This window comes from Paraburkholderia sp. EG287B, assembly GCF_040965595.1.
In the GTDB taxonomy this organism is placed as follows: Bacteria; Pseudomonadota; Gammaproteobacteria; order Burkholderiales; family Burkholderiaceae; genus Paraburkholderia.
On record NZ_JBFRCG010000011.1, the window covers coordinates 57,672 to 170,898 of the forward strand.

The window sequence follows — 113,227 nt, forward strand, 5'->3', positions numbered from 1 at the left end:
CGGCATGAGCGTTTCGATCCACCTGGTGCCGACGGCCGAGACGAGCAGGCCGATCAACGTATAGGCCACGCCGCACGCGATGATGCCGCCGAGCGCGACCGGAATGTTGGGATTGGGGCCCTGCCCGCCGTAGCCCGTCACGGCGATCACCAGACCGATGAACGCGAAGCTCGAACCGAGATAGCTCGGCACGCGCCCGCCCACCACCACGAAGAACAGCAGCGTGCCGACACCCGACATGAAAATGCACAGGTTCGGGTCGAAGCCCATGAGCAGCGGCGCGAGCACAGTCGAGCCGAACATGGCGACGACGTGCTGCACGCCCATGGCGAACATCTGCGGCCAGGGCAGGCGCTCGTCGGGGGCCACGACGCCGCGGGTGTCACCCGTCTGCGCGCGCCAGCGGGGGAAATAGGAGTCGGACATGGGTTCCTCTTGTCGGCGTGATTGGCGATCTGGTTGTGGTTTTGATTGTTGGCGCGCACGCATCGATGCAACGGCCGCCCTTGATGCAGGTCAGGCGGGAGTGTACGGAGCCGCAAACCGCGTGGCAAGCCGGATGTCGGGCGTCCGAAACAATCGCGGCAGCCGTCGACGTGAGTCAGGAAGTCGACACCGAATGGAGTTTCAGACTCCTCCTATATTGAGGGCGGGATGCTGGATCTAGACTGGCCTTGCTGCGTGACCCCCATGAGAGTTCATGCAGAGTTGGCAAGTTGTAACTCTCCGACTTCCCCGCTCCTGCTCCCCGCTGGAGCGGTTTTTTTTGCCCGCGCAATTTGAGCCTTTCACGCGTTCAGGCGAATGCGGCTCGCGCCAGTTCCCGCGCATAGTCGCGCACGTCTTCGGGCCAGCGCGCATTCGCCGCTTCGAAGCGGCTACGTTCGCCCGCGTACAGCGCGCGCAACGCCTCCTCGTAATCCGGCAGATTGCCGGCCAGCGCGGTCATGAAGCGGTGCGCGGCTTCCTGGGCCGTGCGCACGCGTTCGCGTGCCTCGCTCGCGTGGCGCGCGGCGTCCACGAGCCGGCGCAGCACCACCGAGGCCCCGCCAGGCTGCGCGCCGAGCCAGTCCCAGTGGCGCGGCAACAGCGTCACCTCGCGCGCCACCACGCCGAGCTTCGGGCGGCCGCGGCCGCGCGGGGCGTCCTCCGGGGCGGCTTCGTCGATGACGTCCGGCGCGGCTGCGCTTTGCTCGCGACTTGCCTGTGCGGCGATGCGCGTCTCGATGTCCTTTGCCGAGCCGCGCAGATCGAACTCGACCGGGCGCGCGTCGCGGTCGTCGAAGACCAGCACCGTTGCGCCGCTTTCGTTCCCGTTTTCGTTCGCGTTTTCGTTCCCTTCGCGCTCGAGTTCCGCCTTGACCGCCAGCGCCACCTGAAGCGGCGCGCCGCGCGCGATCAGGCGCGTGCCCGCAAATGCCGTACAGCCGTTCGCCACCACCATGGTGTTCTCCGTCCTGGTATCCAGTGATGGGCGAATATTATCCGGGTAAATTGGATTGCGCAATAACATCCGGGTAAAATTTGATCACGGTCAGCCGGAGCGGCCTTCGACATCTGCGCCGCGCGTGTCGTCGGTCGCGGCAGGCAGCCATGCCGCCACGCGATTGCGGCCCGAGCGCTTGGCCGTGTAGAGCGCCGCGTCGGCGGCGTCGGTCAGCGCGCGCCAGTCGGCAAACGCGCTTTGGGTCGTGCAGGCCACGCCCACGCTTACCGTGAGCACACCGTTCGGGCTGTCGGCGTGCGGCAGCGCCAGCGCCTCGATCGCGGCGCGCACCTTCTCGGCCAGCGCGAGTGCCTGGGCCTCGCCCGTGTCGGGCAGCAGCAGCACGAATTCCTCACCGCCGTAGCGCGCCGCGCAGTCCGCCGCGCGGCGTGCGTGTGCGCCGAGCGCGTGCGCGACGGCCGCGAGCGTGCCGTCGCCCGCGAGGTGGCCGTAGCGGTCGTTGTAGAGCTTGAAGCGGTCCACGTCGAGCAGCGCGAGCGCGAGCGGGCTGCCCGAGCGGCGTGCGCGCGCCCATTCGTGGTCCGCGCGGGTTTCGAAGGCGCGCCGGTTCGCGAGCGAGGTGAGCGCGTCGGTGCCCGCCTGCACGCGCAGCTCCGCCTCCACCGCGCCGCGCTGGCGCAACTGGCGCGTGAACATCAACGCGAGCGCGATCAGCGAGATGTCGAGCACCGCCGTGAGCGTGCCGATGATCCAGGCGCGCACGCGCCATTCGCGGTAGATGTCGTCCGCCGCGACGGCGACGCTGAACACGAGCGGATAGCCGTCCACGCGCCGCAGCGCGAACCAGCGCCGCACGCGGTCGACCGGGCCGAGCGAGAAGAAGCCGCTCGCCTGCGAGCGCTGGAAGCGCTGGAACAACACGGATTCCGCGACGCTCTTGCCGATCAGCGCCGGGTCGTACGGGCGGCGCATGAGCAGCGTGCCGTCGGCGAGCGTGAGCGCCAGCGTGCCGTTCGTGCCGATGTCCACGCCGCTGAAGAGTTGCCGGAAATAATCGAGCCGCATCGTGCCCACCACCACGCCCGCGAACGAGCCGTCGGGGTTCGAGAGACGGCGGCTCATGCCGATGGTCGCGTTGGCCGGCCCGTCGCGTGGAATGAACGGGTGGCTCAGAAAAAGGCCCACGTGCGGCGAGTCGCGCTGCGCGATGAAATAGTCGCGGTCGGCCACATTGAGCGCGCGCGGCGGCACTGAGCGCGAATCGAACACCACGTCGCCCGCCGCGTTGGTGACAAAGATCGCGCCGAGATTCTTCGCCGTGGCCGAGCGGTCGAACAGCAGGTTCTGGCGGATGTCGGGGGGCAGCGCGGCGAGCCGCGGATCGTCGATGGCGTCGATGACGGCCTGCAGCGAAAGGTCGTAGACGTCGAAATTGCGCGCCGTGTCGCGCTCGAAAAGCAGCGCCATATTGGAGGCGGCAGCGCGGGCGCTCGCGAGCGCGTCGTGCCGCATCTGCGCCATGACCCACGCGGCGATCAGCGTGAGCACTGCGGCCAGCGCGATGCCGATGGCAAGCACGGCGTTCGGTCGGCGGATCATCATCTCGGGCCTTCGGGGGCTGGCCTTGCAGCGGCGCCCGTTGCCGGGCGCTCGCTGTGCGTATGCATTCATCCTCGCATGGCGCGTGAGGCGTGGCTATGCGGGCAAGTCCGGTCGAGGGGGGACGTTTGGGGCGCGGCTCGATTTTGCGCCCTATTCTCCTGATTAAAGTGTGTTTCGAGTGGTGCGCGCCGGGTTAGTTTGGATTCCTCTGCTTTATCGAGCGACTGCGTGTGCGCTTGTCATGCTGCAGGGTCAGTCGTCGCGCACGCCGACGATGGCGCGCGCCTCGATCCACGCTCGCCACTGGCCGCCGAAGTCGAAAGCCGGGTCGATGTCGAAGGCTTGTGCAAGCGCGTCGTCGAGCGTGGCGCCGTCGCGCAGCGCCACAAAGGCCGCGTGGGCGGCATGCGTGTGCACGAGCGGCGTTGGCCGCCACTGCGGCCGGACCACGAGCGCCCACGACGGCACATCCACACGCTCAGGCCAGACGCCGCCCGGCTGATGCGCCCGCCAGATCGCCACAGCATCGAAGCGTAACGCGAGCGCAGCGCAGGCGGGATGCACCGCGAGACGCGCCTGCGCAAGACGCTCCGCGCCGAGCGCTTGCCATTGCTGCGCGCTAAGTGGCGTGGCGTTCGCTGCGTAACTGGCGGCGTGCAGCGCCCATTCGAGCCGCGCGACATCGCCGAAATACGCATAACGTACGTCGGTCTCGTAGCGCTCGACGAATTCGGGCAGTTGCGCGCCGAAGCGGTTCAGATCGGCATCGCGTGAAGGATGCGCGCGCGCGTAGGCTAGCGCGAGTGCATCGAACCAGGCCTCGCCGGTTAGCGCCGCGAGCACGGGATACGCGTTCGCGAGCGCAAGCCGCCGCGCCGCGCGGCCATTGCCGCGATACAGGCCCATGCGCTCGTGCAGCAGCGTGGCATCGGCGGGAAGCAGTTCGCCGGCGAGCGCCGCATCGGCGGCGGGGTAATCCAGTGCGGCGGCGAACGCTCGTTGCGTCGCTTCCAGCGTGTCGCGCGCAGTCATGAGCGCAGCTCGGTTGCGTTGCGCGCGTGCTTCACGAAGCGTTCGCGCGCGAGACGCGCCTCGTCGAGCAACACCTCGAGCGCCGGCACCGCCGTGTCCCACTCGATGAGCGTGGGCGTCGCGCCAAAACGCTCGAGCGCGGCCTCGTACAGCGACCAGACCGCCGGCGCGACGCGCGAACCGTGATCGTCGATCACGGCGGCGGGCGTCGCGCGATGCCCCGCGAGATGAATCTCGCCGACGATCTGCGGCGGCAGGGCGGCCATGGCCGCCGTTGCATCCTCACCGTGGTTGCATTGATTCACGTAAAGATTGTTCACGTCGAGCAGCACGCCGCAGCCCGTGCGCCGCGCGAGCGCGGCGAGGAATTCCGCCTCGCTCCAGGTATCGTCGCGAAATCGTACGCAGGTCGAAACATTTTCGATCAGCACGGTACGGTGCAGCGCGTCCTGCATCTGCGAGACGCGTGCACTCAGGTGATCGAGCGAGGCTTGCGTGAGGGGCATCGGCAGCAGATCGTGCAGCGCGCCTTGCGCGCTCGCGCCCCAGCATAGATGCTCGGAAACCACGGCGGGATCGATGCGCGCCACGAGCCGCGCGAGCCTCGCGAGATGCGCCGTATCGAGCGGCGCAGCCGAGCCGAGCCCGAGCCCCACGCCGTGCAGGCTCACCGGCAAATCGCGGCGCACGGTTTCGAGCACGTGCAGGTCGTAGCCGCCTTCGCCAAAGTAGTTTTCGCTGTGGACTTCGATCCAGTCGACCGCGGGCGGCCCTGCCATGAAGGCCTCGTAGTGCGCGTGACGCAGGCCGATACCCACGCCACCGAGTGCGCCTGGCGCGCTCATCCTGCGCGCCCCGAGCTGCGCGCCGCCTCAGCCGTAAAGCTCATTGTTCCGGCGTGCCGCCAAGCTTCTCGCACGTGCCCTTCGGCATGGTCTTGAAGTCGCCCTTGTCGTGATCGACCTTGGCCTGGCCCGCGCAGTCGTGCACGCCGGTCTTGCTCGAGCAATCGTTCTGGCCGGCCTTGGCGACGCCGTAGCAATTCACGGTGTCGTCCGCGTGGGCCACGCCCGCGCCGGCCGTCGCAAGACCCGCGAGCGCGGCGGCGATCAGCGCCTGGCGGCCGAGAGAGTTCTTCATGGCGTTTCTCCTTGAACGTCGAAATGGGTTTCGCAGCAAGCGATCGGGCGACGCAGCCGTCGCACCGCGCGGCCCTGGGCACCCTATTTTGCCTCACCGGACTGCGTTCGGCCCGGTCGAAGCGCCGAAGATCGACGCAATTATTGCAATCGCAGTAATGATGTTTGCTGGATTGCGGTATTTTTCTTTGAAGTGCACTGCAATAAAGTGTCATCAACGGTTCGAACAACGAGATTGTTACGGATCGACAACATAATTTTCGGAGGTTGTTACCATGAAGAATCTGATCGCTGCTGCACTCGCCGCTACCGTCCTCGCCGCCCCGGCCCTGTCGTTCGCACAAGCCGAGCAAGCGCCCCTGACGCGCGCTCAAGTTCGCGCCGAACTGGTCCAGCTGGAAAAGGCCGGCTACCGCCCGAACCTGTCGAGCCCGTACTATCCGGAAGACCTGCAGGCTGCGCAGGCGCGCGTCGCCCAGCAGAACGGTGCAGCAGAAGCCACGGCCTACGGCGCATCGACGAACGGCAGCGCCCAAACCGGCACCCGCGCTCCGAACATCAAGCCGACCTACTTCGGCCAGTAATCGCGGCTCACACGTAGTGCCGGCGCACTACGCGAGCAACGCCAGGCGGGCCCGCTCTCCCGATTGGGAGACAGCGGGCCCGCCGTTCATTTCTGCGCCGCGCGTGCAACGCGCGCGGCAGAGAGAGAAATAAGCGGCACGCCCACGAAAACCTCCGCCGCCGGAAATCCGGTGGCTTTGCCCGGACTGCGGTCCGGGCCTTTTTCCTCCTTCCCTCTCGCGACGCATGCGGCCCGCTTTCTAGCACGGGCGGCGCGCGAAGGCGGCGCGCCCGCTGGGCTAGAAGCCGTGGGTGACGAGCGAGAGCACGGAAAGATCGGGGTGTGTGCCGTCGATGATGCTGCGGCCCACGTGCACCGCCTCTTCGGTGGCGTCCTGCTCGCTGCGCCAGGTTTCGTCGCCGTCCGCGTGATACGCGACCGTGTGGCCCGGCTTCGCGGGATTCGCGCCGGGATGGCAAACGTAGGCCGTGTAGGTGTAGCGGTTCGCGCCTTCTTCGGCGGGCGTGGCGCTGACGTGAATCTCGAAGCCTTCGTAGTCGACCTGATGCATCGCAAGCGGTTGAGCGCTCATGGTGACCTCCGGGTGCCGCGGGTTAGCGGCTGCGGGCTATCCGGCCGATGGGTATGCGGCCAGGTGTTCGGTATTGATTCGGTATTGGGAAGTTTAGGCGATGGGTCCCGGGCGGGTGGCCTACTATTGCAGGGCATCCACCACTCTGGGAGCTGAGATATGGCATCGAACACCGTCCGCCTGCATCGTGTGCTGCGCGCGCCGCCCGAGCGCATCTACCGCGCCTTTCTCGACGCGAGTGCAGTCGTGAAATGGCTGCCGCCCAACGGCTTCACCTGCACGGTTCATGAACTCGACGCAAAAGTCGGCGGCCGCTACCGGATGTCGTTCAAGAATTTCACGGCCGGCCACGGTCATTCGTTCGGCGGCGAATATCTCGAACTCGTGCCGAACGAGCGTTTGCGATACACCGGTGTGTTCGAAGACCAGCACCTGCCCGGCACCATGCAGACGACGGTGGATCTGCGCGCGGTGTTCTTCGGCGCGGAAATGACCGTCGTGCAGGAAGGCATACCGGAGATCATTCCGGTCGAGGCGTGTTATCTGGGCTGGCAGGAGTCTTTGGCGCTGCTCGCGAAGCTGGTCGAGGCCGAGATCAAGCAGTGACGAAAAAGGGGCGCTCGCGCCCCTTTCTTTTCGACCGCATGCCGCTTCAATACCCGAGCGCGCAGCCGTCCTTGCGATGATCGGACGCGCCGGTCAACACACCCCGCTCCCAGTCGATGCGGATCGCCTGCGAACCACCAATCGGCCGGGCAGCGGGCACGAGCTTGAAGCCGCGATCCGCGAGCACGGCGCGCGCGTTGGCGGGCAAGGTCGATTCGATTTCCACGGTGCCCGTGCCTGGGCGCGGAAAGACGCGCGGCAGATCCATCGCCGCCTGCATGTCGAGGGCGTAATGCAGCACCTTCGAAAGGAAGTGCGCGTGGCCCATGGCCTGATAGTGGCCGCCCATCACGCCGAAACTCATTTGCACGCGACCGTCGCGCGCGACCATCCCGGGAATGATGGTGTGCAGCGGACGCTTGTGCGGCGCAATCGCGTTGGGGTGTCCTGGCTCGACCGAGAAGCTCATGCCGCGGTTGTGCAGCATCACGCCGGATTCCTTGCCCATCAGCCCGCTGCCAAATGGATAGAACAACGAATTGATGAAGCTCACGCAGTTGCGATCGTGATCGACGACGGTGATGTAGACCGTGTCGCGGTGCTCGACCTGGGTGAGCGCGGCGGCCGGGTCCAGGACGCTTTCGAGGTCGATGCGGCTACGCAGGCTGTCCACGTAGTCGTCGGAAAGCAGGCGTTCGACATCGACGCCGCCATGGCGCGGGTCGCCTAGCACGGCGTCGCGTACTGCATAGGCGAGCTTGGCCGCCTCGATCTCGCGATGCAGACGGTCGGGGTCGAGCGGACTGCCTTCGGCGTCGTATTTGTCGAGCAGGCGCAGCAACAGCAGTGCGATCACGCCCTGCCCCGCCGGCGGGCATTCGATCACGTCGTAGCCGCGGAATTTCGCGCGAATCGGCGTGACGTATTCGCCGCGGAACTCGGCGAAGTCTTCCAGCGTGTGCAGTCCGCCGTGCGCCTGAAGCTGCGCGACGAGATCGGCCGCAACGGCGCCGCGGTAGAACGCGTCGCGGCCCGATTCGGCGATGGCGCGCAGCGTGTTCGCGAGGCGCGGCTGACGGTGCGTACTTCCCGCTCGCGGCGCTGCGCCTTCGACGAGCATCGTTGTCCGCGCGACCTGGTCGCGCGAAAGCGTTTCGACTTCTGCCGCCCAGTCGTGCGCTGTGCGCGGCGCGACGGCGTAGCCTTCTTCCGCGTAACGGATTGCCGGGGCAAGCACGTCGCGCAGCGGCAGCCGGCCGTGATCGCGATGAAGCGTGGTCCATGCGTCCACCGCGCCCGGCACCGTGACGGCGTGCGGCGAATGGCGCGCGATGGTTTCCACGCCCATGGCGCGCAGACGCTCGGCGCTCGCTGCAGCGGGGGCCCAGCCGGAGCCGTCGTAGGCGATCACGTCATCCGTGCCGCCGCGCGAATAGAGCGCGAAACAGTCCGCTTCACCATGCCGCCGAAGCGCTGCCAGCCCGTTTCGTCGCCCACGGTGTGTTTCACGTCTAGCACGTAGTCGATCGCACCCAGGTACACACGCAACACCTTTACGACAAACTCTTCCAGGCCGGGTGTCGATTGCCAAGGCTGCGGGGGAAGGAATGGGTAACGACAATGCTGGAAAAACGGAGTGCCAAGGCAGAAACCACCAGGGGTGCAGCTGGAGCTTCCTGAGAAGTCGATGGAAGGCCTTCTGTCCCTGCGTGAAAAGACCGAGGCGGCCCCGTTTGCCGAACTGATGAGGAAGCACTTCGGCTATATGAGAACGTGTTCAAGCAGCATGAGGACGGAAAACGCCTCTTTCTGAAAGAACCACAGGGACAGTTGAGTACGAGGCGTTCTATTGAAAGCCCCTACCCCCTCAGACAAACGCCCGCTTCTGGGCGCTTGTCTTTATCGATCCGCCTGCGATCAGCAGAACGCGAATCAAAGGCCTACTTCATTATTTGCTCGCCTAAGCCAACCTGTCGACCGTGCTACTTAGGGAGCGGTTAGGAACGGTCGACGCTTTCGTTCTCTGACTGAACGAAATTTGCTCGCATTAATAGATTTCTGTGCTCGATAAACTTCTTAAACCGCTCGAATAGGTAGAAGTCAAGTTGCACGCAGTTTTTCGAGGCCGACACGAACGTGGTTAATTCCCACATATCCATGACATGGACAAAGGCGCCTGCCTCATGGGCGAAGCTAAGACATGCATTGACAATGTCTTGTCGATCACCAAAAGGGAGTATCTCTGCAACAAGGATAATTACGTGCGGAGGACCAGAACGATCGAATTTTAGCGGCGCTCCGTCCCGTGTGCTAATTGGACATCCGGCTCGAATGGACGCAATCGCTCCTTTGCACTGATTTAACGCCTTAACGATGTGTTTGTCCTGGTTTTTAGTTTTCCGCTCCATGGACTGGTCAGGTGCAACTGACAAGACACTCAACGCCTTGGACTCAACTAAGAATAATCCCGTCAATTCTTCGTCGGTGTAGTAACAGAGGATGTCGATGAGCTCACGCTCCTTTTTTCCCTCTATTACACTAGGACTCTTTACAATACCAACTGGGAATAGGCTCTCCAACAGGTGCCAGGCGTTCACCTCCTGCCCCCCTCCCTCGTCAGTTTGGTTAGCCCGATACGCGTGGTTCTCGACGATCCCTACCGCATGAATATTAATGAAATACAGTGTCTCAATTTCAACCGGCAGCCAGACAAAGTCTAACGGGGGTGAATCGCCCTCGATTGACGGGGGATCTATCACCTCATGCATTGCGTCTAGCACTGCATTGCAGTGCCGGTTAAACACACCAAAGTAAGGTGTTTTGACGTGGTGTATTTTTCCGATGGCTTGAGCCGAAACAATCCTATCTGGTTTGCATTCCGCCCATGCGACACTTCTGCAAAGCTCGTCAAAAAAGAAAAGCGGGGTAGAGCTCCGCGTCAATATATCCAAGATCGCACGATGCTGAATGGCATTCCTTTGAATGCGAAAATAAGTAACCGGCGAAACCGGGTCGTCATGCACACGCACGCCTATACCAAGATAGTGCGCTCCTTCGACTGCACACATACCAATCAAAAATTCGATTCGCGAACCACGCGATATCGCCTTAATCACGCTTGAAGGAGCCTTTACCAAGATGGCATGCGTATCTGATCCTTGAGCTGGCACGAACCACAGCCCCCCTCCCTCCGGCTGCATTTCAGCCAATACGTCATGGGCAGGAAGGTGCATTGTGTCTCCCTATATTTTTTTGGTGGCTCAACTAAGCCTAGCTATAAATTAACACGCCCGCACGCAATTAAACGAGCTAGGTCTCACAAAAAGAGAGCGATCGAAGGATATGCTCCATCGGCATTCCCTTTGATCGATGACTCCGCTTCCGTCTGGACTCAAATCGTCCGGTGTCGACTAAGGTTTTGGGTCTGGTTCGGCATTTTACCCGTCGGCGGTTCGTTCGCCGCAAATTTGGCTATTAAACGTTCAGCGTCGGAGTCCGAGGGTGAATCGCTACCTGCGACCACCTTCATGCGTTGAGCCTAATGGATCTTAAATTTTTGATCTTGGCTCGCTGATTAGCTTGAACAGTGCGTTCTGCGTGGTAACGATTCGATCGAGGACGCGATGAATGACACTACGCAAGTGTTACGGGTCTTGCCCTGCCAATTTCTTGCTGTTCGTCAGCCGCAGCTTCAACAAGCCACCCAAGCGCCCCTGGTCCCCGTTGATCTTCGCAAGCTCCCCGACGAGCTCGGCCTCAATGACATCGTCAATCTTGTAATCGATACCGACGTCATGCAAATACCGCGACACACCCAGGCCAGCGTCGCGCGGGTTCGCCTCGATAAGCGCCCTTTCTTGAGGTAGGCACCAAACGCGAATGGGTTCGCGCTTTCTGCGAGGTGTGTCGTTCATCGGTGTCCAGTCGGTGGACTTGACCGGCTCAAACTCGAGCCATCCTATCGCGCGTCAGACGTCGAGTCGTACGCTGCGAACCCCTGTTCGTTTTGCTCCGCCGAGGAGCGGACGAAACTTCGTCGTATTGCGCAGTAGGAAGTGCGTGCAGCGTTGCGCCGGTACGCCGAATGTGCCGGCCTCTACGGCCTTTGACAGACCACCTATGGGAGTTCGCCATGGATACGTCGGACGACGGAGCCTAAAGGTCGGGGAGGCGCTCCAGACATTTTGCTCACGGTCATTCCAAAGAAGTTACCCCCTTCTTCCCCTGTACCGCCTTCGCCTGCTATCTGCCACAAATCTCCCACATCCCGTATGCGAAAGTCTGCTCCAGAAAGCAAAACAACGCACTACATCGACAGACGTAGTGCGTTGTTTTTAAAGCAATTCTTGGTGGAGCGGAGGAGGATCGAACTCCCGACCTTCGCATTGCGAACGCGACGCTCTCCCAGCTGAGCTACCGCCCCAACGAATCACCGATTCTACACACAAAATCCGTTTTGCCAAGCGTCAAATTTGACCCCAAGCAAAACTACTTCGAAGGCGCTCCAGCGAGCACCCAGGTCACGACAGAATGGATATCGGCGGCGCTCATCCCAGGGTGAGAAGGCATAGGAATAGCCCCCCAGACCCCGGCCCCACCGTCCCGCACTTTCTTCTCCAGCTTGGCCTGGGCCGCGGCATCGCCTTTGTACTTCGTAGCGACATCCCTAAACGACGGCCCAACAAGCTTGCGATCCACCGCATGGCACCCCATGCAAGCATTCGCCTGAGCGACCTTCAACCCATCCGCCACAGCAGAAAAAGCCGGCGAAGCGAACCCAACAAGAGCCCCAGCAACCACAACCCCACCAACCAAACGCCGCATCACAAAGCCCCCGTATTCCCCGGCTTCGTAGCCGACGAATTCGTCACGGGCGCGGGCGCCTGGTGCTCAATAGGCTGCGAGGTCACGCCCGAATCAGGCACCGCCCCCACCGTCGGCGCATCGGCAGCAGGCGCCGCCGCGGGCGCACTGGCTGCAGCCGCCGTCGCCACCGCCGCCTGTTGCGCGTCGATGTACTGGTAGCACTTCACCACCTGCGCCACGCCCATCACCCCGGCCGTCGCGTTGGCGGCGATATTGCCTTCATCCGGCGTAACGAGGCCCATCAGATAGATCGTGCCACGCTCGCTCACCACCTTGAAGTTGTTCGCGGAGATGCCCTTATAGGCAATCAGTTCCGCCTTCACGCGTCCTTCGAGGTACGAGTCGTTCGCGCGGTCGGAGAACGAGCTGGCCGGCTGCACCGCCAGCTCGTTGACGATCGAAGCGACGTTCGTCACGGCTCGCACGATGCTCTCGGCCTTCTGCTTCGAGGCGTCGTCGGGCACTTCACCCGTGATCAGCACGCGCTGGTTGAACACCGCCACGTTCACGTGCGCCGTATCGGGCAGTTGCTTGCCGAGATCGGCGAGCGCCTTCACCTGGATCTCGCGGTCCTCGGTTTGCGATCCCACCGTGCGGCGGTCGGTTGCCACCAGCGCCGTGCCCCCCGCCGCGCCCGCCAGCGCCAGGAAGCAGCCCTGCAGGCTTGCGCAGAGTGAGGCTGCGAAGCCGATCGTCAGCGTGGTCCGTGCCAGCGCGCGCGTCATGCCGTATCTGCTCATCAACTTCCCCTCTCTTCGTCTTACGGTGTCAGTCTTCGCCCAGCAGCATCGCGTCGATGCCGTCGCACAGGCAGTGAATAGTTAACAGATGCACTTCCTGAACACGCGCCGTCCGGTCGCTCGGCACGCACAGCTGAATGTCGGTATCGGCGAGCACGCTGTTCACGTCGCCGCCGCCCTTGCCGGTCAGCGCGATCACGACCATTTCGCGTTCGTGCGCTTCCTGAATGGCGGCCAGCACGTTTACGGAGTTGCCCGAGGTCGTGATGGCGAGCAGCACGTCGCCAGGCTGGCCGAGCGCGCGCACCTGCTTCGCGAATACCTGCTCGTACGCGTAGTCGTTGGCGACTGCGGTGAGCACCGAGGCGTCGGTGGTCAGCGCGAGCGCGGGCAGGCCCGGACGTTCGCGCTCGAACCGGCCGATCAGTTCGGCGGCCAGCTGCTGGGCGGTGGCGGCGGATCCGCCATTGCCACACGCGAGAATCTTGTTGCTGTTCGCGAGCGCGGCGAACATCGTATCGACCGCGGCGGCAATCGGGACCGCCAGGGTTTCCATGGCCGCGAGCGTAGTGGCTGCGCTATCGCGGAAGTGCTGTTGAATGCGTTCGACGGACATCGACTCTCTAATCTGTACTGCGGGTATCGCAAAATTTCCGCGTGGTGCGGCGTGCCGCAAGTTTAGCGCACTCGAGGGCGTTCATTTTCACCCTTCTTTCCATTGCGTAAGTTTTAGCTCTGGTGGGCTTCCGGTTGAAACGCGTCGCGCAGCCACACGAGCCGGCCGCTCTCGAACGCGATCACGTCGAAGCGGCACGCGGGCGGCGTTCGCGCTTGCGTGGCCGCTTTCCCGTTCGCATCGGCGGCGCGCCATGTCGCGAGAAAGTAGCGCGCCGCGCGCAGCACGCGCTGCTGTTTGCGCCACCCCACGCTCGCCGCCGCGCCGCCGAATTCCGGCCGCGCGCGTGCTCGCACTTCCACGAAAACCAGCGTGCCGTCGCGCTCGCGCATCACGAGATCGAGTTCGCCGCCGCGGCAGTTCACGTTGCGCGCGACCAGCTCGAGGCGCTCGCGACGCAAAAACGCCAGCGCGTGCGCTTCGAAACGCGCGCCTGTCGCACGGCGTTGGGCATTCGACTGCGCTCGCGCGCGAAAGTTGTCGACGCGTGCACTTTCGTTCGCGCCGCTTCCCTCGGGTGCGCCCGCGCCCGCATGGCACAATGTCGGCCTCTTTTCCTGCTTTCGCGCGTTGCGTGTCATGACGTCCCTCTCGTCCCCCTTCGAACTCGCACAGGCCCAGCAGTATCCGGCCGCCACGCTGTACGTCGTGGCCACGCCCATCGGCAATGTCGCCGACATCACTTTGCGCGCGCTGCACGTGCTCGGCCTCGTCGATCGCATCGCCGCCGAAGACACGCGCAACACCGGCCAGCTCCTCGCGCGCTACGGTATTTCGAAGCCGCTCGTCGCCGTGCACGAGCACAACGAGCGCGAGGCGGCGCAGCGCGTGATCGAATTTCTGCGCGCGGGCGAGCGCGTGGCCTGCGTTTCGGACGCCGGCACGCCCGGCATTTCCGATCCGGGCGCGAAACTCGTGGACGCCGTGCGCGCCGCCGGCCTGAACGTCGTGCCGCTGCCTGGCGCGAGCGCACTCGCGACGGCGCTTTCCGCTGCCGGCGACTGGGTCTCGACCTTCACGTTCCTCGGTTTTCTGCCGCCCAAGCTCAAGCAGCGCGCAGCCGCCTTGCAGCCGCTGGCCGCGCATACGCACGCGATGGTGTTTTACGAAGCCCCGCATCGCATCGTCGAAACCGTGCAGTCGCTCGCCGATGCGTTCGGTCCCGCGCGCCGCATCCTCATCGCCCGCGAATTGACGAAGCTACACGAGTCGCTCTGGAGCGGCACCCTGGCCGAAGCGCCAACGTGGCTCGCTGGGGATGCGAACCGTCAGCGCGGCGAGTTCGTGCTGGTGGTGGAAGGCGCGAGCGAGCAGGCGGAAGGCGAAGCCGATCACGACGCGCTTTTGCGCGTGCTGCTTCAGGAAGTGCCGGTGAAGGGCGCGGCGAAGATCGCGGCGGCGCTCACGGGTGCGTCGCGCAATGCGCTCTACGCGCGGGCGCTGGAATTGAAGGGTGAAGGCGAGGAAGAAGCGGACGACTGAACCGCCAGCCGAAGCTGCCAAAAGCACGAGCCGGAAAAACCGAAGGGCCGCCTGAGTCAATCAGGCGGCCCTTCGCGTATGTATCCAGCGGTACCAGGCGGTTCAGCTTCGGGCGCGTCGCGGCGCACCCAGCGCCACGCCCAAACGAACGCGCTTAGTGATCGATGTTCGAGTTCGCGGCAAGCATATCCGCTTGCGCTGCCTTCGCTTCCTGGCGCGTGAGGCCTTCGATGTCCACCTTCGCCGTACCCGCGTGCTGCACGCCAAGGAGCTTGGCGGCGGCATACGAGAGGTCGAGTACACGGCCACGTGCGTACGGGCCACGGTCGTTGATCTTCACCACCACCCACTTCGACGTGCCGGGCACGCTCACCCGCACATACGAGCCGAGCGGCAGCGTGCGGTGCGCAGCCGTGAGCGCCTTCATGTTGAAGCGCTCGCCGCTTGCGGTGCGGCGGCCGTGGAACGCGCGGCCGTACCACGAGGCGCGGCCGGTCTGGTGGAACGAGTGGACGTCCGGGCTGTTCTCGTCGATCGCCTCGGCGTTCGCGAGCGAGTTGTCCTTGGCGGTGCCCGATGCGGGCAGCGCAGCGAGCGCGGAGCCGTAGCCCTGCGGCGCGGTGAAAGCGGCATCCTTCGTACGAAGGGCGTCGCTGGATGCCTGGTCCTGCTGGGCAGGCGGCATGGCACAACCGGCCAGAATGGACACGGCCGCGAGACTCCCGAGTCGTCGTCGAGTCAGTCTAAGGTTCATAACATTGCCATCACGTTCTCGAAGCCTGTCCCGCGCCATATGTGCGCGTTGTCGGAAAAGCTTCGGCGGTCGCGGGCAAAGCTTCGCCATCGCTCGCCTGGAATGAAAAAGGCGAACGCGTGCCAATGCCCGGATGCAGCCCTAATAAGCCGCTAACCGCTAGTTATCTTTCACGTCTGGCGCAACCTGTCCCCGGCAGCCTGACCAGACCCCACATGCCGCCATCGAACGATGAAGCTCGTTCAGGCGCGCCGGAAACTCTCGGCGCACAGGAACGGCGGCGTAGGCCCCACCCAGCGTCACGGCATGTAGGCCGTTGCAGGCGCGTGGCACCTGGCTGGGCAAGACGTGCGGCGTCGAACGGATCGACACCTGATTTGCTATCTTGTAAGGCAGCCTGTTTCGGCCCGCCTAGAACGACAGCACTGCTTGACGGCGATGTATGCGACCTCTTTTTTTACGAAGGTCACACCGCCCTTTGAAAGCACGAATTCCGTGCGTGATGGGTCGCATTATACCCAAAAGTTATTCCTGTCACGCCTGTGCCTCACAAATCTCCATGATTTTTCACTATTGATGTAACAAAGCCGTTCGCCTTGCGCCGCCGCATCCCTTGTCAGACAAGGGATTGAGGCCGTCGCGAGCGGCGTCGGCGGCGCTTCCTGCACCCCGGTACAATCGATCCTTTGGCTGGGGCCGTCGGCACGCACCGGCGCTTTCGAAGCGTTGCCGCGCCCGCCCCGCGAGACCCGAACCCCACGATCCCCGCATGAAAGTCACGCTGATTCCCGTCACGCCGTTCCAGCAAAACTGCTCGCTGCTCGTCGACGAAACGACGAACCGCGCCGCCGTCGTCGATCCGGGCGGCGACCTCGAACGCATCGAGGCTGAAATCGAGCGTCAGGGCGTGCAGCTGGAAAAGGTGCTGCTCACCCATGGCCACCTCGACCACTGCGCCGGCGCGAAGGCGCTCGCCACGAAGTTCGGCGTGCCGATCGAAGGGCCGCAGGAGGACGAGCGCTTCTGGATCGACCAGTTGCCGCAGCAGAGCGTGCGCTTCGGCTTCGGCCACGCCGAGGCGTTCGAGCCCACGCGCTGGCTTCAAGACGGCGACACGGTGCGCTTCGGCGGCGAGGAACTCGAGGTCTATCACTGCCCCGGGCACACGCCGGGTCACGTGATCTTCTTCAGCCGCAAGCACCGGGTCGCGACGGTCGGCGACGTGCTGTTCGCGGGATCGATCGGCCGCACGGACTTTCCGCGCGGCAATCATGCGGACCTGATCCGTTCGATCCGCGAAAAGCTCTGGCCGCTGGGCGACGACGTCACGTTCGTGCCGGGCCATGGCCCGGTTTCGACCTTCGGCGAGGAGCGCCGCTCCAACCCTTACGTAGCAGATGGCGTACCTGGATGAGAGTGAAAAGTACGATGAATCAAGCCGCTATTGAGGAGATTTACGTCAGCACCGACGTCGAGGCCGATGGTCCCATTCCGGGCCCGCATTCGATGCTGAGTTTCGCTTCGGCCGCGTACACCGCCGACAAGCATTTGATCGCCACGTTCTCGGCCAATCTCGAGATGCTGGAAGGCGCGGCGCCGCATCCGGTGCAGGCCGCCTGGTGGGAGACGCAGCCCGAGGCCTGGGCCGCGTGCCGCAAGGATCTGCAGGACCCGGCGGCGGCGCTCGTCGCCTATGTGGAATGGGTCGAGGCACTGCCCGGCAAGCCGGTGTTCGTGGCGATGCCGGCGGGCTTCGATTTCACCTTCATGTTCTGGTACATGATGCGTTTCGCCGGGCGTTGTCCGTTCTCGTGGTCGGCGCTCGACATCAAGACGCTCGCCTTCGCGATGACGGGCCTGCCGTACCGCAAGTGCATCAAGCCGCGCTTTCCGAAGCACTGGTTCGACGATCATCCGCACACGCATGTCGCGCTCGACGACGCGATCGAGCAAGGCGCCCTCTTTTGCAACATGCTGGCCGACCTGCGCGCACAGCAAGCCGCGCTCGCAGCAGATGGGGACGACTCAGGGCAAAACGCCGCGAGCACTCCGGCAAATTAGGTAATCTCCCTCATCATCTGCGCTTCGCATTGCGTTCTGTTCTCCTGGCCTCTACCATTCAGGAATACAGCGACGCAATGGAGGCGCAGTTGACACTCGATACGTTCTCTCAGAAGATCCTGCGCCTGCTGCAGCTCGACGCGCGCCGTTCGGTGCAGGAAATTTCCGATCAGGTGGGGCTCTCCAGCACGCCGTGCTGGCGCCGTATCAAGGACATGGAACAGTCGGGCGTGATCCAGCGCTACACGGCGCTGCTCGATCGCGAAAAGCTTGGCCTGCACGTCTGCGCGCTCGCGCATATCCATCTCACGCGCCACACCGAAGGCGGTGTCGAAGCCTTCGAACGTGAGATCGCCACCTGCCCCGAAGTCACCGAGTGTTACAGCACCACGGGCGAATCGGACTACATCCTCAAGATCGTTGCGCCCGACATCAAGGCCTACGACGCCTTCCTGCACGAACGCATCTTCCGCATTCCCGCCGTGGCGCAGGTGCGTACGAGCGTCGTGCTGCGGGAAATCAAGTTCGATACGCAATTGCCGCTGTGAAGCGATAACGGCGCGGTGGCTTCACTGCCGCGCCGCGCGCGTGCCAACCGCGTGGTGAGATTCAATGCGCCTCGTGCGGTTTGACGGGCACGGCCAGCGCGCCATGTGCATCGACCGACTGCATGACGTCGAGCTTGCTCGCGCCGAGGCTCGCGCGCAGCGCTTCGAGGTCCATCGAGGCCGCGCGGCGCGCGTCGTCCGCCGCGGCCAGCACCACCTGAATCTCCAGCCCCGTGCTCAAGTAGTGCAGCGTGATGCCTTCGATGTGCACGTCATGCTCCGCCAGCGCGTTTCGCAAGCGCTTGGCGACATCGTCGCGCGCAGGCAGGTTGGCCACGGACCGCACGTGCATGTCGTCTTCGGGATCGACGTGAATCAGCGCGTCGAGCACGCGTGCATCGGTGAGCAGGCGCGCGCGCGCCGACTCCGCGATGTAGTGCCCTTCCGAAACCGAAATCAGCGGATCGACGAGGATGTGCGCATCCACGAGCGCGAGGTCTCCCGTCTTGCGGGTGCGCATCTCGTGCACGTCGAGCACGCCCGGCGTGCCCATCAGCAGCGCGCGCAGGTCCGCGGCGGTGGCTTCGTCGAGCGCGCGGTCCGAGAGGTCCTGCAGCGCGTCCCAGCCGAACACCCAGCCCATGCGCGCGACCATGAAGCCGACGATGGCCGCCGCGATCGGATCGAGCAGTCGCACGCCCGCGAGACTGCCCACAATGCCGATCGCCACGACGAGCGACGAAGCCGCGTCCGAGCGCGCATGCCACGCATTGGCGATCAGCATGGCCGAGCGCACGCGCTGCGCCTCGCGCAGCATGTAGCGAAAGAGACCTTCCTTGGAAACCAGCACGAGGAGCGCGACGACCAGCGCGCTCACGTGCAGCGCGGGAATATCGCCGAGATTCATGATGCGCGTGCCGGCGCGCACCAGCATGCCGACGCCCACCGCAATCAATAATGCGCCAAGGAATAACGACGCGACCGTCTCATAACGGCTGTGGCCGTAGTTATGATCGGCGTCCGGCTTTGCGCCGCTATGCCGGTTGGCCAGCAGCACGACGAAGTCGGAAACGATATCGGCCAGCGAATGAACGCCATCGGCGATCAACGCCTGCGAATGCGCAAACACGCCAATGACGATTTGCAGCACCACCAGAACACTATTGACGGCAACGCTGACCCAGGTCGTGCGGCGCGCGACCTCGTGTTTATCTGATAACGGCGGGGCGGAGGAGGAAGTCATGCGCGGCGCGAGAGCAAATTAGGGAATAACCGCGATTGTAGCGACTGCATGCGACGATTTTATGGATAACCCTAAAAATCTCTTTTAAATCAGATGCCTACAATACCAAGAAGCATTCTCATTCATGTCAAGGATACGCTTCGATCCAATCGCGCGTGGCGCAGAAAATCAAAAAGCCGCGCGTCCCCGGACTGCGCGGCTTCTTGTTTTCGAGAATCGGGAGATACCTCGCCCGACTCCGCTGCTGCTTTCACTCATGCACAGCGCGTTCAAACGCGCCGCTGACAAGTTGATTTACTTCTGGATCAGAAAACGATCGCGGTCTTGACCGGCGATCCAGCGCGGCGGCTTGCCACGGCCCGACCACGTGCTGCCGCTGTCGGGATCGCGGTATTTCGGCGCGACGCTCGCACGCGAACGGCTGGCTGCCTTCGCGGCTTTGGCGCTGGCGCGGCCGCCACCGAGTTCTGCCAGGGTAATGCCGTAGTCGGCCATTTTCTGCTTGATTTCATCGAGGACCTCGGCATATTCGCGAGCCTTCGCCTCTTCAATCTGCTTTTCCAGCTTCTCTCGCTGAGCGAGAAGTTCCTTGTAGGAAGACATAGGTGCCCTTGTGGTTTGATCTTAATGGCTACTGATCTCGCGCCAGTATGCCGATTGATAGATGCGTGCCTCGGAAATCGGTGGCGAGATTAACACAGATTTGAATGCCGGGTTGCGTGTAAGCAATAAAAATAATTAAAGCCAGATTTCCAATCCAGCGTCTTCCAGCAAGCGTCTAACTCATTGTCATTTCGTGCAAATCGGTATTTTTACTAAATCCCGCTTTCGCCAGATAAATCCACATCTCATAATTAGCAGCGGATGAAAATTAAATGCGTTGAAATACGTCAAACATTTCATCGCATGACAACTTTGAGCCAATCAACGGGGACAGAAACCGGTTGCTGCGAGGCAGCATGAGGCCACGCGCTATATAGAACGGCGGATAACGCCCGCATGGGCGGAATAAACCGTCATTGCGTATGGCGCTCTATGCAGTCCGCTAGCACCGCATGCAAGGATTGCAAATCAAGCTGTGGTGCATCGAAAACGAAGCGCGTACGAGCGCCGTCGATCACGAGATCGGCGCCGTAGCGATCCACGCCTGCGAGATCCAGGCCAGCGCGCCGCGCGGGGTGCGTTTCGAAGAAGCGGATCAGCGTGGCTTCGTCGGCAGGAGCGAGCGGCGTGAGCGTGTCGAGGTCGGCGCCGTCCATCCAGCCCATCGCGCCAAAGCCGCCGATATAGCGCAGCCGCTCGACGTGCATGACCCAGAAGGTGAAGTCGCCGAGTGCGAGATAGCGCTCGGCGTCCGGGTGATAGCGCACGTAGCGCCGCGCCAGCGCCTCGTTCGCTTCGTGGGCGGCTGAATCGACCGGCGCGACCGGTTCGAAGCGGCCGAGCAGGGTCGCGCGCGGGGCGTTCAGCACGTCGGCGTCGGGGGCGTGCGCGACGAGAAAGCCCGCGCGCGGGTCGTCGAGCAGATTGCGCGTGTGCTCGGCCAGGCGGCTCACCAGGATCACCGGACGATGCCGCGCGTCGACCGCGAACGGCAGCAGCGTGGGATACGGGAAACCGCGCGGCTCGCGCGAGTGCGTGGCGAGCGTGCCGGTGGGCGCCTGGTGCAGCAGATGCAGCGGGGCGTGAGCGGGAATCTTCAAGGGCGCGTCCTCGAATCGAACCATGGATTCTGCCGATATTAGAGCAGCCGGCCCGGCCAACGCGCTGCGACAGGCCGGTCGCACCTTCGTTAGAATCATCGTTTGCTTTCAGGCGCCTTCCTGGTCCCTTCTCTTCCTTCTGCCCGGAATTCCCGTGTCCGACCGACCGACCGATCCCGCCCTCGCCGTCGCGAGCCCAGCCGCCCATCATCGGGCGCTGCCCGCCGCCACGCGTCATCGCGCGCGCATCGCGACCATGGCGCTCTTTTTCGTCGCCGGCATGATGTACGCGTCGTGGGGCGTGCACGTGCCCACCGTGCGCGACAAATTCCATCTGAGCCCGGCGCTGCTCTCCTACGCGCTGTTCGCGGTCGCGGGCGGCTCGATCGCCGCGATGACGACCATCGGCGGCTGGATCGCGCGCGTGGGCTCGCGCCGCGCCTGCCTCACCGGCGGCCTGACGATGTCCGTGTGCGGCGCGCTGATCCTCGTGGTCCCGTATTACTGGATGCTGATCGTCGTGCTCGCCTTTTTCGGCGTGGGCATGGCCACGCTCGACGTCGCCATGAACGCCGAAGCGAGCGCCGTGGAAGAAGCCGTCGCCAAGCCGATCATGTCGGGGCTGCACGGCATGTTCAGCCTGGGCGGCATGGCGGGCGCGGCGATTGGCGGCGCGCTGCTCGCGCGCGGCATGGCGCCGGCGCTGCATCTCTTTCTCGCTTCGGCGCTGGCGGCGCTCGTGCTGTTCGTCTCGTGCCCGGCCGTCCTGCCGCACGTGCCGCACGCCACACACGGGGAGCACGCGAAAACCGGCAACCGCTGGCGCACGCCCGCGCTCTGGGCGCTCGGCGCCATCGCGCTCATCGCGCTGATCGCCGAAGGCGCAATGTACGACTGGGCCACAGTCTACATGCGCGACGTGGTGCTCTCCACACCTGCGCTCGCCAGCGCGGCCTACGCGGCGTTCTCGGGCGGCATGGCCGCGGCGCGCTTCGCCGGCGACGCCGTGCGCGCACGCTTTGGCGCGCCGCAGCTCGTGATGGCGAGCGCCTCGCTCGCGTGCGCGGGCATGATCGGCGCGCTGTTGCTGCCGTTCTCGTTCACGGCGCTCACGGGCTTCACGCTGATGGGCCTCGGCCTCGCCAACATGATGCCGGTGCTGTTCGCGGCCGCCGCGCGCGTGAAAGGCATTCACGCGGCCGAAGGGCTAGCGCACGTCGCGGGCATTGCGTATTTCGGCTTGCTGTTCGGCCCGGTGGTGATCGGCGGCATCACGCAGGTGACCAATCTCACGGTCGGGCTCGCCGTGGTGGCGTTGTGCGCGGCGCTCGTGGCGTTTGCGGGGCCGAAGGTGCTGCGGCGGCTGGGGATCTGAAAGCGCTTCTAGCGCATCGATAGCCGCGCGGCGCGCAACCCCAAACGAGAAAAAAAGCCCGCGGGCCGAAACCCGCGGGCTTTTCCAATCGCGTGAGCGAAATCGGTAAATACGCGCTAAGCGCGATTTACATCTTCACGACGTCGAGCAGCGACTTCTTGCCCGACTTGTAGTTGTACAGCGAGATCACGCCGTGCTTGAGGTCGCCCTTCGAATCGAAGGTCGTCTCGCCAATCACGCCCTTGTAGTCCGTCGTCGGCATTTCGGCGAGGATCTTTGCCGGATCCGTCGAGTTCGCACGCTTCATGGCGTCGACGATGATGTACACAGCGTCATACGTGAACGGTGCGTAGATCTGGATCGGCTGGCCGAAGCGCTTCTCGAACTTGGCTTCGAATTCCTTGCCGCCCGGCATCTTTTCGAGCGCCATGCCTGCTTCCGAACACACGATGTTGTCGGTCGCGTCGCCAGCGAGGTCGGCCAGCTTGTCGGTACAGACGCCGTCACCCGCGAGCACCTTCGCGCGCAGGCCAAGCTGCTTGGCTTGCTTGGCGAACGGGCCGCCGGTGGCGTCCATGCCGCCGTACATGATCGCGTCGGGGTTTTCGCCCTTGATCTTCGTCAGAATGGCGCGGAAGTCCACGGCCTTGTCGTTCGTCGCGTCATGCGACAGCACGTTCATGCCGAGCGACTTGGCGGTCTTCTCGAATTCGTTCGCGAGACCCTGGCCATAAGCCGTCGAGTCGTCGACCACGGCAACGGTCTTGACCTTCAGGTTCTTCGCCGCGTAGTTCGCGAGCGCCGGGCCCTGCTGGGCGTCCGTCGCCACGACACGGTAGGTCGTCTTGAAGCCTTGTTGCGTGTAGGCCGGGTTCGTGGCCGACGGCGAGATCTGCACGATGCCTGCATCGCTGTAGATCTTCGATGCCGGGATCGAAGTGCCCGAGTTCAGGTGGCCGACGACGGCAACGACCTTGTCGTCGACGAGCTTCTGCGCGACCTGGGTGGCCGTGCGCGGGTCAGCCGCGTCGTCTTGTGCGTCGAGCACGAGCGTGACCTTCTGGCCGCCGACCATGAGGCCCTTCGCGTTGATCTCTTCGACTGCGAGACGTGCGCCGTTTTCGTTGTCTTTACCGAGGTGCGCAATCCCACCCGTAAGCGGCGCGACGTGGCCAATCTTGACCGTAACGTCTGCGCTCGCTGCCGTTGCGAACGACGCGAACATAATGGCCGCAGCGCTGATCGGCAACAGCTTGTGAAGCTTGATAGTCATGTAAGTCTCCAGTTTCGAACCCAAAAGCTACGTAATCGCCCAGTGCTCCCGCGCCCCGAACGTGTCGCTCCCCGTGCGGACGACCACGCAGGATGCATCCTTGATGCACCTGGCCAGCATGGCGAATGGTCCGTTCATGGCGGGCCGCCCATCCATACTTGCGCGCAAGTGTAGGTGATCAAATTAATTTGGGGGATTTTTTTCAGATATTGGTGCGAGTACCAATATGCGTAGTGCAAGAACAGTTCGAAACCCTGATCAATCGACCGCAAGCCTTATGTAATAAGGCATCCCGACTTTGGATCCAATTATTGGGAGATTCCCTGAGAGGTCCCGCGCGAATCGTTTTTTGGATTGGTTGACGGGAGTTATTGGTGTGTTAGCGCACGCGTTCCGGGAATACACCAGGACGCCTTGCGACCATATGAAAATCCCTCGCATTCGCGATAACGTTTGCGAGTTGCGCGCGCGTCGGGCACGCGCTTTTTGCGCGTGCCGGTTCAAGTAAGCATTCGATTAATTTCGGACGCCGATGCGTTGCAGACCCGCATCTCATGCGGCCAGATACCTCACGCGTCGTGACTGAGTCTGCCGAGTCGTTCGCTGAACAGTTTGCCGAGAAGCGCGCGCGATTCGGCATCGAGCGCCGCAACGATTTGCGCGGCGCCCAGACCCGCCTCGCGCGTGCGCGAAAGCGGTGCGCCCTGCCCCGACCACAGCGAAAGATAGTTGCCGTCGTTCTCGCGCGCCGCGCGCTGACGCAACGGCTGCGTGAGCGCGTTCTGCACGGGGTACGGCGCGACCGTCTCGGGCCGCGCCTCGAGCTGCTGCATGAGCGGATTGCGAATGCCGCGCGCGTGGCGCCCGGTGATCGCGCGCGTGACCGAGGTCGCGGTATCCGTCGACGCACGCAGCCGCGCCTTCCACTCGGCGGGAATCGCGCTTTCCGCGCAGCCGAGAAACGCGGTGCCCATCTGCACGCCTTGCGCGCCCAGCGCGAGCGCCGCGACGATGCCGCGCCCGTCCATGATGCCGCCCGCCGCCAGCACCGGCAGGCCGGCCGCCTCGACGGCATCCACGAGTTGCGGCACCAGCGCCATCGTGCCGACGAGCGCGTGCGGCGCCTCGCCGATGAACGTGCCGCGGTGCCCGCCCGCTTCGGCGCCTTGCGCGACGATCGCATCCGCACCCGCGTCGCGCCACGCGAGGGCTTCGGCCACGTGCGTCGCCGTGCCCATCACGTAGCTGCCCGCTGCCTGCAGGCGAGCAACATCGGCCTTGGGCAACAGGCCGAACGTGAAGCTCACCACCGGCACGCGCAACTCGATCACCATGTGCAGTTGCGCGCGAACGTCGGGCGCGTAACGTGCGAGCGCCTCGCCGGGCGGCAGGCCGAACTGCGCCGCCACCGGATCGATCGCTTCGAGCGCGCGGCGCACGGTGGCCTCTTCGGGATGCGCGGGGTCGAGCACGAAGAGATTCACGCCGAACGGCTTGTCCGTGAGCGCGCGAATCGCGGCGACTTCGCTCGCGATCTTTTCGGGCGCGAGCGCCGCGCCGGCGAGAAAACCGAGCCCGCCCGCGTTGGATACCGCCGCGACGAGCGCGGGCGTGGTCGGGCCGCCCGCCATCGGCCCCTGCACGAGCGGCAGGCGCAAACCGAAGCGGCGGCTGAACGGCGTGGAAAAGTCGGGCGATGTGCGCAACGCGGGAGCAGAACTCATGAGGCGATCCTTGTATGGCGGAATGAGCGATAACGGTACAAATCGCTACCGACTCTAGCCAAAGCCCTCGCGCCCGAAAAATGAATAATCAAGATCATTACGATCCGCTTGCGAGAACGAGGTTTCCGTGGCGTGCGCTGCAGAGGTTCAAGGGCCTATGGCAAACTGGCTCCCCGATTTCGCGACGCGCCGCGGGCAGTGTGCGAGCCGCCTGCCTGAGCGCTGCGGCGCGTCGCATGACTCATTGATGAAGACGGAGAAACAACATGAGCGTTTCCACCCAATGGATCGACATTCCCGCCGGCAATGACAGCTTCGGCGCGTACCTCGCGCTGCCCAAGGGCGGCAAGGGCCCGGGCATCGTCATCCTGCAGGAGATCTTCGGCGTGAACGGGCACATCCGCGACGTCGTCGAGCAATACGCGCTCGACGGCTACGTGGCGATCGCCCCCGACGTGTTCTGGCGCGCAGCCCCGCGCGTCGAACTCGACTACGTGGGCGCGGACCGCGATCGCGGCATCGCACTGATGCAGAAGACGGACGTCAACCTCGTGGTCGAGGACATCGCCGCGACGGCGGCCGCGCTGCGCGCGCTGCCCGAGTGCACGGGCAAGGTCGCGGCGATCGGCTACTGCTTCGGCGGCCGCCTTGCCTACCTCGCGGCCGCCAGCGGCTCGGTGGATGCAGCGGTGTCCTACTACGGCGGCGGCATCCAGAATCAGCTCGATCTCGCCGACCAGGTCACCAAGCCGATTCTCTTCCACTACGCCGAGCTCGATCACGGCATTCCGCTGTCGGCGGTGGGCCAGGTGAAGGAGCGCTTCGCGGGCCGCCCGAACGCCGAGTTCCACCTGTACCCGAACGCCGATCACGGCTTCAACTGCTCGGTGCGCGCCTCGTACAACCAGCACGCTTCGGCGCTCGCGCACGGCCGCACGCTGAGCTTCCTCGCCGAGCATCTGTAATACCCTTCGGGCGGCGGCGGTTGTCGCGATGAGGCCTTGCCGCCGCCCGTCAGTCGTTGTGCGCGCACCCCTGCTGCATCGATGCGCGCGCAACGACAGACCCCGCAAGCGCGCCGCCCGCTTACACTCCTTGCGTAGCCCGTATCGCCCAAGCCCGGCCCCAACCCGACGACGAGGAGTGCGCGCCTTGCAGTCCGACTATCTGGAATACGACGCCATCGGCCTCGCCGATCTCGTGCGCCGCCGCGAGGTGAGCGCGCGCGAGTTGCTCGACACCGCCATCGCCCGTGCGGAAGCCACCAACCCTGCCATCAACGCCATCGTCCTCAAGGACTATGAAGCGGCGCGCGAGCGCGCGCGGCGCATCGAGGCGTCCGGCAACGGCGTGAGTGCGCTGAGCGAAGGGCCGCTCGCGGGCGTGCCGTTTCTCGTCAAGGACCTCGGCGCGGCGGTGGCCGGGCTGCGCATGACGCTCGGCAGCCGCCATTACCGCCACTACATCCCCACCGCCGACGCGCCCGTGATCGCGCGCTTTCGCGCCGCGGGCCTGAACATCTTCGGCAAGACCAGCGCCTCGGAACTCGGGCAGATGCCCTATACCGAACCCGAGCTGTTCGGCCCCTGCCGCAACCCGTGGAACCTCGATCACACGCCCGGCGGCTCGAGCGGCGGCGCGGCCGCCTCGGTCGCGGCGGGCATCGTGCCGCTCGCGCATGCGTCCGACGGCGGCGGGTCGATCCGCATTCCGGCGTCGTGCTGCGGGCTCTTCGGCTTCAAGCCGTCGCGCGCGTTCCAGCCCGCGTCCGACGTGCCGCCGCCGCCCGGCGCGCTCGGCGTCGATCTCGCGGTGTCGCGCAGCGTGCGTGACAGCGCGCTGATGCTCGACCTGATCGCCGGCGACCCCGCGCTGCCTGCCGGCGCGCCCGGCACCTTCCTCGCCGCCGCGCGCGCGCCGCTCGACGGATCGAAGCCGCTCGCCATCGCGCTGCTGACCGAGCCGATGTTCGCGGACACGGTTTCGCCCGAAGTGCGCAGCGCGCTCGACGACGCCGCCGAACTGCTCACGTCGCTCGGCCATCGCGTGGAGCCGTATTCGCTGCCCGTGAACTACGGGCAGGCGCGCGAAGCGTTCCTCATGCTGTGGTCGGTGGTGGCCGAACAGTACGTGCTGCACGCGGACGACATCACCGGCACTAAGCCGCGCCGCCGGGAGTTCGAGATCGCCACCTGGGCCATGGCGCACATCGGCCAGAAGCTCGGCGAGCGCGAGCTGCCCGCGGCGCTCGACGTGCAGCAGCGCATCACGGCGCAGCTCGCCGACCTGATGAAGCGCTACGACGTGCTGCTGTGCCCGACGCTCGCGGCGCCGCCGGTGAAAATCGGCGAACTGAAGCCAAGCCAGAGCGAGCGCATCCAGATGCGCGCGGTCACGGCCATGCCGGTGGAAGTGCTGATGAGAAAGCTGCTGACCGAAGCCTCGAACAAGGCGTTCGCGTGGGCGGGCTGCACGGAGCTGTTCAACCTGACGGGCCAGCCGTCGATGTCGGTGCCGCTCGCGTGGAACGCTCGTGGGCTGCCGATCGGCGTTCAGTTCGCCGCACGCGAGGGCAACGACGCGTTGTTGCTGCGCCTCGCGGCGCAGCTGGAGGCGGCGCGCCCGTGGTTCAACCGCCGGCCGCCGCTGCTGCAGGCGCGGCTCTAGCGCGCCTGCGCTTCCTTTCTGAGCGACGGGCGCGGGCAGCGAAGCGCGTGGGGTCTACGCATTGCACCGCCCGCGCCGATTCATCACGCCTTCTTGTTATAGGCGCTGCACCAGCCCTTACCGGCGACCTGCTTGCCGCCGAACATCGGGCACGGCGCGAACGCGTCGGTGGCCTTGCCCTGATAGAACGTGCAGTTGCTGCAGTCCTGGCCGGCGGCGTACTTCGCGAACTTCGCTCGGTCGACCTTGGTCGCGTCGAGCTTGTAGCCGAGCGCCTGTGAGGTGGGATCGGATTCGGCAGCCTTGGGCGCGTCGGCGAAGGCCTGGCGCGAAAGCGCGAGCGTCGAAGCGACGCCGATGCTCGTAATCAGAAAGCTGCGGCGGGACGATTTCATATGACTCACTCCAGTATTGTGGCGATTCGTTCGCTGGGTTTTCGCGCGGCGCTTTCGTGTGGCGCGTGCCGCGCATGCCTCTGAGCCGCTCTGGTGGCGGCGTCGCGAAGAAGCTTATCAACGAAGCAAGCCCCGGTGACGCTGCAATGCTGGAGATAAGTGAGCGGCATGATGCCGCTCACTGGAAGAAGGGCGCAAAGCCCGATCAATCGAACGAAGCCATCTCGCAGACGCGCTGCGCGATCGCCAGCGAAGCCGTGAGCCCCGGCGACTCGATGCCGAACAGGTTCACGAGGCCGCGCACGCCGTGCGACGCCGCGCCCTGGATCATGAAATCGGCGGCCGGTTCGCCAGGCCCCGAGAGCTTCGGGCGGATGCCCGCGTAGGCCGGCTGCAGCGCGCCGTCGGGCAGCGCGGGCCAGTAGGTGCGGATCTGCGCGTAGAAGGACTCGGCGCGGCGGGGATCGACGTCGTAATCGACCGCATCGATCCATTCGACGTCGGGGCCGAAGCGCGCCTGGCCGCCCAGATCGAGCGTGAGATGCACGCCGAGGCCGGCGTCGTTGGGCATCGGGTAGATGAGACGCGAGAACGGCACGCGACCCGACACGCTGAAGTAATTGCCGCGCGCCAGATAGAACGGCGGCACGTGGCGCGCGTCGAGCCCGCGAATGCGTTTGGCGAGCTTCGTCGCATACAGGCCTGCGCTATTGACGACGCAGCCGGCGCGGATGTCGATCGGCGCGTCGCCGCCCGTTCGCACCGTGAAGCCGCTGCCCAGCGCATCGATCGACTCGACCGGCGACTTCAGCGCGATCACGGCGCCGTCGCGCTCGGCGTCGCCTTGCAGCGCAAGCATGAGCTGATGGCTGTCGACGATGCCGGTTTGCGGCGAGTACACGGCCGCGACGCATTCGAGCGCCGGTTCGAGCGCGAGCGCCTCGCTGCCGCTGATGCGCGTGAGGTCGAACACGCCGTTTTCCTTGCCGCGCGCGCGAATCGCCTCGAGTTGCGGAATCTGGTTCGCCGCCGTGGCGACGAGCAGCTTGCCGCAGCGCGCGTGCGTGACGTTGTGCGACGCGCAGTACTCGTAGAGCATTTCGCGCCCGCGCACGCACAATGTGGCCTTGAGCGAGCCGCGCGGGTAGTAGAGCCCGGCGTGAATGACCTCGCTATTGCGCGAACTGGTGCTGGTGCCGATGGCCTCGGCGGCTTCGAGCACGATCACCTCGCGCCCGCGCGCCGCAAGCGCACGCGCTACGGCGAGGCCGACCACGCCCGCGCCGATCACCACGCATTCGATCTGGTCCATGTCCCTGCGTCCCGCCTTCGCAGCGCCGACAGGCAAGCCAGCCGCGCCGCGATCCTCTCTGCCATGGGATGGGCAACGCACAACGCGCGCCGCCGCGTGACAAAAATTGTACGCCGCCCGGCGGGGAGGCTACGCCAGACTCTCGCAAGGAAAGAGCGGAAGGGAACAGAGATAGATTGTCGCCGCGCACCCGCCGAGGCGTCAGTTGTCGACGTTGCGAGCGTGGAAGAAGCCCGCGGCCTGCTCGCGAGGCGCGGTATAGCCGCCCATCGCGTATTGCTGCGGATAAGCCGGCGAATTCGGGTCCAGACTCAGTTCGCCGTGCGCACGGGCGCTGGCCAGCTCGGCCTTCACCTGGGCGCGCGTCTTCGGGGCGTTCGTGGCGACCGCCGCGACGGGAAGTGATTGAACCTCTGGCGTCGCCGCATCGCCGCCCGCGAATGCGGGCGCGGCGGCAAGGGCGGTGGCGGCGCTGACCAGCAGGGCAGCAAGCGTAACGGACGGCTTCATGGCGAGGCTCCTTCGAGGCGATGCCCGGCAAGCTTTGCAACCCATGCTGGCCAGCCGGCGGAATCCGGACAACGTGTCGGACACGTCGAAGCCAGTGTAAACACGGGCTATCGAAAAACCATCCCGATAAGCAACAAGTCACCGTTGCAGCCACGACAACAATTTTCGCCAAAACACGCAGACAGATTTATGTTTGTTGCACTTCAATAACCAATCGTTCGACGCACGATGGTTGAAGCGCGCCCGCCGCGTCCCCATCTCTCATGAACCGCTGCGGTCCGGCGTTTGCGAACCCGGTATAGGATCGATGGTCAGAACGTACCCGCCCCGCCGTAGCGTTGCCGACACTGTCGCTTCGCGCGGCGCCGTGCACGGAGCCACCCATATGAAGTTGTGGAAACATTGCCTTGCCCTGCTGATCCTGGCCGCCCTCTCGGGAACGAGCGTGTGCGCGCTGGCGCAGGGAACGGCGCAGCCGGCCTATACGACGCCTTCGGAACCCCCCATCCTGCCGGGCGCGCAAGCGCCGGCGCCTCCTCCGCCCGCGACCTCACGCGCCGTGACGCCCCCGCCACCACCGCCGCCGCCCACTGCGCCCGCGGGGACCGCTGTGGCGCCCGAGGCGGCGCCTGTCACCCAGGGCGCTGTCCAGTGGGAGCTGCAGGTCATGCGCGACGGCCAGCAAATCGACGCGTTCAATGGCACGACCTCGATCGGCCAGGCGCATACGGACACGCATCACAAGGTCGTCTCGCACAACGTGGGCTGCAAAGATCAGCCGGCAGGCAGCATCGATCTGTCGCGCACGATCACCGTTTCGCCGTTGCAGGTGCGCGCGAACCTGGTCGTCCTGTCGGTCGAGGCGCAGGAAACGCTCGAAAACGACGCCGTGCCGACGACGCCCGAAGGCTGCCGGCTGCCGCCGCAGCCGCGCCAGGTGAGCGCGAGCCATCCGGGCCTGATCGTGCCCGATGGGCAGTGGGTGACCTGGCAGATCGTCGACCAGAACCCCTCGCTGGCGTACCGGGTGCGCGCGATACTCGCGCCGCCGTCCGCACAGTGACCGCACCGATCCAATGCACGACCCGGCGTGACCCAATCCGTTAGAAAAAAACGCATGCGAAATCCCGAACAACCGCTCATCGACACTTCACTGAGCAAAGACTTCGTGGCCGTGAGCTGGAATCTGCACAAGGGCCGCTCGCCGCTGGGCTTCGAGGCCTGGGAGGCGATGCGGCGCTGGGTCCAGTCCACCCATGCCGACGCCTGGTTTCTGCAGGAAGCGATGGCCCGCCGCTTGCCGCAGCCGGTGCTCGCCTCGGCCTTCGGCGCGCAGCTGGGCGACCCGCTCGACGACGTCTGGCACTGCCAGGCCACCGAAATCGCCACCGCGCTCGAATTGCAGATCGCCCTCGGGCCCAACGTGTTCAAGCCTTCATGGCGGCACGGCAATGCGATTCTTTCGCCGCATCCGCTCGATCTGGGCGGACGCTGGGACATCTCCGCGCACCGCTTCGAGCGGCGCGGGCTGCTCGTTGCGCGCGCAAACGTAGCCGGCCAGTCCGTCACGCTGCTGTGCGCGCACCTTGCGCTCACGCGCAGTGCGCGGCTGCGGCAGATGAACTGGATCGCGCACTGGATCGTGAAGGAAGCGCCGCAGGGGCCGCTCGTGCTGGCGGGCGACTTCAACGACTGGCGCAACGACTCCGTGCCGCTCTTCGCGGAGCATGGGCTGCAGGAAGTCGCGACGCTGCTCGGCGAGCCGGCGCGCACCTTTCCGGCCTTCTCGCCGGCGCTCGCGCTCGACAAGATGTTCGTGCGGGGCCTCAAGCCCGTCGAGCTGATCCAGCCCGCGCAGGAGACCGCCTGGCTCTCCGATCACCTGCCGTACATGGCGCGCCTGCGGCTCGAAGACTGACGCGCCGGGCCGCGGCGCGACGCGGTTCCGCCGAAGCATCCGCGCGACACGCTCCCGATCGCGGCCACCGGCACGCGCAAGCCCGCGCTAATATGTCGCGTCGCGCGCGCCGCGCGTTTCGTCAGGTCTCCTCAGATGCATTACCTCGCCACGCTGCTGCAGATCGTTGTCGTCTATCTGTTTGCGCTCATCAGCCCCGGCCCGAACTTCTTCATGGTCACGCAGCTTTCGCTTGCCGGCCGGCGCGGCCTGGGCGTCGCCTCGGCGGCGGGCGTGGGCGTCGGCTCGACACTCTGGGCGGCGCTCGCCATGCTCGGCTTCGCGGCCGTGCTGCAGCACATCGGCTGGCTCTACAACGGCGTGCGCGTGGCCGGCGCGCTCTATCTCGTCTGGTTCGGGCTCAAGCTGCTGCGCTCCGGCGTGCGCCGCGAGCTGGCTGCCGCGGCACAGGCCGCAGTCGCACCGCCGCCTCGCGCCGACCGGCGCGCGTGGCTGCGCACCTGGCGCGCGGGACTCATCACCTGCCTCACGAACCCCAAGTCGTGCGTGTTCTGGACCAGCGTGTTCGCGGCCGTGTTTCCGGCACATCCGCCGCTGTGGTTCTATGGCGTCGCGCTCGGCACGGTCGCCGCGATGTCGTTCGGCTGGCATTGCAGCCTCGCCTTCCTGTTCGCCGACGACCGCACCCAGCGCGGCTACCGCCGCCTGCGCCGCCCGATCGACGCGTTTTGCGGCGCCGCGCTGATCGGGCTCGGCGTGAAGCTCGCGGCCGACCGCTAGGGCGCGTTCATGCGCCTCGGGCTCCCCGGTCGCCGCGGCGCACCGCCGCAGCACCGCTGCAGCGTCGAAGTTGGCGCCATTACGCGCGTATCGGCGCCTAAAAGCCGCGTCGAAACTGCCCCGCCAGCAGGGTCAATGCTGCGGGCTGTCAGACCTTCCGGTATCATTTAGCCGAAAATTCGCACACGCCGATCGCGTTTTCGCAATCTGCCGCGTGTCGCCAGCAACAGGAAAGCCCGCTCTCGCGGGTCCTGGCAAGGTCCGCTGCGGCCCGCGAGGCCCGGCGAAGTTTGACCCGCCGCCCCCTTTTGCCGTCGCCAGCAGTCCCGGCCGTTGCGTGTTGCGCCGGCGCGCGGATGCCAGCACACCGCCGCAGCGAGCCACCCTCCCTTGCCGCGCAGGGGACCCAACCCGGTCCAGGCAGATCGACAAGCAGGATCGACCGGGTCCTTGCGGCTCGAGCGCGGTAAAATAGCGGATTGCGCCTCGTTCGCAGCGGGGCGAACTGGCAAAACAACAGGGACTTGCCTGCCGTGGCGTAACACCAGGCCGCCGGGTCCCGGGCATATCGTCAAAGCTACGCTGTACTGGACAGCAGGCCGGCAGGATCGCCGCAGTCAGGCGGCGCTTGTTTCGCACTTCAGGAACCATGAGCAAATTCACCGAAGAAACCGTTCTGAGCGTCCATCACTGGACCGACACGCTTTTCAGCTTCACCTGCACGCGCGACCAGGCCCTGCGTTTCGACAACGGCCAGTTCACCATGGTCGGCCTCGAAGTGGACGGCAAGCCGCTGATGCGCGCGTACTCGCTCGCGAGCGCCAACTACGAAGAGCATCTGGAGTTTCTCAGCATCAAGGTGCCGGACGGCCCGCTCACGTCGCGCCTGCAGCACCTGAAGATCGGCGACAAGGTGCTGATCGGCAAGAAGCCCGTCGGCACGCTGGTGGCCGACAACCTGCTGCCCGGCAAGGTGCTGTGGCTGCTCTCGACCGGCACGGGCCTCGCCCCGTTCATGTCGATCATCAAGGACCCGGACATCTACGACCGCTTCGACAAGATCGTGCTCACGCACACTTGCCGTTTCGTCGACGAACTCGCGTACAAGGACTTCATCACCGAAGAACTGCGCGAGCATGAATACCTCGGCGAAATCGTGCGCGAAAAGCTGGTGTACTACCCGACCGTCACGCGCGAAGTGTTCGACAACCGCGGCCGCATCACCGAACTGATCGACACGAAGAAGCTGTTCGAAGACCTCGATCTGCCGACGTTCTCGCCCGAGCGCGACCGCATCATGCTCTGCGGCAGCACGCACATGCTGCGCGACACCGTCGAACTGCTCGAAAAGGCCGGCCTCACGGAAGGCAGCAACAACCAGCCGGGTCACTACGTGGTGGAAAAGGCGTTCGTCGGTTAAGCGCCCGCCTCAGGTCACTCGCGACAAGAAGAACCGGAGCCTCGTGCTCCGGTTTTTTTTCGCCTGCGCATTTTTATTTGCGCCCTTTATTTTGTCGCTGGCACAGTTACAGTTGTCACACAAATGCGATACCTTTCCTGTCAGTATTTTTCCTACATGACAAAGGCCCGCGACCTCACGCTACACCTGAAGTTTGGCCGCTAACCCTTGTCCAGCCTGAAGTTTTTCCTTTTTTAAGATATTATCGCAGCGCAACATTGGACACATTGATACGTGTCCAGGGGCAGAGCCAGGTTGTTACTGGTTGTAAATTTCGTTACGCTGCGCCGTGCTGTTCGTCGTCACGCCGGGGAGGCCAAATCCCGACGGACGTCTGACAGCAGGAACCGGTTCCTGAACGGGGGAATGATGGATACGTCGAGATACGCCGCGCCGAACGCGCGCACGCCCGCCGGCGATGCGCCGCGCGCCGCTCATGGCGTCGACGGCCTCGCCCTCCTCGCATGGTCCGCTGCGGCCGACGAGGCGGCCACGGTGGCCGCGCTCGAAGGCCTCGACCGCGCGCATCGGCAGATTGCCGCGCCAGCACGCGGCGCGCGCCGGCGCGCGAGCCGCACGCTTGCCCACGGCAGCGCCGCCCAGTCCATCCACGCCGACGAAGCCGTCCGCCACCAACTCGCGCGCGACCTGCACGACAGCGTCGGCGCGGAACTCGCCGCCACGCACTTCGCGCTCGCCAACGTCCACACCTGGCTGCCCGCCAACGCCCCGCCGCAATGCGCCGAGGCGCTCGCGCTCGTCGCCCGCTCGCTCGAAGCCGCCACCGGCGCGATGCGCCAGGTGCTCGACGGCCTGCACGCGCCGCACCTCGACGCGGGCCTGGCGCCCGCGCTGTCGAGCTGGGTGCGCGGCTTCGCGGCGCGCACGGGCCTCGCCGCAAGCGTAGCCAGCGCCAGCGACGACGCGCGCCTCGCCCGCCTGCCCGCCGAGGCCGCGCTCGCCGTGTTCCGCGTCGCCCAGGAAGCGCTCGCCAACGTGGCGCGCCACGCGCAGGCCACGTGCGCCGAGGTGCGGCTCGAAAGCACGGCGCGCCACCTCACGCTCACGATCGCCGACGACGGCATCGGCCTCGCGCGCGCCGCGGGCCGCATGCGTCGCAGCCTGACGAATGGTCATGGCGACGACAGCACAGACAACGGCACGAGCCGCTCCGGCCACTACGGCCTCGCCGGCATGCGCGAGCGCTGCGCCGCCTTCGGCGGCTCGCTGCGCGCCGTCAAAGGCGGCATCGCACGCACGCATCACGACGACGCACCGCAGGAAGCCGCCCCGCGCGGCACGACCGTGCGCGCACGCTTCGCGTGGGACGCGCTGCTCGGCGTCGCCCATTCCGCCTCGCCCCTCCTCATCAAAGAAGGCGCCCGCTCATGACCCATCGCATCCTGCTCGTCGACGACCATGCCGTCGTGCGCCAGGGCGTTCGCCAGCTGCTGCTCGACCGCGGCATTGCCGCCGAGGTGATCGAGGCGCAAACGGGCGCCGAGGCGCTCGCCGCGATTGCGAAACACGTGTGCGACGTGGTCCTGCTCGACATCTCGCTGCCCGACATGAACGGCGTGGAGGTGCTCAAGCGCGCCAAGAAAAAGGCGCCGCGCGTGCCGGTGCTGATGTTCTCGATGTATCGCGAGGATCAATACGCGGTGCGCGCGCTGAAGGCGGGCGCGGCCGGCTATCTCTCGAAGACGGTGGACGCCGCGCAGATGATCTCCGCGATCCAGCAGGTCGCCGCGGGCCGCAAGTACGTGAGCCCGGCGATGGCCGAAGCGCTCGCCGACTACGTGCTGGTGGACGGCGAGCAGCTGCCCCACGAGAAGCTCTCCGACCGCGAATACCAGACGCTGTGCATGCTCGCCTCGGGCAAGCGTCTCACCGACATCGCCCACGCGCTCTCGCTGTCGGTGAAGACGGTGAGCGTCTACCGCACGCGCCTGCTCGAAAAGATGAAGCTCACCAACAACGCCGAGCTGACCTTCTATGTGATGAGCAACCGGCTCGTCGACCTCTCGCCTACCGTCAACGCCTGACGTTCCGGCGTCCCTGCGGCATCGAGGCGGCCTTCTCGCCACAACCCGCTGATCCGGAAATGAATTGCGCCGTTTGCGCGGGTCCCGGCAAGGATCGCGCTCGGGCGTCGCCGATTGCGGCGGAATCGTCCGCGTCAAACGAGCGTTTCCGACCCTGCTCGACCGGTCTCGCGCACGACTTCCGCTAAAATTTAGGGTTTCCCCCAAAGACATCCGGCACGCGAAGCCGGCGCAGGCGGGCGTAGGTCAATCATGGGTCAACCACGGGTGAACCACCGCTCCAGCTCCTCGCCTTCGCGCGTTTTACGTGGAGTTCCCCGCCAAATGTCCCTCTTTCGCAAGAAGAACGTCGAGCACATGTTGCAGGCGAGCGCCCAGGGCGCCGGCCTGAAAAAAGCACTCGGCGCACTCGACCTCACCTTTCTCGGCATCGGCGCGATCATCGGCACCGGCATTTTCGTGCTGACCGGCACGGGCGCCGTGCAGGCCGGCCCGGCGCTCATGATCGCGTTCCTGATCGCGGCCGTGGCCTGCTGCTTCGCCGCGCTCGCCTACGCCGAGTTCGCCTCGACCATTCCCGTGGCCGGCTCGATCTACACCTATTCGTACGCCACGCTCGGCGAGCTGGCCGCATGGGTGATCGGCTGGGACCTGATGCTCGAGTACGGCCTCGCCACCTCCGCGGTCTCGGTGGGCTGGTCGGGCTACCTGCAGTCGCTGCTTTCGGGCTTCGGCCTCACGCTGCCCGCCGCGCTCTCGGCCGCGCCCGGCGCTGTGCCCGGCGTGCACACGCTCTTCAATCTGCCCGCCTTCCTCGTGATGATGGCGATCACGGGGCTGCTTTCCGTGGGCGTGCGCGAATCCACGCGCATCAACAACATCATGGTGGCGATCAAGGTGACCGTGGTGCTGCTCGTGATCGCCGTGGGCGTGTTCCACGTCACCCCCGCGAACTGGCATCCGTTCATGCCCAACGGCTGGCGCGGCGTGTTCGGTGCCGCGGCCGTGATGTTCTTCGCGTTCATCGGCTTCGACTCAGTGTCGTCCGCCGCCGAAGAAGTGAAGAACCCCAGGCGCGATCTGCCCGTCGGCATCATCGCCTCGCTCGCCGTGTGCGCGGTGCTGTACGTCGCCGTGGCGGCGGTCGTGACCGGCATCGTGCCCTCGCCGCGCTTCGCCCATGTCGGCCACCCGGTTTCGTTCGCGCTGCAGGTGGCGGGCGAAAACTGGGTCGCGGGCTTCATCGATCTGGGCGCCGTGCTCGGCATGCTCACCGTGATCCTCGTGATGAGCTACGGCCAGACCCGCATCATCTACGCGATGTCGCGCGACGGCCTCTTGCCCGCCAAACTCTCGAAGGTGCATCCGCGCTTCGCCACGCCGTTCTTCACGACCTGGCTCGTCGGCATTTTCTTTGGTCTGATCGGCGCGCTCGTGCCGCTGAACGTGCTCGCCGAGCTGATCAACATCGGCACGCTCGCCGCCTTCTCGATGGTGTCGATCGCCGTGCTCGTGCTGCGCAAGACCCACCCGCACCTGCCGCGCGCGTTCCGCTGCCCGGGCGTGCCCGTGGTGCCGATTCTCGCGGTCGCTTCGTGCCTGTTCCTGATGATCAATCTCCAGCCGCTCACGTGGGTCGCGTTCCTCGTCTGGACCGCGTTCGGCCTCATCGTCTACTTCGGCTATTCGCGCCGCCATTCGCGTCTCGCCCACGCACCGCACGAGCGCGTGCATCACGACTGATGTTTGCGTGATCTTCGCGGCGCTTCGATCCCGCCCAGATCCTGCCTGGATTGCCATCGATCGCTGCACTGCAACGCAACGGCCCGCCCCGAGTCATCGAGGCGGGCCGTTTTTTTGCGCACGCTGCAAGCATTCTGGAGGGTAAAACCCCGCGCAGCGAAATTCGGCAAATTGTGCTTTACTGTCCGGGCGTCACCCCAGGCTTCACTGAAAAGCAAGGCACCAGCCGGACCCAGATTCCGCTCCACCCGCAATGGTTCGATCCGCCCGAAGCGCCCCGCGTGGTTTGCGTGGCGCCGTGCGTTGCACGCGCAATGAAGCGCAATGCGTTGGACGGGCGAGTTTTCCTGCGGGCGGTTATGGCGGTCGATTCAGTGTAAAAAAGCGGGCCCAGGCAGGTCTCTATCCCATCATCTGGCATGGGACCGGAGCCACACGCAGCGCCGTGCTCCGGTCGACATTGGAGACACATCAATGGCGATCAGTATTAGCCTCACGGTCAACGGCGCGCCCGTGACCGCCGAGGTCGAACCCCACACGCTCCTCGTCCAGTTCCTGCGCGAACAGCAGCGTCTCACCGGCACGCACGTCGGCTGCGACACCGCACAATGCGGGGCCTGCACGGTCCACCTGAACGGCCGCGCGATCAAGTCGTGCAACCAGCTCGCGGTGCAGTGCGACGGCATGGAGGTGACGACGATCGAAGGCCTCGCGAAAAACGGCGAGCTGCATCCCATGCAGGCCGCGTTCCGCGAATGCCACGGCCTGCAATGCGGCTTCTGCACGCCCGGCATGGTGATGTGCGCGACCGCGCTCGCCGCCGCCAAGCCCGACCTCACGGAAAGCGACATACGCGAAGGACTCGACGGCAACTTCTGCCGCTGTACGGGCTATCACAACATCGTGAAGGCCGTGGCCGCCGGCGCGCAGGCAATGCGCGCGGGCGCCCCCGCTGCCGCCACGACGGCGTGACTCGGGAGGCCACCATGAACGCACCCGAACCCAACCGCATGATCGGCGCACCCGTCAAGCGCAAGGAAGACTACCGCTTCCTCACCGGCATCGGCCAGTACACCGACGACGTCGTGCTGCCCGCACAGACCTACGCCGTGTTCGTGCGCTCGCCGCACGCCCATGCGCGCATCAAAAGCATCGACATCGACGCCGCGAAGGCAGCGCCCGGCGTCGTGGCCGTCTTCACCGGCGCGGACCTCGCGGCGGAAAACGTGGGCGGCCTGCCGTGCGGCTGGCTCATCCACAGCATCGACGGCACGCCCATGAACGAGCCGCCGCATCCCGTGATCGCGCATGAAAAAGCGCGCCACGTGGGCGACCAGGTCGCGCTCGTGATCGCCGACTCGGTCAAGGCCGCGAAGGATGCCGCCGAACGGGTCGAGGTCGATTACGAAGAGCTGCCCGCCGCCGTCGACACGGCGCACGCCGCCGACGCCGGCCAGCCGCTCGTGCACGACGGCGTGCCGAACAACACCTGCTACACGTGGGGCCACGGCGACAAGGCCGCGACCGACGCCGCCTTCGCGCAGGCCGCGCACGTGACGACGCTCGACATCGTCAACAACCGGCTCATCCCGAACGCCATCGAGCCGCGCGCCGTGAACGCGAGCTACTCGCCGCACGACGACAGCTACACCGTCTACGTGGCGAACCAGAACCCGCACGTCGAGCGCCTGCTGATGGCCGCGTTCGTTCTCGGGCTGCCGGAAACGAAGCTGCGCATCGTCGCACCCGACGTGGGCGGCGGCTTCGGCTCGAAGATCTTTCTGTATGCCGAAGATGTCGCGCTCACGTGGGCCGCGAAGAAGATCCGCCGGCCGGTGAAGTGGACCGCCGAACGATCGGAGTCCTTCGTTTCCGATGCGCACGGCCGCGACCACGTGACCAAAGCCGAACTCGCGCTCGACAAGGACGGCAAGTTCCTCGCCATGCGCGTGCACACCACGGCGAACATGGGCGCGTATCTCTCGACCTTCGCCTCGAGCGTGCCGACCATCCTGTACGCCACGCTGCTCGCGGGCCAGTACACCACGCCCGCGATCTACGCCGAGGTGAAGGCCGTGTTCACGAACACGGTGCCCGTGGATGCGTACCGCGGCGCGGGGCGCCCGGAAGCGACCTACGTGGTCGAGCGTCTGGTGGAGACGGCCGCGCGCGAGATGAACATCGACCCGGCCGAAATCCGCCGCCGCAACTTCATCACGAGCTTCCCGTACGCCACGCCCGTTGGCCTCACCTATGACACGGGCGACTACGAAGCGTGCCTCGGGCGCGCACTGGAACTCGCCGACGTGAAGGGCTTCGCCACGCGCCGCGACGCATCGAAGGCACAGGGGAAACTGCGCGGTCTCGGCTACTCCTGCTACATCGAGGCGTGCGGGCTCGCGCCTTCGAACATCGCGGGTGCGCTCGGCGCGCGTGCGGGCCTCTTCGAAGCCGGTGAGGTCCGCGTGAATCCGACCGGTTCCGTCACCGTGTTCACGGGCTCGCATAGCCACGGCCAAGGCCACGAGACGACCTTCGCGCAGGTCGTGGCCGATCGCCTGGGCGTGCCGATCGAACAGGTCGAGATCGTGCACGGCGACACGGGCCGCATTCCGTTCGGCATGGGCACCTATGGCTCGCGCTCGATCTCGGTGGGCGGCTCGGCCATCATGAAGGCGCTCGACAAGATCGAGGCGAAGGCGAAGAAGATCGCCGCGCACATGCTCGAAGCAGGCGTGGAGGACATCGAGTTCGCCGACGGCGTGTTCCGCGTGGCGGGCACCGACCGCACGAAGACCTTCGCGGAAATCTCGCTCGCCGCGTACGTGCCGCACAACTATCCGCTGGAGACGCTCGAACCGGGCCTCGACGAAAGCGCGTTCTACGATCCGACCAACTTCACCTATCCGTCGGGCGCGTATCTCTGCGAAGTCGAAGTCGATCCCGAGACGGGCGAGACGCGCATCGAACGCTTCACCGCCGTGGACGATTTCGGCAACGTCATCAACCCGATGATCGTCGAAGGCCAGGTGCATGGCGGCCTAGGCCAGGGGATCGGCCAGGCGATGCTCGAACAGTGCGTGTACGACAACGAGAGCGGCCAGCTGCTCTCGGGCTCGTATATGGACTACGCGATGCCGCACGCGTCGGATGTGCCTTCGTATACGGTCGAAACCGCGAAAGGCACGCCGTGCACGCACAATCCGCTTGGCGTGAAGGGCTGCGGCGAAGCCGGTGCGATCGGCTCGCCACCCGCCGTCATCAACGCGATCCTGGACGCACTTAGCTCCCTAGGCGTGAAGGACCTGCAGATGCCGGCCACGCCGCATCGTGTATGGCAGGCGATCCAGGCCGCGCAGGCCCCTACACAACCTTGAGCGGAGGCGCTCCATGTACGCATTCGACTATCAACGCGCAAGCGACGCGCAAGGCGCCGTGAAAGCCCTCGCGGCCGACGCCGACGCCAAATTCCTCGGTGGCGGCCAGAGCCTGCTCGCGGCCATGAAACTGCGGCTCGCGCAGCCCACCACGCTCGTGGACGTCACGCGCATACCCGAACTGAAAGCCGTGCAGGTGGACGGCAAGGTGGTGAAGGTGGGCGCGGCCGTGTGCCATGCCGACGTCGCCGAGAACGCGCAGATCCGCAACACGCTGCCGGCGCTCGCGGACCTCGCGGGCATGATCGGCGACCGCCAGGTGCGCGCGCTCGGCACGCTGGGCGGCTCGCTCGCGAACGACGATCCGGCCGCCGACTATCCGGCCGCGGTGCTCGCGCTGAACGCGGTGGTGGTGACAGACCGGCGGCGCATCGCAGCGGACGACTTCTTCCTCGGCATGTACGAAACGGCGCTGGAACCCGACGAGCTGATCGTGGCCGTCGAATTCCAGGTGCCCGAACGCGCGGCCTACGAGAAGTTTCCCAATCCGGCCTCGCACTTTGCGCTCGCGGGCGTGTTCGTCGCGAAGTATGCTGGGGAGGCGGCGGGCGGTCCCGTGCGCGTGGCGGTCACGGGCGCCGGGCCTTCGGTATTTCGCGCGGGCGCGCTGGAAAGCGCACTGAAGACGAACTTCGCGCCCGAAGCCGCACGCGCGGTGAAGATGCCCGCCGACGACCTCAATACCGACCTGCACGCGAGCGCGGCCTATCGCGCGCACCTCATCCCGGTGCTCGCGGCGCGCGCGGTGGCGAAGGCCAACGGCTAGGCTTGTCCCGAGGGCGAGCGCTTCCAGGTGAACATGGGAGCGCTCGCCGCCTTTGATTCGCGTTGCCAGAATCCCGCATGCAATCCGCCTCGATCGACGACACCCTCGCACAACTCGAAGCGCGCGGCTATTTCGCGAGCCGCGAACTCGCCACGGCGCTCTTTCTTGCGCTGCGCATGGAACGCCCGCTGTTTCTCGAAGGCGAGCCGGGCGTGGGCAAGACCGAACTCGCGAAGGCCGCGGCGGCGATGCTCGGCACGACGGTCTTGCGCCTGCAATGCTACGAAGGACTCGATACGGCCAGCGCGCTGTACGAGTGGGACTATCCGCGCCAGATCATGGCGCTGCGTCTTGCCGAAGCCGCCGGCGACAAGCCCCGCAACGACACGCTCTATCGCGACGAATTTCTGCTCAAGCGCCCGCTGCTCCAGGCGCTGCAGCCTGACCCGCAAAACCCCGGCGCGCGCCGCGTGCTGCTGATCGACGAAATCGACCGCGCCGACGAACCGTTCGAAGCCTTCCTGCTCGAACTCCTTTCGGACTTCCAGGTATCGATTCCCGAATATGGCACCGTGCGCGCGAGCACGCCGCCGCTCGTCGTGATCACGTCGAACCGCACGCGCGAAGTGCACGACGCGCTCAAACGGCGCTGTCTCTATCAATGGCTCGGCTACCCGGACCGCGCGCGCGAACTCGCGATCGTGGCCGCGCGCGCGCCCGAGACCGCCCCGGAACTGCAGCAACGCGCCGTGGCGTTCGTGCACCAGTTGCGCACGATGGACCTTTTCAAGGCGCCCGGCATTGCGGAAACGATCGACTGGTGCCGCGCGCTGAGCGCGCTCGCCGTGACGGAACTCGATCCGCAGTCGGTGCAGGACACGCTGGGCGTGCTGCTGAAGTACCAGGACGACCTCGCGCAGCTCGACGCGCAGCGCATCGCGCAAACGCTCGCGCTCGCGGAGTGAGCACGATGCCCGCTGCCTCGTCGTCCGGAACCCACGCCACCTCGCCCGCCGCCATGCCCACGCTCGCGAGCGTGTTCGCGCGCAACGTCGTGCATTTCGTGCGTGTGCTGCGCGGCGCCGGCCTGCCGATGTCGCCTTCGCGCGCCGTCGACGCGATCGAAGCGCTGCGCCACATCGACCTCGGCCGCCGCGAAGACGTGCATGCGGCGCTCGCCGCGCTCCTCACGAGCGCGCCCGACGAGCGCGAGATCTTCGACGCCGCGTTCGCGCTCTTCTGGCGCGATCCGGATTTCGAAGGCAAGCTGCGCGCGCTGCTGCTGCCGAAGGTGCAAGGCGGCGTGCCGCCGCCGCGCCGGAACAACCGCCTCGCCGACGCGCTCGCGGCGCGTCCTGCCCATCGCCCCGGCGCGAAGCCACCGCCCTCGCACGAAGAGCACGAGTTGCGCGCACACGCCACGTTCAGCGCCGAGGAACGCCTGCGCCAGCGCGACTTCGACACGCTCACCGCCGACGAATGGCGCACGCTGCGCCACCTGATCCGCGCGCGCCGCCTGCCGCTCGCCACCGTTCGCACGCGACGCCTGAAGGCAGCGTCGCGCGGCACCCACGCGGATCTGCGCGCGAGCGCGCGCCACGCGGTGCGCGCGGGCGGCGACTGGACCGTGTGGAAATATCGCGCGCCCGTGGAACGCAAGCTGCCGCTCGTGCTGCTGCTCGACATCTCCGGCTCGATGAGCAGCTACTCGCGCGCGGTGCTCTACTTCTGCCACGCATTGCTGCAATCGCGCGAGCGCCTGCAGGTGTTCCTGTTCGGCACGCGCCTGACGCACGCCACGCGCGCGCTGCGCGAACGCGACCCCGACGTCGCGCTCGCGCAGCTCGCCACCCAGGTCGCGGACTGGTCGGGCGGCACGCGCATCGGCGCCACGCTCGCGGAATTCAACCGCCGCTGGGCGCGCCGCATGCTCGGGGGGCGCGCGACGGTGCTGATCGTCACCGACGGGCTCGATCACGATGAATGCGGCCGGCTCAGCGAGGAGATGGCGCGCCTGCACCGCTTCGCGCATCGCGTGATCTGGCTCAATCCGCTCTTGCGTTACCACGATTTCGCGCCGAAAGCGCGCGGCGTGCAGGCGATGCTGCCCCACGTCGACGCCCACTACCCCGCCCACAATCTCGACAGCCTCGAAGCGTTCGCGCGCAGCCTGTGCGAAGCCGCGCCGATCGGGTCTGCGCCTCATGCGGCAACGCCTCTGGCGACTCGTCTGCCGAAACCGGCACGCGCGTTGCACACCCTGCAGGCGCGCCCGGCACAAGGAGAAACACGATGGAGCTGACTGAAAGCCACACGCTGCCGGTGCCGCAACAGCGCGCCTGGGAAGCGCTCAACGACACGGCGATCCTCAAGGCGTGCATACCGGGCTGCGAAAGCATCGAGGCCGACGGCGAGAACGCCTACGCCGTCGCGCTGACCGCCGCGGTGGGCCCGGTGAAGGCGCGCTTCAAGGGCCGCATGCAGCTCGCCGATATCGACGCCCCCAACAGCTACACGATCGTCTTCGAGGGCCAGGGCGGCGCAGCGGGCTTCGGCAAGGGCGACGCGCACGTGAAGCTCGAAGCCGCGGGCGACGCGTCGACCACGCTCACCTACACCGCGAACGCCCAGGTAGGCGGCAAGCTCGCGCAGATCGGCTCGCGGCTCGTCGACGGCGCGGCGCGCAAGATCGCCGGCGAGTTTTTCAAGCGTTTCGGGCAACAGCTGGGCGGCGGCGCGCAGGAAAATACCGACGAGGCGGCGGAACCGGCCGCGAGCGACGCAGAAGGCCAGCCACAAGGCGAAGGCGCAGAGGAAACACCGAAGAGGAAACGATCATGGACAGCGTGGATCTCGAAGTCCTGAAATCCAGCGTGCGCTGGCTCGACGCAGGGCACCGCGCGCTGCTGGTGACAGTCGTGAAAACGTGGGGCTCGTCGCCGCGTCCCGAGGGCGCGATGCTGGTGGTGCGCGGCGACGGCCTCGTGGTCGGCTCCGTGTCGGGCGGCTGCATCGAGGACGATCTGATCGACCGCGTGCACCGCGAAGGCGTGACGATCGTGAAGCCCGAAGCCGTCAAATACGGCATCACGGCGGAAGAGGCGCATCGTTTCGGACTGCCATGCGGCGGCACGATCCAGCTCGTGCTCGAACCGCTCTCCGAGGCCTCGGGCATTCGCGAACTGCTCGAAACCGTCGAGCGCGGCGAACTCGTTGCGCGCACACTCGACATGGCGACCGGCCGCGCCACGCTCGGCCCCGCGAAAGCGACCGATGGCGTGGACTTCGACGACGTGCGCCTGCTCACGATTCACGGGCCGCGCTACCGCATGCTGGTGATCGGCGCCGGGCAGCTCTCGCGCTATCTCTGCCAGATCGCCGTGGGGCTCGACTACCAGGTGACCGTGTGCGACCCGCGCGAGGAATACACCGACACCTGGGACGTGCCCGGCACGGCGCTCGTGCGCACGATGCCCGACGACACGGTGCTCGACATGAAGCTCGACGAACGCTGCGCCGTGATCGCGCTCACGCACGACCCGAAGCTCGACGACCTCGCGCTGATGGAAGCGCTCAAGACGCCCGCGTTCTACGTGGGCGCGCTGGGCTCGCGGCGCAACAACGCGGCGCGGCGCGAGCGGCTCAAGGAGTTCGACCTGAGCGAAGCGGAACTCGCGCGGCTGCATGGGCCGGTGGGCATTTACATCGGCAGCCGCACGCCGCCGGAAATCGCGGTGTCGATCCTCGCGGAGGTCACGGCGGCGAAGAACGGCGTCTCGCTGCCCACCATTCTCCAGGTGGAAGGCGCAAAGGCCGCGCGAGAACACGCGGCGGGCGCGGGATCGACGTGCGATGTGTGAGGCCGCTGCGCGGCCGCCTTCACGCGTGAGGCGAGCGCCCGTCGCGGTCCGTCCCGCGCCACCGTTCCTGCTCGCGCTCGTGCCACTACGCGCCCCCCAAAAAACTGCGGGCCGCGACTTTCGTCGGCGGCCCGCAGTACGGGTTTCTGGCGGGCGGCTCGCGCCGCCTCGCTTCACTCGAGCGTCACGGCATCAGCTGAACAGCTTCATCGCCTGCGTGAGCGTGTTGGTCACACCCCACACGAGCGGCACCAGCACGTAGAGCCAGAAGATCGCCATCAGCGCCTTGTTCGACGATTTCGGGGCGGCTTGGATAGACATTGCGCGTTTCTCCTTATTTACCGGCGGCGAGTTGCGTCTCGCTCATGTGGTGCTTCGCGTCCACGCGGCGCACGAGCAGATTGCAGATGAAGCCGATCACCAGCAGCGAAGCCATGATGTGCACGGTCATCGTGTAGGCGTCGGCCTTCGCCACGCCGTGCGCGACCTGGTACGCGCGCACGTAGTTCACGAGCACCGGGCCCGCCACGCCTGCCGCGGCCCATGCGGTGAGCAGACGGCCGTGAATGCCGCCGACGAACGCCGTGCCGAACATGTCCGCGAGATAGGCGGGCACGGTCGAGAAGCCGCCGCCGTACATCGAGAGAATCAGGCAGAACGCGAGCACGAAGAACACGATGTTGCCGCTCTGCGCGAACTGCGGCACCGCGTAATAGAGCACCGCGCCGAACACGAAGAAGATGAAGTAGGTGTTCTTGCGGCCCACCCAGTCGGAGGCCGAAGCCCACACGAAGCGCCCGCCCATGTTGAAGAGCGAGAGCAGGCCGACGAAGCCCGCCGCCGCGCCGGCGCTCACGGTGTCCTTGAAGCTTTCCTGGATCATGACCGAGGCCTGGCCCAGAATGCCGATGCCGGCCGTCACGTTGAGGAACAGCACGAGCCAGATCAGGTAGAACTGCGGCGTCTTGAGCGCCTGGTCGATGTGCACGTGCTGGTTCGACACGAGCTTCTTCGCCACGACGGGCGGCGTCCAGCCCGCCGGCTTCCAGTCCGGCGCGGGCACGCGGATGGTGATGGCGCCGATCGTCATCGAGATGAAATACGCCACACCGAGCACCACGAAGGTCTGGGCGACGCCCACGCTCGTGTCGCTCGCGAAATGCTTCATCAGCATGACGGAGAGCGGGGCGGCGATCATCGCGCCGCCGCCGAAGCCCATGATCGCGAGGCCCGTTGCCATGCCGCGGCGGTCGGGGAACCAGCGGATCAGCGTCGAAACCGGCGAGACGTAGCCGAGCCCGAGGCCGATGCCGCCGATCACGCCGTAGCCGAGATAGAGCAGCGCGATCTGGTGCAGATACACGCCGAGCGCGGAAACGAGGAAACCGCCACCAAAGCAGCACGCCGCGGTAAACATCGTGCGGCGCGGGCCGACACGTTCGAGCCACTTGCCGCCGAACGCGGCGGAAAGGCCGAGAAACACGATGGCCAGCGAGAAAATCCAGCCCAGCGTGGTGAGCGACCAGTCATCGGGCGCGGACTGCGTAATGCCGATCACCTTCGTGAGCGGCGCGTTGAACACGGAAAACGCGTAGGCCTGGCCGATGCACAGGTGCACGGCCAGCGCGGCGGGCGGCACCATCCAGCGCGAAAAGCCCGGCGGGGCGACGGTCGCCTCTTTGGAAAAGAAAGGTGCGCTTTGCGCACCGCGCGTCGAATCTGCAACGCTGCTCATGGGATCTCCCGAATCGACCAGAGGTTGAGAGCGCGGGGTAAGCGCTCGCTCTGGTCCCATCCAAAATGGCTGTTGGTAGGCGTGGTCTTTCGTGCTCTTTATATGCGCAAACGCATAGAACACTTAATTGCCGCTTGACGGCTGCACGAACCTTAGTCCCCAACCGCCTCCTTGGCAATATGAGGTAAACATACATATGCCATACAACGGCCCGCGCGCCGCCGCGCTGCCTCGATTGTTGCGTGCGCAGCAAACCGGCGGGGACGCCCAATGACGCCGCGCAGGGCGCCGCAGACGGGCATGTGGTTGCGCGGCCCAGCATTAGACTCAATGCTCGATACAGGGCCCCCCAGCGGGCTGTGTGCGGGCCATCCGCTTGACAAGCGCCTTGCATGACTTTTAAGTGGCAGAAGTAGCGCCCATCCGCGACCCGCCACCTGCCGAGCCCCCCATGCGCCTCGCTCTCGCTCTTTGCCTAGCCGTGCTCGGCCCCGCCACGGGAACCTTCGCCGCCGACCTGCGCCCGGGTGTGGCGCAGCTCACTCCGGTGCCGCTCGAAGCGAGCGCGCTGAATCCGGCAGGCAGCGCCGCACAGGCGCCCTACACCAACGAAGCGGAAACGCAGACCTTCACCGTCAATGCGGACGGCTCGTACACCAAGCTCGACTCGCTCACGCTACGCGTGAACACAGAGGCCGGCATTGCGCGCGCGGGCCAGTATTACGTGTGGTTCAACCGCGAAATGGCCCACGTGGAGGTGCTCGAAGCGTGGACCGAGGACGCCCAGGGCGGGCGTCACGACGTGCGCCCCGAGCAGATCCGCGACGTGCAGGAAGTGCGTTCGTTCGACGCCCCGATGTTCCAGGACGTGCAGGACAAGGTGATCGTATTCCCCGCCGTGGAGCCGGGCGCGCGCGTGCATCTCACGTGGCGCAAGATCCAGCGCGTGCCGCTCGTGCCCGGCTGGTTCAGCGACTTCACGCCACCCGATCTCGCGCCCACGCACCACTTCCGCGTGATCTACGACCTGCCCTCGAAAGTGCCGCTCTACGCCGACGCGCGCGGCTTCACCGTGCTGCCGCCCGCCACGGTGAACGGCCGCACGCGCTACGAGTACCGCTACGACAAGTCGAACTTCGAGCGCCTCGAATATGGCTCGGTCGCCTACGTGAGCTACGGCGACCGGCTGATGGTGTCCACCTTTCCCGACTACGCGGCCTTCGCGAAGGTGTATCGCGAGGCGGCGATGGATCCCACCGTGCGCGATCCGGCCATCGTGCGCCTTGCGCAGACGCTCACGGCGCACGACGACACGCCGCGCGCCAAAGCGCAAACGCTCTATGACTGGGTGCGCCGCAACATCCGCTACGTGGCGATGAATATCGGGCGCGGCGAGATCGTGCCGCACCACGTAACCGACGTGCTCGCGAACCGCTACGGCGATTGCAAGGACCACGTCGCACTCTACGGCGCGCTGCTCGGGGCCGTTGGCATCCGCAGCACGCCGGCGCTCGTGAACAGCGGCACGGTCTACACGCTGCCGAGCGTGCCGGGCTTCGGCGTGATCAATCACGTCATCACCTGGCTGCCCGATCTGCAGATGTTCGCGGATTCCACGGCGAGCAACATCGAGTTCGGCTATTTGCCGTCGACGGACATGGACCGCGAGGCCGTGCTCGCCGGCGACGGCACGCAGGTCCGCACGCCCGCCACGGCCACGACCACGCGCGAGAGTGATCTCGACATCACGGTCGCGCCCGACGGCTCGGCGCGCTTCATCTACCGCTTGCAATCGGAGGGCTGGTCCGCCGAACAGACGCGCAGCGTGCTGCGCCTGCAAACGCCCGCGCAGCGCGAGGAGTCGCTGCAATGGGAGCTGCGCAACGCCAACCTGCGCGGCAACGCCACGCTCGCGTCAAGCCCGCTCGACGCCACCGCGGGTCCGCTCGTGCTCACGCTCACGGGCACCTTCGACGGCTTCGTCGACCCGGAAATGACCACGCCCGTGCCCACGCTCACGAGCTTCGTGGGCGGGCTCGACGCGAATCTGCGCTACTGGCTCGGCGAATCGCGGCGCACGCAGCCCTTCATGTGCCGCAACGTGGTGGTGACCGAGCGCACGCGCATCGTGTTGCCGCCGGGCATGCACGTACTCGACGTGCCCATGCCGCAGCACGCCGACAACCGTTTCATCGACTTCAGTTCGCAGTACGCGCTCGACCCGCAGGCGAATGTGCTGCGCGTCACGCGTATGGGTCAAACGCATTTCGCGAGCGACGTCTGCAGCGCCGACGATTTCGCGCAGATGCGCCCCGCGTTCGAGACGATGGCGCGCGACCTGCGCGCGCAGTTGATCGTCAAGCCGTCGGCCCAAGGCGCGGCGCCGGATAGTCCGGCGAGCGCGCAGTGAGCCGGTGCACGACGTTCACACGGGCCAGAGCGGTCCTTCCTGCATCGCGCCGATCTGCTCGCGCAGTTCGAGAATGCGCTCTTCCCAGTAGCGCTGCGTGTTGAACCACGGGAAGGCGGCCGGAAACGCGGGATCGTGCCAGCGGCGCGCAAGCCAGGCCGAGTAGTGGATGAGACGCAGCGTGCGCAGCGCTTCGACGAGGTGCAGCTCGCGCGGCTCGAATTCGCAGAAGTCCTCGTAACCGGCGAGCAAATCCGCCATCGCACGCGAAGCGCCTGCGCGATCGCCGGGCAAAAGCAGCCACAAATCCTGGATAGCGGGACCCATGCGGCTGTCGTCGAAGTCCACGAAATGCGGGCCGGCGTCGGTCCAGAGCACGTTGCTCGGATGGCAATCGCCGTGCAGGCGCAACGACCGCAAGTCGCCCGCACGCTCGAAGGCCGCCTCCACGCCTTCGAGCGCGAGCGTCACCGCGGCCTGCCACGCTTCGCGCACGTCCTCTGGCACGAAGCCGTGTTCGAGCAGATACGTGCGTGGCTCGTAGCCGTAGGACTGAATGTCGAGCGTGGGGCGCGCCTCGTACGGCCGGGTCGCGCCCACGGCGTGAATGCGGCCGATGAAGCGGCCGAGCCACTCGAGCGTGTCGCTGCGGTCGAGATCAGGCGCGCGGCCGCCGCGCCGCTCGAACAGCGAGAAGCGAAACCCCTCGAACTCGTGCAGCGTGCGCCCTTCGAAGGCGAGCGCAGGCACGGCCGGAATCTCGCGCGCGGCGAGTTCGGCGACGAAGGCGTGCTCTTCGAGGATCGCCTCGTCGCTCCAGCGCCCGGGGCGATAGAACTTGGCGACGAGCGGCGGCCCGTCTTCCACGCCCACCTGGTAGACGCGGTTCTCGTAGCTGTTGAGCGCGAGCATGCGGCCGTCCGTGCGGCGCTCGGCCGGGATCAGCACGCCGTCGACGGCGTCGAGCACGCATTCGGGTGTGAGGCGCGCGTAGGGCGCGGCCTGGTCGCCGGGATGGCCCGGTTGGCTGGACTCGCCGGGACCGGAAGGCCCGCCCGGGACGGGAGAAGGATCGTAATTCATACCCGCAATTGTGCCTCTTGCGGGCAGTGCCGGCGAGCGCGCGGTGCACGCGCCAGACACGATCAACACAAACGCGGCGCACGACCCTGCGACGGGACGCAACGCGCCTCGTCAACCTGTGACACGGCCCAGACTCAGTGGATCTGCGCGCCGGCGGGCATGACGTGCTCGCCCGTATCGATCAGATCTTCGAGAAAAAAGGGCTCGGTATTGAGCTGCGCCGACGAGCCAGGCTCCCCGGCATACCACGTCACCATCGCCATGTCGCCGAGAATGCGCATCACGATGCCGCGTGCGCCCTGGGGCACGGCGATATGAACGGTACGGACGATAGAACCGATTTGCATGATGTTTCCCCGTTACCTCGCTACCTTCGCCGGCTCCCTCGAAGGAAGACCGGTCGGCATGCTGACAAAAAAACCGATGCGCACCATCAGTTGCGCGCGCATCCAAACCCGCCTCGGGCGACCCGCTCGCGCCGCGCGCTTAAGCACGGCCGGACCCTTGGCATCCCCATTGTTGCCTGTTTGAGCGCGTGAGCAAAGCGAAAAAATAGGGGGGGGTATCAACGGCGGCGGGCAGACGGCGCCCTGTGCCGCCAAAAGCCCCGCCCCGCTTCGCTCACGCATCTTACGAAAACCTGACTGTAATAGATGGTAAACCCCATTCCTCGCGACCTTGCCAGGGCAGTCCCTGAAAAAGTACGCTGATGCAGGGGACTGGCGCTATAGTCCTGTGCCAACCGTGCACCACAAAGGCCCGGCGCAGCACAGGCAAAGACCTCACGCGCGCCACAACAGCCGGCCACGATACCGATAACCTGAACGCTCGCCACCGCGGCCAGACCAGCTGCGCGAGCCAGACTCCGCCACCAGCGAAGGAACCCGCCGTTCCATGTGGATCGTTCGACTCGCGCTCAAGCGCCCGTACACGTTCGTCGTGCTCGCGTTGCTGCTTTTGATTGTCGGGCCGCTGACGATCCTGCGCACGCCCACGGATATCTTCCCGAACATCGACATTCCGGTGCTCTCGGTGATCTGGACCTACACGGGTCTGCCCGCCGACGAGATGGAAAAGCGCATCGTGCTCAACTACGAGCGCGGCCTTTCCGTGGCGGTGAACGATATCGAGCACACCGAATCGACGTCGCTGAACGGCATCGCGGTCGTGAAGATCTTCTTCCAGCCGCATGCCAATATCCAGGAAGCGCTCGCCGAAGTCACGGCGCTGTCACAGGCGCAGCTGCGCTCGCTGCCGCCCGGCATCCAGCCGCCGTTCATCCTGCGCTACAACGCCTCGACGGTGCCGATCCTGCGCCTGTCGCTTTCTTCGCCGCAGCTGACCGAGCAGGAGCTGTTCGACTACGGCAACAACTTCCTGAAGACGCAGCTCGCGACCGTGCCGGGCGCCTCCGCGCCGCTGCCCTATGGCGGCAAGCAGCGGCAGATCATGGTCGACATCAACCAGCGCGCACTGCAGCAGCACAATCTCTCGCCCATGGACGTGGTGAATGCGATCAGCGCGCAGAACCTCATCCTGCCCTCGGGCACGGCGAAAATCGGCGCGACCGAATATTCGGTGACGATGAATGCAAGCCCCGACAGCTTAGCGGGCCTGAACGACATTCCCGTGAAAACCACGGCGAGCGGCACGATCTACATCCGCGACGTGGCGCACGTGCGCGACGGCTACGTGCCGCAAACCAATATCGTGCGCGTGGACGGCCAGCGCGCGTCGCTTCTCACCATCAACAAGAGCGGCAACACGTCGACGCTCGAGATCGTGGACCGCATCAAGGAGATGATGCCGACGCTGCGCAATCTCGTGCCGCCGTCGCTCAATATCGATCCGGTCGCCGACCAGTCGCTGTTCGTGCGCGCCTCCGTGCAGGGCGTGCTGCGCGAAGCGCTGATCGCCGCGGCGCTCACGGCGCTCATGATCCTGCTGTTCCTCGGCAACTGGCGCGCCACGCTCATCATCGCGATCTCGATTCCGCTGTCGATGATCACCTCGGTCATCGTGCTCGCGGCGCTCGGCGAGACCATCAACATCATGACGCTGGGCGGGCTCGCGCTTGCGGTCGGCATTCTGGTTGACGACGCAACGGTCGCGATCGAGAACATCAGCCAGCAACTCGAGCAAGGCAAGACGCTGGAGCAGGCGATTCTCGACGGCGCGCATCAGATCGCCATTCCTACGCTCGTCTCCACGCTCTCCATCTGCATCGTGTTCGTGCCGATGTTCCTGCTCACGGGCGTGGCGCACTACCTCTTCATTCCACTCGCGGAAGCCGTGGTGTTCGCGATGCTGGCGTCGTACTTCTTCTCGCGTACGCTCGTGCCCACGCTCGCGAAGTACCTGATGCGCCATCATCACAAGCCCGCCGACCTGCATCATGCGCATGGCGCGACGCGCAATCCGTTCATGCGCGTGCACCTCGCGTTCGAGCGCGGCTTCGAGGGCCTGCGCGAGCGCTATCGCGGTTTTCTCACTGCGCGCGTGAAGCATCCCGTGTGGTTCGTGGTGGCGTTTCTCGCCTGCTGTGGCGCGTCGCTGCTGCTCATGCCGTTCCTCGGACGCGACTTCTTTCCGCAGGTCGATGCGGGCACCATCGCGCTGCACGTGCGCGCGAAAACCGGCATGCGCGTCGAGGAAACCGCCGTGCTCGTCGACCGTATCGACAAGCGCGTGCGCACGCTGATTGCGCCGGGCGAGCTGCATTCGATCATCGACAACATCGGCCTGCCGGTCTCGGGCATCAACCTCTCGTACAGCAACACGGGCACCATCGGCACGTCCGACGCCGACGTACTGATCTCGCTGAACGAGGACCATCACCCCACCGCCGGTTACGTGCGCCTCTTGCGGCGCACGCTCAACGACGAATTCCCCGGCGTGCAGTTCGCCTTCCTGCCCGCCGATATCGTGAGCCAGACGCTGAACTTCGGCATGCCCTCGCCCATCGATGTGCAGATCGTGGGCCGCGACGTGGCCGGCAACCGCGCGTTCGCGGCGAAGCTGCTCGCGCGGCTGCGCGGCGTGCCCGGTTTCGCCGACGCGCGCATCCAGCAGCCCGCGGACCTGCCGCGCATCTTCATTGACGTGGACCGCACGCGCGCGCAGCAGGCGGGCTTCACGCAGAAGGATGTGGCGAGCGACCTGCTCATCACGCTCTCGGGCAGCCAGCAGACCACGCCCACGTTCTGGCTCAATCCGATCAACGGCGTGAGCTACAACGTCGTCACCGAAGCCCCGCAATACACGATCGATTCGCTGCAGTCGCTCGCCAACATTCCACTCACCGCGAACGGGCGCAGCAACATACTCGGCTCACTCGCGAGCATGCAGCGCATCTCGGGCGACGCCGTGGTCACGCACTACAACGCGCAGACCACCATCGACATTTACGGCACCGCCGACGGGCGCGACCTGGGCGCCGTTTCCGACGACATCGCGAAGATCATCGATGAGACGCGCAGCGAACTGCCGAAGACGTCGAACATCAAGCTACGCGGCCAGGTCCAGACGATGAACGATTCGTTCTCCGGACTGTTCGGCGGGCTCATCTTCGCCATCGTGCTCGTGTATCTGCTGATCGTCGTGAACTTCCAGTCGTGGCTCGATCCGTTCATCATCATCACGGCGCTGCCGGGCGCGCTCGCGGGCATTGTCTGGATGCTGTTCCTCACGCACACCACGCTGTCCATTCCCGCGCTCACGGGCGCGATCATGTGTATCGGAATCGCCACGGCGAACTCCATTCTCGTCATCAGCTTTGCGCGCGAGCAGTTGCGCCTGCACGGCGACGCGGCGCGCGCCGCGATCGAAGCGGGCTACACGCGCTTTCGCCCGGTGCTCATGACCGCGCTCGCCATGGTGATTGGCATGGTGCCGATGGCCATCGGCCTTGGCGAAGGCGGCGAGCAGAACGCACCGCTCGGGCGCGCCGTGATCGGCGGCCTCGCGGTGGGCACGCTCGCCACGCTGATCTTCGTCCCGGTGGTGTTCTCGCTCATCTACCGCAAGCTCGGCGAGCGCCGCCAGCGCGCCAGTGAAAACGTGGTGCCCAAATCATGAAACCCCTGTCATGACGACTCATTCGCAAACGCCGTCGCCGCAAGAGCCGCCTCGTCCTCATCAATCGCGGCGCTGGCCCATCGTGCTCGCCGCGCTCGTCGTGCTCGGCCTCGCGGCGCAGGGCATCTGGTCGCGCCATAGCGCACACGCGGCGCTCGAACGCGAGGCGAAATCCGCGAGCACCCTGACCGTGCAGGTCGTCACGCCGCAGCGCTCGGCGCGCGCGCTCGACCTCGTGCTGCCCGGCAACGTGCAGGCCTTTCTCGACACGCCGATCTACGCACGCACGAGCGGTTATCTGCGCAAGTGGTACTTCGACATCGGCGCGCACGTGAAGGCGGGCCAGCTGCTCGCCGAAATCGACGCGCCCGAAGTGGACGACCAGTTGCGCGCCGCGCGCGCCGATCTCGCCAACGCCGAAGCGAACTACGCGCTCGCGAAAACCACGGCCGACCGCTGGACGCAGATGCTGCAAACGCGCTCGGTGGCGAAACAGGACACCGACGAAAAAGTCGGCGACATGCTCGCAAAAAAGGCCACGCTCGATTCCGCGCGCTTCAACGTCTCGCGGCTCTCGCAGCTACAGTCGTACGAACGCGTGACGGCCCCCTTCGACGGCATCGTCACCGCGCGCAACGTGGACGTGGGCGCGCTCATCGACGCGGGCAACGGCGGCACGTCGCAAAAGGAGCTGTTCCATCTTGCGCAAGCCGACCGTCTGCGCGTGTACGCGAACGTGCCGCAGGCTTACGCACAGCAGATCCGCGTGCAGCAGCATGCGTATCTCACGCTCAACGAGGAGCAGGGCAAGCACTTTCCCGGCATCGTCGCGCGCACGGCGGGCGCCGTCGACGCACAGCAGCGCACCATGCTGGTCGAAGTCGATGTGGACAACCGCAGCGGCGAGCTGCTGCCCGGCGCCTACGCGCAGGTCCACTTCGCGCTCGACGGCTCGGCCACGCCGATCACGCTGCCCGGCAACGCCTTCCTGTTCCGCCCCGACGGCGTGAAGGTGGCGACCGTCGATGCGCAGGATCGCGTGAAGCTCGTGAAGGTCACGCTCGGCACCGACTTCGGCACGCGCGTGGCAGTGGCGGCCGGGCTCACGGGCGACGAGCGCGTGATCGTCAATCCGCAGGACGCGATCGTCGACGGCACGCCGGTGCGCATCGTGCAGCCGCACGGCGAGCACGAGGCCGGTGCGGCGCATGGCGCGAGCGGTGCTGGCAGGAACATGGGCAACAGCGCGCGGGCGCAGGGCGAATGATGAAGCCCGCGCGGATTCGACTGTTCGCGTTGGCCATGCTTGCGGCGCTCGGCGGCTGCAAGGTGGGCCCCGACTACGTGCGCCCGGCGATGCCCGTGGCCGCAACCTTCAGGGAACTCGAAGGCACGGGCTGGACGATTGCACAGCCCGCTGACAGCGCGTCGCGCGGCGCGTGGTGGACGATCTACGAGGACGCCCAGCTCGACGCACTCGAAGCCCAGGTCGAGAGCGCGAACCAGAACGTGCAGGCCGCGCAGGCGCACTTTCGCGCGGCGCGCGCGAACGTCGCGCAGCAGCGCTCGAGCTTTTTCCCGCTCGTGACGGCGAGCGGCGACTTTTCGCGCTACCGCACCTCGCAGAATCTCCTGTACACGTCGAAAGCCGGTCAGACGATCAACGACTACTCCGTGGGCATCGACGCCACCTGGGAGCCCGACATCTGGGGACGCGTCGCGCGCAACGTCGAGGCCGCCAAGGCGAACGCACAGGCGAGCGCCGCCGACATGCAGGCCGTGCTGCTCTCCATGCAGGCCGAACTCGCGACCGACTACTTCGAGTTGCGCGGCGTCGACCGCGAACGGCAACTGCTCGACGACACCATCAAGGCCTATCGCGAGTCGCTCGAACTCACGCAGAACCGCTACGCGGGCGGCATCGCCACCGACGCCGATGTGGGCCAGGCGCAAACGCAGTTGCAGACCACCGTGGCGCAGGCGATCGATCTCGGCGTGCAGCGCGCGCAGCTCGAGCACGCCATCGCGATTCTGATCGGACAGTCGCCTTCCACGTTCACGCTCGCTGCCGCACCGAAGGAGGCTTACGCGGTGCGCGCGATCGCGAGCCCGCCGGGCGTGCCGTCGACGCTGCTCGAACGGCGTCCCGACATCGCGGCAGCCGAGCGCCGCGTCGCCGCCGCGAACGCGCAGGTGGGCGTGGCGACGGCGGCGTTCTTCCCGAACCTCATGCTCGCGGTCACGGGTGGACTGGAGGCGACCAACTTCAGCCAGTGGCTCGTCGCGCCCGCGCGCTTCTGGTCGCTCGGGCCGACGCTCGCTGGCACGCTGATCGACTTCGGCGGGCGCGAGGCGGTGCGCAACGAAGCGCGCGCGCAGTATGACGAGAACGTCGCGCAGTATCGCCAGACGGTGCTCGACGCCTTCGGCGAGGTCGAGAACAACCTCGCGGCGCTACGCGTGCTGGCGCAGGAGGCGACCGCCCAGGACCGCGCGGTGGATGCCGCGCAGCGCACGCTCGTCACCATCAACAATCGCTATCTGGGCGGCGCGATCACCTATCTCGACGTGGTGGTCGCGCAAACCACGGCGCTCACCAACGAACGCCAGGCCGTGGCGATCTCGCGCCGGCGCATGGCGGCGAGCGTCGCGCTCGTGAAGGCGCTCGGCGGCGGCTGGAGCGCGGCGGATTTACCGGGCGATGCGGCGCTGGTCCACCCGGACGACGCGCAAAAAGCGCAGCCCGCCAGCGGGCCGCAAGGCGCTTCGCCGAACGCCGCTCGCAGCGCGCAGCCGGGCGCCTCGCGCGCTCCGGGCTGAGCGGCCGCGCGGTTGCGCCGGGCACCCGGCCTGCGGTGCTCGACCACGCCATTTGCTCAACAGGCGTATCGTTGCGCCTTTGCAATCTTGCTGGAGATCCTGTCGTGACTGCATCACCGGGCGCCCCGCGCACTTCCGCGCCCTCCGCCGTTCCGTACATCGAACGCGGCACTCCCGAATTCTGGCGCGCAAGCCTCGCGCTGCTGTTCGCCGGCTACGCCACCTTTTCGCTTCTCTACTGCGTGCAGCCGCTCCTGCCCGCGTTCTCCCAAACCTTCGGCGTGAGCCCCGCGCAGAGCAGCCTCTCGCTCTCGTTCACCACGGCCGCGCTCGCCATCGCGATCTTCGTCGCGGGCTTCGTCTCCGAAGGCTGGAGCCGGCGCGGCATGATGACCGCGTCGCTGTGCGCCTCGTCGCTGCTCACGCTCGCCAGCGCCTTCGTGCCGCACTGGCATGAGATGCTCGTGCTGCGCACGCTCCTCGGCATCGCGCTCGGCGGCGTGCCCGCCGTGGCCATGGCCTGGCTCGCCGAGGAAATGCACCCGGACGGCCTCGGCCTGTCGATGGGACTCTACGTGGGTGGCACGGCGATCGGCGGCATGGCGGGGCGCGTGATCACGGGCATCGTCACCGACCTGTTCGGCTGGCGCGCGGCCGTGGCCGTGATCGGCGTGCTCGGGCTCGCCTCCATGTTCGCGTTCCGCTCGCTGCTGCCGCCCTCGCGCCACTTCGTGCCGAAGAGCGGCCTCGGCTTCGCGCATCACCGCGCGGCGCTGCTGCGCCATTTCGCGCGGCCGGGCCTGCCGATGCTGTTCGTGATGGGCTTCGTGCTGATGGGCAGCTTCGTCACGCTCTACAACTACATCGGCTACCGGTTGATCGCGGCGCCCTATCACATGAGCCAGGCGGCCATCGGCGCGATTTTCCTCGTCTACCTGACCGGCGTGGTCGCCTCGCCGTGGTCGGGCCGCATGGCCGACACCTTCGGGCGCGGCCGCGTGCTGATCGCCAGTCTCGCGCTGATGCTCACGGGCGTCGTGCTCACGCTGTTCGCACCGCTCACCGCGATTGCGGCGGGCATCGCGTGCCTGACCATCGGCTTCTTCGCGGGACACGCGGTGGCGAGCGGCTGGGTCGGCCGGCTCGCGCGCGAAGCGAAAGGCCAGGCCGCCGCGCTTTACCTGCTCGCCTATTACGTCGGCTCGAGCGTGATGGGGTCGATCGGCGGACACTTCTGGGCCGGCGCGGGCTGGGGCGGCGTGGCCGGCCTCGTGATCGTGCTGCTGGTCGTGGGCCTCGCACTGGCGCTCACGCTGCGCGGGCGCGAGCGAGCCGGAGCGGCCTGAGCCCGCGAAGCCGCCCGCGCGGCATGCAAACTGCGCACTCGCGACTTTGTGTGCTGCGCGCGACGGCAATCGAAAGGCGTCCGTAATATTCAGACGACTCGCGATTTGCGGGCCGTGTGCCTCGCACCGCAGCGCAGCGCCGCATCTGGCGGGCTTTTGCGGCGCGGCATCTGCTTCACGGGGAGTCTGACGGCGCGCACACGCGCCGCCGCCCTCACCTATACTCGATTGCAGGCCCGGGGCCGCAGCGTCATGCCATTTGCATGGCGACGAGAAAGACAACCACTGCGAGCCATCGTCGCCCATACGATACGCAATCCCTGCATGGGACCGGAGTCAATGCTGAAGCACTAACTCCGGATCGACAGGAGACAAGCATGGAAGGTTATTTCACGATCGGCGATTTCGTGATGATCATCCCGATGGCCCTCGCTGGCGCGCTCTTTCTTGGCGCAGTGCCGTGCGCAACGGAATTCAGACACAACACGCTGCGCGTGATCGGCGCGCTGATCGGCGTACTCGCGGCCGTTGCACTTGTCGAGACGCTGCCGGCGCTAATGTAGCGGACGTTTGCCGCACGCTTCGTACGCACGGCGGCTTGCGATGCGACGGCCCGTGAAGTGACGAAGCATTGATGCGGCATCCTCGCGGCTCGAAGCGCCGCGGCTGGCGCGCACGCGCGCCATTCGCTCGCACTCCCCCCTCTCAGCCGGGATCGATACCCGGCTGCAAGCCCTTGAACTGACGCAACGCAGCGGCCAGATAGCCCGCGCGCGCAGGCGCGCCTGCAGCGTCTTCGGCGTGCACGAGCGCGGGCAGCGCCGTCCACGGCAGCGTCGGATGCAGATGATGCTGGCGATGCAGATGGTGGTTCATCAGCAGCACGCCCAAAGCGCGCGGCACGCGAAAATCCCGCGCGCGGCCCGGTTCGTCGAGCGCAACGCCGTAGTGCGGCAGGTTGTCGGCAAGCGAAAGCCACAGTCCGCGCAGGTACATCGCCACGAGCAGCACGGGCCAGGCCTTGCCGTAGAGCGCGAACGAAGCGGCATAGAGGGCGAGCGACGCAAGCCAGTCGCGCCGCGCACGGCGGCGCCTCACGGGATCGGTGGCGTGGTTCGCGAAGAGCCGCTGCACCTGCACGCCTTCGCGGCCATGCGCGCCCACGCCGCGCTCGATGACGGCACGCGCGAGCCGCGCCGGCACGAACGCCAGCAGCGGCAGCAGCAATTCGGCGAGGTAGAGACCACCCATCAACCGCCCGTAGTACGCCACGCGACGACGCCAGCGCGGGCCGCTCGCGCCGTGCGTGTCGTGCACATCGGGCCGGTCGAACGGCTCGCGCGTGAAGCGGTGATGCATCAGGTGTCCGAAACGCACGGCGTCGAACGGCATCGCCAGACCGATCGAGAGCGCGCGGGCGAGCCACTCGTTCACGCGCCGGTCGCGCGCCAGTTGGCCGTGGATGCCTTCATGAATGAGGCCCCAGTGGATCGGCGTGGCGAGCACGACGGGCGCGAGTGTCGCCAGCAGCGCGAGCGTCGGGCCGCCCGCTGCGTCCAGCAACAGCGGCAAGCCGATGAGTTCGTAGCTAAGCGCCGTGAGCGCGAACGCGATCAGCGCGGCGTTCATGCGGCTCGCCGTTGCGGGCCGGGGTGAGTGGGTTGACCGCCTGGCGGGTTCGGCGCGGGTGGCGGACGGGGAAAGCGCTTCAGTTTCGGCGCTCAAGAACTCCATGGTGATTCCTCGCGGCAAAGGCTGCCGCGACGTTAGCAGGGCCACATGACAAAGCGAAGAACCGCGCGCCGCGCGGCCGTGGCCGATGTGCGCCCGATCGTTCGCGCATAAAAAACCGCCTCGCGAGGAGGCGGTTCTTTGCGCCGGGAAGCAGGCAGAAGCGTGCCGCTCAGATGGGCTGATCGGTCGACGGCTTCTCCCACAGGTTCACGCCGCCTTCGGTCGCATAGCGGTCGATCTCCGCGAGTTCTTCCTTCGAAAACTCGAGGTTCTTCAGCGCCGCGACGTTCTCGCGTACCTGCTCCGCGCGGCTCGCGCCGATCAGCGCCGAGGTCACGCGGCCGCCGCGCAGCGTCCACGCGATCGCCATCTGCGCGAGGCTCTGGCCGCGGCGCAGCGCGAGGTCGTTGAGCTTGCGCACGTGCTCGATGTTCTGGGCGCTCAGGTGCTCGCTCTTGAGCGAGCCGCCGCCCGGGCGGTTCACGCGCGCGTCTTCGGGCACGCCGTTCAGGTACTTGTTCGTGAGCACACCCTGCGCGAGCGGCGTGAACGCGATGCTGCCCGTGCCCAGGTCCTCGAGCGTGTCGAGCAGTTCTTCCTCGACCCAGCGGTTGAGCATGTTGTACGATGGCTGGTGAATGAGCAGCGGCACCTTGTATTCGGCGAGGAGCCGGGCCATTTCGCGCGTCTTCGCGGGCGAATACGACGAGATGCCAACATAGAGCGCCTTGCCCTGCTGCACGGCCGTGGCCAGCGCGCCCGCCGTTTCTTCGAGCGGCGTTTCCACGTCGAAGCGGTGCGAATAGAAGATGTCGACGTAGTCGAGGCCCATGCGCTGCAGGCTCTGGTCGAGGCTCGCGAGCACGTACTTGCGCGAGCCGCCGCCCTGGCCGTACGGACCCGGCCACATGTCCCAGCCGGCCTTCGACGAGATCAGCAGTTCGTCGCGGTAAGGACGGAAATCGTCCTTGAAAATACGGCCGAAGTTGGTTTCGGCGCTGCCGTACGGCGGGCCGTAGTTGTTCGCGAGATCGAAGTGCGTGATGCCGAGATCGAACGCGGTGCGCAGGATGTCGCGCTGGGTCGAGATCGGCGTGGTGTCGCCGAAGTTGTGCCACAGACCGAGCGACAGCGCGGGCAGCTTGAGCCCCGACTTGCCGCAAAAGCGGTACTGCATGTCCGAATAGCGTTCTGAGGCTGCTTCGTAAGCCATGGTCTGAATCCTCGGCGAAAACGGGAAGTGAGCGAAAAGATGGGCGCGATGCGCCGTGGGGCGCACCGCTCGCGTGAGGCAGCTATGTTAGCCAATCCGCCCAAGGCGTGCAGATGCCCACTATGCGGGAAAGGCGATGGGGCGCGCGTGTCAGGCTGGCGCAAAAACCGCACCCTGGACGCGCCGCGGCCACTCGCCTACACTGCGGCGTCCATCCTTTGCGAGAGGTTGTTCATGGCCAAAGCGATTTCGATCGCGCTCATCGCCTGTGGCGTCGTGCTGTTGTACTTCGGCGGCCAGTCGCTCCATTCGTTCGCGAACGACATGTCGCGCCTGTTTACCGGCGCGCCCACCAACCGCACGATCCTCCTGATCGGGGGCGGCATCGCCGCGACGCTCGCGGGCATCACCGGGCTCGCGATGTCGGGGCGCCGGCGCTAGGCGCCAGCACGGCAGCGTCGGCTCAGAACTTCACCTCGGGCTTCGACGCCGAGCGCGTGCCCGGCAGCGGCACGTTGCTCGCGCCGTGATAGGTGTACACGAGCGAAAACTTCACCTGATCGCTCTGGTTCTGCCCCGCCGAATGCAGCGTGTTGCAGTGGAAGAACACCACGTCGCCGGCGGCGAGCGTCGGGGCAATGGCGCGGTCGATCCACACCTTGTTCTCGGGCAGGTCGGCGCGGAAGAATTTGGCGGCGTCGAACTTGTCCGAGGTGAACGGCGCGTCGTGCGAGCCCGGCACGAACCACAGGCCGCCGTTTTCCATCTTCTCCGGCCCGAGCGCGAGCCAGACCGACACGAGGTCGTCGCGCTCGAACGACCAGTAGCGCACGTCGCGGTGCCAGCCCGTCAGGCTGCCGTAGTGCGGGTGCTTCGTCATCATGCAGTTGTGATGCGCGCACGACAGGACCGGCTCCTCGCCGAAATACAGTTCCATCCACCCCGCGATCTCCGGCGAAGTCGCCCACTCGCGATACAGCGCGTGGCGCGAGTACGCGTCGAGCAGGCGCCGCACCGTATGGCCGCCGGGAGCGTGCTTCGATTCGGGCGCGCCGGGGTAGCGCAGATCGGCTTCGAATTCGAGCGGCGCGGCAGCCGCCTGCAACTGCTCCTGAGCAACCCGCTTGATCGCCTCGCAGCGCTCGGGCGAGACGAGCCCCGGCACGACCACGAAGCCGCGCTCGCGCAGCGCCTGCACCTGTTCTTTCTTTGACTGGACTGACATGGGACTTCCGTTATGCGATCTCGATGCGAGCAAGGGCCGCAGCCTGCGTTCGCCGCTTCGTCAAACGACAAGCGTGCGGCGTCGGCGCGCGCCGACTTCATCGATTGTAAAGCGTGCCGGCACAGCGGGAAGGACCACGCGCTCACACGAGGTGGCTCCATGCGCGCCGCGCATCGAGCCGCACGCGAATGGCGCGCGCGCACCGCGATGAAGACAAAGGGCGGGATCGCATGCATCAAAGACGCGCAGGGCCGGGTATTAACGGACTTTCTGCCGTCATGATTCGCGTGTAGCCTGTCGCGATGTTGTTTGACTTCACCGAATTCTCATCGCACGGACGGATCGCCGTGAACGCCTTGCCCACAAGGTGCTCCAACAGAAGAATCCGTCGCGTCGCGTCCTACGCCGCGCCATGCGGCCCGTCTCCCGTCCACCGAGATCGTGACGCCCTGGAAGACAGGCACGTTTGCTGCTCGACGCATAGCGTCGCGCAAGGCGCACCTCGAACCGATTGCTCAACCGCCATGCATACCCTCTTCAATACTCAACGCATGACCCACGCCGCCCACACCGCGCTGAAAGCGGCACGCCCCGCCCGCCGTCACCTGGTGCGCGCACTGCGACACCATGCCGCCCGCACCCGCGCGCTCACGCAACAAGTGCGCGAAGCGAAGCCCGTCGACGGCATGCGCACCTGGTTCCACTCGTTCTTCGCCGTGCTGCGCATGCGCTCGGGCGCGCGCCACTTCTCGCTGCGCACGCTGCTCTATCGTCCGAATGCGCCGCTGCGCACGCTCGCCGCGCCGTCCACGGTTCACGTGACGCGCAGCACGCGCAAGCCGCGCCGTATGGGCGCGAGCAGCACAGGCTGGTTCGGTTTCGCGATGCGCTGAGACGCGCGCGGTCCGCTCCGCGCAATCCGCAGAAAACAAAAAAACCCCGCACGGGCTTGCGCCCTGCGGGGTTTTTCTTCGCTTTCTTGACTCAAGCCGGCGTGAGGCCGGCTCTTGCAAATGCTTACGCGACGGCTGCGCTCACCGGCTCCGTGCCGGCGGCTTCGGCCAGAACCAGCGCCTTGTCGGTCGCTTCCCACGAGAATTCCGGCTCTTCGCGGCCGAAGTGGCCGTAGGCGGCGGTCTTTTCGTAGATCGGGCGCAGCAGGTCGAGCATCTGGATGATGCCCTTCGGACGCAGGTCGAAGTGTTCGCGCACGAGCTTCGTGATGGTCGCGTCCGAAACCTTGCCGGTGCCGAACGTGTTGACCATGACCGAGGTCGGCTCGGCCACGCCGATGGCGTACGACACCTGGATCAGGCAGCGCGACGCAAGGCCGGCGGCCACGATGTTCTTCGCGACGTAGCGGCCAGCGTAGGCTGCCGAGCGGTCCACCTTCGACGGATCCTTGCCCGAGAACGCACCGCCGCCGTGCGGGGCTGCGCCGCCGTACGTATCGACGATGATCTTGCGGCCCGTGAGACCGCAATCGCCCTGCGGGCCGCCGATCACGAAGCGACCGGTCGGGTTCACGAGGAACTTGATGTCGCCCTTGATCAGCTCGGACGGCAGCACCGGCTTGATGACTTCTTCGATCACGGCTTCGCGCAGCGTGCCGAGGTCGATGTCCGGCGAGTGCTGGGTGGAGAGCACGACGGTGTCGATGGCGTGCGGCCGGCCGTCGACGTAGCGAATCGTGACCTGCGACTTCGCATCCGGACGCAGCCACGGCAGACGGCCGTCGCGGCGCAGGTTCGACTGGCGCTCGACCAGACGGTGCGACAGGTGGATCGGCAGCGGCATCAGTTCGGGCGTTTCGTCGCACGCATAGCCGAACATCAAGCCCTGGTCGCCGGCGCCCTGGTCGAGGTTGTTGTCGTGCGCGCGGTCCACGCCCTGGGCGATGTCCGGCGACTGCTTGTCGTAGGCGACGAGCACCGCGCAGCCGCGGTAGTCGATGCCGTAGTCGGTGTTGTCGTAGCCGATGCGCTTGATGGTGTCGCGCGCGACCTGGATGTAGTCGACGTTGGCCGTCGTGGTGATTTCACCGGCCAGCACGACGAGACCCGTGTTGCACAGCGTTTCCGCTGCAACGCGCGAGTACTTGTCCTGCGTGAGGATGGCGTCGAGGATCGCGTCCGAGATCTGGTCGGCGACCTTGTCCGGATGGCCTTCGGAGACGGATTCGGAGGTGAAGAAATAGTCGTTTGCCACGTGTCTAGCTCCTTGTAGCTGGTGACGGTTGAGTTCACGTAGCCAGCTTCGGGAGCTTTGAAGCGGCGACGCTTTAGCGGAATTGCTGCCCGGTTGCCATGATTCGCGTTCGATCACGCGTAGTTCACAGCCCACCGGCTTCGCCCCGCAAGTTGTCTATTAACTCGGCGAAGCACTTATTATAGCGACTTCCTTAAATTGTCGCAGAGTCTCCCCCGCGTGCCGCCCATCGCCCCTTCCACAGTTCGCAAGCCCTGCCGCGGAGTTGCCGCATGATAGGCAAACTCGGCTCCCGTTTCGCCATCGGCCTGCTCAAGCTGTTTGCGATCCTGCCCTATGGCTTCGTCGCGCGTCTGGGCGACGGCCTCGGCTGGCTGCTCTACCAGATCCCGAGCCGGCGCAAGCGCGTCGTTCATACGAATCTGCGCCTGTGCTTCCCCGAGTGGAGCGACGAAAAGCGCGAGGAAGTGGCGGGGCTGCACTTCCGTCATGCGATTCGCAGCTATATGGAGCGCAGCGTGCAATGGTTCGCCTCGGCGCAGAAGCTCGAAAAAATCGTCGAGCTCGACAGCGAGATCGATCTCACCGATCCGAACCTGCCGCCGACGCTCTTTCTCGGCCTGCACTTCGTGGGCATCGAGGCGGGCTCCATGTTTCTGAACTACTCGCTGCACCGGCCCTGCGGCTCGCTCTACCAGCCGTTCTCGAACCCCGAGTTCGAAGCCGCGGCCAAGGCGGGACGCAGCCGTTTCGGCGCGGAAATGGTGAGCCGCGCGGACAGCGCGCGCGCCGTGCTGCGCTGGCTGCGCGACAAAAAACCCGTGATGCTCGGCGCCGACATGGACTACGGCATGCGCAATTCCACGTTCGTGCCCTTCTTCGGCGTGCCGGCGTGCACGCTCACGGCGGTGGGACGTCTGGCGAAGGTGGGTCATGCGCAGGTGGTACCGTTCATCGGCGAGGTGTTGCCCAATTACAAGGGTTATCGGCTGAAAGTGTTCAAACCTTGGGAAAATTATCCGACCGGCGACGACGATCTCGACGCGCGCCGCATGAACGCCTTCCTCGAAGAACAGATTCCGCACATTCCCGAGCAGTACTACTGGGTCCACAAGCGCTTCAAGACGCGGCCGCCAGGCGAGCCGAGCGTCTATAACTGAACTTCGCGCACACGATCGAGGCCCGGGTTTTCGCCCGGGCCTCGCTTACAATGACGGCATGAAACTCAAATTCACCAAGATGCACGGCGCGGGCAACGACTTCGTCGTGCTCGACGGCTACAGCCAGGACCTCGCGCTCACGCCCGAGCGCGTGCGCGCGCTCGCCGACCGCCACTTCGGCATCGGCGCGGATCAGTTGCTGCTGGTCGAGAAGCCGACCGTCGAAGGCGTGGACTTCCGCTATCGCATCTTCAATTGCGACGGCGGCGAGGTCGAGCATTGCGGCAACGGCGCGCGCTGCTTCGTGAAATTCGTGCGCGACCGCAAGCTCACCGCTTCGAACCGCGTGCGCGTGCAGGTGCAGAAGGGCACGATCACGCTCGTCGTGCAGGAAAACGGTGAAGTCGTCGTCGACATGGACCGCCCCGAGTTCGAACCGGCACTCGTGCCGTTCAACGCGAACGGCCTCGAAGGCCGCCGCGAAGGCAACGACACGCTCTGGCCGCTCGACGTGAACGGCGCCCGGCGCTGGGTGTCGGTCGTCTCGATGGGCAACCCGCACGCGGTGCAGGTCGTGGACGACGTCGAGGCGTACCCGGTGAAGGCCGAAGGCGCGGTCATCGAAACGCATGCGCGTTTCCCGAACAAGGTGAATGCCGGTTTCATGCAGATCGTTTCGCGCCACGAAGTGAAGCTGCGCGTATTCGAGCGCGGCGCAGGCGAAACGCTCGCGTGCGGCACGGGCGCATGCGCGGCCGTGGCGGCGGGCATTCGCCGCGGGCTGCTCGACACGCCCGTAAAGGTGCATACCCACGGCGGCCTGCTGACCATCGCCTGGGACGGCGCGCGCGACGAATCCGCCGCGCTCACCATGGCGGGCCCGGCTGCCACGGTGTTCGAAGGCGAGATCGAGCTGGCCGACTGACACGCACCATCGGCCTCGTGCGGCGCGCGCAATGAGAGAACGTCGCGCTGTACGAATACCCGAAAACCATCCACCGCATGACAGACCGCGCGCCGCCGTGCGCGCCTCACAACTACAACGCGTCCACAACATGAACGATCGCGAAGTTGCCGACTATCTGCTCGCCCACCCCGATTTTTTCGTTGAGCACGCCGAACTGCTCGCGACGATCAAGCTAGGCAATCCGCATGGCAAGGCTGCCGTCTCGCTGCAGGAGCGCCAGATGGAAATGCTGCGCGAGAAGAACAAGCATCTCGAGCGGCGTCTCTCCGAGCTGCTGCGCTACGGCCACGAGAACGATTCGATCGCCGCGAAGTTCAACCGCTGGACCACGCGCATGATCGCCGAGCGCGATCCGTACGCGCTGCCGCGCTCGATCACGCAGAACCTGCGCGACGTGTTCGACATGCCGCAAGCCGCGCTGCGCGTGTGGGACGTGGCCGAGTCCTACAGCCAGGCCGACTTCGCACGCCATACCGGCGAGGAAGTGCGCATCTTCGCGAACAGTCTCGACACGCCGTATTGCGGCGCGAACACCGGCTTCGAGGCCGCACAATGGCTCGACTCGAGCGACGGCGCCGCCGAATCGGTTGCGATCATCGCACTGCGCGCCCCCGCAGTGGCCTCGAACGACGCGCCAGTGGGCGAAGCCTTCGGCCTGCTGGTGATGGGCTCGCCCGACCCGCGCCGCTTCCACGAAGGCATGGCCACCGACTTTCTCACGCAGATCGGTGCACTGGCGAGCGCGGCGCTCTCGCGCCTGCTGCCGCACTGACACCCGCCCAGGCCGCCCAACGTGAACCCGACCGATCCGATCGCCGACTATCTCGCGATGCTCGAACACGAACGGCGGCTCTCGGAGCACACGCTGCGCGGCTACACACATGAACTCGGCGAGCTGAAGAAGCTCGCCAACGGCAAGCCGCTCGAAACGGTCACCGCCGCGCAAGTGCGCGGCGCGGTGGCGCGCGCGCATGCGGGCGGCCTCTCGGCGCGCTCGATCGCGCACCGGCTCTCGGCCTGGCGCGCCTTCTATCGCTGGCTCGCGGGGCGCATCGAGATGGACGCGAATCCCGTGGCCGCCGTGCGTGCACCCAAGCGCGCCAAAACGCTGCCGAAGGCGCTTTCCGTCGACGACGCCGCGCATCTCATGGAAGCGCCGGCCGTCGCTGGCACGGAAGAAGGCCGCCCCGAGGCGCTGCGCGACCGCGCGATGCTCGAGCTGTTCTACTCGTCCGGGCTGCGCCTCGCCGAACTCGTGGGCCTCGACGTGCGTTACGTGAAGCGCGACGGCTACGAATCGGCGGGCTGGCTCAAGCGCGACGCCGCCGAAGTCGAGGTGCTGGGCAAGGGCAATCGTCACCGCATGGTGCCGGTCGGGCGCAAGGCGCTCGACGCGCTCGACGCCTGGCTCGCCGCCCGCAGTGCCTTCGTGAAGCACGACGACGCCCCGCTCTTTCTCTCCGTGCGCGGCAACCGCATGGCGCCCGGCGTGGTGCGCGAGCGCGTGAAGCGCGCCGCCATCGCGGCGGGCATTCCCGCGAACGTGCACCCGCACGTGCTGCGGCACTCGTTCGCCACGCATCTGCTGCAGTCGAGCGGCGACCTGCGCGCCGTGCAGGAACTGCTCGGCCACGCGAGCATCTCGGCCACCCAGGTCTATACGTCGCTCGACTTTCAGCATCTCGCGAAGGTCTACGACACCGCGCATCCGCGCGCCAAGAAGCGCGATTGATACGCTACGGCGCTCGCGCAACGCTGCGCGATAGCAGTGCCGTTACCCCAGCATCGAAGCCATCATGAATATCGTCACCCTCAAGCCGTCCAAAGAAAAATCCCTGCTGCGCCGCCATCCGTGGGTCTACGCAAACGCGATCGACCACGTGGAAGGCAAGCCCGCGCCAGGCGCGACCGTCATCGTGCGCGCGGCCGACGGCCGCTTTCTCGGGCGCGCCGCCTACAGCCCGCATTCGCAGATCCGCGCGCGCGTGTGGAGCTTCGACGAAAACGAGCCGATCGACCACGCGTTCTTCAAGCGGCGCGTGCAGCGCGCCGTGGCGGACCGCCGCGCGATGGTGAGCGGCACGGGCGCGGTGCGCCTGATCTTCGGCGAGGCCGACGGCCTGCCCGGCCTGATCGTCGATTACTACATCGAAGACGGCGGTGATGTTGCGCAAAGCGGCCGCGGCCAACTCGTGTGCCAGTTCATGGCAGCGGGCGTCGAGGCGTGGAAGGAGGCGATCGTCGCCGCGCTCACGTCGGCCACCGGCTGCCCGAACGTGTACGAGCGCTCGGACGTGTCGATCCGCGAAAAGGAAGGGCTCGAACAGATCACCGGCCTGCTCGCCGGCGACGAACCGCCCGCCACGATCATCACGAGCGAGAACGGCGTGCGCTATCACGTCGACGTGCGCAACGGCCACAAGACCGGCTTCTACGTGGATCAGCGCGACAACCGCGCGCTCGTGCAGACCTACGCGCGCGAGCGCGAGGTGCTCAACTGCTTCTGCTACACCGGCGGCTTCTCGCTCGCGGCCATGAAGGGCGGTGCGAAACGCGTGGTGTCGATCGATTCCTCGGGCGAAGCGCTCGCCACGGCGCAGAAGAACGTCGAGGCGAACGGCTTCGACGCCGCGCTCGCCGCCTGGCTCGATGCCGACGCCTTCAAGACGCTGCGCCGCCTCTACGACGATGGCGAGCGCTTCGACCTCGTGGTGCTCGATCCGCCCAAGTTCGCAGCCTCGCGCGAGCACGTGGACCGCGCCGCGCGCGCCTACAAGGACATCAATCTCACGGGTTTCAAGCTGCTGCGTCCGGGCGGTCTGCTGTTCACGTACTCGTGCTCGGGTGCGATCGATTCGGCGCTGTTCCAGAAGATCGTGGCCGGCGCCGCCGCCGACGCAAAGGTGGACGCGCGCATCCTCAAGCGCCTTGGCGCGGGTGTGGATCACCCGCTGCTCACGGCGTTCCCGGAAGGCGAATATCTGAAGGGCCTGCTGTTGCAAATCGCCTGAGGCGGCCTTACTTGAGGCTTTTCGGCGACGCGCCGGAACGCCTTTCGGGCCGCCTGTTCGCGCCCCGATTGGGCCTCGCGCCCGGCCGCCGCATGCGGGCGCGGCGCAGATATGTTTCAATAGGAAGTTATGTTGTAACACTCGAAGGCAGCGACAGCACGAAGCGGCGCGCCTGAACGTACCCCTCGAACACCTACCAGGCAGACAGCATGGCAACCAGCATGATTCCCGTCACCATCCTGACCGGCTTTCTCGGCAGCGGCAAAACCACGCTGCTCAAGCGCATCCTGAACGAGAAGCACGGCATGAAGATCGCCGTGATCGAGAACGAGTTCGGCGAAGAGAACATCGACAACGAAATCCTCGTGCAGGACAGCACCGAGCAGATCATCCAGATGAGCAACGGCTGCATCTGCTGCACGATTCGCGGCGACCTCGCGCGCGTGCTCGGCGACCTCGCGCAGCAAAAGCGCGACGGCAAGCTGGACTTCGACCGCGTGGTGATCGAAACCACCGGCCTCGCCAATCCGGGCCCGGTCGCGCAGACCTTCTTCATGGATAACGAGATCGCCGACGAATTCCTGCTCGACGCGATCATCACGCTCGTGGACGCCAAGCACGGCAACCATCAACTCGACGAGCACGAAGTGGTGCAGCGCCAGGTCGGTTTCGCCGACCGCCTCTTCATCACGAAGGCCGACCTCGTCGACGAGAATGAACTCGCCGACCTGCGCCATCGCGTGCTGCACATGAACCCGAAGGCGCAGATCCGCCAGGTCAATTTCGGCGAGGCCGACATCAAGGAAGTGTTCGACCTGCGCGGCTTCAACCTGAACGCCAAGCTCGAAATCGACCCCGACTTCCTCGCCGAAGACGATCACGCTCATGCGCATCACGATCATGACCATGACCACGCGCATGATCATGACCACGCCGATTGCGACCACGATCACGGCCAGTGCAGCCACGAAGGCCACGATCACGGCCACCACCATCACGCGCACCACGACGACAAGATCAAGTCGTTCGTCTACCGCAGCGACCGTCCGTTCGATCCGAACCGCCTCGAAGACTTCCTCGGCGGCATCCTGCAGATCTACGGCGAGCGCCTGCTGCGCTACAAGGGCGTGCTCTACATGAAGGGCGTGGACCGCAAGGTGGTGTTCCAGGGCGTGCACCAGATGATGGGCAGCGACCTGGCCGCCAAGTGGCTGCCGATCGAGAAGAAGGGCAGCAAGATGGTGTTCATCGGCATCGAGCTGCCGCAGGACCTCATCACCGACGGGCTCGACGCCTGCCTCGCCTGACCGGCTTCCCCGCTTTTCCCGATACGCCCGGCCCGCTGCCGGGCGTTTTCGTCTGGAGTTTGTGCACTGCGACGCGAGAGCCGAGCCAAGTTTGCGGCCGGCGCAAAGAATTCCTTCTGGTTCTGTGCGTCAAATAACGTACCCGACCATCGCTTTTTCACGATTGGCGCGTTATATTTTCTGGATATCGACCGGTTCGCAAACGGCCTGGCGACCGGCGGGTCACAGCAGGGATTTCCCGCTTGCGGCGCGAGTTTGCGGTTCGGTTACAATACGGCCCCACTGGAAGAGAGGTGCCCCGGAATTCAGCCGAGGGACACCCCGCCGGCAGCGCATCGCGTCGCAGCGCGCAGTCGGTACGATATATGCCTCAGGAGCATCTGATGACCGGTTTCCAGAGGAGTTCGGCCCCGCAGCGGCGCTTCGGGCGTCACGACAGTTCATCGTCCGTGCCCGCCAGCGCGCATATAACGGCGCGGTAACTGCGCCTGGCAAAGTGGTAAAGGTTGGTAACGGCCACCGCGGCCACTGCGGGCAACACAAAAGTGCAGGCAAGATGTGCCAGTTTTGCCTCACTCATTGAAGAAGCAAGCCAGATGACGACGAAACGACTCTTGACCGAAGCCGAAATCCTGAAGATGGGCGACAAGGATTACATGAACGAGGATCAGCTCGCCTTCTTCAAGAACCGGCTCGAACAGCTGCAGGCGGAAATCCTCCGCAATGCGGGCCAGACCACCGAGAATCTGCGCGAAACCGTGATCGTTCCCGATCCGGCCGACCGCGCGACGATCGAAGAAGAGCATGCGCTCGAGCTGCGTACGCGCGACCGCGAACGCAAGCTGCTCAAGAAGGTGCAGCAATCGCTCGCGCGCATCGATTCCGGCGACTACGGCTGGTGCGAAGAAACGGGCGAGCCGATCGGCATCCCGCGTCTGCTCGCGCGTCCGACCGCCACGCTCTCGCTCGAAGCGCAAGAGCGCCGCGAACTGCGCCAGAAGCTGTTCGGCGATTGAGCTTTTTTCTGGCCGCGAAGCCCTGCTTGCGCGGCTAGCGACTTGCCTTCCCTGTCGAAGCGCACGGAGCCCCGTGCGCTTTTTTCTTTTGCGCGCGCCGTTCCACACCGGCGATCGCGCCGCCGTGCCGTTTTCTGCGCCCGCGGCCCTTGATATGCCCATCGCCGCCCTAAACTGCAACTGATATGCGCTCGCGGCGCGCGAGAAGCGCGTGCGACGCACCCGGATTCAGGGCGGCGGCGCCCGCAGCGTGCACGGCGCGCGGGTACCGCGGCGCCCACCCGAAAGCGGCAGGCACACCACCTTCGCATCCAACCCGGCATCAACGGTAAAAAGGAACGCACATGGAGCAATTTCACGGCACGACGATCGTATCCGTGCGGCGCGGCGACAAGGTCGCGCTCGGCGGCGACGGCCAGGTCACCCTCGGCAACATCGTCATGAAGGGTGGCGCGAAGAAGGTCCGGCGCATTTACGGCGGCAAGGTCATGGTCGGCTTCGCCGGCGGCACCGCCGACGCGTTCTCGCTGCTCGACCGCTTCGAAGCCAAGCTCGAAAAGCATCAGGGCAACCTCACGCGCGCCGCCGTCGAACTCGCCAAGGACTGGCGCACCGACCGCATGCTGCGCCGCCTCGAAGCCATGCTGATCGCCGCCGACGCGACCACCACGCTCGTGATCACCGGCAACGGCGACGTGCTCGACCCCGAGGAAGGCATCTGCGCGATCGGTTCGGGCGGCGCGTATGCGCAGGCCGCGGCCCGCGCGCTCGTGGAGAACACCGAACTCTCGCCGCGCGAGATCGTCGAAAAATCGCTCGAGATCGCGGGCGACATGTGTATCTACACGAATCACAACCGCGTGATCGAAACCATCGAATAACTCGCCAACCGACCGTACCGACGAGAAGGAATCAGGATGAGCACCATGACCCCCGCCGAGATCGTCTCGGAACTCGACAAGCACATCATCGGCCAGGCGAACGCGAAGAAGGCCGTGGCCGTCGCGCTGCGCAACCGCTGGCGCCGCCAGCAGGTCGCCGACCCGCTGCGCCAGGAAATCACGCCGAAGAACATCCTCATGATCGGGCCGACGGGCGTCGGCAAGACCGAAATCGCGCGGCGTCTCGCGAAGCTCGCGGATGCGCCGTTCATCAAGATCGAAGCGACCAAGTTCACCGAAGTGGGCTACGTGGGCCGCGACGTGGACAGCATCGTGCGCGACCTGATCGAAATCTCGGTGAAGCAGACGCGCGAAACGGAAATGCGCAAGGTGCGCAGCAAGGCCACGGATCAGGCCGAAGACCGCATCCTCGACATCCTGCTGCCGACGGCGCGCCCGGTAGGCTTCGGTTCGTCCGATGCGGCGAGCCACGCCGAAAGCGGCGACAACACCACGCGCCAGACCTTCCGCAAGCGCCTGCGTGAAGGCCAGCTCGACGACAAGGAAATCGAGCTGGACGTCGAGCAGCCGCAAGTGGGCATGGACATCATGGGCCCCCCGGGCATGGAAGACATGACCGAGCAGATCCGCTCGATGTTCGCCAATCTCGGCGGCGGCAAGAAAACCCGCCGCAAGGTGAAGGTCAAGGAAGCGCTCAAGCTGCTGACCGACGAGGAAGCCGGCAAGATGCTCAACGACGAAGAGGTCAAGCAAAAGGCCGTGCAGAACGTCGAGCAGAACGGCATCGTGTTCCTCGACGAAATCGACAAGATCGCCTCGCGCAACAACGAAGGCAGCGGCGGCGAAGTGTCGCGTCAGGGCGTGCAGCGCGATCTCCTGCCGCTCGTGGAAGGCACGACCATCAACACGAAATACGGGATGGTGAAGACCGATCACATCCTGTTCATCGCGAGCGGCGCGTTCCATCTCTCGAAGCCGAGCGATCTGATTCCCGAACTGCAGGGCCGTTTCCCGATTCGCGTGGAACTCGACTCGCTCTCCGTGAAGGACTTCGAAGCGATTCTGGTCGCGACCGACGCGAGCCTCGTGAAGCAGTATCAGGCCCTGCTCGCAACCGAAGACGTGCAGCTCGATTTCGCCGAAGACGGCATTCGCCGCCTCGCGGAAATCGCCTTCTCGGTGAACGAGAAGACCGAGAACATCGGCGCGCGCCGTCTTTACACGGTGATCGAAAAGCTGCTGGAAGATGTCTCGTTCGCGGCCGGCAATCACGCGGGCAAGAGCGTGATCATCGACGCCGCCTATGTCGACAATGCACTCGGCGAAGTGGCGCAGGACGAAGACCTGTCGCGTTACGTGCTCTAAACGTTACGCATGGCGCATGAAAAAGGGACCCCGCGGGGTCCCTTTTCTTTTGCCGCGCCTTGGGCAGCCGTGCTTACTGGCGCACCGGGCGCTTCGCGAGCTTGCGCTGCAGCGTGCGCCGGTGCATGTTGAGCGCGCGCGCCGTGGCCGAGATGTTGCCGTTGTGCTCGGCCAGCACGCGCTGGATGTGCTCCCATTCGAGGCGCGCGACCGAGAGCGGCGCCGGGTGCTCGATGGCCTCTTCGGCCTGCATGGCGCTCGCATCGCTTTGGAGTGCCGAGAGAATCATCTCGACGTTGGCGGGCTTGGCCAGATAGTTGTCCGCACCGTCCTTGACGGCCTGCACCGCCGTGGCGATGCTCGCGTAGCCCGTGAGCACGAGCATGCGTGCGTCCGGCTGCAGTTCGCGCAGCGGCGCGATGAGCGACAGGCCTGAGTCGTTGCCGAGATGCAGGTCCACGGTGATCTGCGAGAACTTCTGCTGGTTGGCGAAGCGAATCGCCTCTTCCGCATTGTGTGCCTGCTTCACCTCGAAGCCGCGCCGCGTGAGGCCGCGCGTGAGGATGTCGGAGAACACTTCGTCGTCGTCGATGACCAGAAAACTCATATCGCTCATGCCTAATTCTCCGTGTTGTTACGCGGCGTCGGGCCGGGTCGGCCCCTCGCCTGATCCAATCTCCGAACCCGCGGGCGCGGCGCCCTCGCGCGCCGCCGCGGAGTTCGCCTGACCCGCCTTGACCGGCTTCGCCGGCAAGCGCAGCACCGCACGGGTGCCGCGCGGACGGCGCGTGCGCATACCGCTGCCCGTTACGGCCCCGGCCGACGTCTCGTCATCCGCGCCGCTCACTTCGCCCGATGCGCTGCCGGGCGGCGTGACGTTGTTGAGCTCGATCGAGCCGCCAAGCCGCGCCGCCGACGAAAACGCCAGATACAGCCCGACGCCGTGGCCGCCCTGGGTGCTGTCCACGGGCGCGGCGCCCAGCGAGGCGCGCAGCGACGACGGAATGCCGGGCCCCGCATCGCAAACTTCGAAATCGACGTAGCCGGCTCGCGCGGCCGCATAGGCGCGCAGCGTCACGAAATCGCGGCTGGCGCGCGCGGCGTTGTCGAGCAGGATGGTGAGGATCTGGCCAACGGCGACGGTGTCGTCGAGGGCGAAGTCGCCCGGTCCATTGTCGAGGAGTTCGAACTTCACGTGCGGATGACGCAGGCGCCATTGCTCGACGAACGGCCCGAGCCATTCGCTCACGAGCTGGCGCGCGCCGGTGGACGATGCGCGGCTCCTCAGCCGTGCGAGCGCCGAGGTGCAAAGCGAGATCTGCTTGTCGAGCAGTTCGAGGTCGGCGGCATACGGTTCGAGGCCCTTGTCCGTGCGCGCGACGTCGCGCAGTTCCTCGGTGAGCATGGCGATGGTCGAGAGCGGCGTGCCGATCTCGTGCGCCACGGTGGCGGCCTGCACGCCCAGCGCCACGGCACGCTCGTCGCGCAGCAGGCGCTGCTGTGCGTCGCCGAGCGCGGTGTCGCGCTGGCGCAGCGCGCGCGACATACGCGCGACGAACCACACGATCAGGCACACGCTCACCATGAAGTTCACCCACATGCCCGCGCGATAGTAGTCGAACAGGTTGGCGGGATTGTCGAGATTGAGCGGCACGTTGTCGAAGCCGAGCAGCACGTAGCAGGCCACCGCGAAGGCCGCGAGCCAGGCAGTGAGATACCACGGCAGCACGGCGGCCGCGATGGCGAGCGAGGGCAGGTAGAGCGAGACGAACGGATTGGTCGTGCCGCCGGAAAGAAAGAGCAGCGCGGAAAGCGCGCCGAGATCGACCCAGAGCTGGCCGAACAGTTCGAGATTCGATTCGGGACGATCCTGCGTGACGCGCAGCCAGGTCACGCCGTTGAACGCCACTTCCATGGCGATCACGAACAGCATGGCGGGCAGCGGCAACTGCACGCCGATGAAGAGTTGCACGAACGCGATCGTACAGAGCTGGCCGATGATGGCGAGACTGCGCAGCCAGAACAGATGGCTGAGATTGACGCGAGCACTGACGGTTATGCGATGCATGCTGTCAGTTTACCGGTTAAGACTTATCTGATTCATCATCTTGAAAGGGTTTGCTTCAATCTATGTCATCCGCCGACCACTTTTGCTTCAGCGCTTTCTGACAAGCCAGACGGAACAATGCAAGCCTCGCCCCCTGACGTACTCCACACCGTGCGCGATCTCTTTCTCGATTTCATCGACGCTGCGGCGGCCAGTGGAACCGGCAAGGCGACCGATGCGTCCGCACACGAATTGCTGGCCGCCACGCGCGCAGCGCTGAGCGGCCTCGACGACGACGCGCTCATGCGCATCGCCGCTCGCGCACAGGACAGCGCCCTCGCGCAAGAAGCCGTACGCCTGAGCGCCGCGATCGCCCGGCTCGCTCCGGAGCGGGCCGCCGCGTGGTTCGCAGCGGGCCTCGCACTGCAGTTTGCAAACCGTCATGCCGAAGCGGTAGAACCTTACCGCCACGCGCTGGGAATCGCGCGTACGTTTCCAAATCTGCGCAACAATCTTGCAACAGCTTTGATGCAGATCAATTTTGGAGACCGCGAGATTCTGTCGCTGCTCGAAGAAACGGTCGCCGAAGAGCCCGCCAACGTCAACGCCTGGATCAACCTGGCGCGCGTGTTCCCAACCGATACCGACGCGGCGCGTCCACTCCACGCCAGTCGCCGCGCGCTCGAACTCGCACCGCAAAGCCCGCTCGCCCTGAACAACCATGCGATGGCCTGCAAGGAAACGCAGCAGTGGGACGAGGTCGAATGCGCCGCACGCGCCGCCTGCCAGTATGCGCCGAACGACGCATCGCTACGCTCGAACCTGTCGATGACCCAGCTTCTGCGCGGCAACTATGCCGAGGGCTGGCCCGGCCACGAGATGCGCTGGCAGGGGTCGAGTGAGCTGGCCATGGGCCGCCCGCTGTTCCCGAAGCCCGAGTGGCGAGGCGAGCCGCTCGCGGGCCGCACCTTGCTGGTATGGGGCGAACAGGGCATGGGCGACCTGCTGCAATTCTGCCGCTACGTGCCCTTGCTCGCCGAACGCGTGCATCGCGAAGGCGGCCGGCTCGTCTGGAATTCGTTTCCGCAGATGGGCGCGCTGCTCGCACGAAGCCTCGGCCACCATTGCGATCTGTACTGCGCGGGCGGCCCCGTCGAAAACCTGCCGCCCTACGATTGCGAAGTCTCGCTGTTGAGCCTGCCGCTCATCTTCGGCACCGAGGAAGCGACGATCCCGGGCCCCACCGGTTATCTCAAGGCCGATCCCGAGGCGGCGGCGCGCTGGCGCGAATGCCTTGCGGGCGAACCGCGCCTGAAGGTTGGGCTCGCGTGGACGGGGAGCCTCACGCACAAACGCAATCCGTTTCGTCGCGTCGGGCTCGAACGGTATGCCCGGCATTTCGGCGGCATCGAGGGCGTGGCGTTCTATTCGCTGCAGCCCGGCGCACAGCAGGACATCGCCGCGGCGCGCGCAGCGGGCTTCGAGGTGACCGACTTCAGCGCCCAGTGGAAGACCTTCGACGACACCGCCGCGTTCGTCGACGCGCTCGACCTGGTGATTTCAGTGTGCACGTCGAGCGCACACCTTGCGGGCGCGCTCGGCAAGCGCGTCTGGGTGCTGCTGGACGTGAATCCGCATTGGGTCTGGCTGCTGGATCGGCGCGACAGTCCGTGGTATCCGAATACCCGGCTGTACCGTCAGAAGGCGTTCAGACAGTGGGAGCCCGTGCTCGACGAGGTGAGCGCCGATCTCGCGGCGCTCGCGCACGGCGCGCAACGCAACGCGCAACTCGGCGCGCCATTCATGGCATAACGCTTCTGCCCTTCGGCGCGGCGCCCGCTGCCGGCGCCGCCGCCGCCGCGAGGCATTCGGGGCAGAGGCAGCGCCCGCGCGGGTCCAGCTCGCTCGCGGGCAAGGCGGGCAGCGACTTGCACCAGCAATCGAAGGGTTCGGTGTTCCTGCCGCAATCGAAGCTGTTGCCGCAGCGCGGGCAGCGGGCGCTTTTCATGCCGGTGGCGGGCACGGCGGAGGCGGTCATGGCGCGCACTCCTCTCGAAGCCATGGGTTGGCGACAGAAAGATGATGCCACAGCCCGCGCGCGGGTCCTGCGCCTCGCTTGTCACGCCCGCCTTTCCCTGCCGATTTCGCCCCGTTTTGCGGCGCCGCCGATACGCTCGCGCCCGTGTTGCGCATGTGCCTCGCGAAGCGCCCGATGCGCGTCGTTTTCCCCGCCGTTTTCCCTGCTGCACCGCGCCAGTCCTGTACAATCCGGCCTGTTTCGACCGTTTTGCGGCCGCGTTCTTCGTCCGCGGATTTTCGTCCGCGAGTTTCGTCTGTTTTTCGTCCAAGTCTCCGCCGCCATGTCCGAGCCCATCGACCTTTCGCAGATCGCCCCCACCCTGAAAGCCGAAATTCTGGCCGAAGCGCTGCCTTACATTCGCCAGTATCACGGCAAGACCGTCGTCATCAAGTACGGCGGCAACGCCATGACCGAAGAGCGGCTCAAGCAGGGCTTCGCGCGCGACGTCATCCTGCTCAAGCTCGTGGGCATCAATCCGGTCATCGTGCACGGCGGCGGCCCGCAGATCGACACGGCGCTCAAGAAGATCGGCAAGCAAGGCACGTTCATCCAGGGCATGCGCGTGACCGACGAAGAAACCATGGAAGTCGTCGAGTGGGTGCTCGGCGGCGAGGTGCAGCAGGACATCGTCACGCTCATCAACCACTTCGGCGGCCACGCGGTCGGCCTGACCGGCAAGGACGGCGGCCTGATCCACGCGCGCAAGCTGATGATGCCGGACCGCGACAACCCCGGTCAGTACGTCGACATCGGCCAGGTGGGCGAAGTCGAGGCGATCAACCCGGCGGTCGTGAAGGCGCTCCAGGACGACGCGTTCATTCCAGTGATCTCGCCGATCGGCTTCGGCGAAGACGGCCTCTCGTACAACATCAACGCCGACCTCGTGGCGGGCAAGCTCGCCGTGGTGCTCAACGCCGAAAAGCTCGTGATGATGACGAACATCCCGGGCGTGATGGACAAGGCAGGCAATCTGCTCACCGACCTCTCGGCGCGCGAAATCGACGCGCTCTTCGAAGACGGCACGATCTCGGGCGGCATGCTGCCGAAGATCTCGTCGGCGCTCGACGCGGCCAAGAGCGGCGTGCGCTCGGTGCACATCATCGACGGCCGGATCGAGCACTCCGTGCTGCTGGAAATCCTGACCGAACAGCCGTTCGGCACGATGATCCGCTCGCACTAAGCTCCTTGCTCCCGGCGGCGGCGCGGTGCCGCCGCCGCGTCTCACGTCCGCGATGACCGACTCCAGCCTTCATGCCAGGCGTGCCCGGCGCCGGCCGCGCCGCGTCGCCCGTACAGCGGGCGCCCCCACCTCGCGCGGCCCGGGCTACGGCGCCCCCACCTCGCGCGGCCCGAGCTACGGCGCCCCCGTCTGGCTATTCGATCTCGACAACACGCTGCACAATGCGTCGCGCGCAATCTTCCCGGCCATCAACGCCGGCATGACGCAGTACATCGTCGACGCGCTCGGCGTGAGCCGCGACGAAGCCAATCACCTGCGCACGAGCTACACGCGCCGCTACGGCGCGACGCTGCTCGGCCTCACGCGCCATCATCCGATCGACCCGCACGACTTCCTCAAGGTTGTGCACACCTTCGACGACCTGCACGGCATGCTGCACGCCGAGCGCGGCCTCGCCCGCACGCTCGGCGCGCTGCCCGGGCGCAAGATCGTGCTCACCAACGGCCCCGAGGACTACGCGCACGCGGTGCTCGCGGCGCTCGGCATCGAGCGGCTGTTCGAACGTGTGATCGCCATCGAAGGCATGCGCTCGCGCAGCCACTGGCGCGCCAAGCCCGACTGCGCGATGCTGCGCGGCACGCTGCGCCGGGCGGGCGTGGCGCTCGCCGATGCGATCCTGATCGAAGATACGCGCAGCCATCTCAAGCGCTACCGGCGCCTCGGCATCCGCACCGTCTGGATCACCGGGCATTTGCCCCCGCACTTGCCGGGTACCGGCAGGCCGCACTATGTCGATCGTCGCATTCGTTCGCTAAAATCCCTGAAACCAGGCCTGCAGTCGGGACGCTCGAAGTAAAACGGGGGAGCGCCAACCCAGAGGCCAACGCCAGGGACGATATCCATGCAGCCGACAGAAACGCGTGAAGCAGTCGAAGCAGCAGAATCGCCGGGCGCGGCCCGCCGCGCCCCCCGCCCGAAACCGGGCGAACGCCGTATCCACATTCTCCAGACGCTCGCCACCATGCTCGAGGCGCCGCGCGGCGAGAAAATCACCACCGCGGCATTGGCCGCGCGCCTGGGGGTTTCCGAGGCCGCGCTGTACCGCCATTTCGCGAGCAAGGCCCAGATGTACGAGGGCCTGATCGATTTCATCGAGCAGACGCTTTTCGGGCTCATCAACCAGATCGTCGAAAAAGAGCCGAGCGGCGTTCTGCAGGCGCGCGCGATCGCCCTGATGCTCGTGAACTTTTCCACACGCAACGCCGGCATGACCCGCGTCCTGACCTGCGAAGCCCTTGTGGGCGAGCACGAACGCCTCGCCGAGCGCGTGAACCAGATGCTCGATCGCGTCGAGGCGTCGCTGCGCCAGTGCCTGCGCGTCGACCTCGCGCAGGAGGCCGAGCGCAGGGCAGTTTCGGGGTCTGACCATGTCAACGCGAAGCCGGCCGCCAAGGGATACGATCCAACGGTCCGGGCGAATCTGGTCGTGCGCTATGTGATCGGTTGCTGGCATCGCTATGCGCAAAGCGGTTTCACTCGCTCACCGAGCGAGCACGCCGACGAGCAGATCCGCATCATTCTTCAATAGCGGCCGCGGGGCGTCTTTCCGTGGCGGCTGCTCGCGTCGCTACAAGGAGAACCGTCACATGAACCGTCCCGTTCCTCCGCTCGGCCTGCCGCCCATCCTGACGGGCCTCTCCGCCCATTGGGGCTGGCTCATCGCGCGAGGCATCGCCGCGATCGTCTTCGGCGTGCTTGCCTTCTCGCTGCCCGGGCTCACCGTGCTCACGCTCGCCATCGTCTGGGGCGCCTACGCCCTCGTCGACGGCGCGTTCGCGCTCATCTACGGCGCGCGCGGCGGCGGCACGCGGCGCTGGACCTACATCATCATCGGTCTGATCGGCGTGATCGCCGGCCTCGTGGCGTTCTTCTGGCCCGGCGAGACCGCCATCGTCCTCGTGATGATCATTGGCGTGTGGGCGTTCTTCACGGGCATCTTCGAGATCGTCTATGCAATCCAGTACCGGCACGCCATCGCGCATCCGTGGGCGGTCGGGATTTCGGGGCTGCTCTCGGCCACGGTAGGCTTTTTCTTCGCGATGTTCCCAGGCGCTGGCGCGCTCTCGCTGATCTGGGTGATCGCCGCCTATGCGGTCCTCTACGGCCTCCTGATGATCATCGCGGCCTTGCAACTGCGGCGCTGGCGCAACGCGCATCCTTCTGCGCCCGTGAAGTGATAAGGCTTCGCGGCCTCGCGCGGTGCGCGGGCACGTGAAGGGACGGTGCAAAAGCGCCGGGGCGGCATCGCGCCGCCCCGGCTCGCCTTTCCCGTGCGGCGCGTCGCTTTGCACTTTTTCCGATATACTCTGCGTTCCTTTTGCAATACCCACGCGCCGATTTGCTGACTCGATTGCGGGCGCGTGAACTCTCAAGGCCAGGGCCCGGGAGTTCGATATAAATGCGGCTAAAGAGGTCGTCAGCTGCGCCAACCCTTTCGCACTCCGCGCCCGCCGACACCGTTTAGCCGCCCGAAAAACCAAGGCGGAACGAATGGAATCGATCGGCATCGTCGCTCCTCAAACACTGCATTTCGACGAGCCTCTGCAATTGCAGAACGGCACGGCGCTGGCCGGGTACGACCTCGTGGTCGAAACCTACGGCACGCTCAACGCCGCGCGCAGCAACGCGGTGCTCGTCTGTCACGCGCTCAACGCGTCGCACCACGTGGCGGGCGTCTACGAGGACGACCCCAAAAATGTGGGCTGGTGGGACAACATGGTCGGCCCGGGCAAGCCGCTCGACACCAACCGCTTCTTCGTGATCGGCGTGAACAATCTCGGCTCGTGCTTCGGCTCGACCGGCCCGATGAGCATCGACCCGGCCACCGGCCAGCCCTATGGCGCGAAGTTTCCGGTCGTGACCGTCGAGGACTGGGTGGACGCCCAGGCGCGCGTGGCCGATCGCTTCGGCATCGAGAAGTTCGCCGCGGTGATGGGCGGCAGCCTTGGCGGCATGCAGGCGCTTGCATGGAGCCTGCGCTATCCGGATCGCCTCGGCCACTGCATCGTGGTCGCCTCCACGCCCAAGCTCTCGGCGCAGAACATCGCGTTCAACGAAGTCGCGCGCTCGGCCATCCTCTCGGACCCCGACTTCCATGGCGGAGACTACTACGCCCGCAACGTGAAGCCGCGCCGCGGCCTGCGTGTCGCGCGCATGATCGGCCACATTACCTATCTGTCCGACGACGACATGGCCGAGAAATTCGGCCGGGCGCTGCGCCGTGCGGAAGGCGCCGAAAACGCCTACAACTTCAACTTCGAGGTGGAATTCGAAGTGGAGTCGTACCTGCGCTATCAGGGCGACAAGTTCGCCGACTACTTCGACGCCAACACCTACCTGCTGATCACACGCGCGCTCGATTACTTCGACCCCGCCAAGGCGTATGACGGCGACCTCACGCGCGCACTCGCGCACACGAAGGCGAAATACCTCGTGGCGAGCTTCGCGACCGACTGGCGTTTCGCGCCGGCGCGCTCGCGCGAACTCGTGAAGGCGCTGCTCGATCACAAGCGCCAGGTGACCTACGCGGAAATCGACGCGCCGCACGGCCACGACGCCTTCCTGCTCGACGACGCGCGCTATCACAATGTGGTGCGCGCTTACTACGAACGTATTGCTGCTGAGGTGGGCGCATGAACCAGAGCGCTTTCGACAGTCTTTCCGCCCGTCCCGACTTTCGCACCATCGCGCGCTGGATCGAACCGCGCGCGAAGGTGCTCGACCTCGGCTGCGGCGACGGCTCGCTGCTCTCGCTGCTCACCGAGGAGCTGGAGTGCACGGGCTACGGCATCGAGATCAACGACGCGGGCGTGCTCGCTTCGGTGAAGAACGGCATCAACGTGATCCAGCAGAATCTGGAAGACGGCCTGCGCCTGTTCGAGGACGCGAGCTTCGACTTTGCGATCCTCTCGCAAACGCTGCAGACCATTCACCAGACGGCCGCCATCCTGCGCGAGACGGCGCGCGTGGGCAAGGAGTGCATCGTCTCGTTCCCGAACTTCGGCTACTGGCCGCACCGGCTTTCGGTGCTGCGCGGCCGCATGCCGGTTTCGAAGTCGCTGCCCTACCAGTGGCATAACACGCCGAACGTACGTGTTCTCACGGTGAAGGACTTCGAGGCGCTCGCGCCCGAGGTGGGCGTCGAGATTCTCGACCGCGCCGTGCTCCATGGGGGTCAGACCGTTCGTTGGGGTGTGAACTGGCGTGGTAGTCTTGCGGTCTATCGCGTGAGAAAAAAATGACGCCGTGCGCGGCGTCGCGTGTTTTTCTGCCCGACCGGTTCACCTGGAACCGCACCCAACACCGCCGCCGCTAACGACGACATGCAGAATCCGCCCCACGAGGCACCCGCTCTTACCGCTCACGAATCCCACCCCGGCTGGCGTGCGTATCTGAATACGCACATGCTGATCTGCGTGTTCCTCGGCTTTACCTCCGGGCTGCCGCTCTTCACGCTCGTCTATCTGGTGCAGGCGTGGCTGCGCTCAGAGGGCGTCAATCTCAAGGAGATCGGCCTCTTCGCGCTGATCCAGTTCCCCTACACCTGGAAGTTCGTCTGGGCGCCGCTCATGGACCGCTACGTGCCGCGCCTGCCCGGCTGGCGCCCGGGGCGGCGGCGCGGCTGGATGCTCGTCACGCAGATTCTCGTGGCGCTCGCCATCGGCACGCTCGGCTACGTTTCGCCGAAAGATTCGATCTGGACTGTGGCCGCGCTCACCGCGCTGGTGGCGTTCTTCGGCGCGAGCCAGGACATCTCCATCGACGCCTACCGGCGCGAACTGCTCACCGATACGCAGCAGGGCCTCGGCAACGCCGTGCACGTGAACGCCTACAAGATCGCGGCGCTCGTGCCGGGCTCGCTCGCGCTGATCCTCTCCGATCATCTGCCGTGGAGCACCGTATTCGTCGTGACGGCGGCGTTCATGATTCCAGGCATGATCATGACGCTCGTCGTGAAAGAGCCCGAAGTGCACGGCGCGCCGCCCAGGAACCTGCGCGAAGCGATCGTGCAGCCGTTCGCCGAATTCGTGCGCCGCGACGGTCTCGCCGCGGCACTGTTTGTGCTCGCCTTCATCTTTCTCTACAAACTCGGCGACACGATGGCGACCACCCTGTCCACATCGTTCTTCCTCGACATCGGCTATTCGCGCACCGAGATCGGCGTGATCGCCAAGATGACGGCGTTCGGCGCAAGTCTCGCGGGCGGCATCATCGGCGGCGTGGCGCTCGTGAAGATCGGCATTGGGCGCGGGCTGTGGATCTTCGGCTTCCTGCAAATGATTTCTACTCTGGGTTTCGCGTGGCTCGCGCAGCTCGGCGCTGGATCGCCCTCGCTCGCCGCCATCTACGATGCCGTGCTCGCCGTGAGCCATGCGGTTGCGTGGGCCGCGGGTCTCTTCGGCGCCACCGTACAGTTCACGCTCGACCCGCGCGCCGTTGCGCTCGCGCTCGTGTACGGCTTCGAGACCTTCGCAACGGGACTCACGCTCGCCGCGTTCACTGCCTATATTGCAAGCACGACCGATCCGCGTTACACCGCCACGCAGTTCGCACTCTTCACGAGCCTCGCCTCCGTGCCGCGCACGCTGGCCTCCGCCGCGAGCGGCTACGTGGTCGCGAAGATCGGCTGGTTCGACTATTTCATCGTCTGCACGGTGCTCGCGGTACCGGGTATGCTCCTGCTCATTCGTATTGCCCCGTGGAGAGTCCGGTCGTGAGCACGCATGAGACCGTCGCGCAAAGCCCGCGTGCGCCGCTGTGCAGCGGCGAGCGCGCTCGCGCGCTCGTGCTGGCGCTCGCCGCCGTCTTGCCGGGTCTTTGCGCATGGAATGCCTGGGGTGCCGAAAACCCGGCCGCCACGAGCGCCCCGGCGAGCGTGCCGGCCAACCCTGCCACGCCGCCAGCAGGCAGCGCCGCGAGTGCAGGCAATGCCGCAACGAACCCGACGAACGGCGCGGCGAACAGCGCGAACGCAAGCGTCGCGCCGGGCAGCGTCGCCCCCGGCGCACCGAACACGGGCCGTGTGGTGCGCTTTGGCAACGCCGCCGTGTACCGCAACCTGATTCCCTCGCCGATGCTCGAAGCGCAGGCCACGGCAGAGTTCAACGAGATCGTGCGCGGCGCGGCCCATTCGAACCGCCTCTATGCCGAAAGCGATCCGCACGTGCAGCGCGTGCGGGCGTTCGTCGACCGGCTCGCGCCTTACTCGCTGAAGTGGAGCGATCGCGTCAAGAACTGGAAGTGGGAAGTGGCGGTGATCCGCTCGAACGACATCCGCATGTACGCGCTGCCGGGCGGCAAGATCGTCGTGTATGGCGGCCTGCTCGATCGCGTGAAGCTCAACGACAACGAGTTCGGCATGCTGCTCGGCCACGAGATCGCGCATGCGGTGCGCGAGCACGTGCGCGAGCGCCTGGGCGAACAACAGGCCGCGCAGATCGAATCGGGCTCCGTGCCGCAGCTCTTCGGGCTCGCGGATCTCGGCGTGTTTCCGCTCGGCATCGGCTCGCAGCTCGTGGAGATGCACTACGGCCGCGCCGACGAAACCGAAGCCGACGTGATCGGCAGCGATATCGCCTCGCGCGCGGGCTTCGATCCGCGCGCGGCGCTCACGCTGTGGGACAAGCTCGCGGTGGCGACGCGCGCCGACCGCGATCAGGGCTTCATCTACGTGCATCCGTACACGCCGGCGCGGCGCGCCGATATCGCCAAGCGCCTCGCCGACATGATGCCGCTCTACGCCAAGGCGATCGGCAAGCCGCTCGCCGAGTTGCCCGACTACGAGGGCATCCCGGCCGTGCAGAAGCGCAAGGTGGTGTCGGCGCCCTGAAAGCGGTTTCACAGCGCGCCGGTGTGAGCGTCAGCTCTTGACCTTGTAGTCGTAGTCGATGGTCAGCGGCGCGTGGTCGCTGAACTTGATGTCCTTGAAGATCGACGTCTTCTTCGCCTTGTGCGCAATGCCGGGCGTCGCGATCTGATAGTCGATACGCCACCCCACGTTCTTCGCATACGCCTGGCCGCGATTGCTCCACCACGTGTATTGCTCGGGGCGCGCGTCGAGCGTGCGGAACACGTCCACGTAGCCCACGTCGTCGAACAGGCTCGTGAGCCATGCGCGCTCTTCGGGCAGGCAGCCGGAGTTCTTCTGGTTGCCCTTCCAGTTCTTGATGTCGATTTCCTTGTGGACGATGTTCACGTCGCCGCACAGGATCACTTCGCGCTCACGCTTGAGTTCCGCGAGATGCGGCATGAATGCGTCCATGAAGCGGTACTTCGCGGCCTGACGCTCGTCGCCGCTCGAGCCCGAAGGCACGTACACGGAGATCACCGAGAGCTTGCCGAAGCGCGTTTCCACATAGCGCCCTTCCGGGTCGAACTCCTCGCTGCCAAAGCCGATGATGACGTCGTCGGGCTCGTGGCGCGAATAGACGCCCGCGCCGCTATAGCCCTTCTTGACCGCATGCTGGAAGTAGCCCGTGAAGTCGTGCGGGGCGAGGAATTCAGGCGTCATGTCGTCCTGCGAGCACTTGATTTCCTGCACGCAGAGCACATCGGCCTTCTGTTCGCCGAACCATTCGAAAAAGCCCTTCTTCGCCGCCGAGCGGATGCCGTTCAGATTCGCGGTGATCACACGCAACATGTCTTCTTTCCTCTTGATTGTGCGTTGCCTCGCACGGCGCGCCGAACCGGAATTGCGCCGCGCCGCGCGAAGGAATACGGTCGGTCTCAGTCGATCTTGAGACCCTTGAGTTCGGCCTTGGCCGGCGGAAATTCGAGCTTCAGACTTTCCATCAGGCGCAGCAGCAGTTCGGCCACCATGAGGTTGCGGTGCGACTTCGAGTTCGCGGGAATTACGTACCACGGCGCGTATTCAGTGGAGGTGGCCGCGAGCGCGTCGTGGTACGCGGCCTGATAGGCGTCCCAATGCTTGCGCGCTTCGAGATCGGATACGTCGAATTTCCAGTGCTTGGTGGGGTCGTCGATGCGCGCCTGGATGCGGCTGCGCTGCTCGTCCTTCGAGATGTGCAGCATGCACTTGATGATCGACGTGCCGCTCTCGGCGAGCAGCGCCTCGAAATGGCGGATCTGCCGGTAGCGGCGCTCGCACTCGGCCGGGTCGATCTGGCCGATTACGCGCGGCACGAGCACGTCTTCGTAGTGACTGCGGTTGAATATCGCCAGCTCACCCGCCGCGGGCACCTGCAGGTGCACGCGCCAGAGAAAGTCGCGCGCGGCCTCGATGGGCGTCGGCGCGCGAAACGGCACGATGCGCAGGCCGAGCGGATCGACCTCGTGAAACACGCCGCGGATCGTGCCGTCCTTGCCGCTCGTGTCCATGCCCTGCAACACGAGCAGCACGCGCTGATGGCGCTGCGAATGCAGACGCTCCTGCAACACGTCGAGCTGGTTGCCGATCTCGGCGAGCCGGTCGCGGTCGGCGTCCTTGCTGCCGGTCGAGAACGGTTTCACGGCGGGGTCGAGCGCGTTGAGCGAGAACGACCCCGCCTTCTTGTCGCTGAAGTACGGCACGCGGTAATCGTCGAGACTCGGGATATGGGACATGCGTTGTTCTCCTCTCTCTCGTGAATTTGACGGCGCCAGCGCCGTTGCCCGCCTGAAGCGGCAAGGCGGCGCCGCACTGCTACGCACGACGCCGCCTCGCAAGCATGCCCGAATCAGGCCGGCTCAAGTCAAACTCAGCCCAGCTTCTTCTTCAGCAGCTCGTTGACCTGCTGCGGGTTCGCCTTGCCCTTCGTCGCCTTCATGGCCTGGCCGATCAGCGCGTTGAACGCCTTTTCCTTGCCGGCGCGGAATTCTTCCACCGACTTCTGGTTCGCGGCGAGCACCTCGTCGATGATCGCTTCGAGCGCGCCGGTGTCCGAGATCTGCTTGAGGCCCTTCGCTTCGATGATGCGGTCGGCTGCGTCGACGTCCGTGGCCTTCTCGTCCCACATCGCCTGGAACACTTCCTTGGCGATCTTGTTCGAGATCGTGCCGTCGGCGATGCGCGCGAGCAGCACCGCGAACTGCGCGGCCGAGACCGGCGAGTCGGCAATGTCGAGGCCTTCGCGGTTGAGCTGCGACGAGACTTCGCCCATCAGCCAGTTGGCCGCGGCCTTGGCCTGCGCCGCGCCCGCCTTGGCCACCACCGCTTCGAAGTAAGCCGCCATCGCCTTGCTCGAAGTGAGCACGTTCGCGTCATACGGCGTCACGCCGTACTGCTCGACAAAGCGCGTTTGCATCGTCGCGGGCAGCTCGGGCAGCTCGCCCTTCACGCGCTCGACCCACGCGGCATCGATCACGAGCGGCATGAGGTCGGGGTCGGGGAAATAGCGGTAATCGTGCGCGTCTTCCTTGCTGCGCATCGAACGCGTCTCGCGCTTGTCCGGGTCGTAGAGGCGCGTTTCCTGCACCACCGTGCCGCCGTCTTCGATCAGCTCGATCTGGCGGCGCACTTCGTACTGGATCGCCTCTTCGAGAAAGCGGAACGAGTTCAGGTTCTTGATCTCGGCGCGCGTGCCGAATTCCTTCTGGCCGACCGGACGCACGGAGACGTTCGCGTCGCAGCGGAACGAGCCTTCCTGCATGTTGCCGTCGCAAATGCCGAGCCACACGACGAGCGTGTGCAGCGACTTCGCGTACGCAACCGCTTCGGCGGCGCTGCGCATTTCGGGTTCCGTGACGATTTCGAGCAGCGGCGTGCCGGCGCGGTTCAGGTCGATGCCCGTCATGCCCGCGAAGTCTTCGTGCAGCGACTTGCCCGCGTCTTCTTCGAGGTGCGCGCGCGTGAGATTGACAGTCTTCTCGTAGGCTTCCTTGCCAGCCTTTTCATTAGCCGGGACCTGAATGGTGATCTGGCCGCCCTGCACGACCGGAATCTCGTACTGGCTGATCTGATAGCCCTTCGGCAGGTCCGGATAGAAGTAGTTCTTGCGCGCGAAAATGCTGCGCGGCGCAATCGTCGCGTTGATTGCGAGGCCGAACTGGATCGCGCGCTCCACGGCGCCGCGGTTCATCACCGGCAGCACGCCCGGCAGCGCGAGATCGACGGGACAGGCCTGCGAGTTGGGCGCGGCGCCGAACTGCGTCGATGCGCCCGAGAAGATCTTCGACGCCGTCGACAATTGCGCGTGCGTCTCGAGACCGATAACGACTTCCCACTGTGTTGCCATGTTCACACCCCTGCCGGCGCCTTGCGATGCCAGTCGGTCGCGCGCTGGAAGGCGTCGGCGACCTGCAGCATGCGGGCCTCGTTGAAATAGTTGCCGACGATCTGCAGACCGACGGGACGCTGCGCGTTCGCACCCGCGCCGAAGCCGCACGGCACGCTCATGCCGGGCAGGCCCGCGAGGCTCGTGGAGAGCGTGTAGATGTCCGCGAGGTACATCTGCAGCGGATCGTCGCCCTTGGCGCCGAGGTCCCATGCCACGCTCGGGGCGACCGGCCCCATGATCACGTCGCACTGCTTGAACGCTTCCTGGAAATCCTGCGCAATGATGCGGCGGATCTTCTGCGCCTGCAGGTAGTACGCGTCGTAGTAGCCGTGCGAGAGCACGTAGGTGCCCACCAGAATGCGGCGCTTCACCTCGGGGCCGAAGCCCTCGGCGCGCGACTTCTTGTACATGTCGAGCAGATCGCGGTATTCGGCCGCGCGGTGGCCGAAGCGTACGCCGTCGAAACGCGAGAGATTCGACGAGGCTTCGGCCGGGGCGATCACGTAGTACACGGGAATCGACAGTTCGGTCTTCGGCAGCGTGACTTCGACTAGCGTGGCGCCGAGCGACTCGTACGTCTTCAGCGCGGCGTCGATGGCGGCGCGCACGTCGTCGGCGAGGCCCGCGCCGAAGTATTCCTTCGGCAGGCCGATGCGCAGACCCGCGAGCGGCTTGTCGGCGCCGGCGTCCTGGCTCCACGTCTGGCCGATGAAGCGCGTGTAGTCCTCGTGCTCGTGCGTGAGGCTGGTCGAGTCGCGCTCGTCGAAGCCGCCCATGGCGTTCAGGAGCAGCCCGCAATCGCCGGCGCTGTGCGCGAACGGGCCGCCCTGGTCGAGCGACGAGGCGAACGCGATCATGCCGTAGCGCGAGACGCGGCCGTAGGTGGGCTTGATGCCCGTCACGCCCGTGAACGACGCCGGCTGGCGAATCGAGCCGCCGGTGTCGGTGCCGGTCGCGGCGGGCGCGAGGCGTGCGGCGACGGCCGCGGCGGAACCGCCCGACGAGCCGCCCGGCACGGCCTTCGTGTCCCACGGGTTCTTCACGGCGCCGAAATGCGAGTTCTCGTTGGACGAGCCCATCGCGAATTCGTCCATGTTGGTCTTGCCGAGGCAGACCATGCCCGCGCGCTCGAGCCGCTCGACCACGGTCGCGTCGAACGGGCTCACATAGTTTGCAAGCATCTTCGAGCCGGCGGTCGAGCGCCAGCCGCGCGTGACGAACACGTCCTTGTGCGCGAGCGGAATGCCCGCGAGCGGGCCCGCGTGGCCCGAGTGCAGGAGCGCGTCGGCGGCCTTCGCCTGGGCGAGCGTCAATTCGGGATTGACGTCGACGAAGGCGTTCAGGTCTTGATGCGCCTCAATCCGGCCCAGAAAGTGCTGGGCCAGCTCGACTGCGGAGCACTCCTTCGCAGCCAGCGCGGCGCGCAGTTCGGTCAAGCTTTTGTCATGCATTGCGTGATTCCTGGAAGAACGTCACGGCGTGGTCGAAATCCGATCGTTGCGCCGTCCGGGAGCGGCTCGACTGACGTTGGCAAACGTTCAGGCCGCTACCCGGAAAACCCCGGAAAATTCGGGAGTCCGTGCCGTTTCGAACTGTTCCGACGACTCGAAAGATTTCGAAATGGCGAAAAAATGCTGCGCGCTTACTCAATCACGCGCGGTACGAGGTAAAGTCCGTCCTGCACCGCGGGCGCGGGACGCTGCAGCGCTTCGCGGTCCACGATTTCGGTCACGGCGTCCTCGCGCAGACGCAGCGCGACATCCTCGATCTGCTCGATCGGGTGGGCGAGCGGCGCAATGCCGGTCGTGTCCACGGCCTGCATCTGCTCGACGAGGCCGAAGAAGCCGTTCAGGCGTTCGAGCGTATTGCCGGCTTCGGCGTCGGCCAGTTCGAGGCGCGCAAGATGCGCGATACGCTTCACATCGTTCAGGGTCAGGGCCATGCGGTCACCGGAAAAAGGGGCTGCGGCAGTGCGGAAATTCGGTGCTGCAACAGCGGTTTATCGCGCCGGATCCGGCTCTGGAGGAAAGCTTCGACGAGGTCAAAAACTGCCTTCCGGATCCTGCAAAACAGGCAAAATTATAAGGTATCATTACGCGTTCGACCCAAACCCGGACCGCCTTGCATCCGCCTTTCAGTTCTGTACGCAACACAATGCGGCCAGACAAGATCAAACGGGCGGCGCAGCCAGGCTGCCTCCGGTAATCATCCCCGCAGTCTCAGGCCCCTCGTGGCGCCCCTTGCGACGCCCTCCGCCGTGATTTCGGAGTGCTCTCGTGGTGGAGCATAGCGCCCTGAGGCTGTTAATTTTTCCGCTGCCGTCCTCGCCCACCAAGCTGGAAGGACGGCCACAAGCGAGACAGGATTTTTGAATGTTCGGTTTTCTGCGTAGCTACTTCTCCAACGACCTGGCGATCGACCTCGGCACCGCCAACACCCTGATCTACATGCGCGGCAAGGGCATCGTCCTCGACGAACCCTCGGTCGTCTCCATTCGCCAGGAAGGCGGCCCGAACGGCAAGAAGACGATTCAGGCAGTCGGCAAGGAAGCCAAGCAGATGCTCGGCAAGGTCCCGGGCAACATCGAAGCCATCCGCCCGATGAAGGACGGCGTGATCGCCGACTTCACCGTCACCGAGCAGATGATCAAGCAGTTCATCAAGACGGCGCACGAGTCGCGCATGTTCTCGCCGTCGCCGCGCATCATCATCTGCGTGCCGTGCGGTTCGACCCAGGTCGAGCGCCGCGCGATCAAGGAAGCCGCGCACGGCGCGGGCGCCTCGCAGGTCTACCTCATCGAAGAACCGATGGCCGCCGCGATCGGCGCTGGCCTGCCGGTTTCGGAAGCCACGGGCTCGATGGTCGTCGACATCGGCGGCGGCACGACCGAAGTGGGCGTGATCTCGCTCGGCGGCATCGTCTACAAGGGCTCGGTGCGCGTGGGCGGCGACAAGTTCGATGAAGCGATCGTCAACTACATCCGCCGCAACTACGGCATGCTGATCGGCGAGCAAACCGCTGAAGCCATCAAGAAGGAAATCGGTTCGGCCTTCCCGGGTTCCGAAGTCAAGGAAATGGAAGTGAAGGGCCGCAACCTGTCGGAAGGCATTCCGCGCAGCTTCACCATTTCGAGCAACGAAATCCTCGAAGCGCTCACCGACCCGCTGAACCAGATCGTCTCGTCGGTGAAGATCGCGCTCGAACAAACGCCGCCGGAACTGGGCGCCGACATCGCCGAGCGCGGCATGATGCTCACGGGCGGCGGCGCACTGCTGCGCGACCTGGACCGCCTGCTCGCCGAAGAAACCGGTCTGCCGGTGCTCGTGGCCGAAGACCCGCTCACCTGCGTGGTGCGCGGCTCGGGCATGGCGCTCGAGCGCATGGACAAGCTTGGCAGCATCTTCTCGTACGAGTAAGCGCGCCGCGCACCGCTGCGCTCGCCCGCGGCGCGGTTTCGGCGTCGCCGCGCCATTGATGGCGTGGCGGCACGCGCGCCGCCACGGCGCCCGCAATGGGGCGTCCTGCGGGGCGCCGAAGTTTCACGCTTCGTTGTGCCCTCCGTTACCCCCTCTGTTTCACCGAACCGCACACGCCCCCGGCGCCGACCATGGAATACAGTCCGCCGCCCCTCTTTAAACAGGGCCCATCGGCACTCGCACGGCTGATTTTCTTCGTCGTGCTGTCGCTCGCGCTCCTCGTCTCCGACGCGCGTTTCAAGACGCTCGAGATCGTGCGCGGCGTGCTCGGCGCGGGTCTCTACCCGCTGCAACGCGCGGCCCTCGTGCCGCGTGACTTCTTTATGGGCGCCGCCGATCTGGCCGTGACGAGTTCCACGCTGCGCACCGAAAACACCCAGCTGCACGTGCGCAATCTCCAGCTTTCGCAGCAGGCCAACGCGGCCGCTTCGCTCACCGCCGAAAACGCGCACCTGCGCGCGCTTCTGCAGCTCTCGCAGCGCATCGGCGCGCAAACCACGCCGGCGGAGATCCAGTACGACACGCGCGACCCGTTCACGCAGAAGGTCGTGATCGGCGGCGGCTCGCAGCAGAATATCCAGAACGGCTCGCCGGTATTGAGCGAGGACGGCGTGATCGGCCAGGTCACGCGCGTGTTCCCCATGCAGTCCGAAGTCACGCTCGTCACCGACAAGGACCAGGCCGTGCCGGTCGAAGTCGTGCGCACCGGTCTGCGCAGCGTGATCTACGGCACGGCGAAGGGCGACCTGCTCGATCTGCGCTTCGTGCCGATCAGCGCCGATCTGCAAGTGGGCGACGAACTCGTGACGAGCGGCCTCGACGGCATCTATCCGCAAGGGCTGCCGGTCGCGAAGGTGTTGCGCGTGGACAAGCAGGCGGACACCGCGTTCGCGCGCGTGGTCTGCCTGCCGCTCGCCGCCGTGCGCGGGGCGCGCCAGGTGCTCGTGCTGCACTATGTGCCGCAGGTGCCGCCCAACCCGATCGCCGCCGAAGAGGCCGCAGCGGCCGCCGAGGCGAAGGACGCGAAGAAGAAGTCCGCCAAGGCCGCGGACAAGAAGGGCGACAAGAAAGCCGACGACGCGAAGGCGAAACCCGCCGCCGCTGCATCGGGCGCGGCCCCGGCCCCGGCGCAGCAGGCGAAGCCCGCAGCGAATGCAGCCGCAGCAGACACGAAGCCGGCGGAGAAAAAGCGGCCCAGGGAGAGCCTGCGCGAAGAGGCAGCGAAGGCCGTCGAGAAAGGGGGCCATTGATGCCGCGTCCGCAATACATTCTGCAGCCGGTCAATCCGTACTTCATCGTTTTCAGCCTCGCGGCGGCGTTCCTGCTGAACCTGCTGCCCTGGGGCAAGCTGCCCGGCGTGCCCGACTTCGTCGCGCTCGTGCTGCTGTTCTGGAACATTCACCAGCCGCGCAAGGTCGGCATGGGCGTCGCGTTCTTCCTCGGGCTCCTCATGGACGTCCACAACGCGAATCTGCTCGGCGAGCACGCGCTCGCCTACACGCTGCTTTCCTATGGCGCGATCACCATTCACCGCCGCGTGCTGTGGATGTCGATCGGCCTGCAGATGTTCGCAGTCACGCCCATGCTGGTCGGCGCGCAGGTCGTGCCGTTCGTGATCCGCCTGCTGATGGGCGCGTCGTTTCCTGGCTGGGGATACCTCATCAGCGGCTTCGTCGAGGCGATCCTCTGGCCGATCGCGAGCGTGCTGCTGCTGTTGCCGCAGCGCCGCCCCGTCGATCCCGACGACACCCGGCCCATTTGAGCGGCGCGCCGCCCGCCGCTGGAAGACTCGCTTGACTACCTCTTACGCACCCCGGCCCGCCGTTCCTCGCGATTGGAACCGTGGGGCCTGGGTCTGACAGCATGACCGAATTCAAGGACACCCAGCAGCAGCTCACGAAGTTCCGCCTGCGCGTCGCGGCGGCGGGGCTGTTCGTGTTCGTCTGCTTCGGGCTGATCGCGTTCCGCTTCCTCTATCTGCAGGTCTGGAACCACAGCAAGTACTCGCTGCAGGCGGACGAAAACCGCATTTCCGTCGCACCGATCGTGCCGAACCGCGGCATCATCACCGACCGCAACGGCGTCGTGCTCGCGAAGAACTACTCGGCGTACACGCTCGAAATCACGCCCTCGAAGCTCACCGACACGCTCGACAACACGATCGACGAGCTCTCGACCGTGATCCCGATCGATGCGCGCGACCGCCGCCGCTTCAAGAAGCTGCTCGAAGACTCGAAGAACTTCGAGAGCCTGCCGATCCGCACGCGCCTGACCGACGACGAAGTCGCGCGCTTCACGGCCCAGCGCTTCCGCTTCCCCGGCGTGGAAGTGCGCGCGCGCCTGTTCCGCCAGTATCCGCTTGGGCCCACGGCCGCGCACGTGATCGGCTATATCGGCCGGATTTCGCAGCGCGACCAGGAGCGCATCGACGACCTCTCCGACAAGAACGACAGCGATCCCGAGCACTACGATCCGCGTCTGGACGCGAACAACTACAACGGCACCGACTACATCGGCAAGATCGGCGTCGAGCAGAGCTACGAAACCGAGCTGCACGGCCTGACCGGCTTCGAGGAAGTGGAAGTGACGGCGGGCGGCCGCCCCGTGCGTACGCTCTCGCGCACCCAGGCGACGCCGGGCAACAACCTCGTGCTGTCGATCGACATCGGTCTGCAGCAGATCGCCGAGCAGGCCTTCGCGGGCAAGCGCGGCGCGCTCGTGGCGATCGAGCCGTCCACGGGCGACATTCTCGCGTTCGTCTCGGCGCCGAGCTTCGACCCGAACTCGTTCGTGGACGGCATCGACCAGCAGACCTGGGACGAGCTCAACAACTCGCCCGATCACCCGCTCCTGAACCGTCCGCTGCACGGCACCTACCCGCCGGGCTCGACCTACAAGCCGTTCATGGCGCTCGCCGCGCTCACGCTGCACAAGCGCACGCCGCAGTGGGGCTTCTCCGACCCCGGCTTCTACATGTTCGGCGGCCACCGCTTCAACAACGACGTGCGCTCGGGCCAGGGCTGGGTCGACATGAACCGCGCGATCATGGTGTCGAACGACACCTACTTCTTCATGCTCGCGCACGACCTGGGCGTGGACAACATCGCCAACTTCATGAAGCCGCTCGGCTTCGGCCAGCTCACCGGCATCGACATCGCGGGCGAGGCGCGCGGCATCCTGCCCTCCACCGAATGGAAGCGCAAGGCGTACCGCAAGCCCGAGCAGCAGCGCTGGTACGAGGGCGAGACGATCAGCCTCGGGATTGGCCAGGGCTACAACTCGTTCACGATCCTGCAGCTCGCGCACGCCACGGCCACGCTCGCCGACAACGGCGTGCTCATGAAGCCGCACCTCGTGAAGGAAATCGAAAATCCGATCACGAAGCAGGAACGCCTCACTGTGCCGAGCCAAAGCGGTCGCCTGAACGTGAGCCAGGCCGACATCGACGTGGTGAAGCGCGGCATGGAAAACGTGACGATGAATCAGTCGGGCACGGCGTATCAGGTGTTCCGCAACGCGCCGTACACGTCGGCGGGCAAGACCGGCACGGCGCAGGTGTTCTCGCTGCAGGGCGGCAAGTATAAGGCGCATGCGCTCGCCGAAAATCTGCGCGACCACGCGCTCTTCATCGCGTTCGCGCCGGCCGAGAAGCCGCAGATCGCGCTCGCGCTGATCGTCGAAAACGGCGGCTGGGGCGCGCAGGCCGCAGGCCCGATCGCGCGCCGCGTGCTGGATTACTACCTCGTCGATCGCCTGAAGCCGGGCGTCGAGCAGGCGGCCGTGAGCGCGGCGGCGTCGGCCACGGAAGACGCCTCCGCGCCCGTGATCGGCGCGCCGCCCGAGGCGGCGTCGGCTTCGGCGGCGTCGGCGGCTTCGGGCCCGGCCCCGGCCACGCCCGCCGTGCAGCCAGTGCGGGTCGCCGCCGGCTTCACGCCGCTGCCGATTCCCGGCGCGGCATCGGCGGCCGCGGCGGCTTCCGCTGCGGCGGCGGCTGCACAAGCTTCAGGCGCGGCCGCCGCTGCGCCTGCCTCCGCTGCCGGTCCGGCTGCGGCCTCCGGCGCGGCGGCGCGGCCCACGCCCGCCAGCAGCGCCGCCGGCAAGACTCGCAAGCCCCGTCAGAACGTGAGCCCCGATGCGCCCGCAGCAACCGACGCCGTGAATGGCGGCACCGCCGGCACGCCCGACACGGGCGCCGCGCGCCCCGCGCCCGCCTCCGAGCCCCGCCACTTCGGCCCTGGCCCCCATCGGCCGCGCCGCCCCGCCAGCGCGAGCGACGCGGCCACGCTCGCACCGCCGCCCAAGCCCGCAACGGGCGGCATCGACGAGTAAGGAATCACCATGCCTTTCCTCCAGTTCGACAAGATCGACAAGCGCGCGGTGCTCGACACGCTGCGCAAGATGTTCCTCGGCTTCGATCGCCCGCTCGCGCTCACCGTGTTCCTGCTGCTGTGCGTGGGCATCGTCACGCTGTACAGCGCGAGCCTCGACGTGCCGGGCCGCGTGGAAGACCAGCTGCGCAACATCATGCTCACCTTCGTGCTGATGTGGGCGCTCGCCAATGTGCCGCCCAACACGCTCATGCGCTTCGCGGTGCCGATCTATACGTTCGGCATCGCGCTGCTCGTTGCGGTGGCGCTATTCGGCCTCACGCGCAAGGGCGCCAAGCGCTGGATCAACGTGGGCGTCGTGATCCAGCCCTCGGAAATCCTCAAGATCGCCACGCCGCTCATGCTCGCCTGGTACTACCAGCGCCGCGAAGGCGTGATGCGCTGGTACGACTTCGTCGTCGGCTTCGTGATCCTGCTCGTGCCGGTGGGGCTCATCGCCAAGCAGCCGGACCTCGGCACCGCCGTGCTCGTGTTCGCCTCAGGCCTCTTCGTCATCTATTTCGCGGGACTCTCGTTCAAGCTGATCGTGCCGGTGCTGATCGCGGGCGTGATCGCGGTGGCCTCGATCGCGGCGTTCCAGGACAAGATCTGCCAGCCGCAGGTGAACTGGCCGCTCATGCACGACTACCAGAAGCACCGCATCTGCACGCTGCTCGACCCGACCTCCGATCCGCTCGGCAAGGGCTTCCACACCATCCAGGCCGTGATCGCGATCGGCTCGGGCGGCCCGCTCGGCAAGGGCTGGCTGAAGGGCACGCAGTCGCACCTCGAGTTCATCCCCGAAAAGCACACCGACTTCATCTTCGCGGTGTTCTCCGAGGAGTTCGGCCTCGCGGGAGGCCTCGTGCTGCTCACGCTCTACATGTGTCTGATCGCGCGCGGGCTCTATATCGCCGCGAACGGCGCGACGCTGTTCGGGCGATTACTGGCCGGTTCGCTCACGATGGCGTTCTTTACCTACGCGTTCGTCAACATCGGCATGGTGAGCGGCATCCTGCCCGTGGTCGGCGTGCCGCTGCCGTTCATGAGTTATGGCGGCACGGCGCTCACCACGCTCGGCGTGGCGATCGGGCTGATCATGAGCGTGGGACGCCAGAAGCGCTTGATGCAGAGTTGAGGGCGCGGCGGGCGGCCATGGCCGCCCGATCGCGGAGATCGAAGCCCCCAAAAAAAACGCGCCGGCATAGTCCGGCGCGTTTTCGTTTCGGTGATCGCTCGCTGGCGCTTACTGGGTGGGCGCCGACTTCATCAGCTGTGCACTCAACTGCTGGTACTTCAGGCGCGCCACGGGATCGCCCTGGGCCGCCGCCGCCGCGTAGTACGCGCGCGCGACGTTGAGGTTCTTCGGCACGCCGTCGCCGCCGCGCTCGTAGAACGAGCCGGTCACGTATTGCGCCGTCATGTCGCCGCCCTCGGCGGCCTTTTTGTACCAGTAGAACGCCTGCTTGTTGTCGCGCGTGGTGCCGCGCCCGTCCAGGTACTGGTTCGCGAGCGCCAGCTCCGCCTGCACGTGGCCCTGCTTCGCTGCCTTGAGGAACCACTGGTGCGCCTGCACGGGATCGCGCTCGACGAAGTCGCCGTCGTCGTACATCTTGCCGTACACATACTGCGCGTGCGACATGTTGGCGTCCGCGGCCTTGCGCAGCCACTTGCGCCCCTCGCCCACATCGGCGGCGCCGCCTTCGCCGTTCACGAGCATCATCGCGTAGTTGAACTCCGCCAGCCGGTTGCCGCGCTCCGCGGCCGCCTGGAACTCGGCGCGCGCCGCGCTGAGGTTGCCCGCGTTGTAGTCGGCAACGGCGTTGGCCGTTTGCGGATCGGATTCCGCGCCCGCGGCGCTTGCGGCGTCGGCGCCTGCCGCGATTGCGCTCACGTTGAGCGCCGCGCCCGCCAGACAGCCGATGGCGAGAGCGCGCGCGATCCGCGCCAAATGCCGCCCCAAAAGCGCTTTCGGACGCTTCATGATCTCGCCTCCTGGAGCGCCTGGCGTGTCGCGCGCACGAGCCACATCACGTCGGCGGCCAGGGCAATGAAGCTGAAGCCCATCTCGCGATACTGCCTCGCGGCAGCCGCATCCATCGCGAAGATGCCCGCGGCCACGCCCGCCTCGCGCGCGGCCGCGACGATGCGCTGCACGGCGGCGACCACGTCCGGATGCTTCGAGTCGCCGAGATGGCCGAGGCTCGCCGCCAGATCGGCGGGACCCACGAACAGGCAGTCGACGCCCGGCACCTGCGCGATCTTCTCGACTTCGGCCAGCGCCGCCGCCGACTCGATCTGCACGATCGTCGCGATCTGCGCGTTCGCGCCCTGCAGGTAATCGCGCCGCATGCCGTAGGCCGCCGCGCGCACCGCGCCCGCCACGCCGCGCTGGCCGCCGGGCGTGCTCGCGTCGGGGTACTGCGTGAGGCTCACGGCGCGCGCCGCTTCTTCAGCCGATGCCACATTGGGGAACATCACCGTGCGCGCGCCCGCGTCGAGCACGTGCTTGACGAGCCACGGCTCGCTGTCGGGCAGACGCACCACGGGCTCGGTGGGCAGATGCGCGGCCGCGATGGCGCGCAGTTGCGCGATGGTGTCGGCGCTGTCGTTGGGGGTGTGCTCCATGTCGATCAGCAGCCAGTCGAAGCCGGCGTGCGCGAGCGCCTCGGCGGCAGTCTCGCTGCCCATCGACAGCCATAGGCCGAATAGCGGGTCCGCCTCCTTGAGGCGTTCCTTGAGGGGATTGGTGAAGGTGCTCATCGCCGTGCTCCCGGCGAGGCTGCGGGGCGCACGCGCCAGGCGCGGGCGGTGTCGCCCGGCAGCGCGGCAGCCGGCAGGTCTCGCTCCGTTATGTGTTTGTCGGGCCGCGCGCGGGGATGCGCAGGCCTTGCGGCAATGATCATACCGCGACAAAAACTTGCGGGACGGCACGGAAAACCCGCCTTGCGCGGGTCGCCGGAGCGAGGGTGAGTGAGGCGGGTAAAGGGGCCTTGCGCGCGTCAGTCGCGCGTGACTTCGGCCCAGCAGTTCGGCGTCTCGTACAGGCGCAGCTTGTGCAGGCGCAGATTCACGCCGTAGTGCGCGTCGTACACGTTCGCGAGAATGTCGAACGCGATGGCCGCGAGGTTTTCCACCGTCGGAATGCGGTCGATCACGACCGTCTTGTGGCCCGGCAGCGTTTCGAGGAAGCCGCGCACCTGCGTATCGCCCGCGAAGACGAGGAACGCGTGATCCCACAGGTCGACGAGATGCTGGTTCGCGAGCGACTTCACGTCGGCGAAGTCCATCACCATGCCGCGGTCGGGCGCGCCCTCGGTTTCGACGAGGTCGCCTTCCAGCGTGATTTCGAGCACGTAGCGATGGCCGTGCAGATTACGGCACTGGCTGCGGTGGTCGGGGATGCGGTGGCCCGCGTCGAATTCGAGTTTTCGGGTGATCGTCAGCACGGCGCTTCTTCAGGTAAATTCGCGTGAATCAGGGAATGTTCAGGTATTTGTGGGTCTGCATCGACAGGCGCCACTGCGGATGGCGCTTGCACCAGTCGATGGCGAGCTTCGTGTTCAGGTCGCGCGACGGGCCGTCCATGGGCTGCACGAGAAAATACTCGAAATCGAGCTTCGCGTAGTCGGCGAGGCGCTGGTTTTCCTGCGGCACGACAACCTTCAACTCGTTGCCCTTCGTGACGACGAGCGGCGCATCGGCCTTCGGGCTCACGCAGATCCAGTCGATCGTTTCCAGCACCGGCAGCGAGCCGTTGGTTTCGATCGCGATCTCGAAACCGGCGGCGTGCAGCGCGTCGACGAACGGCTGGTCGATCTGCAGCATCGGCTCACCGCCCGTGCAGACCACGAAGCGGTTGCCCTCGCCCTCGGGCCACAGCGAGGCGATCTTCGCAACGAGCTCTTCCGGCGTGCGGAATTTGCCGCCGTTCTCGCCATCGGTGCCGACGAAGTCGGTGTCGCAGAAGCGGCAAACGGCCTCTTCGCGATCTTCCTCGCGGCCCGACCAGAGATTGCAGCCGGCGAACCGGCAGAACACGGCCGGACGCCCGGCGTTCGCGCCTTCGCCCTGCAACGTGTAGAAAATTTCCTTTACCGCGTAAGTCATCGTGCAGCCTGGTTCTGGCTCATGCGCGCAGCGCGTGCAAAGCCGGTTAGTCTCGGGCGCGAATTCATCGTGTCGGCGGGGCGCGCCGCCCGTGCGCGGCCCTGGCCGTATTCATCCACCGCGAAAGTCACATGTGCGGCCCGAGGCTAATACTCAGACCGGGGCTTCCGTCACGTTCTCGCCGGCGAGATACGCTTCATACCCGCGCTTGCGCAACTTGCACGCCGGGCACTCGCCGCAGCCGAAGCCCCACGCGTGAAGCTCGGCGCGCTCGCCCAGGTAGCAGGTGTGCGTTTCCACGCGGACCATGTCCACCAGCGCTTCGCCGCCCAGCTGTTCGGCGAGCCGCCATGTGTCGGCCTTGTCGAGCCACATGAGCGGCGTTTCCAGCACGAAGCGCGTGTCCATGCCGAGATTGAGCACCACCTGCAGCGCCTTCATCGTGTCGTCGCGGCAGTCGGGATAGCCCGAGAAGTCCGTTTCGCACATCCCGCCCACGAGCACCTTGAGCCCGCGACGATAAGCGATCGCCGCGGCGATCTGCATGAACATCAGGTTGCGGCCCGGCACGAAGGTGTTCGGCAAGCCGCTCGCGGCGGTTTCGATCTCGATCTCGCGCGTCATGGCCGTGTCGCTGATCGAGCCGAGCACCGAGAGATCGATCATGTGATCGTCGCCGAGACGCTCGCCCCACTCGGGGAACGTGCCGGCAATCGCCGCGCGAAAGCCCTCGCGGCATTCCAGTTCGACGCGATGACGCTGACCGTAGTCGAAGCCGAGCGTTTCGACGCTCTCGTAGCGGTCGAGCGCCCATGCGAGGCACGTGGCCGAATCCTGGCCGCCGGAAAACAGGACGAGCGCCCCTTTGGCGTCTGTTCGAGTCACCGTGAAACTCCGTGTATGAGGTTTCCGCGCGAATGCCTTCGTTGCGTGCCTGGGTTGCTCGCTTTTGTCGCCTGGCGCCCGGCGGACCGGCAGGGACAACCCCCGCGCCGGCTCATGCAGTATAGGCCGGGGCCCCTGCCCGGGCATCGGCGACCCCTTATACCCCGGATACCGTCGATGTCTGGAGTTCGGGCCGCAGGACAACGCGCACAACGAAAAAGCCCCAGGAATCGAACGATCTCCTGGGGCTGCATTCTGGTGGCCTGGGACGGAATCGAACCATCGACACGCGGATTTTCAATCCGCTGCTCTACCAACTGAGCTACCGGGCCAACGAAGAAAGAAGAGTATAGCGGTGAATTCTGCGTTTGCCAAGAGGCTTACGCAAAATCGATGCGTCTGGCCGCGCCGCTCACCTGCCCACGTTCATTCGCCCTTGCTCTTGCCGAGGTCGACGCCGAGCTGCTTGAGCTTGCGATACAGGTGCGTGCGCTCAAGCCCCGTTTTTTCGGCCACACGCGTCATGCTGCCGTTCTCGCGCGCGAGGTGGTACTCGAAGTAGGCGCGCTCGAATGCGTCGCGTGCATCGCGCAGCGGGATGTCGAACGAGATCGATGCCGTTTGTGTGGCCGAGCCCGCCTGCATGCCATGCACGCCGTCGGCGCCCAGCACCGGCAGCGCCGCCGCCGATGCCACGACCGCGGGTCCGCCCGCCGCCGTCTTCCCCGCCGCCGCCGAGGTGGCCGGCGTGACCGGCGCGGCCGTGCCGCGCGCGAGCCCCTGCTCGACCGCCTTCAAGAGCTTTTGCAGCGCGATCGGTTTTTCGAGGAAGTTGAGCGCGCCGATCTTCGTCGCCTCGACGGCGGTGTCGATGGTCGCGTGCCCCGACATCATGATGACCGGCATCGTGAGATGACCCTGCGCGGCCCATTCCTTGAGCAGCGTCACGCCATCGGTGTCCGGCATCCAGATATCGAGCAGCACGAGGTCCGGCACGTGGCGCTGCCGGAAGTCGCGCGCCTGCTGCGCATCTTCCGCGAGCTCCACGACGTGTCCTTCGTCGCTGAGGATCTCCGAGAGCAATTCCCGGATGCCCATTTCATCATCTACCACCAGGATGGTTGCCATTTACGCTGCCCTTGTCTGCACTGTTGCTTTTGATCCCTGCTCCGCTTCGGCACGCGCCTGCCCCTCCCCGGATCGGCCGGGTCCGGGCGTGACTGCATCGTCTGCCAACTGGAGAAAGAGAATCGAGATCTGCGCGCCTTCGATCACATCGCCCGCTCTCATTCGATTGCGGATGTCGATGCGCGCGCCGTGCTCGTCGACGATCTTCTTGACCATCGCAAGCCCGAGTCCTGTTCCTTTGGCCTTGGTCGTCACATAGGGTTCGAACGCACGCGTGAGGATGCGCGCCGGGAAACCCGGGCCGTTGTCCGATACCGTGAGACGCACCGCCACGCGCGTGCGGCCTTGCGCGTCGGGGTCTCCGTATTCTACGGCGCGGGTCTCGAGCGTCACGCGAGGATTCTGCGTATCGGCCACCGCGTCCTGCGCGTTTTGCAGCAGGTTGTGGATCACCTGACGCAATTGCGTCGCGTCGCCGCGTATCACCGGCAAGTCGGAGAGCTCGACCTTGATTGCGCTCTTGCCTTCTTCCGCGCCGTAGAGCGTGAGCACTTCGCTCACGAGTTCGTTGAGCTGCAGGTTCGCGAGCACCGCCGGCGGCGTGCGCGCGTAATCGCGGAAGTCGTCGACCATCTGCTTCATCGCCGCGACCTGATTGACGATGGTGGTCGCGCCGCGCCTGAGCACTTCGGCATCGGTGGGCGCGAGCTTGTCGGTGAGCTTCATCTGCAGGCGTTCGGCCGAGAGCTGGATCGGCGTGAGCGGATTCTTGATCTCGTGCGCAAGACGGCGCGCGACTTCGCCCCACGCGACCGAGCGCTGCGCCGAGATCACGTCGGAGATGTCGTCGAACACCACGACGTAGCCCGAGGTCTGCATGTCGCCCGCGTCGCGGCCCGTGTCGGATACGAGGCGCGCGCCGCGCACGAGCAGCGTGAGCGGATCGGTCTCGCCCGGAATCGGCACGGAGAACTGCTGCTGCCAGTGGCCGCGTTCGAGATCGCCATCGCCGCGCGACGCTTCCTGGTCGGCGAAGGCCTTGCGCACCATCGCGCCGAACTCCGTGAGCGCGCCGATGTGATCGAGCGCGACGCCGAGCTGCGTCTGGAACGGCTGACGGAAGATACGCTCCGCACCGGGGTTGGCCGTCGTGAGGCGGAACTGCCGGTCGAACACGAACACGCCCGCCGTGAGGTTCGCGAGAATGCTCTCGAGGTACGCCTTCGAATGCTCGAGCGCGACGCGGTTCTTCTCCACGGCCTGGCGCGCTTCGGAAAGCTGGCGCGTCATCGCGTTGAACGACTGCGTAAGGAAGCCCAGCTCGTCGCGCGACTTGATTTCGCGCTTGGGCGTGTAGTCGCCCTCGGTCACTTCCTTCGTGCCCTGCGCGAGCAGGAAGAGCGGCCTCGCCAGCTGGTTGCCGAGCGCGAGCGCAAGCATCATCGCGACGAAGGTGGCGAGAAAGAGCGCGAGCGTGAGCGTGCCGATATACATCTTGCGCAGGCCCGTGCGGCCGAGCGCCTTTTCCTGGTACTCGCGATACGCGCGCTGCACGGCGTCGGCGTTGCGCGCGAGCGCGGCCGGCACCGGCTGCTCGAGCTGCAGGAAACGCTCGACCGGCTGCAGATCCGTTGTGTTCGCATCGGGAATGCGCGTGACCACGCGCAATCGCAGCGCGCCCTTCGAGCCAAGCTGATGCGGGTCGCCGTCCACTTCGCCTTCGATCGCCGCATAGCCGCGCCCGCGTGCCTGATCGATCATGAGCGCCGTGGGCATGTCGGCGGGCATGAGCGACGAGAAGTTGCTCGATGCCTGCGCCACCACGTGCATGTCCGGCGCCGCGCCCGACATGCTGCGCACCGGCTCGACGATCATCGCGTCCTGCACCCCGAACTGGTCGCGCGCACGCAGCAGCGTGAGCGTCGTGCCCGCGGAATCGCCGTTCGCGATCTGCTCGGCCATCAGACGGCCCTTGGTTTGCAGGTCGGAGAGCGACGCGTCGAGCATGCCGCGGCCGAGATTCAGGCCGGCGGTGAGCGCGGTTTCGACGTTCACGTCGAACCACGACTCGATCGAGCGCGAGACGAACTGGTACGAAACGATATAGATGATGCCGCCCGGCACCACGCCCACGAGCGCGAAGAAGAACGCGAGCTTGGCGAGCAGCCGCGTGCCGAACTTGCCGCGCCTCAAGCGCACGACGATCACGATCATGAGCGCCGTGACCACCGACAGGAAGATCAGCGCGACGACGATGTTGGCCGCGTAGAGCCAGCCGTAGTAGCGGTCGAAGAACTCGGTGTTCGCGCTCGCCGCGGCGAGCAGGACGAGCAGCAGCGTCGCGGTGAACGCGACGGTGGAGACGAGCAGCTTGACGACGACGCTGCTGAAGCTGGTGGCGCGGCGCACTTTATTTAGCACGTTCGGTCACCGTGAAGTTGAAGCGCTTCCAGTCGGAAGCGAGGTTCCAGTCGCGGTTGTTCACGGCGTCGATCTGGAACGGCTTGGGCATCAGCGCGACGTCGAGCTGCATGCGCACCGAGGCCGTGTACGTTTCGCCGGCATGCACGTCGTTGCGGTCGATCACGTGCCACGAGGTGACGTGCTTGATGACCGCGAGCGCGTCCGCAAGCGTCGAGAAGCCGAGCTGCAGGCCGCCGCTCGACACGCGGTACTCGCGCGTGAGCGGCTGGAACGACAGGCGAATGCTTTGCGACACGTTCACCGGCTGCTCGTCGAACCAGTACCAGCGCGCGCGCGTGAGCTCGAAGTCGGTGGTGAAGTAGAGCGGAATGCCCTTGTTGACCGCGTCTTCCAGGCTGCTGTTGAGGTCGAAGTCGAAACGGGCGTCGAGGCTCCAGCCGTTGCTGTCGGCCTGGAGCGACGCGCGCTGCACCGAGATCGAGTCGGCGCGAGCCGGCGCGGCGGCCACCAGGCCGACGACGGCAAGCACCAGCCAGATCAGGGCCGCGAACCGCAGCGGGAAGAAGCGTTTGATGGTCACCGTTTCTGAAAGCGCGCGTAGAAGAATCCGTCGTGATCTGCGGTGCGATCGGGAACGGGAAAGCCAGTTGTCGTCACTTCGGCCTTTGCAGCAGCATCGTGCCGCGCTTCGCCGGCTGCGCCGTCTTCTGGCCCCCGGGCCGGCGCGCCGAACGCCTCGGGCAGCAACTGCCCCGGGGCGTCCAATCGTACCGCATCCGCATGGGTGCTTTCAAACCAGCGCGCCTGCGCCTCGCCTTCCTCGGGGAAGATCGAACAGGTCACGTAGAGCAGCTCGCCGCCCGGCTTCACGAGCGGCCACAGCGCATCGACGATGCGGCGCTGCTCGGCGGCAAGCGCCGCGATGTCGCTCTCGCGGCGCAGCCAGCGGATGTCCGGATGACGGCGCACGATCCCCGAGGCCGAGCACGGCACGTCGGCGAGGATGCGATCGAAGCCTTCGCCGTCGTGCCACGCGGCCGGATTGCCCGCGTCGCCGACCACGATCGTTGCGCGCCGCATCGGATGCGCGGGATCGTCCTGCGTAAAACCGAGGCGCGCGAAGTTTTCGCCGATGCGCGCGGCGCGCGCGGCGTCGCTTTCGAGCGCAACCAGCTCGATGTCGGCAAGCTCGAGCAGATGGCCGCTCTTGCCGCCGGGCGCCGCGCACGCGTCGAGCACGCGCATGCCGTCACGCACGCCGAGGATTTGTGCGGCCACTTGCGCGCCGGCGTCCTGCACGGACACGTCGCCCGCGAGGAATCCGGGGATGCGATCCACCGGCAACGCGGCGGCAAGACGTACGGCGTGTGCGCCGATCTGCGTGGCAGCGATGTTTTCGGCGGCGAGCCGCTGGACGTAGTCGGCGGCGCTCGTGCGGCGCGCATTCACGCGCAGCGTGAGCGGGCCCTGCGTGTTGCCCGCGGTGAGAATCGCTTGCCACTGCGTGGGCCACGCGGCGCGCACCGCGTCGATCCACCAGCGCGGATAGTTCCAGTGGGCGGTTTCATCGGCCTGGGCGGCGGCAAGCGCGGTCTCGCGCTCGCGCAGAAAACCGCGCAGCACCGCGTTGACGAGCCCCTTCGCGAAGGCGATCTCGCGGCGCGCGCCCACGGCGCGCACGGCCTGATCGACGACCGTAAACGGCGTGTAGGCCGCGCTCGCCTCGTCTTCGGCGAGCAACGCCAGCGCGCAGGCCAGCAGGTTCGCGACGAGCGGCGGCGGCGCCTTGCTCACGCGCTGCCGGATCAGGCAGTCGACCGTGCCGAGCCGCCGCATCGTGCGGTACGCGATGTCCTGCACGGCGCCGCGAGCCTGCGGCGCGAAGTCGGCGGGCAACGCGGCGAAGGCGCTCGCGAGCGCGGCAGGCAGCGCCGCACCGGCGCGCACGGCGCCGACCGCATGAGCAGCCTGGTCGAGCGCAAAGCCCAGCGAATCGGGGGCCAGGTGCACGGCGTGGCTGTGCGCCGACGCCGCGCCCCGCTGGCGCGCGGGCGATGCGGAACTCTTTTTGCCGTGAGACGGCTTGCTGGGTCGCCGGGATGGGCTCGATGTCATGAAAAAACCGGATGCGGGCCGCGGTGCAGCGCGGCGTCGATGATGCACAAGCGAGCCATTGTAGCGTGGCGAGCGCGCAACACTGCCAGGCGGCGCGATTCCCGTTGACGGCACCGCGCCCGCAGGCGGACAGCGACGAAAGCGCCGGGATACATATTGGCGGATACCGACTAACGGCTCGCCGCATGATGGCGGCAGAAAACGCCCCTCCTCCCTGCGACGTAGCGGCCATCATGAAACTACTCGGGAAGAAACAAGACTTCGCGTTCCTCGCCTTCGTTGCGCTCTTTTCCGTGTACCAGCAGGGACGGGGAAAGCTGTTCTCGCCTTTCTGGGACTACAAGGTGTACGCGTATGCGCTGGATCAGTTCAAGCGCGGCGCGAATCCGTATATCCCGCACGGATTCCCCTTCGTCTATCCGCCCATCTTCCTGAATCTCTTTTCGCGCGTGCCGTTTCACTGGCTCTATCTGGCATTCGCTATCGCGTCGCTGATCTATCTCGCCTACAGCATCGGGCGTGCGGATTTCGTCGTCGCGGGAGCGTTGGGGTTTCTGACCGGTGGCGCGGGCGTGGGCGGCATCCTCACCGGGAATTTCGCGATCTTCGGCCACCTGCTGATCATTGCGCTTTTTTATGCGGCTTCACGGGGCAGCCGTGGCGCGACCGCAAAGTATTGCGCGCTGGCTTTTTTCATCGCCCTGTTTGCCTCCATCAAGATCTATTTCCTGACCTACGCCGTCGTGTTCTTTTTCATCCCCAAAGGCATGCGCTACTTCTTCGCCGTGCCCTTGTGCGTTGCGCTGGCAACCATCGCGCAGCTCGCGCTGGAACCGCGCCTATGGACCGACTTCGAAACCCTGCTGCGCTGGCAGATGCTCGCCCAGAACGACTCCGGGCTCGTGCTGTTCGGGATACTCGAACAGCACGTGCGCGCGCTGTCGACGCTGGAAGACGTGCTGCTCTACGAACTGGTGGTCGTGGCGCTGTTCGTGTATGCGGTCAATCCATTGCGCGGGCGGCGGCTCATGATTGCCGAAAACGCAAGCCTGCCCGGCAGGCTTTTCTATGTGCTCGCGTTCTGTCTCGCGCTGAATCCGAGAATGAAGGAATACGACATCGCGCCGTTCTTTGCGTGCTGCTACGTTTCGCTGTTCCAGAGCAGCAAAGAAGAAAACCGGATGGATCGCGTGTTTTTCTACGCCGTACCGTTGGCGTTCATCGCCGCGTGGATCGTCGTCAAGTTCGGGCACGCGTACTACGCGCTCGACGTGTCCTGGTTCATCGGCGTCTATTTCGTGTTCTTCGTGGTTTCGCTGCGTCAACGGGCGTTGCGGGTTTCGGCGCGAGCGGGCGCCCGACACATGGACGGCGACGCCGCGGCGACGGGCTGAATAAAAAACGCCTCGAAGAGGCGTTTTTTTTCGTTACCCGTTACCGGTCGACGCTTTAGCGTCGGCCACCCGCAGCCATCTCCATCAAGCGGCGGATGCGCTCTTCCGTGGACGGGTGCGTGCTGAAGAGGTTCTGCAAGCCGCCGCCCGACAGCGGATTCATGATCATCATCTGCGCCGTGGCCGGGTGCTGTTCGGCCGCCGGGAACGGTATGCCCTGCGCGTAGCGGTGGATCTTGTCGAGCGCCGAGGCGAGCGCCTGCGGATCGCCGGAAATCTCGGCGCCGCCGCGGTCCGCCTCGAACTCGCGCGCACGCGAAATCGCCATCTGGATCAGCGCGCCCGCGATCGGCGCGAGCAGCGCCACGGCAATGCTCGCGATGGGGTTCGCCGGGCGGCCGTTTTCATCGCGGCCGCCGAAGATCATCGCGAAGTTGGCGAGCGCCGAGATCGCGCCGGCCATGGTGGCCGAGATCGTCGAGATGAGAATGTCGCGGTGCTTCACGTGCGCCAGCTCGTGCGCCATGACGCCGCGCATTTCGCGCTCGGACAGCACGCGCAGGATGCCCGTGGTCGCCGCGACCGCGGCGTGCTCGGGGTTGCGGCCCGTGGCGAAGGCGTTGGGCGCGTCCTCGTTGATGAGGTAGACGCGCGGCATCGGCAAGCCCGCCCGCGTGGCCAGATCGCGGACCATGCGATAGAACTGCGGGGCCGTGGTCTCGTCGACTTCCTGCGCGTTGTACATGCGCAGGACCATCTTGTCCGAATACCAGTACGAGAAGAAGTTCATGGCGAGCGCGAAGAACAGCGCCAGCACCATCCCGCGATGCCCGCCGATCAGCCCGCCAATCACGATGAAAAGGGCCGTAATCGCGGCCATCAACATCGCGGTTTTGACCCAGTTGAACATGTGCTGTGCTCCTTCACCCACCAGGGGATCAAATCGATCGTTGAACGCCCGCCGCCAGCCGGTCAGCCGCGCTCGGGCGAGCGCATTGTAAGCGATTTGTTAGATATGGGCAGATCCGAAAAATTCAATCTCAGCGCGTGGCGGTCGCGAGCTTCAGGCCCAGCCCGACGAACGCCGAGCCGACCGTGCGGTCGAGCCACTTCTTCACGCCCGGCTTGCCCGAGAAGCGCTGCGTGACGCTGCCCGCCACCCACGCGACGAAGCTGTTCCACACCGTGCTCATCAGCAGGAAGACGGCGCCGAGCGTGAGGAAAGCGAGGGCCTTGTGCTCCGTCCCCGTGGACACGAACTGCGGGAAGAACGAGACGAAGAACAGCACCACCTTCGGATTGAGCACGTTGGTGCAGAAACCCGACACGAACAGCTGGCGCAGCGGGCGCGGCGCGGCGGCGGAAGGCGTGGCTGGCGCGCCGCCTGCGGCAGGCCTGGACTCGTGCTTCGTGAGCATGAGGCGCACGCCGAGATACACGAGATAGACCGCGCCGACGATCTTGATGACCGTGAACGCCGTGGCCGACGCCGCGAGCAGCGCGGTCAAGCCGAACGCGCAGGCGAGCGTGTGCACACAGCAGCCCGCCGAGATACCCAGTGCGGAAACGAGGCCCGCGCCGCGGCCCTGCGCGACGCTGCGGCCGACGATATAGGCCGTGTCGGGCCCCGGCGTCACGTTCAGGAGAAATACGGCGACGACAAAGAAACCGAAATGGGTAATGCCGAGCATGACAACCTCAAAATCGAAAAACGCGCTTCAAACGCCATTGATTCTAGCGCGCCGGGAACCGCGCGGCACTTGGCTTCGCGGCCGTTGTCAGGCGCTGGCGTTCAGGCAATGGCGCGAGCCCGCGTTCAGGCCGCAGGGGTCTCGGGCAACTGGAACC

The 113,227-nt window shown here is 66.0% G+C and carries 107 protein-coding genes, 2 tRNA genes and 1 pseudogene (2 of these 110 only partly in view); 56 read left to right on the top strand and 54 right to left on the bottom strand.

Features of this window, described 5'->3' with window-relative positions:
* The 6 genes from AB4Y40_RS20775 to AB4Y40_RS20800 form a co-directional block, all read right to left on the bottom strand.
* Positions 1-426, bottom strand: the 5' portion of a protein-coding gene (locus AB4Y40_RS20775) for a solute carrier family 23 protein (RefSeq protein ID WP_368689386.1). It extends 879 nt beyond the left edge of the window; 426 of the gene's 1,305 nt are visible here — the first part of the coding sequence; it begins with the start codon at positions 424-426; the stop codon falls past the left edge of the window.
* A gap of 370 nt (positions 427-796) precedes the next feature.
* Positions 797-1,444, bottom strand: coding sequence for a DUF2239 family protein (locus tag AB4Y40_RS20780; RefSeq protein ID WP_368689387.1), 648 nt, complete (start codon positions 1,442-1,444; stop codon positions 797-799).
* A 90-nt stretch (positions 1,445-1,534) separates the two neighbouring features.
* Positions 1,535-3,049 (bottom strand): diguanylate cyclase, encoded by a 1,515-nt coding sequence (locus tag AB4Y40_RS20785; protein WP_368689388.1) that lies wholly within the window; start codon positions 3,047-3,049, stop codon positions 1,535-1,537.
* 252 nt (positions 3,050-3,301) lie between these two features.
* The gene (locus AB4Y40_RS20790) at positions 3,302-4,081 is read right to left on the bottom strand and encodes a putative DNA-binding domain-containing protein (RefSeq protein ID WP_368689389.1); all 780 of its coding nucleotides are present in this window, start codon (positions 4,079-4,081) and stop codon (positions 3,302-3,304) included.
* Positions 4,078-4,926: a DUF692 family multinuclear iron-containing protein gene (locus tag AB4Y40_RS20795; protein WP_368689390.1), complete on the bottom strand. Its 849-nt coding sequence runs from the start codon at positions 4,924-4,926 to the stop codon at positions 4,078-4,080. The genes AB4Y40_RS20790 and AB4Y40_RS20795 overlap by 4 nt, the downstream gene beginning before the upstream one ends.
* A gap of 40 nt (positions 4,927-4,966) precedes the next feature.
* Positions 4,967-5,221: a DUF2282 domain-containing protein gene (locus AB4Y40_RS20800; RefSeq protein WP_342919564.1), complete on the bottom strand. Its 255-nt coding sequence runs from the start codon at positions 5,219-5,221 to the stop codon at positions 4,967-4,969.
* Positions 5,222-5,495: 274 nt separating this feature from the next.
* On the opposite strand from AB4Y40_RS20800, the gene AB4Y40_RS20805 reads away from it, so the two are divergent.
* On the top strand, positions 5,496-5,804 hold the full coding sequence (locus AB4Y40_RS20805) for a DUF4148 domain-containing protein (protein WP_368689391.1): 309 nt from the start codon (positions 5,496-5,498) through the stop codon (positions 5,802-5,804).
* 279 nt (positions 5,805-6,083) lie between these two features.
* Here AB4Y40_RS20805 and AB4Y40_RS20810 read toward each other — a convergent pair whose 3' ends face one another.
* The gene (locus tag AB4Y40_RS20810) at positions 6,084-6,377 is read right to left on the bottom strand and encodes a hypothetical protein (protein ID WP_368689392.1); all 294 of its coding nucleotides are present in this window, start codon (positions 6,375-6,377) and stop codon (positions 6,084-6,086) included.
* A 159-nt stretch (positions 6,378-6,536) separates the two neighbouring features.
* Here AB4Y40_RS20810 and AB4Y40_RS20815 point away from each other — a divergent pair, with 159 nt between their 5' ends.
* A complete protein-coding gene (locus AB4Y40_RS20815; protein ID WP_368689393.1) occupies positions 6,537-6,983 on the top strand; it encodes an SRPBCC family protein in 447 nt (148 codons plus the stop codon).
* 46 nt (positions 6,984-7,029) lie between these two features.
* Here the strand turns inward: AB4Y40_RS20815 and AB4Y40_RS20820 are convergent, their stop codons facing one another.
* From AB4Y40_RS20820 to AB4Y40_RS20860, 9 genes are all read right to left on the bottom strand, one after another.
* Positions 7,030-8,394 carry a gamma-glutamyltransferase family protein gene (locus AB4Y40_RS20820; protein ID WP_368689394.1) on the bottom strand — a complete coding sequence of 455 codons (1,365 nt, stop codon included), beginning with the start codon at positions 8,392-8,394 and terminating at the stop codon, positions 7,030-7,032.
* The gene (locus tag AB4Y40_RS20825; protein WP_368689395.1) at positions 8,391-8,525 is read right to left on the bottom strand and encodes a hypothetical protein; all 135 of its coding nucleotides are present in this window, start codon (positions 8,523-8,525) and stop codon (positions 8,391-8,393) included. The genes AB4Y40_RS20820 and AB4Y40_RS20825 overlap by 4 nt, the downstream gene beginning before the upstream one ends.
* Before the next feature lie 455 nt (positions 8,526-8,980).
* The gene (locus AB4Y40_RS20830; protein ID WP_368689396.1) at positions 8,981-10,216 is read right to left on the bottom strand and encodes a hypothetical protein; all 1,236 of its coding nucleotides are present in this window, start codon (positions 10,214-10,216) and stop codon (positions 8,981-8,983) included.
* Positions 10,217-10,627: 411 nt separating this feature from the next.
* A complete protein-coding gene (locus AB4Y40_RS20835) occupies positions 10,628-10,897 on the bottom strand; it encodes a conjugal transfer protein TraJ (protein ID WP_368689397.1) in 270 nt (89 codons plus the stop codon).
* 433 nt (positions 10,898-11,330) lie between these two features.
* Positions 11,331-11,406: transfer RNA gene (locus AB4Y40_RS20840), tRNA-Ala, on the bottom strand.
* A gap of 65 nt (positions 11,407-11,471) precedes the next feature.
* The gene (locus tag AB4Y40_RS20845) at positions 11,472-11,807 is read right to left on the bottom strand and encodes a c-type cytochrome (protein ID WP_368689398.1); all 336 of its coding nucleotides are present in this window, start codon (positions 11,805-11,807) and stop codon (positions 11,472-11,474) included.
* Positions 11,807-12,589 carry a BON domain-containing protein gene (locus tag AB4Y40_RS20850; protein ID WP_324159678.1) on the bottom strand — a complete coding sequence of 261 codons (783 nt, stop codon included), beginning with the start codon at positions 12,587-12,589 and terminating at the stop codon, positions 11,807-11,809. Before AB4Y40_RS20850 ends, AB4Y40_RS20845 begins: the two co-directional genes overlap by 1 nt.
* 28 nt (positions 12,590-12,617) lie before the next feature.
* Positions 12,618-13,205: a phosphoheptose isomerase gene (locus AB4Y40_RS20855; RefSeq protein ID WP_069265196.1), complete on the bottom strand. Its 588-nt coding sequence runs from the start codon at positions 13,203-13,205 to the stop codon at positions 12,618-12,620.
* A gap of 113 nt (positions 13,206-13,318) precedes the next feature.
* Positions 13,319-13,846 (bottom strand): YraN family protein, encoded by a 528-nt coding sequence (locus tag AB4Y40_RS20860; RefSeq protein ID WP_368689399.1) that lies wholly within the window; start codon positions 13,844-13,846, stop codon positions 13,319-13,321.
* Between AB4Y40_RS20860 and rsmI the strand changes: the two genes are divergently transcribed.
* Entirely contained in the window at positions 13,845-14,747 is a 903-nt protein-coding gene (gene rsmI, locus AB4Y40_RS20865) for a 16S rRNA (cytidine(1402)-2'-O)-methyltransferase (protein ID WP_368689400.1), read from the top strand. The two genes, AB4Y40_RS20860 and rsmI, sit on opposite strands and share 2 nt — an antisense overlap.
* A 154-nt stretch (positions 14,748-14,901) precedes the next feature.
* On the opposite strand, the gene AB4Y40_RS20870 is transcribed toward rsmI, so the two are convergent.
* Entirely contained in the window at positions 14,902-15,501 is a 600-nt protein-coding gene (locus AB4Y40_RS20870) for a septal ring lytic transglycosylase RlpA family protein (protein WP_342924392.1), read from the bottom strand.
* A 769-nt stretch (positions 15,502-16,270) separates the two neighbouring features.
* Between AB4Y40_RS20870 and AB4Y40_RS20875 the strand changes: the two genes are divergently transcribed.
* The 3 genes from AB4Y40_RS20875 (at position 16,271) to AB4Y40_RS20885 (ending at position 18,110) form a co-directional block, all read left to right on the top strand.
* Positions 16,271-16,915, top strand: a complete 645-nt coding sequence (locus AB4Y40_RS20875; RefSeq protein WP_069265200.1) for an MBL fold metallo-hydrolase — start codon at positions 16,271-16,273, stop codon at positions 16,913-16,915.
* Positions 16,916-16,929: 14 nt separating this feature from the next.
* A complete protein-coding gene (locus AB4Y40_RS20880; protein WP_368689401.1) occupies positions 16,930-17,562 on the top strand; it encodes an exonuclease in 633 nt (210 codons plus the stop codon).
* Positions 17,563-17,639: 77 nt separating this feature from the next.
* Positions 17,640-18,110 carry an Lrp/AsnC family transcriptional regulator gene (locus AB4Y40_RS20885; protein ID WP_174479506.1) on the top strand — a complete coding sequence of 157 codons (471 nt, stop codon included), beginning with the start codon at positions 17,640-17,642 and terminating at the stop codon, positions 18,108-18,110.
* A 61-nt stretch (positions 18,111-18,171) separates the two neighbouring features.
* Here AB4Y40_RS20885 and AB4Y40_RS20890 read toward each other — a convergent pair whose 3' ends face one another.
* The 3 genes from AB4Y40_RS20890 to AB4Y40_RS20900 form a co-directional block, all read right to left on the bottom strand.
* A complete protein-coding gene (locus AB4Y40_RS20890) occupies positions 18,172-19,353 on the bottom strand; it encodes a cation diffusion facilitator family transporter (RefSeq protein ID WP_368689402.1) in 1,182 nt (393 codons plus the stop codon).
* Between the two features lie 294 nt (positions 19,354-19,647).
* Positions 19,648-19,956 (bottom strand): H-NS family nucleoid-associated regulatory protein, encoded by a 309-nt coding sequence (locus AB4Y40_RS20895; protein ID WP_069265202.1) that lies wholly within the window; start codon positions 19,954-19,956, stop codon positions 19,648-19,650.
* Positions 19,957-20,369: 413 nt separating this feature from the next.
* Complete coding sequence (locus AB4Y40_RS20900; RefSeq protein ID WP_368689403.1) at positions 20,370-21,056, bottom strand: HugZ family protein; 687 nt, start codon at positions 21,054-21,056, stop codon at positions 20,370-20,372.
* Positions 21,057-21,210: 154 nt separating this feature from the next.
* Here AB4Y40_RS20900 and AB4Y40_RS20905 point away from each other — a divergent pair, with 154 nt between their 5' ends.
* Positions 21,211-22,431, top strand: coding sequence for an MFS transporter (locus tag AB4Y40_RS20905; RefSeq protein ID WP_069265204.1), 1,221 nt, complete (start codon positions 21,211-21,213; stop codon positions 22,429-22,431).
* Positions 22,432-22,558: 127 nt separating this feature from the next.
* Here AB4Y40_RS20905 and AB4Y40_RS20910 read toward each other — a convergent pair whose 3' ends face one another.
* Positions 22,559-23,704: a branched-chain amino acid ABC transporter substrate-binding protein gene (locus AB4Y40_RS20910; protein WP_342924397.1), complete on the bottom strand. Its 1,146-nt coding sequence runs from the start codon at positions 23,702-23,704 to the stop codon at positions 22,559-22,561.
* A gap of 569 nt (positions 23,705-24,273) precedes the next feature.
* The gene (locus AB4Y40_RS20915; RefSeq protein ID WP_368689404.1) at positions 24,274-25,428 is read right to left on the bottom strand and encodes an NAD(P)H-dependent flavin oxidoreductase; all 1,155 of its coding nucleotides are present in this window, start codon (positions 25,426-25,428) and stop codon (positions 24,274-24,276) included.
* 266 nt (positions 25,429-25,694) lie between these two features.
* Between AB4Y40_RS20915 and AB4Y40_RS20920 the strand changes: the two genes are divergently transcribed.
* Positions 25,695-26,393 (top strand): dienelactone hydrolase family protein, encoded by a 699-nt coding sequence (locus tag AB4Y40_RS20920; RefSeq protein ID WP_368689405.1) that lies wholly within the window; start codon positions 25,695-25,697, stop codon positions 26,391-26,393.
* Positions 26,394-26,580: 187 nt separating this feature from the next.
* A complete protein-coding gene (locus AB4Y40_RS20925) occupies positions 26,581-28,095 on the top strand; it encodes an amidase (protein ID WP_368689406.1) in 1,515 nt (504 codons plus the stop codon).
* A gap of 83 nt (positions 28,096-28,178) precedes the next feature.
* Here the strand turns inward: AB4Y40_RS20925 and AB4Y40_RS20930 are convergent, their stop codons facing one another.
* The 3 genes from AB4Y40_RS20930 to AB4Y40_RS20940 form a co-directional block, all read right to left on the bottom strand.
* Positions 28,179-28,490 (bottom strand): high-potential iron-sulfur protein, encoded by a 312-nt coding sequence (locus AB4Y40_RS20930; protein WP_069265209.1) that lies wholly within the window; start codon positions 28,488-28,490, stop codon positions 28,179-28,181.
* 205 nt (positions 28,491-28,695) lie between these two features.
* Positions 28,696-29,802: an NAD(P)/FAD-dependent oxidoreductase gene (locus AB4Y40_RS20935; protein ID WP_368689407.1), complete on the bottom strand. Its 1,107-nt coding sequence runs from the start codon at positions 29,800-29,802 to the stop codon at positions 28,696-28,698.
* Between the two features lie 201 nt (positions 29,803-30,003).
* On the bottom strand, positions 30,004-30,312 hold the full coding sequence (locus AB4Y40_RS20940; protein ID WP_368689408.1) for a DUF4148 domain-containing protein: 309 nt from the start codon (positions 30,310-30,312) through the stop codon (positions 30,004-30,006).
* Positions 30,313-30,958: 646 nt separating this feature from the next.
* On the opposite strand from AB4Y40_RS20940, the pseudogene AB4Y40_RS20945 reads away from it, so the two are divergent.
* From AB4Y40_RS20945 to AB4Y40_RS21015, 15 genes and pseudogenes are all read left to right on the top strand, one after another.
* Positions 30,959-31,375, top strand: a pseudogene (locus AB4Y40_RS20945) (hypothetical protein); the annotation flags it as partial.
* A 54-nt stretch (positions 31,376-31,429) separates the two neighbouring features.
* Positions 31,430-32,230 (top strand): endonuclease/exonuclease/phosphatase family protein, encoded by an 801-nt coding sequence (locus AB4Y40_RS20950; protein ID WP_042265511.1) that lies wholly within the window; start codon positions 31,430-31,432, stop codon positions 32,228-32,230.
* Between the two features lie 135 nt (positions 32,231-32,365).
* Entirely contained in the window at positions 32,366-33,010 is a 645-nt protein-coding gene (locus tag AB4Y40_RS20955; protein WP_368689409.1) for a LysE family translocator, read from the top strand.
* Positions 33,011-33,659: 649 nt separating this feature from the next.
* Positions 33,660-34,430, top strand: coding sequence for a ferredoxin--NADP reductase (locus tag AB4Y40_RS20960; RefSeq protein ID WP_368689410.1), 771 nt, complete (start codon positions 33,660-33,662; stop codon positions 34,428-34,430).
* A 405-nt stretch (positions 34,431-34,835) separates the two neighbouring features.
* Positions 34,836-35,861, top strand: coding sequence for a sensor histidine kinase (locus AB4Y40_RS20965; protein WP_368689411.1), 1,026 nt, complete (start codon positions 34,836-34,838; stop codon positions 35,859-35,861).
* Positions 35,858-36,514 carry a response regulator transcription factor RqpR gene (gene rqpR, locus AB4Y40_RS20970; RefSeq protein WP_368689412.1) on the top strand — a complete coding sequence of 219 codons (657 nt, stop codon included), beginning with the start codon at positions 35,858-35,860 and terminating at the stop codon, positions 36,512-36,514. Before AB4Y40_RS20965 ends, rqpR begins: the two co-directional genes overlap by 4 nt.
* 324 nt (positions 36,515-36,838) lie before the next feature.
* Positions 36,839-38,257 (top strand): amino acid permease, encoded by a 1,419-nt coding sequence (locus AB4Y40_RS20975; RefSeq protein ID WP_368689413.1) that lies wholly within the window; start codon positions 36,839-36,841, stop codon positions 38,255-38,257.
* A gap of 50 nt (positions 38,258-38,307) precedes the next feature.
* Complete coding sequence (locus tag AB4Y40_RS20980; protein ID WP_368689414.1) at positions 38,308-38,637, top strand: hypothetical protein; 330 nt, start codon at positions 38,308-38,310, stop codon at positions 38,635-38,637.
* Between the two features lie 94 nt (positions 38,638-38,731).
* Positions 38,732-39,229: a (2Fe-2S)-binding protein gene (locus AB4Y40_RS20985; RefSeq protein ID WP_342924408.1), complete on the top strand. Its 498-nt coding sequence runs from the start codon at positions 38,732-38,734 to the stop codon at positions 39,227-39,229.
* Between the two features lie 14 nt (positions 39,230-39,243).
* On the top strand, positions 39,244-41,634 hold the full coding sequence (locus AB4Y40_RS20990) for a xanthine dehydrogenase family protein molybdopterin-binding subunit (protein ID WP_368689415.1): 2,391 nt from the start codon (positions 39,244-39,246) through the stop codon (positions 41,632-41,634).
* Between the two features lie 13 nt (positions 41,635-41,647).
* Positions 41,648-42,460 carry a xanthine dehydrogenase family protein subunit M gene (locus AB4Y40_RS20995; RefSeq protein ID WP_368689416.1) on the top strand — a complete coding sequence of 271 codons (813 nt, stop codon included), beginning with the start codon at positions 41,648-41,650 and terminating at the stop codon, positions 42,458-42,460.
* A gap of 77 nt (positions 42,461-42,537) precedes the next feature.
* Complete coding sequence (locus AB4Y40_RS21000; RefSeq protein WP_368689417.1) at positions 42,538-43,425, top strand: AAA family ATPase; 888 nt, start codon at positions 42,538-42,540, stop codon at positions 43,423-43,425.
* A gap of 53 nt (positions 43,426-43,478) precedes the next feature.
* Positions 43,479-44,762 (top strand): VWA domain-containing protein, encoded by a 1,284-nt coding sequence (locus AB4Y40_RS21005; protein ID WP_368689577.1) that lies wholly within the window; start codon positions 43,479-43,481, stop codon positions 44,760-44,762.
* Positions 44,753-45,325, top strand: a complete 573-nt coding sequence (locus AB4Y40_RS21010) for a CoxG family protein (RefSeq protein WP_368689418.1) — start codon at positions 44,753-44,755, stop codon at positions 45,323-45,325. Before AB4Y40_RS21005 ends, AB4Y40_RS21010 begins: the two co-directional genes overlap by 10 nt.
* Positions 45,298-46,320, top strand: a complete 1,023-nt coding sequence (locus AB4Y40_RS21015) for an XdhC family protein (protein ID WP_368689419.1) — start codon at positions 45,298-45,300, stop codon at positions 46,318-46,320. Before AB4Y40_RS21010 ends, AB4Y40_RS21015 begins: the two co-directional genes overlap by 28 nt.
* A gap of 192 nt (positions 46,321-46,512) precedes the next feature.
* On the opposite strand, the gene AB4Y40_RS21020 is transcribed toward AB4Y40_RS21015, so the two are convergent.
* Both AB4Y40_RS21020 and AB4Y40_RS21025 read right to left on the bottom strand, forming a co-directional pair.
* Positions 46,513-46,641 (bottom strand): oxalate:formate antiporter, encoded by a 129-nt coding sequence (locus tag AB4Y40_RS21020; RefSeq protein WP_368689420.1) that lies wholly within the window; start codon positions 46,639-46,641, stop codon positions 46,513-46,515.
* 13 nt (positions 46,642-46,654) lie between these two features.
* A complete protein-coding gene (locus tag AB4Y40_RS21025; protein WP_042265491.1) occupies positions 46,655-48,055 on the bottom strand; it encodes an OFA family MFS transporter in 1,401 nt (466 codons plus the stop codon).
* Positions 48,056-48,506: 451 nt separating this feature from the next.
* Here AB4Y40_RS21025 and AB4Y40_RS21030 point away from each other — a divergent pair, with 451 nt between their 5' ends.
* On the top strand, positions 48,507-50,465 hold the full coding sequence (locus AB4Y40_RS21030) for a DUF3857 domain-containing transglutaminase family protein (protein ID WP_368689421.1): 1,959 nt from the start codon (positions 48,507-48,509) through the stop codon (positions 50,463-50,465).
* A 15-nt stretch (positions 50,466-50,480) separates the two neighbouring features.
* Here the strand turns inward: AB4Y40_RS21030 and AB4Y40_RS21035 are convergent, their stop codons facing one another.
* Positions 50,481-51,548 (bottom strand): serine/threonine protein kinase, encoded by a 1,068-nt coding sequence (locus AB4Y40_RS21035; protein WP_368689422.1) that lies wholly within the window; start codon positions 51,546-51,548, stop codon positions 50,481-50,483.
* Between the two features lie 134 nt (positions 51,549-51,682).
* On the bottom strand, positions 51,683-51,895 hold the full coding sequence (locus AB4Y40_RS21040) for a hypothetical protein (protein ID WP_133188265.1): 213 nt from the start codon (positions 51,893-51,895) through the stop codon (positions 51,683-51,685).
* A gap of 547 nt (positions 51,896-52,442) precedes the next feature.
* Between AB4Y40_RS21040 and AB4Y40_RS21045 the strand changes: the two genes are divergently transcribed.
* The 5 genes from AB4Y40_RS21045 to AB4Y40_RS21065 all read left to right on the top strand — a co-directional run bounded on the left by AB4Y40_RS21045 (position 52,443) and on the right by AB4Y40_RS21065 (position 60,354).
* Positions 52,443-55,625 (top strand): efflux RND transporter permease subunit, encoded by a 3,183-nt coding sequence (locus tag AB4Y40_RS21045; protein WP_368689423.1) that lies wholly within the window; start codon positions 52,443-52,445, stop codon positions 55,623-55,625.
* A gap of 10 nt (positions 55,626-55,635) precedes the next feature.
* Positions 55,636-56,892, top strand: a complete 1,257-nt coding sequence (locus AB4Y40_RS21050; protein WP_368689424.1) for an efflux RND transporter periplasmic adaptor subunit — start codon at positions 55,636-55,638, stop codon at positions 56,890-56,892.
* Positions 56,892-58,445 carry an efflux transporter outer membrane subunit gene (locus AB4Y40_RS21055; protein ID WP_368689578.1) on the top strand — a complete coding sequence of 518 codons (1,554 nt, stop codon included), beginning with the start codon at positions 56,892-56,894 and terminating at the stop codon, positions 58,443-58,445. Before AB4Y40_RS21050 ends, AB4Y40_RS21055 begins: the two co-directional genes overlap by 1 nt.
* A gap of 104 nt (positions 58,446-58,549) precedes the next feature.
* Positions 58,550-59,791, top strand: a complete 1,242-nt coding sequence (locus AB4Y40_RS21060; protein WP_368689425.1) for an MFS transporter — start codon at positions 58,550-58,552, stop codon at positions 59,789-59,791.
* Between the two features lie 377 nt (positions 59,792-60,168).
* Positions 60,169-60,354, top strand: a complete 186-nt coding sequence (locus AB4Y40_RS21065) for a hypothetical protein (RefSeq protein WP_028203177.1) — start codon at positions 60,169-60,171, stop codon at positions 60,352-60,354.
* Between the two features lie 142 nt (positions 60,355-60,496).
* Here the strand turns inward: AB4Y40_RS21065 and AB4Y40_RS21070 are convergent, their stop codons facing one another.
* Entirely contained in the window at positions 60,497-61,420 is a 924-nt protein-coding gene (locus AB4Y40_RS21070; protein WP_368689426.1) for a fatty acid desaturase, read from the bottom strand.
* Between the two features lie 274 nt (positions 61,421-61,694).
* Positions 61,695-62,738 (bottom strand): L-glyceraldehyde 3-phosphate reductase, encoded by a 1,044-nt coding sequence (gene mgrA / locus AB4Y40_RS21075; protein WP_368689427.1) that lies wholly within the window; start codon positions 62,736-62,738, stop codon positions 61,695-61,697.
* 234 nt (positions 62,739-62,972) lie between these two features.
* On the opposite strand from mgrA, the gene AB4Y40_RS21080 reads away from it, so the two are divergent.
* On the top strand, positions 62,973-63,179 hold the full coding sequence (locus tag AB4Y40_RS21080; protein ID WP_069264683.1) for a DUF3185 family protein: 207 nt from the start codon (positions 62,973-62,975) through the stop codon (positions 63,177-63,179).
* Between the two features lie 22 nt (positions 63,180-63,201).
* On the opposite strand, the gene AB4Y40_RS21085 is transcribed toward AB4Y40_RS21080, so the two are convergent.
* Entirely contained in the window at positions 63,202-63,963 is a 762-nt protein-coding gene (locus tag AB4Y40_RS21085; RefSeq protein ID WP_368689428.1) for a phytanoyl-CoA dioxygenase family protein, read from the bottom strand.
* 524 nt (positions 63,964-64,487) lie between these two features.
* On the opposite strand from AB4Y40_RS21085, the gene AB4Y40_RS21090 reads away from it, so the two are divergent.
* A complete protein-coding gene (locus AB4Y40_RS21090; protein WP_368689429.1) occupies positions 64,488-64,856 on the top strand; it encodes a hypothetical protein in 369 nt (122 codons plus the stop codon).
* Positions 64,857-64,980: 124 nt separating this feature from the next.
* On the opposite strand, the gene metK is transcribed toward AB4Y40_RS21090, so the two are convergent.
* Positions 64,981-66,171, bottom strand: coding sequence for a methionine adenosyltransferase (metK, locus tag AB4Y40_RS21095; protein WP_368689430.1), 1,191 nt, complete (start codon positions 66,169-66,171; stop codon positions 64,981-64,983).
* A gap of 272 nt (positions 66,172-66,443) precedes the next feature.
* Between metK and AB4Y40_RS21100 the strand changes: the two genes are divergently transcribed.
* From AB4Y40_RS21100 to hslU, 9 genes are all read left to right on the top strand, one after another.
* Positions 66,444-67,331, top strand: a complete 888-nt coding sequence (locus tag AB4Y40_RS21100; RefSeq protein ID WP_368689431.1) for a lipid A biosynthesis lauroyl acyltransferase — start codon at positions 66,444-66,446, stop codon at positions 67,329-67,331.
* 58 nt (positions 67,332-67,389) lie between these two features.
* A complete protein-coding gene (gene dapF, locus AB4Y40_RS21105) occupies positions 67,390-68,256 on the top strand; it encodes a diaminopimelate epimerase (protein ID WP_368689432.1) in 867 nt (288 codons plus the stop codon).
* A gap of 130 nt (positions 68,257-68,386) precedes the next feature.
* Positions 68,387-69,070, top strand: coding sequence for a DUF484 family protein (locus AB4Y40_RS21110; RefSeq protein WP_368689433.1), 684 nt, complete (start codon positions 68,387-68,389; stop codon positions 69,068-69,070).
* A gap of 57 nt (positions 69,071-69,127) precedes the next feature.
* On the top strand, positions 69,128-70,030 hold the full coding sequence (gene xerC / locus AB4Y40_RS21115) for a tyrosine recombinase XerC (RefSeq protein ID WP_368689579.1): 903 nt from the start codon (positions 69,128-69,130) through the stop codon (positions 70,028-70,030).
* Positions 70,031-70,094: 64 nt separating this feature from the next.
* Entirely contained in the window at positions 70,095-71,309 is a 1,215-nt protein-coding gene (locus AB4Y40_RS21120; RefSeq protein WP_368689434.1) for a class I SAM-dependent rRNA methyltransferase, read from the top strand.
* A 221-nt stretch (positions 71,310-71,530) separates the two neighbouring features.
* Complete coding sequence (locus AB4Y40_RS21125; RefSeq protein WP_368689580.1) at positions 71,531-72,616, top strand: GTP-binding protein; 1,086 nt, start codon at positions 71,531-71,533, stop codon at positions 72,614-72,616.
* A 596-nt stretch (positions 72,617-73,212) separates the two neighbouring features.
* Entirely contained in the window at positions 73,213-73,632 is a 420-nt protein-coding gene (gene dksA, locus AB4Y40_RS21130) for an RNA polymerase-binding protein DksA (protein WP_322031516.1), read from the top strand.
* 344 nt (positions 73,633-73,976) lie between these two features.
* Positions 73,977-74,513, top strand: a complete 537-nt coding sequence (gene hslV / locus AB4Y40_RS21135) for an ATP-dependent protease subunit HslV (RefSeq protein ID WP_238465739.1) — start codon at positions 73,977-73,979, stop codon at positions 74,511-74,513.
* Positions 74,514-74,549: 36 nt separating this feature from the next.
* Positions 74,550-75,899, top strand: coding sequence for an ATP-dependent protease ATPase subunit HslU (hslU, locus tag AB4Y40_RS21140; RefSeq protein WP_368689435.1), 1,350 nt, complete (start codon positions 74,550-74,552; stop codon positions 75,897-75,899).
* Positions 75,900-75,972: 73 nt separating this feature from the next.
* On the opposite strand, the gene AB4Y40_RS21145 is transcribed toward hslU, so the two are convergent.
* Both AB4Y40_RS21145 and AB4Y40_RS21150 read right to left on the bottom strand, forming a co-directional pair.
* On the bottom strand, positions 75,973-76,515 hold the full coding sequence (locus tag AB4Y40_RS21145) for a response regulator transcription factor (RefSeq protein ID WP_028203192.1): 543 nt from the start codon (positions 76,513-76,515) through the stop codon (positions 75,973-75,975).
* Positions 76,516-76,533: 18 nt separating this feature from the next.
* Positions 76,534-77,967 carry an ATP-binding protein gene (locus AB4Y40_RS21150; protein ID WP_368689436.1) on the bottom strand — a complete coding sequence of 478 codons (1,434 nt, stop codon included), beginning with the start codon at positions 77,965-77,967 and terminating at the stop codon, positions 76,534-76,536.
* A gap of 117 nt (positions 77,968-78,084) precedes the next feature.
* On the opposite strand from AB4Y40_RS21150, the gene AB4Y40_RS21155 reads away from it, so the two are divergent.
* Positions 78,085-79,758 carry a hypothetical protein gene (locus tag AB4Y40_RS21155; protein ID WP_368689437.1) on the top strand — a complete coding sequence of 558 codons (1,674 nt, stop codon included), beginning with the start codon at positions 78,085-78,087 and terminating at the stop codon, positions 79,756-79,758.
* Here the strand turns inward: AB4Y40_RS21155 and AB4Y40_RS21160 are convergent.
* Positions 79,748-79,984, bottom strand: a complete 237-nt coding sequence (locus tag AB4Y40_RS21160; RefSeq protein ID WP_368689438.1) for a cysteine-rich CWC family protein — start codon at positions 79,982-79,984, stop codon at positions 79,748-79,750. The two genes, AB4Y40_RS21155 and AB4Y40_RS21160, sit on opposite strands and share 11 nt — an antisense overlap.
* A gap of 322 nt (positions 79,985-80,306) precedes the next feature.
* On the opposite strand from AB4Y40_RS21160, the gene argB reads away from it, so the two are divergent.
* The 8 genes from argB (at position 80,307) to AB4Y40_RS21200 (ending at position 88,095) form a co-directional block, all read left to right on the top strand.
* Positions 80,307-81,206 carry an acetylglutamate kinase gene (gene argB / locus AB4Y40_RS21165; RefSeq protein WP_368689439.1) on the top strand — a complete coding sequence of 300 codons (900 nt, stop codon included), beginning with the start codon at positions 80,307-80,309 and terminating at the stop codon, positions 81,204-81,206.
* 52 nt (positions 81,207-81,258) lie between these two features.
* The gene (locus tag AB4Y40_RS21170; RefSeq protein ID WP_368689440.1) at positions 81,259-82,062 is read left to right on the top strand and encodes a pyrimidine 5'-nucleotidase; all 804 of its coding nucleotides are present in this window, start codon (positions 81,259-81,261) and stop codon (positions 82,060-82,062) included.
* Positions 82,063-82,107: 45 nt separating this feature from the next.
* The gene (slmA, locus tag AB4Y40_RS21175; RefSeq protein WP_368689441.1) at positions 82,108-82,794 is read left to right on the top strand and encodes a nucleoid occlusion factor SlmA; all 687 of its coding nucleotides are present in this window, start codon (positions 82,108-82,110) and stop codon (positions 82,792-82,794) included.
* A 58-nt stretch (positions 82,795-82,852) separates the two neighbouring features.
* Positions 82,853-83,443 (top strand): HdeD family acid-resistance protein, encoded by a 591-nt coding sequence (locus AB4Y40_RS21180; protein ID WP_368689442.1) that lies wholly within the window; start codon positions 82,853-82,855, stop codon positions 83,441-83,443.
* Positions 83,444-83,756: 313 nt separating this feature from the next.
* Positions 83,757-84,902: a homoserine O-acetyltransferase gene (locus AB4Y40_RS21185; RefSeq protein ID WP_368689443.1), complete on the top strand. Its 1,146-nt coding sequence runs from the start codon at positions 83,757-83,759 to the stop codon at positions 84,900-84,902.
* Positions 84,899-85,507, top strand: a complete 609-nt coding sequence (gene metW / locus AB4Y40_RS21190) for a methionine biosynthesis protein MetW (RefSeq protein WP_133188307.1) — start codon at positions 84,899-84,901, stop codon at positions 85,505-85,507. The genes AB4Y40_RS21185 and metW overlap by 4 nt, the downstream gene beginning before the upstream one ends.
* A gap of 81 nt (positions 85,508-85,588) precedes the next feature.
* A complete protein-coding gene (locus tag AB4Y40_RS21195; protein WP_368689444.1) occupies positions 85,589-86,983 on the top strand; it encodes an AmpG family muropeptide MFS transporter in 1,395 nt (464 codons plus the stop codon).
* Positions 86,980-88,095 (top strand): M48 family metallopeptidase, encoded by a 1,116-nt coding sequence (locus AB4Y40_RS21200; protein ID WP_368689445.1) that lies wholly within the window; start codon positions 86,980-86,982, stop codon positions 88,093-88,095. The genes AB4Y40_RS21195 and AB4Y40_RS21200 overlap by 4 nt, the downstream gene beginning before the upstream one ends.
* A 30-nt stretch (positions 88,096-88,125) precedes the next feature.
* Here the strand turns inward: AB4Y40_RS21200 and AB4Y40_RS21205 are convergent, their stop codons facing one another.
* The 5 genes from AB4Y40_RS21205 to gatC form a co-directional block, all read right to left on the bottom strand.
* Positions 88,126-88,905, bottom strand: coding sequence for an exodeoxyribonuclease III (locus tag AB4Y40_RS21205; RefSeq protein ID WP_368689446.1), 780 nt, complete (start codon positions 88,903-88,905; stop codon positions 88,126-88,128).
* 86 nt (positions 88,906-88,991) lie between these two features.
* Positions 88,992-89,828, bottom strand: coding sequence for a PPK2 family polyphosphate kinase (locus AB4Y40_RS21210; protein WP_368689447.1), 837 nt, complete (start codon positions 89,826-89,828; stop codon positions 88,992-88,994).
* A 134-nt stretch (positions 89,829-89,962) separates the two neighbouring features.
* Positions 89,963-91,438 (bottom strand): Asp-tRNA(Asn)/Glu-tRNA(Gln) amidotransferase subunit GatB, encoded by a 1,476-nt coding sequence (gatB, locus tag AB4Y40_RS21215; protein WP_368689448.1) that lies wholly within the window; start codon positions 91,436-91,438, stop codon positions 89,963-89,965.
* Positions 91,439-91,440: 2 nt separating this feature from the next.
* Complete coding sequence (gatA, locus tag AB4Y40_RS21220) at positions 91,441-92,931, bottom strand: Asp-tRNA(Asn)/Glu-tRNA(Gln) amidotransferase subunit GatA (RefSeq protein ID WP_368689449.1); 1,491 nt, start codon at positions 92,929-92,931, stop codon at positions 91,441-91,443.
* A gap of 191 nt (positions 92,932-93,122) precedes the next feature.
* A complete protein-coding gene (gene gatC, locus AB4Y40_RS21225; RefSeq protein ID WP_028211911.1) occupies positions 93,123-93,422 on the bottom strand; it encodes an Asp-tRNA(Asn)/Glu-tRNA(Gln) amidotransferase subunit GatC in 300 nt (99 codons plus the stop codon).
* Between the two features lie 430 nt (positions 93,423-93,852).
* Here gatC and AB4Y40_RS21230 point away from each other — a divergent pair, with 430 nt between their 5' ends.
* From AB4Y40_RS21230 to rodA, 5 genes are all read left to right on the top strand, one after another.
* Entirely contained in the window at positions 93,853-94,896 is a 1,044-nt protein-coding gene (locus tag AB4Y40_RS21230) for a rod shape-determining protein (protein ID WP_004189550.1), read from the top strand.
* A 191-nt stretch (positions 94,897-95,087) separates the two neighbouring features.
* Positions 95,088-96,206 carry a rod shape-determining protein MreC gene (gene mreC / locus AB4Y40_RS21235; RefSeq protein WP_368689450.1) on the top strand — a complete coding sequence of 373 codons (1,119 nt, stop codon included), beginning with the start codon at positions 95,088-95,090 and terminating at the stop codon, positions 96,204-96,206.
* Positions 96,206-96,718, top strand: a complete 513-nt coding sequence (gene mreD / locus AB4Y40_RS21240; protein ID WP_069264625.1) for a rod shape-determining protein MreD — start codon at positions 96,206-96,208, stop codon at positions 96,716-96,718. The genes mreC and mreD overlap by 1 nt, the downstream gene beginning before the upstream one ends.
* A gap of 101 nt (positions 96,719-96,819) precedes the next feature.
* Positions 96,820-99,285 carry a penicillin-binding protein 2 gene (mrdA, locus tag AB4Y40_RS21245; protein WP_368689451.1) on the top strand — a complete coding sequence of 822 codons (2,466 nt, stop codon included), beginning with the start codon at positions 96,820-96,822 and terminating at the stop codon, positions 99,283-99,285.
* A gap of 9 nt (positions 99,286-99,294) precedes the next feature.
* Positions 99,295-100,461, top strand: a complete 1,167-nt coding sequence (gene rodA / locus AB4Y40_RS21250) for a rod shape-determining protein RodA (protein WP_342920231.1) — start codon at positions 99,295-99,297, stop codon at positions 100,459-100,461.
* Between the two features lie 108 nt (positions 100,462-100,569).
* On the opposite strand, the gene AB4Y40_RS21255 is transcribed toward rodA, so the two are convergent.
* The 10 genes from AB4Y40_RS21255 to rsmB form a co-directional block, all read right to left on the bottom strand.
* Positions 100,570-101,307 (bottom strand): tetratricopeptide repeat protein, encoded by a 738-nt coding sequence (locus AB4Y40_RS21255; RefSeq protein WP_368689452.1) that lies wholly within the window; start codon positions 101,305-101,307, stop codon positions 100,570-100,572.
* Positions 101,304-102,086 (bottom strand): HpcH/HpaI aldolase/citrate lyase family protein, encoded by a 783-nt coding sequence (locus AB4Y40_RS21260; protein ID WP_368689453.1) that lies wholly within the window; start codon positions 102,084-102,086, stop codon positions 101,304-101,306. Before AB4Y40_RS21260 ends, AB4Y40_RS21255 begins: the two co-directional genes overlap by 4 nt.
* 239 nt (positions 102,087-102,325) lie before the next feature.
* Entirely contained in the window at positions 102,326-102,769 is a 444-nt protein-coding gene (queD, locus tag AB4Y40_RS21265) for a 6-carboxytetrahydropterin synthase QueD (protein WP_028203213.1), read from the bottom strand.
* Positions 102,770-102,800: 31 nt separating this feature from the next.
* Positions 102,801-103,433 carry a 7-carboxy-7-deazaguanine synthase gene (queE, locus tag AB4Y40_RS21270; protein ID WP_368689454.1) on the bottom strand — a complete coding sequence of 211 codons (633 nt, stop codon included), beginning with the start codon at positions 103,431-103,433 and terminating at the stop codon, positions 102,801-102,803.
* Positions 103,434-103,586: 153 nt separating this feature from the next.
* On the bottom strand, positions 103,587-104,318 hold the full coding sequence (queC, locus tag AB4Y40_RS21275) for a 7-cyano-7-deazaguanine synthase QueC (protein ID WP_368689455.1): 732 nt from the start codon (positions 104,316-104,318) through the stop codon (positions 103,587-103,589).
* Between the two features lie 256 nt (positions 104,319-104,574).
* A tRNA-Phe gene (locus AB4Y40_RS21280) sits at positions 104,575-104,650 on the bottom strand.
* Between the two features lie 94 nt (positions 104,651-104,744).
* The gene (gene esaR / locus AB4Y40_RS21285; RefSeq protein WP_368689456.1) at positions 104,745-105,446 is read right to left on the bottom strand and encodes a response regulator transcription factor EsaR; all 702 of its coding nucleotides are present in this window, start codon (positions 105,444-105,446) and stop codon (positions 104,745-104,747) included.
* Positions 105,447-107,867 (bottom strand): ATP-binding protein, encoded by a 2,421-nt coding sequence (locus tag AB4Y40_RS21290; RefSeq protein WP_368689457.1) that lies wholly within the window; start codon positions 107,865-107,867, stop codon positions 105,447-105,449.
* Positions 107,857-108,450, bottom strand: a complete 594-nt coding sequence (locus tag AB4Y40_RS21295; RefSeq protein WP_368689458.1) for a DUF4390 domain-containing protein — start codon at positions 108,448-108,450, stop codon at positions 107,857-107,859. The genes AB4Y40_RS21290 and AB4Y40_RS21295 overlap by 11 nt, the downstream gene beginning before the upstream one ends.
* Positions 108,447-109,985, bottom strand: a complete 1,539-nt coding sequence (gene rsmB, locus AB4Y40_RS21300; protein ID WP_368689459.1) for a 16S rRNA (cytosine(967)-C(5))-methyltransferase RsmB — start codon at positions 109,983-109,985, stop codon at positions 108,447-108,449. The genes AB4Y40_RS21295 and rsmB overlap by 4 nt, the downstream gene beginning before the upstream one ends.
* 233 nt (positions 109,986-110,218) lie before the next feature.
* Between rsmB and AB4Y40_RS21305 the strand changes: the two genes are divergently transcribed.
* Positions 110,219-111,379, top strand: coding sequence for a hypothetical protein (locus tag AB4Y40_RS21305; protein ID WP_368689460.1), 1,161 nt, complete (start codon positions 110,219-110,221; stop codon positions 111,377-111,379).
* Positions 111,380-111,434: 55 nt separating this feature from the next.
* Here the strand turns inward: AB4Y40_RS21305 and htpX are convergent, their stop codons facing one another.
* From htpX to fmt, 3 genes are all read right to left on the bottom strand, one after another.
* Positions 111,435-112,289, bottom strand: coding sequence for a zinc metalloprotease HtpX (gene htpX / locus AB4Y40_RS21310; RefSeq protein WP_233878856.1), 855 nt, complete (start codon positions 112,287-112,289; stop codon positions 111,435-111,437).
* A gap of 130 nt (positions 112,290-112,419) precedes the next feature.
* Positions 112,420-113,070 carry a LysE family translocator gene (locus AB4Y40_RS21315; protein WP_368689461.1) on the bottom strand — a complete coding sequence of 217 codons (651 nt, stop codon included), beginning with the start codon at positions 113,068-113,070 and terminating at the stop codon, positions 112,420-112,422.
* Positions 113,071-113,195: 125 nt separating this feature from the next.
* On the bottom strand, positions 113,196-113,227 hold the final stretch of the coding sequence (fmt, locus tag AB4Y40_RS21320) for a methionyl-tRNA formyltransferase (protein WP_368689462.1). The gene runs 964 nt beyond the window's last position; 32 of the gene's 996 nt are visible here — the last part of the coding sequence; its start codon lies beyond the right edge, outside the window; the stop codon is at positions 113,196-113,198.

Coding starts and splice junctions, on each gene's coding strand:
- AB4Y40_RS20780 (WP_368689387.1), bottom strand. CDS start 1,444: ATGGTGGTGGCGAACGGCTGTACGGCATTTGCGGGCACGCGCCTGATC.
- AB4Y40_RS20785 (WP_368689388.1), bottom strand. CDS start 3,049: ATGATGATCCGCCGACCGAACGCCGTGCTTGCCATCGGCATCGCGCTG.
- AB4Y40_RS20790 (WP_368689389.1), bottom strand. CDS start 4,081: ATGACTGCGCGCGACACGCTGGAAGCGACGCAACGAGCGTTCGCCGCC.
- AB4Y40_RS20795 (WP_368689390.1), bottom strand. CDS start 4,926: ATGAGCGCGCCAGGCGCACTCGGTGGCGTGGGTATCGGCCTGCGTCAC.
- AB4Y40_RS20800 (WP_342919564.1), bottom strand. CDS start 5,221: ATGAAGAACTCTCTCGGCCGCCAGGCGCTGATCGCCGCCGCGCTCGCG.
- AB4Y40_RS20805 (WP_368689391.1), top strand. CDS start 5,496: ATGAAGAATCTGATCGCTGCTGCACTCGCCGCTACCGTCCTCGCCGCC.
- AB4Y40_RS20810 (WP_368689392.1), bottom strand. CDS start 6,377: ATGAGCGCTCAACCGCTTGCGATGCATCAGGTCGACTACGAAGGCTTC.
- AB4Y40_RS20815 (WP_368689393.1), top strand. CDS start 6,537: ATGGCATCGAACACCGTCCGCCTGCATCGTGTGCTGCGCGCGCCGCCC.
- AB4Y40_RS20830 (WP_368689396.1), bottom strand. CDS start 10,216: ATGCACCTTCCTGCCCATGACGTATTGGCTGAAATGCAGCCGGAGGGA.
- AB4Y40_RS20835 (WP_368689397.1), bottom strand. CDS start 10,897: ATGAACGACACACCTCGCAGAAAGCGCGAACCCATTCGCGTTTGGTGC.
- AB4Y40_RS20845 (WP_368689398.1), bottom strand. CDS start 11,807: ATGCGGCGTTTGGTTGGTGGGGTTGTGGTTGCTGGGGCTCTTGTTGGG.
- AB4Y40_RS20850 (WP_324159678.1), bottom strand. CDS start 12,589: ATGAGCAGATACGGCATGACGCGCGCGCTGGCACGGACCACGCTGACG.
- AB4Y40_RS20855 (WP_069265196.1), bottom strand. CDS start 13,205: ATGTCCGTCGAACGCATTCAACAGCACTTCCGCGATAGCGCAGCCACT.
- rsmI (WP_368689400.1), top strand. CDS start 13,845: ATGACGTCCCTCTCGTCCCCCTTCGAACTCGCACAGGCCCAGCAGTAT.
- AB4Y40_RS20860 (WP_368689399.1), bottom strand. CDS start 13,846: ATGACACGCAACGCGCGAAAGCAGGAAAAGAGGCCGACATTGTGCCAT.
- AB4Y40_RS20870 (WP_342924392.1), bottom strand. CDS start 15,501: ATGAACCTTAGACTGACTCGACGACGACTCGGGAGTCTCGCGGCCGTG.
- AB4Y40_RS20875 (WP_069265200.1), top strand. CDS start 16,271: ATGAAAGTCACGCTGATTCCCGTCACGCCGTTCCAGCAAAACTGCTCG.
- AB4Y40_RS20880 (WP_368689401.1), top strand. CDS start 16,930: ATGAATCAAGCCGCTATTGAGGAGATTTACGTCAGCACCGACGTCGAG.
- AB4Y40_RS20885 (WP_174479506.1), top strand. CDS start 17,640: ATGGAGGCGCAGTTGACACTCGATACGTTCTCTCAGAAGATCCTGCGC.
- AB4Y40_RS20890 (WP_368689402.1), bottom strand. CDS start 19,353: ATGACTTCCTCCTCCGCCCCGCCGTTATCAGATAAACACGAGGTCGCG.
- AB4Y40_RS20895 (WP_069265202.1), bottom strand. CDS start 19,956: ATGTCTTCCTACAAGGAACTTCTCGCTCAGCGAGAGAAGCTGGAAAAG.
- AB4Y40_RS20910 (WP_342924397.1), bottom strand. CDS start 23,704: ATGACTATCAAGCTTCACAAGCTGTTGCCGATCAGCGCTGCGGCCATT.
- AB4Y40_RS20915 (WP_368689404.1), bottom strand. CDS start 25,428: ATGAGTTCTGCTCCCGCGTTGCGCACATCGCCCGACTTTTCCACGCCG.
- AB4Y40_RS20920 (WP_368689405.1), top strand. CDS start 25,695: ATGAGCGTTTCCACCCAATGGATCGACATTCCCGCCGGCAATGACAGC.
- AB4Y40_RS20930 (WP_069265209.1), bottom strand. CDS start 28,490: ATGAAATCGTCCCGCCGCAGCTTTCTGATTACGAGCATCGGCGTCGCT.
- AB4Y40_RS20935 (WP_368689407.1), bottom strand. CDS start 29,802: ATGGACCAGATCGAATGCGTGGTGATCGGCGCGGGCGTGGTCGGCCTC.
- AB4Y40_RS20940 (WP_368689408.1), bottom strand. CDS start 30,312: ATGAAGCCGTCCGTTACGCTTGCTGCCCTGCTGGTCAGCGCCGCCACC.
- AB4Y40_RS20950 (WP_042265511.1), top strand. CDS start 31,430: ATGCGAAATCCCGAACAACCGCTCATCGACACTTCACTGAGCAAAGAC.
- AB4Y40_RS20955 (WP_368689409.1), top strand. CDS start 32,366: ATGCATTACCTCGCCACGCTGCTGCAGATCGTTGTCGTCTATCTGTTT.
- AB4Y40_RS20960 (WP_368689410.1), top strand. CDS start 33,660: ATGAGCAAATTCACCGAAGAAACCGTTCTGAGCGTCCATCACTGGACC.
- AB4Y40_RS20965 (WP_368689411.1), top strand. CDS start 34,836: ATGATGGATACGTCGAGATACGCCGCGCCGAACGCGCGCACGCCCGCC.
- rqpR (WP_368689412.1), top strand. CDS start 35,858: ATGACCCATCGCATCCTGCTCGTCGACGACCATGCCGTCGTGCGCCAG.
- AB4Y40_RS20975 (WP_368689413.1), top strand. CDS start 36,839: ATGTCCCTCTTTCGCAAGAAGAACGTCGAGCACATGTTGCAGGCGAGC.
- AB4Y40_RS20985 (WP_342924408.1), top strand. CDS start 38,732: ATGGCGATCAGTATTAGCCTCACGGTCAACGGCGCGCCCGTGACCGCC.
- AB4Y40_RS20990 (WP_368689415.1), top strand. CDS start 39,244: ATGAACGCACCCGAACCCAACCGCATGATCGGCGCACCCGTCAAGCGC.
- AB4Y40_RS20995 (WP_368689416.1), top strand. CDS start 41,648: ATGTACGCATTCGACTATCAACGCGCAAGCGACGCGCAAGGCGCCGTG.
- AB4Y40_RS21000 (WP_368689417.1), top strand. CDS start 42,538: ATGCAATCCGCCTCGATCGACGACACCCTCGCACAACTCGAAGCGCGC.
- AB4Y40_RS21005 (WP_368689577.1), top strand. CDS start 43,479: ATGCCCACGCTCGCGAGCGTGTTCGCGCGCAACGTCGTGCATTTCGTG.
- AB4Y40_RS21010 (WP_368689418.1), top strand. CDS start 44,753: ATGGAGCTGACTGAAAGCCACACGCTGCCGGTGCCGCAACAGCGCGCC.
- AB4Y40_RS21015 (WP_368689419.1), top strand. CDS start 45,298: ATGGACAGCGTGGATCTCGAAGTCCTGAAATCCAGCGTGCGCTGGCTC.
- AB4Y40_RS21020 (WP_368689420.1), bottom strand. CDS start 46,641: ATGTCTATCCAAGCCGCCCCGAAATCGTCGAACAAGGCGCTGATGGCG.
- AB4Y40_RS21025 (WP_042265491.1), bottom strand. CDS start 48,055: ATGAGCAGCGTTGCAGATTCGACGCGCGGTGCGCAAAGCGCACCTTTC.
- AB4Y40_RS21030 (WP_368689421.1), top strand. CDS start 48,507: ATGCGCCTCGCTCTCGCTCTTTGCCTAGCCGTGCTCGGCCCCGCCACG.
- AB4Y40_RS21035 (WP_368689422.1), bottom strand. CDS start 51,548: ATGAATTACGATCCTTCTCCCGTCCCGGGCGGGCCTTCCGGTCCCGGC.
- AB4Y40_RS21040 (WP_133188265.1), bottom strand. CDS start 51,895: ATGCAAATCGGTTCTATCGTCCGTACCGTTCATATCGCCGTGCCCCAG.
- AB4Y40_RS21045 (WP_368689423.1), top strand. CDS start 52,443: ATGTGGATCGTTCGACTCGCGCTCAAGCGCCCGTACACGTTCGTCGTG.
- AB4Y40_RS21050 (WP_368689424.1), top strand. CDS start 55,636: ATGACGACTCATTCGCAAACGCCGTCGCCGCAAGAGCCGCCTCGTCCT.
- AB4Y40_RS21055 (WP_368689578.1), top strand. CDS start 56,892: ATGAAGCCCGCGCGGATTCGACTGTTCGCGTTGGCCATGCTTGCGGCG.
- AB4Y40_RS21065 (WP_028203177.1), top strand. CDS start 60,169: ATGGAAGGTTATTTCACGATCGGCGATTTCGTGATGATCATCCCGATG.
- AB4Y40_RS21070 (WP_368689426.1), bottom strand. CDS start 61,420: ATGAACGCCGCGCTGATCGCGTTCGCGCTCACGGCGCTTAGCTACGAA.
- mgrA (WP_368689427.1), bottom strand. CDS start 62,738: ATGGCTTACGAAGCAGCCTCAGAACGCTATTCGGACATGCAGTACCGC.
- AB4Y40_RS21080 (WP_069264683.1), top strand. CDS start 62,973: ATGGCCAAAGCGATTTCGATCGCGCTCATCGCCTGTGGCGTCGTGCTG.
- AB4Y40_RS21085 (WP_368689428.1), bottom strand. CDS start 63,963: ATGTCAGTCCAGTCAAAGAAAGAACAGGTGCAGGCGCTGCGCGAGCGC.
- AB4Y40_RS21090 (WP_368689429.1), top strand. CDS start 64,488: ATGCATACCCTCTTCAATACTCAACGCATGACCCACGCCGCCCACACC.
- AB4Y40_RS21100 (WP_368689431.1), top strand. CDS start 66,444: ATGATAGGCAAACTCGGCTCCCGTTTCGCCATCGGCCTGCTCAAGCTG.
- dapF (WP_368689432.1), top strand. CDS start 67,390: ATGAAACTCAAATTCACCAAGATGCACGGCGCGGGCAACGACTTCGTC.
- AB4Y40_RS21110 (WP_368689433.1), top strand. CDS start 68,387: ATGAACGATCGCGAAGTTGCCGACTATCTGCTCGCCCACCCCGATTTT.
- xerC (WP_368689579.1), top strand. CDS start 69,128: ATGCTCGAACACGAACGGCGGCTCTCGGAGCACACGCTGCGCGGCTAC.
- AB4Y40_RS21120 (WP_368689434.1), top strand. CDS start 70,095: ATGAATATCGTCACCCTCAAGCCGTCCAAAGAAAAATCCCTGCTGCGC.
- AB4Y40_RS21125 (WP_368689580.1), top strand. CDS start 71,531: ATGATTCCCGTCACCATCCTGACCGGCTTTCTCGGCAGCGGCAAAACC.
- dksA (WP_322031516.1), top strand. CDS start 73,213: ATGACGACGAAACGACTCTTGACCGAAGCCGAAATCCTGAAGATGGGC.
- hslV (WP_238465739.1), top strand. CDS start 73,977: ATGGAGCAATTTCACGGCACGACGATCGTATCCGTGCGGCGCGGCGAC.
- hslU (WP_368689435.1), top strand. CDS start 74,550: ATGAGCACCATGACCCCCGCCGAGATCGTCTCGGAACTCGACAAGCAC.
- AB4Y40_RS21145 (WP_028203192.1), bottom strand. CDS start 76,515: ATGAGCGATATGAGTTTTCTGGTCATCGACGACGACGAAGTGTTCTCC.
- AB4Y40_RS21150 (WP_368689436.1), bottom strand. CDS start 77,967: ATGCATCGCATAACCGTCAGTGCTCGCGTCAATCTCAGCCATCTGTTC.
- AB4Y40_RS21155 (WP_368689437.1), top strand. CDS start 78,085: ATGCAAGCCTCGCCCCCTGACGTACTCCACACCGTGCGCGATCTCTTT.
- AB4Y40_RS21160 (WP_368689438.1), bottom strand. CDS start 79,984: ATGACCGCCTCCGCCGTGCCCGCCACCGGCATGAAAAGCGCCCGCTGC.
- argB (WP_368689439.1), top strand. CDS start 80,307: ATGTCCGAGCCCATCGACCTTTCGCAGATCGCCCCCACCCTGAAAGCC.
- AB4Y40_RS21170 (WP_368689440.1), top strand. CDS start 81,259: ATGACCGACTCCAGCCTTCATGCCAGGCGTGCCCGGCGCCGGCCGCGC.
- slmA (WP_368689441.1), top strand. CDS start 82,108: ATGCAGCCGACAGAAACGCGTGAAGCAGTCGAAGCAGCAGAATCGCCG.
- AB4Y40_RS21180 (WP_368689442.1), top strand. CDS start 82,853: ATGAACCGTCCCGTTCCTCCGCTCGGCCTGCCGCCCATCCTGACGGGC.
- AB4Y40_RS21185 (WP_368689443.1), top strand. CDS start 83,757: ATGGAATCGATCGGCATCGTCGCTCCTCAAACACTGCATTTCGACGAG.
- metW (WP_133188307.1), top strand. CDS start 84,899: ATGAACCAGAGCGCTTTCGACAGTCTTTCCGCCCGTCCCGACTTTCGC.
- AB4Y40_RS21195 (WP_368689444.1), top strand. CDS start 85,589: ATGCAGAATCCGCCCCACGAGGCACCCGCTCTTACCGCTCACGAATCC.
- AB4Y40_RS21205 (WP_368689446.1), bottom strand. CDS start 88,905: ATGTTGCGTGTGATCACCGCGAATCTGAACGGCATCCGCTCGGCGGCG.
- AB4Y40_RS21210 (WP_368689447.1), bottom strand. CDS start 89,828: ATGTCCCATATCCCGAGTCTCGACGATTACCGCGTGCCGTACTTCAGC.
- gatB (WP_368689448.1), bottom strand. CDS start 91,438: ATGGCAACACAGTGGGAAGTCGTTATCGGTCTCGAGACGCACGCGCAA.
- gatA (WP_368689449.1), bottom strand. CDS start 92,931: ATGCATGACAAAAGCTTGACCGAACTGCGCGCCGCGCTGGCTGCGAAG.
- gatC (WP_028211911.1), bottom strand. CDS start 93,422: ATGGCCCTGACCCTGAACGATGTGAAGCGTATCGCGCATCTTGCGCGC.
- AB4Y40_RS21230 (WP_004189550.1), top strand. CDS start 93,853: ATGTTCGGTTTTCTGCGTAGCTACTTCTCCAACGACCTGGCGATCGAC.
- mreC (WP_368689450.1), top strand. CDS start 95,088: ATGGAATACAGTCCGCCGCCCCTCTTTAAACAGGGCCCATCGGCACTC.
- mreD (WP_069264625.1), top strand. CDS start 96,206: ATGCCGCGTCCGCAATACATTCTGCAGCCGGTCAATCCGTACTTCATC.
- mrdA (WP_368689451.1), top strand. CDS start 96,820: ATGACCGAATTCAAGGACACCCAGCAGCAGCTCACGAAGTTCCGCCTG.
- rodA (WP_342920231.1), top strand. CDS start 99,295: ATGCCTTTCCTCCAGTTCGACAAGATCGACAAGCGCGCGGTGCTCGAC.
- AB4Y40_RS21255 (WP_368689452.1), bottom strand. CDS start 101,307: ATGAAGCGTCCGAAAGCGCTTTTGGGGCGGCATTTGGCGCGGATCGCG.
- AB4Y40_RS21260 (WP_368689453.1), bottom strand. CDS start 102,086: ATGAGCACCTTCACCAATCCCCTCAAGGAACGCCTCAAGGAGGCGGAC.
- queE (WP_368689454.1), bottom strand. CDS start 103,433: ATGACTTACGCGGTAAAGGAAATTTTCTACACGTTGCAGGGCGAAGGC.
- esaR (WP_368689456.1), bottom strand. CDS start 105,446: ATGGCAACCATCCTGGTGGTAGATGATGAAATGGGCATCCGGGAATTG.
- rsmB (WP_368689459.1), bottom strand. CDS start 109,985: ATGACATCGAGCCCATCCCGGCGACCCAGCAAGCCGTCTCACGGCAAA.
- AB4Y40_RS21305 (WP_368689460.1), top strand. CDS start 110,219: ATGAAACTACTCGGGAAGAAACAAGACTTCGCGTTCCTCGCCTTCGTT.
- htpX (WP_233878856.1), bottom strand. CDS start 112,289: ATGTTCAACTGGGTCAAAACCGCGATGTTGATGGCCGCGATTACGGCC.
- AB4Y40_RS21315 (WP_368689461.1), bottom strand. CDS start 113,070: ATGCTCGGCATTACCCATTTCGGTTTCTTTGTCGTCGCCGTATTTCTC.